Genomic DNA, 115,343 nt, shown 5'->3' with positions numbered 1-115,343 from the left:
AATGACTACCCTGGGCCATGCCGCGCACCTGGCTGACCTGTGGCAGATGGATGATGTGTGCGAAGCCCTGCTTGATCTGTACGGTGCGGTGGAGGAGGGCAGCCTACCGGCCGATGGGCGTTTCTTCGCCCAGGCTCAGCGTGCCCAGGAAGCCTTGCTGGACATGCTCGATGAAGTAGCGGCCGGGCAAGATATTCCGCCGCGCGTGGAACTGGTCGACAGCCTGCGCAGCTTGCTGGACCAGGCCCTGGCGCCGGATGCCACCGGCCTGGTGGGCATCGATACGGTAACGCCGTTGCACCCGGACATGGACTTTGCCGATACCCTGGGCTTGGGAATGCCACGCCCGCCCTTGCTCACGGAGCTGGACGAGCCGCCGGCGCATGCGCCGGAAAGCCCCGGCGAAGAGCTGCTGGAAGTGTTTCTTGAAGAAAGCTCGGACATTGTCGAGAGCGCCGCAGCTGCCTTGGCGCGCTGGCAAGGTGACCCGCGCAACAGCGTCGAGGTGGACAACCTCATGCGCGACCTGCACACCCTCAAAGGCGTGGCGCGCATGGTCGAAATCGCCCCGATCGGTGATCTGGCCCACGAACTGGAGTTTCTCTACGAACTGTTGGCCGTCGGCCGCCTGCCACCGAGCCCGCCGCTGTTCGCCCTGCTGCAGAACTGCCACGACCGCCTGGCGCACATGCTCGATGCCGTGCGCCTGGGCCAGCCGTTGCATGCTGCCACGGCACTGATCGACTACATTCGCAATTTCAGCAGTGCGGCGCTCACCGACAGTGCGGCTGGCCAGGGGCCGTTGGAGGCTGCCAGTGCCGATGTGCCGGCAGCTGCCCCGGAACGGGCCCCGGGCGACATGGTCAAGGTCGATGCCGAGCTGCTCGACGAGCTGGGTAACCTGGCCGGCGAGCACTCGATCATCCGTGGGCGCATCGAGCAGCAGGTCAACGACGCGCAGTTCACCCTCAACGAGATGGAAACCACGCTTGAGCGCATGCGCGACCAGTTGCTGCGCCTGGACATCGAGACCCAGGGGCGGATCTCCAGTCGCCAGCAATTCGAAGGTGATGCCTATGACGACTTCGACCCGCTGGAAATGGACCGCCACTCGCAGTTGCAGCAGCTGTCGCGGGCGTTGTTCGAATCCGCCTCGGACATGCTCGACCTGAAAGAAACCCTGGCCCAGCGCGCCCATGAGGCCTATAGCCTGCTGCAGCAGCAGGCACGGGTAAACAGCCAGTTGCAGGAAGGCCTGACCGCCACACTGATGGTACCGTTCGAACGCCTGGTGCCACGTTTGCAGCGGGTGGTGCGGCAGGTGGCCAGCGAGTTGGGCAAGCAGGTAGAGCTGGTGGTCGGCAACGCCGAGGGCGAGCTGGACCGCAGCGTGCTCGAACGCATGGTGGCGCCTTTGGAACACATGCTGCGCAATGCCGTCGATCATGGCCTGGAAAGCCGCGAAATGCGCCTGGCTGCAGGCAAGCCGGAGCAGGGCACGATCCACCTGAACCTGCTGCACGAAGGTGCCGATATTGTCATCGAAATGACTGACGACGGTGCCGGTGTGCCGCTGGAAGCAGTGCGTCGCAAAGCCATCAAGCGCGGCCTGCTGGACCCGCAGGCGCACTTGAGCGATCACGAGATTCTGCAGTTCATCCTGCGCCCTGGCTTTTCCACTGCCGAGAAGATCACCCAGATTTCCGGGCGCGGTCTGGGTATGGACGTGGTGCACGAGGAGGTCAAGCAACTGGGTGGCTCGATGAGCATCGAATCGGCCCAGGGCAAGGGTGCTCGCTTCTTGATCCGCCTGCCATTCACCGTGTCGATCAACCGTGCGCTGATGGTGCACCTGGGCGAAGAACAGTATGCCATTCCGCTGAATACCATCGAGGGTATCGTCCGCGTGCCGCCGGCAGAACTGGCGGCCTGCTACCAGCTGGGCTCGCCGCGTTATGTCTACGCCGGCCACGAATACGAGCTGCGCTACCTGGGTGAGTTGCTACAGGGGTTGCCGCGCCCCGCCTTGCTGGGTGTGAGCGTACCATTGCCGGTGCTGCTGGTGCACTCCAAGGAGCAATCGTTCGCTATCCAGGCCGATGGCCTGTCTCCCAGCCGCGAGATCGTGGTCAAGAGCCTGGGCCCACAGTTTGCCGCAGTTGCCGGGCTATCGGGGGCGACGCTGCTGGGCGATGGCCGGGTGGTGCTGATTCTCGACCTGCTGGGCCAGCTGCGTGGCCAGCAGCGCCGTCTGGCGCGCCTGCCCGGTGGCGGTGCCCAGCACCCGCTGCTCGGCCCGGCCCCGCGCCGCGCCTTGTTGGTGATGGTGGTGGACGATTCGGTAACCGTGCGCAAGGTCACCAGCCGCCTGCTGGAACGTCACGGCATGAGTGTGCTCACGGCCAAGGACGGTGTCGATGCAATGGCACTTTTAGAAGAGCACCGGCCCGATGTGTTGCTGCTGGACATCGAGATGCCGCGCATGGATGGCTTTGAGGTGGCTACGCGGATTCGCCGTGATGAACGGCTCAAAGACCTGCCGATCATCATGATTACCTCGCGCACCGGGCAGAAGCACCGCGACCGCGCCATGGCCATCGGCGTCAACGAATACCTGGGCAAGCCGTATCAGGAATCGCTGCTGCTGCAGAGCATTGCTCACTGGAGCCAGACCCATGCTTGAACTGATCGCCGGCCAGCGCAGCAGCCTGACCGGGTTGTTGTTGCCGTTGGGTGACCGCACCCTGGTGCTGCCCAACGTGGCGGTCGCCGAGTTGAGCGGTCAGCGCAACCTGATGTGCCAGCTAAATGAACCGGCTTGGCACCTGGGCTGGATAGACTGGCGCCAGCAGCGCTTGCCGCTGATCGGCTTCGAGGCTGCGTGCGGTGGCGAGACGCCTTGCGGTGAACGGGCGCGCGTGGTGGTGCTCAATGCTTTGGGCGATACCGGTTTGCGGTACCTGGCGCTGTTGCTGCAAGACATTCCGCGCTCGTGCAAGCTCGACAGTCAGCTGAACTACGTGGATGTGGCGCTGGGCAGGTTGGAGCTGGCAGCGGTGCAGGTGGGCGAGCAGGTAGCGCGGGTGCCAGACCTGGTCGCGTTGGAAAGGCTGGTGCGTGACGCCGATCTGCAACCTGATCTTGGGTAGGGTGTCAGATACAGGGCCCTTTCGCGGGCACGCCCGCTCCCACAGGGAAATCATGCTCTTCAAGACAAGTGGATAACCTGTGGCGGGCATGCCCGCGAAGAGGCCATAAGCATCACATCAGGAACCCAGCCCACCTCAGGAGGTCTGTGTTTGCATGTATTACGGTGAACGCTTCAACGCCTGGACTCACCTGGTAGGGGCTGTCCTGGCCTGTATCGGGGCCATCTGGCTGATCGTGGTTGCGGGCCTGCAAGGTGACCCGTGGAAGATCGTCAGTTTTTCCATCTACGGCAGCACCTTGCTGTTGCTGTACAGCATATCCACCCTTTACCACAGCACGCGTGGGCGAGCGAAGGTGATCATGCGAAAGCTCGACCACCTGTCGATCTACCTGCTGATTGCCGGCAGCTACACGCCGTTCTGCCTGGTCAGCCTGCGTGGTCCCTGGGGCTGGAGCCTGTTCGGCGTTGTCTGGGGGCTGGCGGTGCTCGGCATGCTGCAAGAGATCAAGCCACGTTCCGAGGCACGTATCCTTTCAATCATCATCTACGCGGTGATGGGCTGGATCGTACTGGTAGCCGTCAAGCCGCTGCTGCACTCGCTGGGCACCGCCGGCTTCGTCTGGCTGGCCGCGGGCGGGGTGTTGTACACCGTGGGCATCATCTTTTTCGCCCTGGACAGCCGCCTGCGCCACGCGCATGGCATCTGGCACCTGTTCGTGATCGCAGGCAGCCTGATGCACTTCGTGGCGGTGTCGTTCTACGTACGCTAGTTAAAAGTCGCCCCACAACTGCTGCGCCACCGACAAGGCCACCACTGGCGCCGTCTCTGTGCGCAGCACACGTGGGCCGAGGCGGGCTGCGTGGAAACCGGCGGCCTTGGCCTGCTCCACTTCGGCTTCGCTCAGGCCGCCTTCGGGCCCGATCAAAAAGGCCAGGGTCGCAGGCTTGGCATGGCGGGTAAGTGGTTCGGCCACCGGGTGCAGGACCAGCTTCAGGTCAGCCTGGCTGCTGCTTAGCCATTCGGCCAGGGTCACTGGCGGGTGGATGACTGGCAAGGTCGAGCGGCCACATTGCTCGCAGGCGCTGATTGCCACTTGCCGCCAGTGGGCCAGGCGCTTGTCGGCGCGTTCGTCCTTCAGGCGCACTTCGCAGCGCTCGCTGACGATGGGGGTGATTTCGTTGGCGCCCAGTTCGGTGGCCTTCTGAATTGCCCAGTCCATGCGCTCGCCACGCGACAGTCCTTGGCCGAGGTGGACGTGCAGCGGGGAGTCGGCCTGGCCGACGAAGGCCTGGTCGAGGCTGACGCGGACGGTTTTCTTGCCCACTTCAAGCAACTGGCCGAGGTATTCCTGGCCGCTGCCGTCGAACAGCTGTACGGCATCGCCGGGGGCCATGCGCAGTACGCGGCCAATGTAGTGGGCCTGGGCTTCGGGCAGGTCATGCTCGCCAAGGCTCAAGGGGGCGTCGATGAAGAAGCGGGACAGTCTCATGGTTCTGCTCGGACGAAAAGGGATCATGTGACCCTGTGGGAGCGCTCCCACAGGGTTTGGCGGCGGGGCTTTCGGGCCTAGCCCGGATCGCGGAAGTCGGGATGGAAGTTGGCCGGCACTGCAACACTGACGCTGTCGCGGGTGGCAATGTCGATGCCTTCGCTGGCGACCTCGGCCAGGAAGTCGATCTGCTCTGGCGTAATTACATACGGTGGCAGGAAGTACACCACGCTGCCCAGCGGCCGCAGCAGGGCGCCGCGGGTCAGCGCATGTTCGAACACCTTCAGGCCGCGCCGCTCCTGCCAGGGGTAGGCGACCTTGCCCGCTTTGTCCTGGACCATCTCGATGGCCAGGGCCATGCCGGTCTGGCGAATTTCGGCCACGTGGGCATGATCGGCCAGGTGGGCAGTGGCGCTGGCCATGCGCGTGGCCAAGGCCTTGTTGGCCTCGATCACGTTGTCTTGCGCGAAGATGTCCAGCGTCGCCAGCGCGGCAGCACAAGCCAGCGGGTTGCCGGTATAGCTGTGTGAGTGGAGGAACGCGCGCAGGGTCGGGTAGTCGTCGTAGAACGCCTGGTACACCTTGTCGGTGGTCAGGCAGGCGGCCAGCGGCAGATAACCGCCGGTCAATGCCTTGGACAGGCACAGGAAATCGGGGCGGATGCCGGCCTGTTCGCAGGCGAACATGGTACCGGTACGGCCGAAGCCCACGGCGATTTCGTCATGGATCAGGTGCACGTCGTAGCGGTCGCAGGCTTCACGCAGCAGCTTGAGGTACACCGGGTGGTACATGCGCATGCCGCCGGCGCCCTGGATCAGCGGCTCGATGATCACCGCGGAAATGCTCTGGTGGTGTTCGGCCAAGGTCTGTTCCATGGCTGCGAACATGTTGCGCGAATGCTCCTCCCAGCCCATGCCTTCGGGGCGCAGGTAACAGTCCGGGCTCGGCACTTTGATCGTATCGAGCAGCAGCGCCTTGTAGGTCTCGGTGAACAGCGGCACATCGCCGACCGACATCGCGGCGATGGTTTCGCCGTGGTAGCTGTTGGTGAGGGTGACGAAGCGCTTCTTGCCCGGTTTGCCGATGTTCTGCCAGTAGTGGAAGCTCATCTTCAGCGCGACTTCGATGCACGACGAGCCGTTGTCGGCATAGAACACCCGGTCGAGCCCGGCCGGGGTCATGGCCACCAGGCGCTCGGACAGCTCGATCACCGGCTGATGGCTGAAACCGGCCAGGATCACGTGCTCCAGTTGGTCGACCTGGTCCTTGATGCGCTGGTTGATGCGCGGGTTGGCGTGGCCGAATACGTTGACCCACCAGCTGCTCACAGCATCCAGGTAGCGCTTGCCTTCGAAGTCTTCCAGCCACACGCCCTCGCCGCGCCTGATAGGGATCAGCGGTAATTGCTCGTGGTCTTTCATCTGGGTGCAGGGGTGCCACAGGACCTTGAGGTCGCGTTGCATCCACTGATCATTCAGGCCCATGGGCACTTCTCCTGGCTTTACGGCGTGGTTCGACCGCGTAAGCCTAAGCAATGCTGCAGGGCACCACAACCGCTGCCGTTCAGTGGCGTCGGGTGCCGGTCCATTCGAGGCGGCGGATGTGGACGGTACCGGCCTGCGAGGTGGAGATGGTCAGACGCCGGAATGGCCCGTCGATTACCTGGTGGTAAGGTTGTGTGGCAATGGGCCCCGGGCGCAAATCGCGAAAACCGCTACCTTCAAGCGTGAGCCAGTAAAAGTTGCGGGGGACAGGGGCGCACAGGTCGTAATCAAGGTTCTCGGCATCGAACAGCATGTGCAGGTCGTCACACAGGAAGTCGCTGACCACGTAGTATTCCAGGCGCAGGCACTCGACCTCCTGGGCAAAGGATATTTCCACGTCGCTGTGCTCGCCGATTACCAGCTCGGTGCCGTCCTCGCCTTTGAACGCCTCGTGGAAGCCGGTCCACGAGGTGCTGTTGGAGCGGATGCTCAGGCCCGAGGGCGTGAACAGGGTCTGCCTGTGCCACAGAAACTGCCGTTCGACGTGCTGGAAATGCTCCTCGAAGATCATGCGCATGCCCTCCTGGTGGGGCTGATGGCCATCTTCGCCAGCTTCGCCTGCTGCGGTGTGACATGGCTACTGGCAAAAATGTCAGTTGCGAAAGGCACTTGATGTCACTGCGCTGGCAGGGTTGGCGGAGCTGACGTATTCTTAACGCATCTCCCCGGGGCATTTCTGCCTCTCCCCGTTTCCGTAACCTCTGACTCGGAGTTCGCCGACATGGCTGCTGCTTGGGTGCGTCTGTGCGCGTTGATATTGATTGGTGTTTCCAGCGGCACTGCGCTGGCGAAGGATAAAACGCCCACCGCGATCGTCGTGGGTGGTGGCCTGGCGGGCCTGACCGCGGCCTATGAACTGCAGAACAAAGGCTGGCAGGTGACCCTGCTGGAAGCCAAGGCCGGCATGGGCGGGCGCTCGGGCCTTGCCACCAGCGAGTGGATCGGCAACGCCAAGGCGCAGCCGGTGCTCAACCAGTACCTTGACCGTTTCAAGCTTGAAACACTGCCGGCGCCCGAGTTCGTACGCACCCCTGGTTACCTGATCGACGGCGAATATTTCAGCGCCACCGACCTGGCAACCAAGCAGCCGGCCACAGCCGAGGCACTCAAGCGCTACGAAAAAACCCTCGACGACCTGGCGCGTTCGATCGACGACCCGCTGAACCCGCAGGCCACCAGCACGCTGTTCGCCCTCGACCAGATCAACGTTTCCACCTGGCTGGACAAGCTGCAACTGCCGGCCACCGCCCGCCAATTGGTCAACCAGCAGATCCGTACCCGCTACGATGAACCGTCGCGCCTGTCGCTGCTGTACTTTGCCCAGCAGAACCGCGTCTACCGTGGCGTCAGTGACCGCGATCTGCGTGCCGCACGCCTGCCCGGCGGTAGCCCGGTACTGGCCCAGGCTTTCGTCAAGCAGTTGAAGACCATCAAGACCAGCTCGCCGGTCACCGCGATTGTGCAGGACAAGGACAGTGTCACGGTCAAAGTCGGCAGTGTCGGTTATCAGGCCGATTACCTGGTCATGGCCGTGCCGTTGCGCGCCCTGGCCAAGATCCAGATGACCCCAGGCCTGGACGCCAAGCACCTAGCGGCGCTCAAGGGCACCAACTATGGCTGGCGCGACCAGCTCATGCTGAAGTTCAAGAAGCCGGTATGGGAAAGCCGCGCGCGGATGTCGGGGGAAATCTTCAGTAACACCGGGCTTGGCATGCTGTGGATCGAACCGGCGCTCAAGGGCGGTGCCAACGTGGTTATCAACCTGTCCGGCGACAATGCCCGCCTGTTGCAGGCCTTTGGCGACAAGCAGATGGTTGACCAGGTGCTGATCCGCCTGCATGCGTTCTACCCGCAGGCACGTGGTGCGTTCACTGGCTATGAGGTCAAGCGCTACAGCGTCGATGCCAGTACTGGTGGTGCTTACCTGGCCTACGGCCCGGGGCAGATCAGCAAGTACTGGCGCCTGTGGGAGCGCCCGGTGCAGCGCATCACCTTTGCGGGTGAGCACACCGATGCCCTGTACCCAGGCACGCTGGAAGGCGCGCTGCGCAGTGGCCAGCGTGCCGCCAGCCAGGCGCAGGACCTGCTGGCTGGCAAGTCGTTCGACCCCGCCAAGGCGGCGCCGGTCGCGGCGGCTGCTGCGGCAGGCGCGGCGGCCAAGGAGAACAAGGGGGGCTTCTTCTCGAATATGTTCGGGGGTTCGTCCGACAAGTCGGGCAAGGCTGAGCAGGTGCCAGCCAAGACCGAGGCGAAGCCGGTCGATGAGGCCAAGCAGGACAAGCCAGGCTTCTTCAAGCGTCTGTTCGGTGGGGCGGACAAGCCCGAGGTAAAGGCCGAGCCGATTGCCAAGGCTGATGAAGTGGCACCAGCAGTTGCGCCTGCTCCAGCGCCTGCGCCGCAAGCTGCACCTGCGCCAGTCCTGAAGGAAGCGGCAGCCAAGCCAGCTGCGACCAAGGCTGCGCCGGCCAAGCATGCGCCGGCGCACAAGCCAGCGCAAAAACCTGCCGAGAGCAAGAAGGCTACTGCCAAGTCTGAGCCGGCGAAAAAAACCGTGGCCAATACCCAGGCCAAGGCCGGTTGAATCATTGCCAGCGCCGGCCATGGGCCGGCACTGGCAACCCTGAACCCTGCGTCTATCGTTAATGTTTCCTTAATGGGACGCTTACACAATAAATATCGGATTTCTCGATAATCCAAAGCAATTTTTTCCGCTTTTATTCGATACGTTACGCGATAGTCTGTGCACAGCTTTCACGGGGAAACACGCCAACATGCAACTGCGCAATTCACCTTCTCGCTACGGCGTGGTCAGTATCGTCCTGCACTGGGGCGTGGCGCTGGCGGTTTTCGGTTTGTTCGGCTTGGGCCTGTGGATGGTCGGCCTTGACTACTACAGCCCGTGGCGCAAATCCGGCCCGGACCTGCACAAGAGCATCGGCCTGGTGCTGTTGGCGGTGATGCTCCTGCGGGTGCTCTGGCGCTTCGTCAGCCCGCCACCACCGGCACCGGCCACCCACGGTGCGTTCACCCGCACCGCGGCCAAACTGGGCCATCTGGCACTTTACCTTGGGCTGTTTGCAGTGATGGGCGCCGGTTACCTCATTTCCACCGCTGATGGCGTCGGTATCCCGGTGTTCGGCCTGTTCGAAGTACCGGCCTTGATCAGTGACCTGCCCGACCAGGCAGATGTGGCTGGCGTGATACATCTCTGGCTGGCCTGGGGCTTGGTGATTTTTGCCGTGTTGCATGCCCTGGCCGCGCTCAAGCACCATTTCATCGACCGTGACGCGACCCTGAGCCGCATGCTGGGCCGCAAAGCTTGACTCTCAACCTCAATTGCATAGGAATGAACAGGATGTTGAAAAAGACTTTTGCCGCTCTGGCGCTCGGTACCGCTCTGCTCTCCGCTGGCCAGGCCATGGCTGCCGAGTACAAGATCGACAAGGAAGGGCAGCACGCGTTCGTTGATTGGAAAATCAGCCACCTGGGCTACAGCTTCATCCACGGTACCTTCAAGGACTTCGATGGCAACTTCACTTGGGACAGCGCCAAGCCTGAAGCCAGCAAGATCAATGTCGACCTGAAAACCGCCAGCCTGTGGTCGAACCATGCCGAGCGCGACAAGCACATTGCCAGCGCTGACTTCCTCGACGTCAAGAAGTACCCGGAAGCCAAGTTCGTTTCCACCAGCGTCAAATCGACTGGCGAAAAGACTGCCGACGTGACCGGCGACCTGACCCTGCACGGCGTGACCAAACCTGTCACCTTCAAGGCTACCTTCAACGGTGAAGGCAAGGACCCATGGGGTGGCGAGCGCGCCGGCTTCAATGCCGCCACCACGCTTAACCTGAACGACTTCGGCATCAAGGGCCCAGGCCCGACTTCGCAAACCCTGGACCTGGATATCAGTGTTGAAGGTGTGAAGCAGAAGTAATCTGCGGTAGCTGAAATACCGAGGGGCTGCTGTGCAGCCCTTTCGCTAAAAAGGCCGCCCCCACAGGTATGACGCAGTACGTGAAAACTGCGCAATACCTGTGGGGGCGGCCTTTTTAGTGAAAGGGCCGCAAAGCGGCCCCCTTTACTTCTATGAGCCCTTGCGGGTCAGCAGTGCCGGGCGCTCACCGCGCGGGCGGCTTGGCAGGTCGTCCAGCTGTTCTGGCGTCGGGTAACGGTCGAGCTTGGATTCCTTGCGGATGATAACCGGCTGTTTTTCCGGCTGGCGCGGGTTGCGCACCGCCGGCTCTGGCCGGGCAGCGTCATCACGTGCCGGGCGACCACGGCCAGCGCCGCCATCACGACGGGCACCACCACCGTTATTGGCGCGAGGCGGGCGTTTTTCACCGCTGCTACCACCGCTGCGCTGCTGGCCGCCGTTGCGGGCCTGGCCCTGACCACCGCCGTTGCTGCGCTGGCCACTACCTTGGCCTTGAGCTTGGCCGGCACCACCCCCTGGGCGGCGGTTACGGCCTTGGTTCTTGCCTTGGTACGGGCTGACATAGTCGGCACGGTTACCGAAGTTGTCGATCTCGTCGTCCAGGAACTCTTCCGGGTCACGGTCAGCCGGTGCTTTCGGCACATTGCCACTGCCGGCCTGCTGCTGGCGCGGTTTCTTGTCACGCGGCTTGCGCGGCTGCTGTTGCTTGTCGCCGCTCTTTTCCTTGTCGGCCGGCTTTTCAGCAGCCTGCTGCTTGGCCTTGCCTTTATCCTTGCCCTTGTCCTTGCGGCCGCCGTTGGCGTCTTTGCCGCCTTCGCCACGGGCCTGCTGGTTACGGCCACCGCGGCCGTTATTCTGCGGGCGCTCGCGTACTTCGGGCTTTTCGGCTTCAACCTGGCTGGCGTCGAAGCCCATCAGGTCGCCATCCGGGATGCGCTGCTTGGTGACCCGCTCGATGCTTTTGAGCAGCTTTTCTTCATCCGGCGCGACCATGGAAATGGCCTCGCCCGAACGACCGGCACGGCCAGTACGGCCAATACGGTGTACGTAGTCTTCTTCGACATTCGGTAACTCGAAGTTGACCACGTGTGGCAGCTGATCGATGTCCAGGCCGCGGGCAGCGATGTCGGTGGCAACCAGCACGCGGACGCTGTTCGCCTTGAAGTCGGCAAGGGCCTTGGTGCGGGCGTTCTGGCTTTTGTTGCCGTGGATGGCGGCGGCGGTCAGGCCGTGCTTTTCCAGGTATTCGGCCAGGCGGTTGGCACCGTGCTTGGTACGGGTGAACACCAGCACCTGTTCCCAGGCGCCCAGGGTGATCAGGTGTGCCAGCAGCGCGCGCTTGTGGCTGGCCGGCAGGCGGTAGACGCGCTGCTCGATACGCTCGACGGTGGTGTTCGGCGGGGTGACCTCGATACGCTCCGGGTTGTGCAGGAGCTTGTCGGCAAGGTCGGTGATGTCCTTGGAGAAGGTGGCCGAGAACAGCAGGTTCTGGCGTTTGGCCGGCAAACGGGCAAGTACCTTCTTGACGTCGTGGATGAAGCCCATGTCGAGCATGCGGTCGGCTTCGTCGAGCACGAGGATTTCAACGTGGGCCAGGTCGACCTTGCCCTGACCGGCCAGGTCGAGCAGGCGGCCCGGGCAGGCGACCAGTACATCGACACCCTTGGCAATGGCCTGGATCTGCGGGTTCATGCCGACACCGCCGAAGATGCAGGCGCTGACCAGCGGCAGGTCCCGTGCATACACCTTGAAGCTGTCATGCACCTGGGCGGCCAGTTCGCGGGTCGGGGTCAGGACCAGTACGCGGGGCTGGCGCGGGCCATGGCGCTGCGACTTGTCAGGGTGGCCGGCCGGGAACAGGCGCTCGAGAATCGGCAGGGCGAAGCCACCGGTTTTACCAGTACCCGTCTGGGCGGCCACCATAAGGTCGCGGCCTTGCAACACGGCGGGAATTGCCCGCTGTTGCACGGGGGTCGGCTGGGTATAGCCCGCAGCCTCGATAGCGCGGACAAGAGCCTCGGAGAGACCGAGGGAAGCAAAGGACATGGGCGATCCTGTTCTCGTTTGGGCTGGGCCCGTTTGGGATGTTCTGCCTGGCGCGACGGGCATCGGTGGGATGCGATCGCGTCCGGTCCAGCTGGGCTTTCACTGCACATCCGGGAAACGGAGGCTGGACGCGAAGGGGCGTCGGTGCCGATCGGGATGCCTGTTGCGAGGCCGAGCGTCCGGGCGTGAGCCGGGCGGGAAGGCCCGAGTATAACAGAGCTATCGCGCTGTGCTGCTTTCCTGCTGCTCAACGGCGTTGAGAATGTTTCCAATGTCGCCTATGTAGTGGTTGCTGATTGCCGCATAGGCCGGTTCCTGCTTGAAGCGCCGCAACTCTTCGGCAAAGGCCACGGCCAGTTCCTCGCGCCCGGGTTTACGCACCAGGCCCAGGTATTGTGTCTGGCGGCTGATGACCAGTGGCAGCTCTTCGACTTGCCGTTGCATGCCCAGTTGGTGCAGCAGATACCGCCCGACCCTGCGGTCGGTGATGGCCAGGTCGATACGGCCCAGCACCAGCTTGCCCAAGTTGGCTTCGTGGGTGGGGGCGGCTTCGCGCGTGAAGTACTTGGCCCCATTGAACGCATCGCCATAGGCGTAGCCCGGCGATGTGCCGACCGTGAGGCCGGCGAGGTCTTGCAGGTGGGTAACGGCATGGCGACGTGCGCTGGCCTGGAACAGGACGAACTCGACCTCCGACATGGGCTCTTGCGCGTATATGAGATACGGTTGGCGCGATTCGGTCTGGAAGATATCGAGAATGCCATCGGCCAGGCCTTGCTCGATCATTACCAGGCAGCGCTTCCACGGCAGGAACTGCCACTCCACCTCGACCCCCAGGCGCGCGAACACCTGATTGGTGACTTCGTAGTCGATACCGCGCGGCTGGCCGTCGTGCTGATACACATATGGGGCCCAGTCATCGGATACCAGGCGCAAGCGTTCGCCCAGAGCCAACGGGCTCAGGCAAACGAGCAGCAGGATCCAGAACAACCGGGCGATGTGGGACATGGCCGGAGATTACGCGTTCGGCCGGGGCATGGTAAAGACATGCGCGATCGATGTGGGGTCGCGCAAGGCAATGGGGCTTGCGAGCACCTCAGCCCTGGGAGGTTCGCAGCAGATGGGCCTCGATATCCTTGCGTCGCTCGCCCAGCGACAGCCGCAACCCCGGATGACGCAGACACTGGCGAAGCCGCTCGGGCTCCATGCGCCCATGGCGGGCATTGAGGTTCTCCAGGGCCTTGTCCCACCAGGCCGGTGCACAGGCACGGTCGAACTCGTTGGGGTAGGGATAGCAGCCATACAGCAGTTCGCGGGCGAACTGGCGTTCCTGGCTGGGCAGGGTCAGGCTCAGTGCCTTGTAGCCCAGCCGATGCAGGGCCGGTGGCCGCGGTAACTGGTCGTTGACCAGGGCCACGTCGGCCAGCGCGGCCTGGCTTAGCGGGTCGTGGCCGTGCTTGCGCAGCCAGGCCTGGATCTTGGCGCGAAACTGCGCCTTGCGGCTCCAGTAGTGGTGAATGACGTCGGTGCATCCGGCCAGCTCCAGCTTGCGATAGGCCGCTACCGCCAGGCAGAACTCTTCGAGGGTATAGGCCTCCCGGGCCAAGGGGTAGAACTCATCCATCATGGCGATGGAGCGGTCCAGGGTGCTGGCGTCATCGGCAGTGAGGCCGATCACCCCTGAGTTGACCAGTGGCATCTGGCCGTCGGCCAGGTCTCGGGACTGGAGGATGGTCAGCAGGTTCTTGTACAGCAGGCACTTCTGGTTCGCCCCGTAGCGTGGGCCGATGGCGTTACACAAAAGCTTGCCGGGCGCCACCCGGGCGAACAATTGCAGCGGCGATTTGCGGAAGAAGGTATCGGTGTCGATCAGCACGGCCAGCGGGTGTTGCTGCAGCACTTGGCGCAAAAGCACATGCTTGCTGCGAAAGTGGTAGCCGTGAGGGGCATTCCAGGCCTGGCGTGTGGCCTCATCCAGCACGTGGAGGTTAACGGGTAGCCCTGCATATGGCTGCGGGTTGTCGGTGTAGACCTGGATGTCCATGGCGTCGTGCGCTGCCGGGCCCAGCTGGGCGAGGGCGCTGACGATGCTGAAACAGGCTTCCTGATGGTAGGTTGCCGGGCCAAAAGCCAGGTAGACAAGCTGGGGGCGCGATGGCTGGGAATGCTGCATGGCAGGTAAGACCTGTGTAACCCGGAAATAAATAAGGCTTTAGTCTATGACCAAAGCCTTAATCATTTCTTAAGCAGACTTTACCAAAAGATTTCAGCGCGGCAGCTTCAGGTTGTTCCACAGCGCCAGGCTCGCTTCGGCCTGGTTCAAGGTATAGAAGTGCAGGCCCGGTGCGCCGCCTTGCAGCAGCTGTTCGCACATGCGGGTGATCACTTCTTCGCCGAAGGCCTGGATGCTGGCAGTGTCGTCGCCATAGGCTTCCAGTTGCTTGCGGATCCAGCGCGGGATCTCGGCGCCGCAAGCGTCGGAGAAGCGTGCCAGCTTGCTGTAGTTGGTGATCGGCATGATGCCGGGTACCACCGGGATGTCTACGCCCAGCTTCTGCGCGCGCTCTACAAAGTAGAAGTAGCTATCGGCATTGAAGAAATACTGGGTGATGGCGCTGTCGGCACCGGCCTTGACCTTGTGCACGAAATTACCCAGGTCGGCTTCGAAATTGCGCGCCTGTGGGTGCATTTCCGGATAGGCGGCCACTTCCAGGTGGAAGTGGTCAGCGGTTTCCTGACGGATGAACTCCACCAGGTCGCTGGCGTAGCGCAGTTCGCCACTGGCCATGCCCATGCCCGACGGCAGGTCACCACGCAGGGCAACGATGCGCTTGATGCCGGCAGCCTTGTACTCGGCCAGCAGGGCGCGCAGTTCGGCCTTGGTGTCGCCCACGCACGACAGGTGCGGTGCGGCAGGTACCTTCACTTCGTTTTCCAGCTGCAGCACAGTGTTCAGCGTGCGGTCGCGGGTAGAACCACCGGCACCGTAGGTGCAGGAGAAGAAATCCGGGTTGCAGGCGGCCAGCTGGCGGGCTACGCCCATCAGCTTTTCGTGACCGGCGTCGGTCTTGGTCGGGAAGAACTCGAAACTGTAGCGGCGTTCTTGTGACATCAGGCGTTCCTCTGGCAACAAGCGTCTAGCGGCAAGCTGCAAGTAAAAGCCAGATCGGTGATGGCCGGTCTGGCTTGGGCGTCGTTCAAGATCTGTAATTACAGAGCTGCAAGTGGCAACGGCACGGTCTGCCTTTGCTCGCCGCTTGCAGCTTCAAGCTTGCCGCTTAGTAGCGGTAGGCGTGCGGCTTGAACGGGCCTTCGACGGTCACGCCGATGTAGTCAGCTTGCTGCTTGGTCAGTTGGGTGACCACGCCGCCGAAGCCGCGGACCATTTCCAGGGCCACTTCTTCGTCGAGCTTCTTCGGCAGCACTTCAACAGTCAGGCGCTCGGCTTTCTTCTCGGCCGACAGGTCAGCGAACTTCTGTTCGAACAGGAAGATCTGTGCCAGGACCTGGTTGGCGAACGAGCCGTCCATGATGCGGCTTGGGTGGCCAGTGGCGTTACCCAGGTTGACCAGGCGACCTTCGGCAAGCAGGATCAGGTAGTCGTCGTTCTGCGGGTCGAAGCTGCCAGCGCCGGTACGGTGGATCTTGTGCACCTGCGGCTTGACCTCTTCCCAGGCCCAGTTCTTGCGCATGAAGGCGGTGTCGATCTCGTTGTCGAAGTGGCCGATGTTGCACACAACGGCACGCTTCTTCAGGGCCTTGAGCATGTTGGCATCGCAGACGTTGACGTTGCCGGTGGTGGTCACGATCAGGTCGATCTTGCCCAGCAGGGCCTTGTCGATGCTGGCTTCGGTACCGTCGTTGATGCCGTCGATGAACGGCGAAACCAGCTCGAAGCCATCCATGCAGGCCTGCATGGCGCAGATCGGGTCAACTTCGGTGACCTTGACGATCATGCCTTCCTGGCGCAGGGACTGGGCCGAGCCCTTGCCCACGTCACCGTAGCCGATCACCAGGGCTTGCTTGCCCGACAGCAGGTGGTCGGTACCACGCTTGATGGCGTCGTTCAGGCTGTGACGGCAGCCGTACTTGTTGTCGTTCTTGCTCTTGGTGACCGAGTCGTTAACGTTGATTGCCGGGACTTTCAGCTCGCCCTTGGCCAGCATGTCCAGCAGGCGGTGCACGCCGGTGGTGGTCTCTTCGGTCACGCCGTGCACGCGGTCCAGTACCTGTGGGTACTTCTTGTGCAGCAGTTCGGTCAGGTCGCCACCGTCGTCGAGGATCATGTTGGCGTCCCATGGCTGGCCATCTTTCAGGATGGTTTGCTCCAGGCACCACTCGTACTCTTCTTCAGTTTCACCTTTCCAGGCGAACACCGGGATACCGGCTGCGGCGATGGAGGCAGCGGCCTGGTCCTGAGTGGAGAAGATGTTGCAGGACGACCAGCGCACTTCGGCACCCAGGGCAACCAGGGTTTCGATCAGCACGGCAGTCTGGATGGTCATGTGAATGCAGCCCAGGATCTTCGCACCCTTGAGCGGTTGCTCGGCCAGGTACTTGCGACGCAGGCCCATCAGTGCAGGCATTTCCGATTCGGCGATGATGGTTTCGCGACGACCCCAGGCGGCCAGGGAGATGTCGGCGACTTTGTAATCGGTAAAACCAGCAGGCATGTTTGCAGCGCTCATGAGAGCCTCCATTCGTAGTGTGCGAATGGGCGCCGTTGTGCGTTAAGCGCCCGCAAGAGCGAGCAACGCCCCATCCGAGCCTGACAGGCCTAGCCTGCTGCAGCGCCCCTCGGACAGGTGGCGGGCATGGCTCCGCGGTGGGCAACCATGTAAAACGGCGGAGATTATAGCCGTGCCTGCCGGCTTGCCCAAGGTTTTCTGTCGATTAATCGCGACGATAGTCGATGTTCAATGGAGCGATGGCGGCCGCTCTGCCATCATTGCTACACGTTAGCCAAGCAGGTCAGGAGTACAGATGAACTTTCACACCCGCAAGTGGGTTAAACCCGAAGACCTCAACCCCAACGGCACCCTGTTCGGTGGCAGCCTGTTGCGCTGGATTGACGAAGAAGCGGCGATCTATGCCATCGTCCAACTGGGCAACCAGCGCGTGGTGACCAAGTACATGTCGGAAATCAACTTCGTCAGTGCTTCCCGCCAGGGCGACATCATCGAGCTGGGCATCACCGCCACCGAGTTCGGCCGTACCTCGATCACCCTCAAGTGCGAAGTGCGTAACAAAATCACCCGCAAGAGCATCCTGACCGTCGACAAGATGGTGTTCGTCAACCTGGGTGAGGATGGCTTGCCGGCGGCCCATGGGCGTACCGAGATCAAGTATGTGCAGGACCAGTTCCCGGATTCTGCTGTAGAGTGATTTTCTGGGGCTGCTGCAGAGCAGCCCCCGACATTCTCAAGGCTGGGCGCTGACCTTGCGCACCACTCGGCCAATGCTCAACCCCTGCACCAGAATCGACGACAACACCACGATGTAGGTGATCGACAGCAGCAGGTCTCGCTCTTCGCCCAGCGGGAGCGACAGCGCCAGTGCCACCGACACGCCACCACGCAGGCCACCCCAGGTCAGCACCCGCACCGTCCCTTTGGGCACCGGGCGCCAGCGCCGCAGCAGCACGATTGCCGGGGCCACGGTCAGCAACCGCGACAGCAGCACCGCCAACGCCAGAACGCCACCGGCCGCCAGGTGCATCCAGTTGAACGGCAGCAGCAACAGTTCCAGCCCAATCAGTGCGAACAGCAGGGCATTGAGCATGTCATCGATCAGCTCCCAGAAGCCGTCCATGTAGCGTCGGGTCATGTCATTCATCGCCAGGTTGCGCCCCAGGTTACCAATGATCAGACCCGCCACCACCATGGCGATCGGCGCCGAAACATGCAGCTCGTAGCACATTGCCGAGCCGCCGATGACCAACGCCAGGGTCAGCATGACCTCCACCTGGTACTGCTCGACGCTCTTGATCATGCGGTAGGTGGCGTAGCCGATCAGGCCACCGAACACCACGCCGCCAATGGCCTCGCGGGCGAACAGGAGGGCGGTGTCGGCCATGCTCGGCGTTTCACCCAGCTGGATGATGCCCAGCAACACGGTGAAAACCACGACTGCCGTGCCGTCGTTGAACAGTGACTCGCCGACGATGGTGGTTTTAAGCGGCTTGGACGCATTGGCGGTACGCAGGGCGCCAAGCACCGCAATCGGGTCGGTCGGTGAGATCAGCGCACCGAACAGCAGGCAGTAGATCAGAGGCACCTGCCAGCCGAACATGGCAAACACCCAATGCGACAGGTAGCCGATGACCACGGTGGCGATCAGCACGCCCAAGGTGGCCAGCAGGCCGATGGGCCAGCGGTAGCTGCGCAGGTCGCTGAGGTTCACGTGCAGGGCGCCGGCAAACAGCAGGAACGCCAGCATCCAGTGCATCAGCAGGTCGTTGAAGTCGATCTGGTTCATCAGCCCTTCGACGCGTTCTTCCAGGCCAGGGAAGCCGATAAGGCTCAAGCCTTGTAGCATCAGGGAAAACAGCAGCGCCGTGACCATTACGCCGATGGCGGGGGGTAGGCCGATGAATCGGTAGTTCACATAGGTGAGAAGTGTGGTGAGGCAGATAAACGCGGCAACTAATTCAAGCATCCCGAATCCTGTAACAGTGGCTTCCAAGTCGTTACCCGAGTGACTCGGGCAGTTCTTTGATGACCTGGCACGGGGTTCGGGGCACAGGGTTTGACCGATTTCCGCTGAAACGTTCCCAAACAAGAGGCGCGCAGCAACGCTTGGGAACGCTATATATTCAACCTTTGAAACCCTCACAAGGATAAGAAGGCGTGTTGGCAACATCTCTGGTGCTGGTTGCCGCCCTGCTGCATGCGACCTGGAATACATTGATCAAATTCAGCGGCGAGCGCTTGCTGGTCATTGCCAGCATGGACACAGTAGCGCTGGCCTTCGCTGTGCTAGCGGTGCCTTTCGTGGATGTTCCGCCTGCTGAAATCTGGCCTTGGTTGGTAGCTTCGGCACTGGCTGAGCAGTTGTACCGCTATTTGCTGATCCAGGCCTATCGCGTGGGCGATCTGGGTCTGGTCTATCCTCTGATGCGCGGGCTGTCACCGCTGGTGGTGCTGGGGCTGACCCTGGCCTTTGCCGGGGAATCGCTTAGCCAGCAGCAGATCATCGGCATCCTGCTGATCCCGTGTGGTATGGCCTGCCTGTTGTGGCAGGGCGGTGGCGGTGACCGGCTGCCCTGGTCGATGCTGCCGGTGGTGGCCCTGATCGGCCTGTGCATCGGCTGCTACACCTGGTTCGACGGCCAGGCCGTCCGCCTGTGGGGAAAACCGTGGGATTACCTGGTATGGCTGACCCTGCTCAGCGCCTGGCAATTCCCGTTGTTGGCGGGGGTAGCGCGGCGGGCGCCATTCGTACTGTTCTGGCGAACTCAATGGCGCCTCGGGTTGGCGGTAGGGTTCTGCGTATTGTTCAGCTATGCCCTGGTGCTGTGGGCCATGCACCTGGGGTCAGTGGCCGAGGCGGCCGCATTGCGGGAGTTGAGCGTGATTCTGGTGGTGCTGCTGGGTATGCGCTACCTCAAAGAACCTTTTGGCGGGCCGAGACTCCTAGCTTGCGGGCTGGTCCTGGCAGGCATGCTGGTGATGAAGCTCTAACCCATTATCGAACAAGGAGTCTGAGCATGACCGTTGCCCTGTGGTGCATCCTGATCGCGCTGCTGCTGAACCCGCTGTGTGCCTTGATCGCCAAGGTGGCTAGCGGCCGGTTCGGTCTCAAGGACAATCACGACCCGCGAGCCTTCCTAGATACCTTGTCGGGCTTGCCACGGCGGGCCCATGCGGCGCAGCAGAATGGCTACGAGGCATTCCCGGCGTTTGCGGCTGCGGTGCTGGTGGCGGATATCGTCGGCAATGCCGAGCAGGTGACGCAGGATGTGCTGGGGGTGATGTACATCACCAGCCGCTTGCTTTACATCATCTGCTACTTGGCCGATTGGGCGGCCTTGCGGTCGCTGGTGTGGTTTGCCGGTTTGGCACTGATTGTGTCGTTCTTCGTGGTTTCCATCTGAAACCCGGTGGCCTTCTTCGCGGGCAGCTCCCGCGAAGAAGGCCACAACGATCAAGGTACCTTTGGCACCTCAGGCAGTGGTTGGCCCTTGGGCCACAGCATCCAGATCTGCCCTTGCTGCTTCATGTTCCCGGCCAGCTCGCCGGCTTCTGGCCCGGTGCCCCAGAACAGGTCGGCACGCACTTCACCCGCAATCGCCCCACCAGTGTCCTGCGCACCCACCGGGCGCACCACTGGCGAGCCGTCCGGGCGAGTGGTGGAAAGCCACAACAGGCTGCCCAGCGGAATCACCTTGCGGTCGATGGCCACGCTGTAGCCCGCTGTCAGCGGTACGTTAAGTGAGCCGCGCGGGCCTTCGTTGCTGTCCGGGCGGGTGCTGAAGAAGACGTAGCTTGGGTTGCTGGCCAGCAGTTCTGGTACGCGCTGCGGGTTGGCCTGGGCCCAGGCATGAATGGCGCCCATGCTCACTTCTTCTTTTTTCAACTGGCCCTGTTCCACCAGCCAGCGGCCAATCGGCCGGTAGGGGTGGCCGTTCTGGTCGGCGTAGCCCAGGCGCAGCTGACGCCCGTCTTCCAGTTGTACCCGGCCAGAACCCTGGATCTGCAGGAATTGCAGGTCCATGGGGTCGGTCAGCCAGGCCAGCACCGGGGCCTTCACGCCGTCACGGTTGATGACTTCGGCAGTGTCGTATGGTTTGAGCACCCGACCGTCAAGACGGCCACGTAGGCGTTTACCCTTCAGTTCGGGGTACACGCTGGCCAGGTCGACCACGATCATGTCATCAGGGATGCCGTATACCGCCACATGGTTGGTTGCCGATTGGCTCAGGCTGCCTGGGTAGACCGGCTCGTAATAGCCGGTAATCAGGCCGTTGGCGTTGTTCTCGGCGGAACGAAGGCCGTACACCTCCAGGTTCTGCTCCAGGAAGCTACGTACCTGGGCTGCGCTGGCAGTAGCGCTGCCGGCGGCTTCGCAGGTGGCGGCCCAAACCGGATCGCGCTTGAGCTTCTCACAGCCGCTGCGCCAGGCGTAGAAACCGGCCAGCAGGTCTTCGTCGCTGACTGCGGGCAGGTCTTTCCAGGTAGCCGGGGCGTAGGTAGCGATGGCGTGGGGCTCGGGCTTGGCGTTCTCGCCGCCATTGCAGCCGGCCAGCAGGGCCAGCACCGGCAATGTCCAGGCCAGGTGGCGCAGGGCAGGTTTCATGTGTGCATTCCTGTCATGGGTGAAAATGAACATTCACCCCTGTTATTTGTATGGCTATTGGTCTTTGGCCCTGGGGCAGCGATACTGGCCGCCCATTTGCGCAGGCCGAAGTGAGTGTGATGTTGAAGCGATTGACCGTTGTTATGCTGGCAGCACTGGCCTTTGGCGCTGCCCTGAGTGGTTGCGACCGGGTCGACCCGAACTCGCCGCTGGGCAAGCGCAAGGTGATCTTCAAGGACATGCTCAGGACCAGCGAAGACCTGGGCGGCATGCTGCGTGGCCGGTTGCCGTTCGACGGGCTGAAGTTTGCCGACGGTGCGCTGAAGCTGGACAGCCTGTCGCATCAGCCGTGGCAGCATTTTCCACAGGTGCGCGATGGTGGTGACAGCGCCGCCCGCGCCGAAGTGTGGGAGCGCCAGGCGCGTTTTCACGACCTGGCCCGGCAGCTGGAAGGCGTCACCGGCGAATTGGTCGATGTTTCCCGCAAACAGCCACTGGATGCTGCGCAACTGAAGGTACCGATGGACAAGGTCGAGTCTGCATGCAAGGCCTGTCATAGCGAATTTCGTAATCATTGAATGGCTGTGCTGTTCGCGCAAACCTTCGGGGCTTGTACAAATTCCTGTGGGAGCGGCCTTGTGTCGCGATAGGGCCGCTCAGCGGCCCCAGGATTTCAGCAAAAATGCGTGCATAGCTGGAGCCGCTGCGCGGCCCTATCGCGACATAAGGCCGCTCCCACAAAGACCAGGCTTGCTGGCCAGATGCCTTAACGGTCGAGATCGTCTACCGCTTCCTGCAGCTCTTTACGCGATTCGGCAAGCTTGTCCTTGCGCTTGTTGATCTTCTCGGCGTCGCCCTTCTTCTCGGCCTTTTTCAAGTCTTTCTCGCGCTGCGCCACTTCATGGCGTGCGTCGAGCACCTTTTGCTCACGTTCCTTGCGCAGGCTGGCGTCGGTGCAGTTGTCCACACCGCGCAGAGCTTCTTCCAGTCCTGCAACCTGGCCGCTGTTGCCGTGGTCACGGGCAATTTTCAGCTGGTTCTCGATGGCGCTGCGCTTGGCGGCGCAGCCGGTCAGGCCTGGGTCTGGCTGGGCGGCTTGCACGGCACCTGCAGCCAAGCCCAGTGATGCGAGCAGGAAAAGAGTCGAAATGCGTTTCATGAAAAGCCTCCTGAACGGGGCGGGGCAGCAAAAGTTGGGGGAAATCCTGCCTTGGTTTTGCCCATTTAGAAACCCTTGGTGAAGTTTTCTGCTCGAGTCTCAGGTTTTTCCTACGCACTATTTGGTAAAAAATCATTGCTCAATGCGCTGGGGTGGGGGCCGGAAACCTTCTATGCCGGTTTCGGCCAACTGTGCGGCGATGGCTTGCACCTCAGAGGCCGCGAAAAATTCCACAAGTTGGCGCGAGCGTTTTGCGCCAATGCCGGGCACAGTTTGCCATTGCCTGGCGCTGCGTGAAGCCAGCGCCTCCCAGTCGCCAGTCAGTGGCAAATGCTTGCCAATGGGCACGCCAAGGGCCCGCAGCCATTGATCGAAGGGGCGTGAGCGGGCTTCGTCGAAACTGCCCAGCAGGTGTGCCGCAGTGAGTCTGCTGATGCCGGGGGCCTGCTGCAGGCGCTCGGCATCGAGTTGCAGCCAATCGGTCATGGACGTTACCAGGCCAGCTTCGACCAGCCGACGCCACGTGCCGGGCCCGGTGCGCGGCAAGGCCAGGCCTTGTTTTCCGCCAAGCCAGGTAAGCCGGGCAATGAATTGCTCTTCACAGCCTTCGCTGGTCTGCCAGCAGCTGTGGGCATGATGCTGGTCGGGTGCAGGCGCGGTTATCGGTTGGCGCTCTACAGCGCGGTGCACGACGTGTTCGAGCCGCGGAATGGTCAGCCCGGCAAGGCTGATGGCCACCTGATCGCCGGGGCGAATATCCAGGCGTTGCCAGCGCGCCAGAGACCCAAGGCTGACTTGGGTAATGCGCCGGTCATCGAGGGTAACGGGTTGCACGTGAAGAACGGGCGTGACCCTGCCAGTGCGGCCGACCCGAAAGCGCACGTCGCGTACTTCGGCCAAGGCTTGTGCATAGGGATACTTCCAGGCCCCGATCCAGTAGGGCGCCTTGGCCTGCCAGCGCTCGGCAGGCGGCCGGCTGCCCTGGCGCAGGATCACACCGTCGGTGGCGAAGGGCAGAGCAGAGCGATACCAGTGCTCGCGCCAGTGTGCTGCATCCTCCAGCGTGTCGATGGCGATGCTGTAAAGCTGGCTGTCCGGAAACCCCAGCCGTGCCAGTTGGGCGAGGCGTTCGGCCTGTTGCTCGGGGCCGTGCGGCCAGCCCCACACGAACAGGCCGATAGCGTTGCCTTGTTCGCCAGTCAGTTGCTTGCGTGCGAGCAGCCCTGCCACGGTACCCCGGGCGTTGGCACTGCCGGCCTTGGCTTGTACATGATCGTTCAGGCGCAGATACAGCTCACCTTGCAAGTGCAGGTCGACCGCCTCAGGCAACTGCCGGGTGACAGCGCCGAGCTGTTTGATGTGTCGGCTCCAGTCATGGCCGTGTACACCGTCCCCCCGGCTGGTCAACTGCACCAATCGGCCCTGTTGGTAGGTGAGGGAAACGGCTACGCCGTCGACCTTGGGTTGTACCCACACGCCGGTCTTGCCGGCCATCCATCGCGCCACGGCCTGGCGGTCTGCCAGCTTGTCGACGCCGGTATGCGGCACGGGGTGGGGGACCGGGCCGCGAGCACTGGCCAGGGGGGAGGGGCTGGTGCCAACCGCGAAGCACTGCTGCAGGTGGTTCAGGCGCTCGCGGCTCTGGTCGTACAGTTCGTCGGCCACCAGGGCTATGCCCTGGCGATGGTAGTGCTCGTCCCATCGGGCAAGCGTGGCGCGCAGTTGCGCAACTTCGGCCTTGGCCTGTTGCGGGCTCCAGTCGGGGCATGAGGTGGCCCAGGCCTGGGGGGCGTTTAGCAACAGCAGCAGAGTTAGTAACAGCATCAGCGGCATGGCCAGCATCCTTGCTTGGCGGGGTGAGTCCTCAGCGTAGGCAGGTAGTGCGGTGGGTGAAGTGCGAGGTTGTCAGGTGATATGTCCGAGGGGCTGTCTTGAGGATTGAGGTGGCGCTCGATCTCACAGGCGCTGGGGCTGCTGTGGCGAACTCCTGGCAGCCACCCAATTTTCAAAACATACGCCCATATTTTATTTGGGCGTGACTGAGTGATACAGGTGAAGTGGTGGAAGTTGTTTTCGACGACCACGTCAATGCGTGAGAAAGGCCAGCGTCTGCCGCTTTATAAAACCCACTCATTCAATGCGATAGTGGGCTTGGTCATCGTGGTTTTCTCCGTTAAGTTTAAGGCCGCAAGCTCAATATTAGCCAAGGACCACGATGACCATCGTCTTTCGTCCGCAGGGTACATTTGGCTGGTTCTGTTACGCCACATTCTAGGGCGCGATCTGCAAAACTTTAACTATCAGATATATAGCGCGTACAGATGGTTATCGATATCCGTAATGCGTAACACGACTTCATCTACCGAGCCGGTTTTAAGAGCATTGTATGCCTCCATTGCCACGTACCGCATCGCTGGCGCCGTCACGGTGAATTCATGTGCTGTGCCATCTTTGTCGGTTGCGAAAAGGAACAGAAGATCTTGATAGCCCTCCCGGGAGGAGTCGTAAGCTAAAAGGTTAATTTCGACAGCATGTACCAGCCATTCATTAGGCAAAATCAGCTCGTGTTTGTTCATGGCAACCTCCAGAAGTAGAAGAACTGCAGAAGCTTTTTGACTCTACGCACCGAAAAAATTTACCACAACTAGCATTTTTATCAGGTGCCGCTACGCACACTTATAAGGCTCGTCTCGCCAACACGTCTCCCTGATCTTTGATACTTGCATGTGCCTGTCGCTTGTCGTATTTCTCGCTCAGCGTTGAAAAGCAGCGCTCGACCCCATTCAGGATTTAATCCAGCATTTGGGGTCAGATTGCTGCGCGCAATATAAAAAAGCCCCTGCCGATTGCTCGGCAGGGGCTTTCGTCTGGCGCTGTAGGAGGCTTACAGACCGGCAGCGTCACGCAGCGACTGGGCGCGGTCGGTGCGCTCCCAGGTGAAGGTGGTGAAGGTGTCGTCGCCGACAGTCTTCTGCTGCGGAGTACGGCCGAAGTGGCCGTAGGCAGCGGTTTCCTGGTACATCGGGTGCAGCAGGTCGAGCATGGTGGTGATGGCGTATGGACGCAGGTCGAAGCACTCACGCACCAGCTGGATGATCTTGTCGTCGGAGACCTTGCCGGTGCCGAAGGTGTTGATCGAGATGGAGGTCGGCTGGGCCACGCCGATGGCGTACGACACCTGAATCTCGCAACGCTCGGCCAAACCGGCGGCGACGATGTTCTTGGCTACGTAGCGGCCGGCGTAGGCAGCGGAACGGTCGACCTTGGACGGGTCTTTGCCGGAGAACGCGCCACCACCGTGGCGGGCCATGCCGCCGTAGGAGTCGACGATGATCTTGCGGCCGGTCAGGCCGCAGTCACCCACCGGGCCACCGATAATGAAGTTGCCGGTCGGGTTGATGTGGTACTGGGTGCCCTTGTGCAGCAGTTCGGCAGGCAGCGTGTGCTTGACGATCAGCTCCATCACGGCTTCCTGCAGGTCTTTCTGCGAAACCTCAGGGTTGTGTTGGGTCGACAGCACTACGGCGTCGATGCCGACTACCTTGCCGTTTTCGTAGCGGCAGGTGACCTGCGACTTGGCGTCCGGGCGCAGCCATGGCAGCAGGCCGGACTTGCGTGCTTCGGCCTGGCGCTCGACCAGACGGTGCGAGAAGCAGATCGGTGCTGGCATCAGCACTTCGGTTTCGTTGCTGGCATAACCGAACATCAGGCCTTGGTCGCCGGCACCCTGGTCTTCCGGCTTGGAGCGGTCGACGCCCTGGGCGATGTCCACCGACTGCTTGCCGATGATGTTCATCACGGCGCAGGTGGCGCCGTCGAAGCCGACGTCGGAGCTGTTGTAGCCGATGTCGATGATGACCTTGCGCACCAGGTCTTCAAGATCGACCCAGGCCGAGGTGGTGACTTCGCCAGCGATGATGGCGACACCGGTCTTGACCAGGGTTTCGCAGGCCACGCGGGCGTATTTGTCCTGGGCGATGATGGCATCGAGGACCGCGTCCGAAATCTGGTCGGCGATCTTGTCCGGATGCCCTTCGGACACGGACTCGGAGGTGAAAAGGGAGTATTCGCTCATCTCGAAGGTTCCTGAAATTTACCGATGGTGTATGTCGCCAGCCGTCCGCTGGAAATGGCGGACCTGAATCTGGAAACCGTTACGCAAGCCCACGTACAGGCTGTCCGCATGGGCCAGCCCGGCAGCGTTGGCCCAGCGGGCCAGGTCGTCCTGTTCGAAGCCAAGCCACAGGTCGCCGCAGGCTTCGCGCGCCCACCCCTGGTCATGGCTGCACAGTTCGGTGACCAGCAGGCTGCCGCCTGCCTTCACCCGTTTGGCCAGCTGGCGCAAGGCCAGGGCCGGGTCGCTGAAATGGTGCAGCACCATGTTCAGCACAACGCAGTCGGCGGCCACATCCGTTGCACCCAGTGCATCGGCCAACTGCAGGTTCACGTTGTCGAGCCCTTCGCGCTGGCACACCTGGCGCGCCAGTTCGAGCATGGTCGGGCTATTGTCCAGGGCTGTGACCTGGGCGAAGCGCCGGGCCAGGTCGGGGAGGAAGCCACCGTCGCCGGGGCCGACCTCCAGGGCACTGGCAGCCGGGTCGAAATGCAGTTTGTCGAGCAGCGCCAGCAGGCTTTCGCGGTATTGCGGCAAGCCGGCGATCAGGTCTTGCTGGGCACGGAACTTCTCTTCCACGCGCAGGAAGAAGTCCTGGCTGGTGGCGGCGCGGCGCTGTTGTACCTGGGCGATGCGAGCCTGCACGTCTGGCGGCAGGGTCAGGTCATCGACCTCTTCAAGCAACGCTGCATGCAGCCGGCCACCCAGGCGCAGGCTGTCGGGCAGCGCGCGGCGGTAGAAGATGGCATTGCCTTCGCGGCGGGTTGCCACCAGTTCGGCCTGGGCCAGCACCTTCAAATGGTGGCTCATGCCCGACTGGCCAACGTCGAAGATCTGTGCCAGCTCCAGCACACCGAACGAGTCGTTGGCCAAGGCGCGCAATACATTCAGGCGCAACTCGTCACCACTGGCCTTGCACAGGGCGGCCAATGCTTCGCGTTGCTCGGGGATCGATTGCGCACGGAGGTTCATGGGGCGGCAGTCTAGACAGGCATTGATGCCCTAGCAAGGCCAATATCAAAAAGTTTTGATATTGGCTGATGGGTGGAGCGGTTAAGCCGGTTTTGCCCCGGATTGAAGGCCAATCACAGGAAAATCCCCCGACTGCGACCATACGTCATTGCCCCAAGCCCCCCCAGTGGGCGAAAATAGCCGCCTTTTTCGTGACACCACCTATTCAAGCCCCCCAGGAGATCAGCGATGCCCAGCCGTCGTGAACGTGCCAACGCCATTCGTGCCCTCAGCATGGATGCCGTGCAAAAGGCCAACAGCGGCCACCCAGGTGCCCCCATGGGCATGGCGGATATCGCCGAAGTGCTTTGGCGCGACTATCTGAAGCACAACCCGAGCAACCCGAGTTTCGCCGACCGTGACCGCTTCGTGCTGTCCAACGGCCACGGTTCGATGCTGATCTACTCGCTGCTGCACCTGACCGGCTACGACCTGTCGATCGACGACCTCAAGGCCTTCCGCCAGCTGCACAGCCGCACCCCGGGCCACCCGGAGTACGGCTACACCCCAGGCGTCGAGACCACCACCGGCCCGCTGGGCCAGGGTATCGCCAACGCCGTGGGCTTCGCCCTGGCAGAAAAAGTGCTGGCAGCCCAGTTCAACCGTGACGGCCACAACATCGTCGACCACAACACCTACGTGTTCCTCGGCGACGGCTGCATGATGGAAGGTATCTCCCATGAAGTCGCCTCGCTGGCCGGCACCCTGGGCCTGAACAAGCTGATCGCCTTCTACGACGACAACGGCATCTCCATCGATGGCGAAGTGCACGGCTGGTTCACCGACAACACCCCGGCGCGCTTCGAGGCCTACAACTGGCAGGTGATCCGCAACGTCGACGGCCACGATGCCGAAGAAATCAAGATGGCCATCGAGACCGCCCGCAAGAGCGATCGCCCGACCTTGATCTGCTGCAAGACCACCATCGGTTTCGGTTCGCCGAACAAGCAGGGCAAGGAAGACTGCCACGGCGCCCCGCTGGGCAACGACGAAATCGCCCTGACCCGCCAGGCCCTGAACTGGAACCATGGCCCGTTCGAAATCCCGGCCGACATCTATGCCGAGTGGGATGCCAAGGCCGCCGGTGCCAAGGCTGAAGCCGAGTGGAACCAGCGCTTCGACGCCTACGCCAAGGCCTACCCGGAGCTGGCTGCCGAGTTCAAGCGCCGTGCCAGCGGCGAGCTGCCGGCCGACTTCAGCGCCAAGGCCCAGGCTTACATCAACGAAGTGGCTGCCAAAGGCGAAACCATCGCCAGCCGCAAGGCCAGCCAGAACGCCCTCAACGCCTTCGGCCCGCTGCTGCCCGAGTTCCTCGGCGGTTCGGCTGACCTGGCCGGTTCCAACCTGACCCTGTGGAAAGGTTGCAAGGGCGTCGAAGCCAATGACGCCAGCGGCAACTACGTGTTCTACGGCGTGCGCGAGTTCGGCATGACCGCCATCATGAACGGCGTTGCCCTGCACGGTGGCCTGGTGCCTTACGGCGCGACCTTCCTGATGTTCATGGAATACGCCCGCAACGCCGTGCGCATGTCGGCCCTGATGAAGCAGCGCGTGATTCACGTGTACACCCATGACTCCATCGGCCTGGGCGAAGATGGCCCGACGCACCAGCCGATCGAGCAGCTGACCAGCCTGCGCAGCACCCCGAACCTGGACACCTGGCGCCCGGCTGACGCGGTGGAATCCGCCGTGTCCTGGAAAAACGCCCTGGAGCGCAAGGACGGCCCATCGGCGCTGATCTTCTCGCGCCAGAACCTGCAGCACCAGGACCGCGATGCCCAGCAGATCGCTGACATCAGCCGTGGCGGCTATGTGCTCAAGGACTGCGCAGGCGAGCCTGAGCTGATCCTGATTTCCACCGGCTCCGAAGTGGGCCTGGCGGTTCAGGCCTTCGACAAGCTGACCGAGCAAGGCCGCAAGGTACGCGTGGTTTCCATGCCGTGCACCAGCGTGTTCGACGCCCAGGACGCGGCCTACAAGCAGTCCGTGCTGCCGCTGGAAGTGGGTGCGCGTATCGCCATCGAAGCTGCCCACGCCGACTTCTGGTACAAGTACGTCGGCCTGGAAGGCCGTATCATCGGTATGACCACCTACGGCGAGTCGGCGCCGGCTTCGGCACTGTTCGAAGAGTTCGGCTTCACCCTGGAGAACATCCTCGGTACCGCCGAAGAGCTGCTGGAAGACTGATTTAACGATCTGCGGGCGGTGTCGCCTTCATTCGCGGGCAAGCCCGCTCCCACAGGGTTTCATGCAACCTCTGTGGGAGCGGGCTTGCCCGCGAATGCCACACCGCAAACTCCGCAGGCTGACGACAATTGAACTGTCTCGTGAGCCCCGAATGTCCCACCTGCGTCCCTACAAAGTTGCACTCAACGGTTATGGTCGTATCGGCCGCTGTGTCCTGCGCGCGCTGTTCGAGCGGGGGGCAAAGGCCGGTTTCGAGATCGTCGCGCTGAACGACCTGGCCGACCAGGCCAGCCTGGAATACCTGACACGCTTCGACTCCACCCACGGGCGTTTCCCCGGTGAGGTGAAGGTCGACGGTGACTGTCTGCATATCAATGGCGACTGCGTGAAGGTAATGCGCAGTGCCACCCCCGAAGGCATCGACTGGGCCGCCCTGGATATCGACCTGGTGCTGGAGTGCTCCGGCGCCTACCACACCCGTGCCGATGGCCAGCGCTTCCTCGATGCCGGCGCGCCGCGGGTGCTGTTCTCGCAGCCGATGGCCAGCGAAGCCGACGTCGATGCCACGGTGGTCTACGGTGTGAACCAGGCCTGCCTTACCGGCAGCGAGCGCCTGGTGTCCAACGCCTCGTGCACCACCAACTGCGGCGTGCCCCTGCTACGGGTACTGGACCAGGCGTTCGGCATCGAATACGTGCAGATCACCACCATCCACTCGGCAATGAACGACCAGCCGGTGATCGACGCCTACCACCATGAGGACCTGCGCCGCACGCGTTCGGCCTTCCAGTCGGTGATTCCGGTATCCACTGGTCTGGCGCGTGGCATCGAGCGACTGCTTCCGGAACTTGCCGGGCGAATCCAGGCCAAAGCGGTACGCGTACCGACCGTCAACGTCTCGTGCCTGGACATTACCCTGCAGACCGCCCGCGATACCAGCGCGGCCGAGGTCAACCGGGTGCTGCGCGAGGCGGCGCTGGACGGCCCGCTGAAAGGCTTGCTGGCCTATACCGAGCTGCCGCATGCCAGCTGTGATTTCAACCATGACCCGCATTCGGCGATCGTCGATGCCAGCCAGACCCGCGTTTCCGGCCCCCGGCTGGTGAACCTGCTGGCTTGGTTCGACAACGAATGGGGGTTCGCCAACCGTATGCTCGACGTTGCCGAACACTATCTGCACGTCGTACAACCAACCCGCAACAAACAGCCCTGAAGGACTGCATTCATGACCGTGTTGAAGATGACCGACCTCGACCTGCAAGGTAAGCGCGTACTGATCCGCGAAGACCTCAACGTGCCTGTGAAGGACGGTGTGGTAGCCAGCGACGCGCGTATCCTGGCAGCGCTGCCGACCATCAAGCTGGCCCTCGAGAAGGGTGCGGCGGTAATGGTCTGCTCGCACCTGGGCCGCCCGACCGAAGGCGAGTTCTCGGCCGAGAACAGCCTCAAGCCGGTTGCCGAGTACCTGAGCAAGGCGCTGGGCCGCGAAGTGCCGCTGGTTGCCGACTACCTCGACGGTGTCGAGTTGAAGGCCGGTGAGCTGGTGCTGTTCGAGAACGTGCGCTTCAACAAGGGCGAGAAAAAGAACGCCGACGAGCTGGCGCAGAAGTACGCTGCCCTGTGTGACGTGTTCGTCATGGACGCCTTCGGCACCGCCCACCGCGCCGAAGGTTCCACTCACGGTGTAGCCAAGTTCGCCAAAGTCGCTGCTGCAGGCCCGCTGCTGGCCGCCGAACTGGACGCCCTGGGCAAGGCCCTGAAGGCCCCGGCCAAGCCAATGGCAGCCATCGTTGCCGGTTCCAAGGTATCGACCAAGCTGGACGTACTGAACAGCCTGAGCTCGGTCTGCGACCAGCTGATCGTCGGTGGCGGCATTGCCAACACCTTCCTGGCCGCTGCTGGCCACCCGGTTGGCAAGTCGCTGTACGAGCCTGACCTGGTTGACACCGCCAAGGCCATCGCTGCCAAGGTCAGCGTACCGCTGCCAGTCGACGTGGTAGTTGCCAAGGAGTTCGCCGAGACCGCCGAAGCCACTGTCAAGGCCATCGCCGACGTTGCTGCCGACGACATGATCCTGGACATCGGCCCGCAGACCGCAGCCAACTTCGCCGAACTGCTGAAATCGTCGAAGACCATCCTGTGGAACGGCCCGGTCGGCGTGTTCGAGTTCGACCAATTCGGCAATGGCACCAAGGTGCTGGCCAAGGCCATCGCCGACAGCGCCGCGTTCTCCATCGCCGGTGGTGGTGACACCCTGGCAGCGATCGACAAGTATGGCGTCAGCAAGGAAATCTCCTACATTTCTACCGGTGGCGGTGCCTTCCTCGAGTTCGTCGAAGGCAAGGTCCTGCCAGCCGTGGCAATCCTGGAAGAGCGGGCCAAGGCCTGATGACCTCGGCGCTTGGCAAAGGGAGTGGCCTGATGGTCAAGCAATTGCCTGTGATGATCGTGGCTGGCCTGCTGAGCGCTTGCTCCGGCAGCCCGTCTTCTAATGCCGACGACCCGGCGCAGCCGCCCAAGGGCGGGTGCTACCAGTCCGAATGGCAGGCCGAGACCGTACCGGTGATCAGCAAGCGCGTGGGCCCGGAAGGCCTGGAAAAGTACGACGAAGACCACCAGCGCAAGGCGCCGGGTTGCCCTTGATCGGGTAACAGGCAACCTGAAGGTTGGTTTGTGGTCTTGAAGAAGGGGCCGCTGTGCGGGCCTTTGTGGGCTTGTCCGCGAAGGGCTGCACAGCAGCCCCAAATCGAGGAAACTGAATGAAAGCGCTTTTGGCCGTGACGGCCCTGGCGACACTGGCAGGATGCTCACTGCTGCAGCCGGCGCAACCCGCCCCGGCAGACGACTGGACCCGTTGGGTCTGTGACACCCAGGCCGAAGTGCTGTGGCGCTTCGCCGATACGCAACGTGACCAGGTCGACGTGCGCCTCGGCGGCGGTGACCAGGTCTACCGGCTCAAGGCCGAACCGGGTGCCTCGGGTACGCTGTACAGCGATGGCATGCTGGCCTTCCACACCAAGGGCGAAGAAGGCCTGGTGTACTGGGTGGCGACCAACGACCTGATTGGGCGGGGCTGCAAGGCACCGTGACTGGCCGGGCCGCAACGGTGGCCCACACTACTTGAACAGCAACCGCCCCTGCGGCAGGCTTGCACGAAACAAACGACGCTTGTCGGGAGAGAGATACACAATGGCACTCATTAGCATGCGCCAGATGCTGGACCACGCCGCCGAGTTCGGTTACGGCGTACCAGCTTTCAACGTCAACAACCTCGAGCAGATGCGCGCCATCATGGAAGCGGCCGACAAGACCGACTCCCCGGTGATCGTCCAGGCTTCGGCCGGCGCCCGCAAATACGCTGGCGCGCCGTTCCTGCGCCACCTGATCCTGGCTGCCATCGAAGAGTTCCCGCACATCCCGGTGTGCATGCACCAGGACCACGGTACCAGCCCTGATGTCTGCCAGCGCTCGATCCAGCTGGGCTTCAGCTCGGTGATGATGGACGGCTCGCTGGGTGAAGACGGCAAGACCCCGACCGACTACGAGTACAACGTTCGCGTTACCCAGCAGACCGTTGCCATGGCCCACGCCTGCGGCGTATCGGTGGAAGGTGAGCTGGGTTGCCTGGGTTCGCTGGAAACCGGCATGGCCGGTGAAGAAGACGGCATCGGCGCCGAAGGCGTGCTGGACCACAGCCAAATGCTGACCGACCCGGAAGAAGCCGCCGATTTCGTCAAGAAGACCCAGGTCGACGCCCTGGCGATCGCCATCGGTACCAGCCACGGTGCCTACAAGTTCACCAAGCCACCAACCGGTGACGTGCTGGCCATCGACCGCATCAAGGAAATCCACAAGCGCATCCCCAACACGCACCTGGTGATGCACGGTTCATCCTCGGTACCGCAAGAGTGGCTGGCGATCATCAACCAGTACGGCGGGGACATCAAGGAAACCTACGGTGTGCCGGTCGAAGAGATTGTCGAAGGCATCAAGTACGGCGTGCGCAAGGTCAACATCGACACCGACCTGCGTCTGGCCTCCACCGGTGCCATGCGTCGCCTGATGGCCACCAACCCGAGCGAGTTCGACCCGCGCAAGTTCTTCGGTGAAACCGTCAAGGCCATGCGCGATGTGTGCATCGCCCGTTACGAAGCCTTCGGCACTGCCGGCAATGCCTCGAAGATCAAGCCGATCTCCCTGGAAGGCATGTACCAGCGGTACCTGAAAGGTGAGCTGGCCGCCAAGGTCAACTGATCCACTGGCGACACAAGAAACCCGCAGAAATGCGGGTTTTTTCATTTTCGGGCCGGGGCTGGCATCGGTGGCGGCTTTTGCGCGGGGGGCTTGAAGCATTCAGCACATATTTTCGGCAGACCGACCGTTAGTCGGCTAACGTACAGTTCAGTCATTGATAGCGTTCTGATTGCATTGCGTGTTGCCCGCTCAGGTCTAGAGTATTGAATGGATCCAACCGTATCTTGAAGTCGGTCACATAACAGAGAAGCAGCATGGATGGCGCTCACGCTCAACCACTGCCACTGGATGGCAGCTCGGTTCTTCTGGTAGTAGACGACTACCCCGAGAACCTCATCAGCATGCGGGCCTTGCTGGCCCGGCAGGATTGGCAGGTGCTGACGGCGAGTTCGGGGATGGAAGCCCTGAGCGCGTTGCTCGAGCACGACGTCGACCTGGTCTTGCTCGACGTTCAGATGCCGGAGATGGACGGCTTTGAAGTCGCCCGGCTGATGCGCGGTAGCCAGCGTACCCGGCTGACACCGATCATCTTCCTCACCGCCAACGAACAGTCCGAAGCGGCCGTGCTCAAAGGCTACGCCAGCGGCGCCGTGGACTACATGTTCAAGCCGTTCGACCCGCAAATACTCAAGCCCAAGGTCCAGGCCCTGCTCGACCAGCAGCGCAACCGGCGCATGCTGCAGCGCCTGACTCGCGAGCTGGAGGCGGCCAGGGCGTTCAATGCGTCGATTCTGGAAAATGCCGCCGAAGGCATCCTGGTGCTGGATGCGCAGGGCATCATCAGCTTTGCCAACCCGGCCATCTCCCGTTTGCTGGCGGCATCGGTGCAACAGTTGCGGGGCGTCCACCTGCTCGACCTGGTGCAAATGGCCAATCCCAGCCTGTGGGACGAGTCGGAGTTCTACCAGGCTTACCAAGGACGGCAGATTTACCGCGTGCATGATGCCCAGCTGCGAACCCTGGGCGGCGAACTGGTGCCGGTTGCCTTGTCTTGCGCACCGTTGCCGGCCGATCAGCAGGCCATGGTGGTGACGGTGCTGGACATGTCGGCAGTGCGCAACTTGCACCAGCAACTGGAGTACCAGGCAGTTACCGACCCGCTTACCGGGCTGCTCAACCGCCGAGGCTTCTACCAAGCGGCCGAAGGTGCGCTGCTGCGCAACGAGCGTTCGGACAAGGCGCAGGCGCTGATGTACATGGACCTGGATGGCTTCAAGCGGATCAACGACTCACTGGGCCACGATGCGGGCGACCGGGTGCTGCTATGGGTCGCCGAGCAGCTCAAGGACTGCCTGGGCAGCGAGGCCCTGCTGGCGCGGATGGGCGGCGACGAATTCACCGCATTGTTCGACAGCCTGCCTTACCCCGAGCAGGCTGGGCGTTATGCCGAGCGGTTGCTTGAACGTATATCCATCAGCCATGAGGTAGAAGGGCTGGATGTGTGCCTTGGGGTCAGCATCGGCATCGCTACCTACCCGGACTGCGGCGCCAATGTCGAAGGCTTGCTGCGTGCGGCGGATGCGGCGATGTATGCGGCCAAGCAGGCCGGTCGCCAGCAGTATCGCTTCTACGACCAGGAGCTCAACGGCCGGGCCCGTTCGCGGCTGATGCTTGAAGACAGTGTGCGCGCGGCCATCGAACAGCAGGACTTTACCCTGGTGTATCAGCCGCAGGTGGGTTTCAACGATGGTCGTCTGCGTGGCTTCGAGGCCTTGCTGCGCTGGCAGCACCCGAGTGTCGGCGATGTACCGCCGGGGTTGTTCATTCCGCTGCTGGAGGAGGCGCGGCTGATCAATCGCCTGGCCAGCTGGATTTATCGCCAAGGTGCCGCTCAGCGCCAGGCCTGGTACGACCGGTTCCCGCCGGACCTGGTGCTGGGTATCAGCCTGAGCCGCGCGCAGTTCGTCATGCCTGGCCTGGTCGACGAACTGCAACGGGTTATCCAGCTCTACCAGCTGGAGCCTTCGCAGCTTGAAGTAGAAGTGGCGGAAACCTCGCTGATGTACAACATCGATGCTGCCGTGAAACAGATACACCGCCTGCGCGAGCTGGGGGTGCGGGTAGCCCTGGACGATTTCGGCGCGGGCGACTGCTCGTTGCGCATGCTGCGCGACCTGCCGATCGACACCTTGAAGCTCGACCGCCACCTGGTGGCGCGCCTGCCCGATTCGGCAGTGGATACCGCGCTGGTGCGCAGTGTCATAGGGCTCTGTGCCGACTACTGCATCACAGTGATTGCCGAAGGTGTGGAAACCCCGGTCCAGGCGGCCTGGCTGAGGGCCAATGGTTGTGAATATGTGCAGGGCTTCCTGGTGGCATACCCGATGACGGCAGCGGATGCCAGCGGCTTTCCGGCAATTTTCTCCTGGCCAGGGTCCTGATTGGCTAGAATCGGCATTCGTTACGCCGAAAGCAGCGCCATGACCGTATTACGTTACTTGCAAGCCTACCCTCCGCACCTGCAGGAGCAGGTGCGGCAAATGATCGCCAGCGACCGCCTGGGTGAGTACCTGCAGCGCCGTTACCCCGATCGCCATGACGTGCAAAGCGACAAGGCGTTGTACGGTTATGCCCAGGATTTGCGCCAGCAGTACCTGCGCAGTGCGCCTGGCCTGGACAAGGTGCTGTTTGACAGCCGGCTGGACCTGACGCACCGGGCCTTGGGGCTGAACACGGCGGTCTCCCGGGTGCAGGGTGGCAAACTCAAGGCGAAGAAGGAAATCCGCATTGCCTCGCTGTTCAAGGAGGCCGCGCCACAGTTCTTGCGCATGATCGTGGTACATGAGCTTGCGCACCTGCGCGAGCGCGATCACAACAAGGCGTTCTACCAGCTCTGCCAGCACATGGAGCCGGACTACCACCAACTGGAATTCGACCTGCGCGTCTACCTGACCTACCGGGAGCTGCCGGGCAATCTCTAAGGAACATGCAGCATGGAAGTGAGCAAGACCAAGAGCAGCTTCTACCGCCGGCTGTACGTGGCCTGGCTGATCGACAGCCACACCGCGACCAGTGTGCCCGCCCTGATGGAAGCCACCGGCATGCCGCGGCGTACCGCCCAGGACACCATCGCCGCACTGGCTGATTTGGACATTGTCTGCGAGTTCGAGCAGCAGGAAGGCGCCCGCAACCACGCCGGGCATTACCGCATCCATGACTGGGGCGCGATCGACAAGCAGTGGATCATCCGGCACCTGCGGCAAATCCGCGACGTGCTGGGCTACCCCTGAAATCCTCGGGCCGTTCTGCGGCCCCTGTGAGCTCAGCCCTTGCGCATCCCGATATGCAGCATATCGTTCTCCAGGTATTCCTCACCCACTGGTGTAAACCCATGCTGGGCATAAAACCCCTGTAAGTACGCCAGCGTCGACAGGTACACCGGCGTCCCCGGCCAGCAATGCTCCGCCGCCTCCAAGCCCTTCAGCAGCAGCGGGTGCCCCAGCTTCAGCCCACGCGCTTCAGGCGAGGTCACCATCCGCCCGATCACCACGTCCCCCCCCTGTGACTGCGGGTCGAGCAGGCGCAGGTAGGCCACCAGCTTGTCCTCCTGCCAGGCCATGAGGTGCAGGGTATCGCCGCTCAGGTCCTGGCCATCGAGGTCCTGGTAGGCGCAACGCTGCTCGACCACGAACACTTCAGTGCGCAACCGAAGAATGGCGTAGAGCTGATCCTTGCCGAGGTCGGTGTGATGCTTGCAGAGCCAGTCGATGGACATGGGTGCGAACTCCTTGAATGGGCCCTCGATAATCGCATGCCACATGCGCTTCGGCCAAAATAGAGGCTAAATGACACTATTGGCCGCTGCCCTCGGCAACGGCTTTGTGTAATCTCGTTGGCAGTGTGTGCCCTCTACTGCAAAAGGACGTGAGCATGCGGCCACTGCTTTGTGTTCTGGGTTTGCTGGCAATGATGCTGGCGACACCCGCACCGGGTAACGGCAAGCTACGCCTGGTGGCCGACAACTGGCCGCCGTTTACCGATGCCAGCATGCCGGGCGGCGGCCTGGCGACCAGCATCGTCACCACGGCGCTGGCGCGCGCCGGCTACAGCAGTGGCTATGAAGAGGCGCCTTGGGCGCGGGCGTTGCTGGGGGTGGGGGAAGGGCGCTACGACGTGCTGATCAATGCTTGGTACAACGACGCGCGCGCCAGTTTCGGGCAGTTTTCCAAAGCCTACCTGACCAATCGTATTCGCCTGTTGCAGCGCAAGGGCGAAGTGTTCCGCTACAAGCGTCAGTCTGACCTGTACCCCTATAGCATCGCTGTTGTCCGGGATTACGCCTACTCACCCGAATTCGATGGCGATACCCGCCTTGACAAGGTGCCGGTGCGCAACTTTTCCTCGGCGGTGCGCATGCTGGCGGCAGGGAGGGTCAACCTGGCGGTGGAAGACGAGTACGTGGCCCGCTACAACCTGCAGCGGGAGCCGCAAGCGGTGCGTGATGGCGTAATGCTGGTGGAGCCGCCGCTGGGGGAGAACACCCTGCATATCCTGGTCAGCCTGAAGCATCCTGAGCATGCGCAGATCGTCGAGCGCTTCGAGCAGGCGATTGCGGCGATGAAAGCCGACGGCAGTTATGCGCGGCTGCTGCGCCAGCATGGTTTCTAACCTTTACTACCTGCGATAGGGTCGGGTCAGGCAACACATGACTCAGGCCGGGGCACCCTCTTTGATCAGGTGTGCCGCCAAGGTCCGCAACGGCCCCAACTGCCGGCAAATCAAAGCCAACTGTGTCTGCACCAACCGCTGATGCTCATCCAGTTCTTCCGGCATCTGTTCAAGCGCATTGGCCAGCGCCTCCTCGGCATCGCTGTGAATCGCCACCGGCAGCCGCGCCGCCAGGCCATTGGCAATCTCGTCCAGGCTGCTGGCGATGTTTTGCCCGGCACCTTCGATCAACTGCTCCTGCACCTCAGCCGGTAACGCTGTGTCGCGGTGCGCGCCCAGCCCTGACAGGTAGCTGAGCAAGGTGTGCGAAAGCACCAGGAAGCGGAAGCCTACGTCCGCTTCTTTGCGGAAATGCCCCGGTTCCATCAGCATGTTGGCCAAGGTAGTGGACAGTGCAGCATCAGCGTTATGCGCGTTGCGCCGGGCCAGGCGGTAGGCCAGGTCGTCCCGCTTGCCGTGGGCATATTGCTGCATGATCTGGCGCAGGTACACGCTGGCGCAGGCCAGGGTATTGGCCAGCGCCTTGTTCAGCCGCCGGCCCTGCCAGTCTGGCAGGAACAGGAACACGGCAAGGATCGCGATCAGGCTGCCCACCAGGGTATCGAACAGGCGCGGCAGGAACAGGCCGTAGCCATCGCCTATCTGGTTGAAGCAGAACAAGACCATCAGGGTGATTGCCGCCGTGGCCAGGGTGTAGCGGGTGGTGCGGTTGACGAAGAACACCACCCCGGCGACCACGGCGAACAACGACTGGATGACCGGATTGGGGAACAGGTCGAACAAGGCCCAGCCGACTGTCAGGCCCACTGCGGTACCGAAGATCCGTTGCACCAGCTTGCGCCGGGTTGCACCGTAGTTGGGCTGGCAGACGAATAGCGTGGTGAGGATGATCCAGTAACCCTGCGTGGGGTGGATCAGGTGCACCATGCCGTAGCCGATCGACAGGGCCAGTGGCAGGCGCAAGGCGTGGCGGAACAGCAGCGAGGTCGGTGTGAGCTGAGTCCGCAGGCGCGTCCATACGTCCTTCAGCGAACGTGGCGAGCGGTCGAGCAGGCTGCTGTCGCTGGCATCGGCCAGGCTGTCCGGGTTACTGGCGGCACTCAGCAGGCGGTCCAGTGTCTCCAGGTTGGCGGCCAGCGCCCGCAGTGAGCGCAACAGGCTGCGCCAGGCCGGGTTGCTCTGGATGCGCAGGTGTTCCAGCGAGGCGTTGAGGTCTTCAAGGGCCTCGGGATAACCGCTGGCCAGCACGAACGGCTGGCGCAGACGGATCGAGCGCGCCAGTTCCTGGCAAGATGCACCCTGCTTGCGCAGCAGGCGCTGGCAACGGAACATCACGTCGCTGTGGAAAAATGCCTCGGTCAGGGCGTTGTAGGGGTAGTGCGAGGCACTGACCCGCTCGTGGATATCCTGGGCCAGGAAATACAGCTTGAGGTAGCGGCTGACCTTTGAGTTCGGCTGGCTGTTGCCGACCCGGTGCAGAATGATTTCCTTGGCCGCGTTCAGCGCTGCCACCACCTTGCCGTTCTGCTGAGCCAGTTCCAGGCGCCGGGCCTCGACGTCGAGAGTGCGCACCGGTTCGAACAGGCTGGCCTTGAGCTTGAGGTAGCTGCCCAGTTCGTAAAACAGCTTGGCCAGGCTTTGCTGCACCGGCTGGTTGGAAAACAGTGCCTGCCAAAGTACCGAAAGCAGTCCGTACCACGCCGCGCCTGCTACCAGCAGCAGCGGCTCGTGCCAGAAGTCCGTCACCTGGCCACCGCGCTGGTCCACGCCGATCATGGTGTACACCGCCGTGATCAGTGTCGCTGAGGCAATCGCACCATAGCGCTCGCCCAAGGCGCCGAGCATGGTCAGGCCGAACGCCGCCAAAGCCAGGGCGACGGCGAATATCCAGGGGTAGGGGAACAGCAACTCGACCGCCAGTGCAGCGATGGCGAAACACACCAATGTAACGGCCAGGGCGCTGAGGCGGCCCTGCCAGCTGTCGTCGGTTTCGGCCAGGGCGCTGGCGATGATGCCGAGGAACAGTGGGATCAGCAGGGCCATCTCGTTCTGGTACCAGCACAGGGCCAGGCTGCCGGTGAGGGCGATGGTAACCCTGATGCTGTAGCTGAACTTGTCTTGGCCCCACAGGCGACGCAGTGACTGACGGAACGAGCTCGATGACATGATGGCCTGCTAGGCAGTGAGCGAAGAATGCAATGCAGCACGGGCCAGCAAGAAGCGTTCCGTGCTGCTGAATGGATTCTACTCTACACGAACTGCGCTGCGGCGTTGGCCGATGCCCAGGCCCACTGGAAGTTGAAACCGCCGAGGTGGCCGGTGACATCCAGCACTTCACCGATGAAGTACAGCCCGGGGCTTTTCAGCGATTCCATGGTCTTGGAGGACACTTCGCGGGTATCCACGCCGCCCAAGGTCACTTCGGCGGTGCGGTAGCCTTCGGTGCCGGCCGGTACTACTTGCCAGTTCGCGAGCTTTTCGGCGATGTGTGCCAGTTCCGCCGGGGTGTACTGCTTCATTGGCTTGGACTCGAACCACTGCTCGGCCAGCAAGTTGGCCAGTTTGCGCGTGAACACCTCGCCCAGCACGGTCTTCAGTTCGGCGTTGGCGCGCTCGGCTTGCATCTGTTGCAGCCAGGTCAGCGCATCCCGGTCGGGCAGCAGGTTGATCTCGACCGTGTCACCGGCTTCCCAGAACGACGAGATTTGCAGGATCGCCGGGCCGCTCAGGCCGCGGTGGGTGAACAGCAGGTTCTCGCGGAAGCTGGTGCCGTTGCAGCTGGCGGTGCAGTCCAGCGAGGTGCCGGACAACTCGGTGCAGAGTGCCTTCAGCTGAGGCTCGGTGATGGTGAACGGCACCAGCCCTGCACGGGTTGGCAGCAGGGTATGGCCGAACTGGCGGGCCACCTGGTAGCCGAAGCCGGTGGCGCCAAGGGTGGGGATCGACAGGCCGCCGGTGGCGATCACCAGCGACTGGCAGGCGAACTGGCCGCCGCTGGTCTGCAGCAGGTAGCCGTGCTCGGTTTTTTCAATGTGTTCGATGCTGGTGTGCATGCGGATTTCGGCACCGGCCTCATCGCATTCGGCCAGCAGCATGTCGAGGATGTCGCTGGCCTTGTTGTCACAGAACAGCTGGCCGAGCTTCTTCTCGTGGTAGGCCACGCCGTGCTTGCACACCAGTTCGATGAAGTCCCATTGGGTGTAGCGGGCCAGCGCCGACTTGCAGAAGTGCGCGTTGTGCGAGAGGAAATTGGCCGGCTCGGTGTACATGTTGGTGAAGTTGCAGCGACCGCCGCCGGACATGAGGATCTTCTTGCCTGGCTTGTTGGCGTGGTCGAGCAGCAGTACCCGGCGGCCGCGACGGGCGCTGAGCTGGGCGCACATCAGGCCGGCGGCGCCGGCGCCGAGGATGATCACGTCGGTGGAGTGCACGGTATGAACCTTCAGATTTGAAATGCTGAACCCTGTGTGAGCGGGTAAACCCGCCCCCACAGGACTTTGCCGGACTTTAGATAATGCGGACTTTCAGGGCGCGGCCCTTGATCTTGCCGTTGTTCAGCCGCTGCATGGCCTGCTTGGCCAGCGCGCGCTCCACGGCAACGAACGCCTGGAAGTCGAAGATGGCGATCTTGCCCACCTGCTTGCCCGGAATGCCGGCGTCACCGGTCAGCGCACCCAGAATATCGCCAGGGCGCAGTTTGTCCTTGCGGCCAGCGGCAATGCACAGCGTGGTCATCACTGGCAGCAGCGGTTCACCGCCCTTGTTCTTCAGGCTGTCCAACTGGTCCCAGCGCAGCGGGCTTTTCTGCAGCGCTTCGATAGCCTGGGCACGATGGCCTTCGGCCGGTGCCACCAGGCTGACCGCAACGCCTTTCTCACCGGCACGCCCGGTACGGCCCACGCGGTGTACGTGGATTTCCGCATCACGTGCCAGCTCGACGTTGATGACCATGTCCAGGCCATCGATATCCAGGCCGCGCGCGGCCACATCGGTGGCCACCAGTACCGAGCTGCTGCGGTTGGCGAACATGGTCAGCACCTGGTCACGGTCGCGTTGCTCCAGGTCGCCGTGCAGCGCCTGGGCGACGATGCCCTTGGCGGTCAGGTGGGCTACCACGTCCTCGCACTGCTGCTTGGTGAAGCAGAAGGCTACGCACGACTGCGGGCGATAGTGGCCCAGCACCCGGGTAACGGCTTCCAGGCGCTGCTGCGGATCGATCTCGATGAAGCGCTGCTCGATCTGGTTGTCGGTGTGCAGGCTCTCGACCTTGACCTGCTGCGGGTTGCGCATGAAGTCGCTGGCCAGTTGCTTGATGCTGGCCGGGTAGGTGGCCGAGAACAGCAGGGTCTGGCGTCGCGACGGGGTCTTGCCGATGATGCTGGCGATGGCGTCGAAGAAGCCCATGTCGAGCATGCGGTCGGCTTCGTCGAGCACCAGGGTGTTCAGGCCGTCGAGCACCAGTGTGCCCTTGTCCAGGTGCTGCTGGATGCGCCCTGGGGTGCCGACGATGATGTGCGCACCATGCTCCAGCGAAGCGATCTGTGGGCCCAGCGAAACACCACCGCACAGGGTCAGGATCTTGATGTTGTCCTCGGCGCGAGCCAGGCGGCGCAGCTCCTTGGCAACCTGGTCGGCCAGTTCGCGGGTAGGGCACAGTACCAGCGCCTGGCAGCCGAAGTAGCGTGGGTTGATCGGGTTGAGCAGGCCGATGCCGAAGGCGGCGGTCTTGCCGCTGCCGGTCTTGGCCTGGGCAATCAGGTCCTGGCCCTTGAGGATGACCGGCAGGCTCTGCGCCTGGATCGGCGTCATCGAGGCATAGCCGAGGGCGTCCAGGTTGGCCAGCATGGCAGTGGACAGCGGCAAGGTGGCAAAGGCGGTGGATTCGGTGGTCACGAGGCGGGCCTGCGGTGCGAAGCGAAAAATGCCGCATAGTCTACCAGCCTCGTGGCCATTCGCCCTAAGACTCCATGTGTTGTTCCGGACGACGGGCACGCCTTCCGTCCGTCGGTGCCAGCTGCAGGAAGATCGCCGCTGCCAGCATGGCCATGATGCCGATGGTAACGAAGGTCAGCTGGAACGCTCCCAGCGTGGACTCTACGCCCTCGGCGCTGCCGGCGGCGGTGAAACCGCCGAGCAGGGCCCCGGCACAGGCCACGCCCAGGCTCAGCGACAGCTGCGCGACCACCGACAGCAGGCTGTTGCCACTGCTGGCGCTGGCGTCGTCGAGGTCGATCAAAGTGACCGTGTTCATCGCCGTGAACTGCATCGAGTTGACCGCACCCAGCAGGCCCAGCTGCACCAGCAGCACGGCATAGGGCGTCTGCTCGTCAACCAGGCCGAGGCTGGCCAGGAGCAGGCCCAGCAGCAAGGTATTGCTGGTGAGGATGATACGGTAGCCAAAGCGTTCGATCAGCGGCCGGGCGATGGACTTGGCCACCATCGCCGCCGCGGCCAGCGGGATCATGCTCATGCCGGCCTCGGCCGGCGAGTAACCCAACGCTACCTGCAGCAGTAACGGTACCAGGAACGGCAGCGCGCCACTGCCCAGGCGCGAGAACAGGTTGCCGAGGATGCCGATGGCAAAGGTACGCACACGGAACAGACTGGGCGAGAACAGCGGTTCCGGGTCGCGTCCGGCGCGCAGCCAGTAGGCGGCCAGGCACGCCATGCCGGCGAACAGCAGCAACATCACCCGCAGGTGCGGCAGGTGCAGCTCGCCCAGGCCCTCCATGGCAATGGTGATCAGCACCATCGCGGCGCCAAACAGCAGGAAGCCTGGGGTATCGAAACGGGTACGTTCGGCGCCGCGCAGGTCGGGGATGAACTTCCACACGGCGTAGCAGCCGATCAGGCCGACGGGCAGGTTGAGCAGGAAGATCCAGTGCCAGCTGAGAATTTCCACCAGCCAGCCGCCAACCGTCGGCCCCAGCAGCGGCCCCAGCAGGCCGGGGATGGTGATGAAACTCATGATGCGCACCAGTTCGGTGCGTGGGTAGGCGCGCAGCACCACCAGTCGCCCGACCGGCAGCATCAGGGCGCCGCCCAGGCCCTGCACCACGCGGGCAAAAATCAGGAAACCGAGGCTGTTGGCGGCGGCGCACAGCAGCGAGCCGAAGCTGAACAACAGGATGGCGCTGAAGAAGATGCGCTTGGTGCCAAAACGGTCGGCGATCCAGCCTGAGGCGGGGATCAGCAGGGCCACGGTGAGCATGTAGGCAATGATCACGCCCTGCATGCGCAGCGGGTCTTCGGCCAGCGAACGGGCCATGGCTGGCAGCGCCGTGTTGAGGATGGTGCCATCCAGGGATTGCATGAAGAAAGCGATGGCCACCACCCAGGGGATCCAGCGGGCGGTGACGGGGTCCAGCGGTGCACGATCAGGCATGACGTCCTCTTTTGTCTGTGCCAGCCTCTTCGCGGGGCAAGCCCGCTCCCACAGGATCGCTACTGCCCCCTGATGGGGTGACATCTCTGTGGGCGCGGGCTTGCCCCGCGAAAGGGCCGGTAATGCCAATCACAATGTCAGGGTCAGGCCTTTGACCAATGCCCCCGGCAGATGGCTCGACCCGGTACTGCGCTGTCCATAAGTACTGGTCGACAAAATCATCTCGCGCTCCTGGGTCAGGTCCTCCAGCTGGCTACCCAGCAAGCTGTACAGGCTGTCATCGAAGCGCATGGTGCTCACCGGCCCCTGGATCAGCCCGTTCTCCACCCAGAAGGTAGCAAAGCGGGTAAGCCCGGTCATGCGTGCTGCCGGCAGGTCCGAGTAGTTCAGGTACCACAAGTTGCTGATGTACAGCCCGGTGCCAAGCCGCTGCAGGATCTGCTCGGTGGGCAAACTACCCGGCGCCAGGCTGAGCGCGCAAGGCGACTCGTAGCTGTCGGCGCCATTGGCCAGCAGCCCGAATTCGACCGCACTGCGCGCACTGATCAGCCGTTGCAACGCCTCTCCTTGCTGAATCAATGGCACATCCAGGCGCGGCGAGCCTTCATCGGAAAACGCCGGGCTAAGCGAGCCGCTGACCTGCTCGGTGAAACTTACCAGAGGGCTTAACCGTGCATCGCCGTTATACAGGCGCTGCAAGGCGCTGTTGCCGGTTGCGAGGGCCTGTGCGGAAAAACCGCCCCAGCACAGCATGCCGGCGATTTCGTCCATGGCCGCAGGCGCCAGGTAGGCGCGGTAGCTGCCGGGTTTGAGGGTGACAGCCGGGCGACCGAGGAAGCCTAGCTGTTCACGTGCCTGGCGCAGGCGCTCGGTGAAGTCGTCGGCGCTCCACAGCTGGCCGGCATAGTTGGCCTTCACCGCCTGGCCGTTTTCGTGGAACAGGCTCCAGTCAAAGTTGAAGCTGTTGGCCTGGTGCCAGCCGAAAGCGCCGAACGAGCTGGCGAAGCCCCGGCAGATCGGGCCAGCGGCGTAGATACCGACCAGGTCCAGGTCACCGGCTTCACGCTCCAGCAGTGCCAGCACTTCGTTCAGGTCTGGCAGCGGCTGCGTCTGCTGGCTGTAGCTGTGCCAGGCGCTCTCGTCCAGGCGCAGGTAAGGGTCGACGGCGAGTAGCGGCAGTGTCTGGCGCAGCTGCTTCAGGGCATCCGCCAGGCGTTGGCGATCCAGCTGCGCATCGCCACTCAAGGTCACTTGCTGTTCGGCCTGGCGGCCATCGTGGATCAGGCGCAACTGCACGCTGGCCTGGCTCACTTCGCCGGCCTGGCGCACCTTGGCGTGGTTGAAACGCACGAATTGCGACTGCTCGGCACTGTAGCCCAGGGTGAACTGCTCGCCCGCTTGCAGGGCGGCGCGCACATCCCCGACCAGGGTTTCGAAAGCCTGTTTCATCATGCATCTCCTCCGAATACGTCAATCTGGCGGAACACACAGGCCGGCGAGGCGTGGCCGACCCGTACCACCTGATTGGGTTCGCCCTTGCCACAGTTGGGCGTGCCCAGCACCTGGAAGGTACTGCGGTCGCCGACCGCCGAGAGGTTGCGCCAGAACTGCGCGGAGATACCACGGTAGTTTGGGTTCTTGACGATGCCCTTGAGCTGGCCGTTCTCGATCAACTGGCCCCATTCGCAGCCGAACTGGAACTTGTTGCGCGCATCGTCGATGGACCAGGAACGATTGGTACGCATCAGGATGCCGTGCTCGATGCCTCCGATCAGTTGCTCGAGAGACTGGTCGCCCGGCTCGATGTTGAGGTTGGCCATGCGGTCGATCGGTGCCCGGTTCCAGCCGCAGGCGCGGCTGTTGGCCACGCCGTCCAGGCCGGAGCGGAACTGCGACAGCGCCCCGCCCAGCGGGCGCAGCAGCAGGCCGTCGCGAATCAGGAACTGCTTGCTGGCTGCACTCCCGTCGTCATCGAAGCTGTAGCTGGCCAGCTCTTCGCCGATGGTTGGGTCGAAGGTCACGTTGAGCAGGCTGGAGCCGTACTGCAGGTGGCCAAAGTCGCTGGCCTGGACGAAGCTGGTGCCAGCGTAGTTGCGTTCATCACCGAGAATGCGGTCCATCTCAAGTGGGTGACCGATGGATTCGTGGATCTGCAGCATCATCTGGTCGGGCATCAACAGCAGGTCGCGTGGGCCACTGGGGGTGTTCGGTGCCAGCAGCAACTGCAGCGCCTCGTCGGCTACCCGGGTGGCCGCGCCGACCAGGCCACAGCGCTCGATGATCTCGAAACCACCCTGCTGGCCGAAGTTGTCACGGCCCAGGCTGCGGCTCTGGCTGTCTTGGCCATCGCTGGCCGTTACGCCAAGGCCTGGGAACAGAAAGCGTTGGGCATGGCGCAGTTCGGCGCCGGCCGAGTTGAGGTAGGTTTGCTCGACCAGGCTCAGCCCCAGGCTGGCCTGCCAGTCCACCAGGCGGCTGTCCTTGGGCACGCTGGCCGATTCGGCGGCGAGCAGGCCAAGGCAGTCGGCGAGGCTGGGTACGGGTTGGTCGAAGTTGGGCGAAACATGGTCGTGGCGTGCGCTGGGCACGGTTTGTTCGCGCAGGTCCAACAGGCTGTGCCGGGCGATCTGCCGGGCCAGCGTCTCGGCTTGCTCCAGGGCGCGCTGCAATCCAGCCTGGGACAGGTCTGCGGTGGCCGCGTAGGCCTCCACGCCATTGATCCGCACGGTGAGCATGGCGCCTTCGTCCTGGCTGAAGCAGGGCGGTTCGGCGACATTGCGGCGAACCGACAGCGCCTGGTGCGACTGTTTCACATGGCGCAGGGAAAACAACTCGGCCGTACTGCGCAGCGCGGCGAAGCGCTGGCGCAGCAGGGCGCTGGAATCGAACATGCGGAAGCCTCCGTGTACACGGTGGCTCCCCCTTAGAACCACTCGTCCTGCATGGTGAGGCAAGTGTCGTCGCGCGCCTCTAGCAATGCCAGGTCATTATGGCAGCCCGGTACTTCCCAGGTCAGGAAATAACGCGCGGCTTGCAGCTTGCCGAGGAGGCTTGCGCCCCTTCACCCTATAGAATAAAGAAAAATCCTACAGACCATTAGGAAATGGTTGGCAGATTTTTTGTGTAGGTGTGGAGCCTGATGGTTTTTTTAATCGACTGGTGTCCACATGAAGCGTCTTATCCCCCGTCAGCGCGCGAAACATTATTCTTGGTACGGTTTTGAAAACCCTTTCTTTGCTGTTGCTGAGGTAGACAGCGCGTTGTCTAGGCCTTACGACTTGCCAGGGTTGCATGACTTGATCCACGAATGTGGTTCGTCGAGTGGAGAGTGCCGTCGTGAATACCCTAGGCGTGCTATTTTGAAAAAAGTGAGAGACGGCGACTGGTTGCTGGCTTGTTCTAGACCGTTTAGTCCGTTCACACCAGAGGCTGCTTTGTGGCCTGTCCTGCCCGCTCGTGGAGACGGCCGCATTGAGGGGGAAGTAAAGAGCGAGTCTTCACAGGTTGATGTGTTTGTGTTGCAGCAAGTAGTAGGTGCAGGGCCTGGAAAGTGGGTGTTGAAAGATATTGACCATGATGCGCTAAGGAATGCCTTTACGATCCTGGCAAACAGGAGCGGCACGATTGCCAATGAAGGGAGTGTCATCTTCTCAGAGGGTAAGGATTGGGCAAATACAAGTCGAACGCTCACGCATGAATGGGTTAGGTTGAGCGTTGACGAGAAGCATTTTGAATCAGGTTCGGCGATCCATCGATACGGCGACTCTAAGAAGACTGTTCAAAAGTACGTGGAGTCAGCCGACCACTGGGCGGTAACAGGTCAGTCCTGGCATTGGATTCCGGCAACCCCTAATGTGATTTTCGAACGGAGGAAGTAAATGAATCCGTTGGCAGCAAGCAAGTACGTTTGGTGGGGGTGGGGCGGGCTAGACGCTCTTTTTCTTATGAGTTACATGCTGAGGAGTTTGTGGGAGGGTAAGCTTCCTTTCTACGCGGATGCGATTAGCGCATTGAATATGATCGAAGATCATGGCAGCTATGCGGCTGTATTTATAGTGCTGGGTTGGATGTTGCAGTTATCTTTTTTTGTAAGTTGTATATTGCTTTTTCGTCAAAGTAGATGGGGCTGGCGACTGGTTTGGTTACAGTTGCCATTCAGGCTGCTGTTCTTTGTTCCCTCTGCTTCAGTGCTGTTCACTTATATGGGCTTTCATTTTTCTGCGGGTTCGGTTGCGTTTGTTCTTCTCATGGTTGCTTCTGAGCTTGCGAAAGTCTGGAGTCTGTGGTTTTTCAAAGACAGGGCAGTGCCCGTTGCAGGTATGGGTTGAAGTCTGCGGGCTAATTCCATATTTCGGGTGATGAAGACGAACGTTGGGGAAGTTAGGTATAGCAGCCGGCTGCGAGGACTGGGGTCGTGCACCCGGAGACCTCCGCTCACACGGAGGCTATCCCTTAAAACCATTCGTCTTGCATGCCTATGCAGGTATCGTCGCGCGCCTCTAGCAATGCCAGGTCATTATGGCAGCCTGGTACTTCCCAGGTCAGGAAATAACGTGCGGCTTGCAGCTTGCCGAGGTAGAAGTCGCGATCAGCAGCGATGCCCTTGAGCAGCCCTAGTTCGGCGTGAACCGCCTGTTCCAGCCAACGCCAGCCGATTACACAGTGGCCGAAGGCCTTGAGGTACAGAGCCGAATTGGCCAGGGCGCCGGAGACTTTGCCTTGGGCCAGGTCGCCGAGCAGGGTCAGGGTAACGCCTTGCAGGCGGTTGACCAGTTGCTCCAGCGGCTGGCGCAGTGGGTCGAGTTCAGGGTGGTGGCTTGCACGCTCGCCGGTTGTGGCGATCAGGCGGATCAGTTGCTTGAGCCCGGCACCTTGGTTCTGGGCCAGTTTACGACCGAGCAAGTCGAGCGACTGGATGCCTTCGGTACCCTCGTGGATCGGGTTCAGGCGGTTGTCCCGGTAGTACTGCTCTACCGGGTATTCGCGGGTGTAGCCGTGACCACCGAGAATCTGGATTGCCAGTTCATTGGCCTTGAGGCAGAACGTCGAAGGCCAGGATTTGACGACCGGGGTCAGCAGGTCGAGCAGCGCCTGCGCTTGGTTGCGCGACGTTTCGTTGTCGGCGGTCTGGGTATCGTCGAACAGGCGCGCTGCGTACAGGCCCAGGTCGAAGGCGCCTTCTACATAAGCCTTTTGTGCCAGCAGCATTCGTTTCACATCGGTGTGCGCGATGATCGGTACTGCCGGGCTGAGCGGGTCTTTGCTGTCCGGCAGCCGCCCTTGCGGTCGCTGGCGGGCGTACTCCAGCGAATACAGGTAGCCGGCGTAACCGAGCATGACCGCGCCCATGCCAACGCCGATACGTGCTTCGTTCATCATCTGGAACATGCAGGCCAGGCCTTGGTGCGGCTGGCCGACCAGGTACCCGACGCACTGGCCGTTGTCGCCGAAGTTCAGGGCTGTGGAGGTAGTGCCGCGCCAGCCCATTTTGTGGAACAGCCCGGCCAGCAGCACATCGTTGCGCGGGCCACGGCTGCCGTCCGGGTTGACGTGGTACTTGGGCACGATGAACAGCGAGATGCCTTTAACGCCGGGCGGTGCGTCGGGCAGCTTGGCCAAGACCATGTGCACGATATTTTCCGACAGCTCGTGATCGCCGCCTGAGATGAAAATCTTGTTGCCCTTGAGTCGGTAACTGCCGTCCGCTGCAGGTTCGGCGCGGGTGCGGATGTCGGCCAGCGACGAGCCAGCGTGGGGCTCGGTCAGGGCCATTGTGCCAAAGTAGCGGCCATCGATCATTGGCTGTAGGAACAGGCGTTTCTGTTCCTGTGTGCCGAAACTCTCGATCAGGTTGGCGGCGCCCATGGTCAGGAACGGGTAGGCCGTGGTGCCGGCGTTGGCTGCCTGGAAGTGCGCGAAGCAGGCTTGCGAGACCAGGCTGGGCAGCTGCATGCCGCCGACCTCGAAGTCCCGGTTGGCGTTCAGGAAGCCGGCTTCGAGGAAGGCGTCGACGGCGGGCTTCACTTCGGGGATCAGTTCGGCGCGGCCGTTCACGTAGCGCGGCTCGTTCTCGTCGGCCTTGCGGTTGTGCGGGGCGAAAAACTTTTCGGCGATGGTGCGGGCGGTAGACAGTGCCGCGTCGAAGGTTTCCCGACTGTGTTCGGCGAAGCGCGGGCGTTGGGTGAGGGCTTCGGCGTTAAGCACTTCGTAGAGCTCGAAGGCCAGGTTGCGGGGGCTGAGCAGGGTCTCGGGCATGGTGGCGGTCCTGAGGCGGGATGCTGCGAGTGTAGGGAATCGGGTGGGTGGGGGGGAGGTTAATAGGTTTGGGTGATATGGGTTTAGAACGCGTGTGGCATACAGGTGCTTGCCTTGATTTTTGGTGCGCCTGTGAGACCGAGCGCCGCCCGCGCGGCGCATCGCGAGCTGCGCTCGCTCCTACGCTTGTTTCGGGCCAGTCACGCCTGTGACAGGCGCGCGCGACCGCCTTGTTCATACGACGCGATATTGCGCCATGCGCCAAGGCGTTCGCGCGCAAATCCCACAGGCATAATTGGCCCGAAACGAGCGTAGGAGCGAGCGCAGCTCGCGATGCGCCGCGCGGGCGGCGCTCGGTCTCACAGGCGCCGATAATGTTGTGCCGAACACCTCTCAGCCCAAACCCAATCCCAACCCAAGCACCCATAAAAAAGGGAGAGCCAAAGCTCTCCCTTTCCTTTCAACAACCCTCAGCCTCAGCCAATGGTCATGAGGCTGGCGTTACCACCCGCCGCTGCAGTGTTCACACTCACCGCCCGCTCAATCACCAACCGCTCCAGCGCAATCTGGTGATCACCGCTGGACAGCCCGTGCACACCCACGATCGCACCGGAACGCTTGGCCACCTGCTGGCACACGCTGCGCAGCTGGTCCGAGTCGCCATGGTGGATCACGGCGTCGAACGCCACTTCGTCCTTGTTCCAGTCCGCCACCAGCTTCACCTTGGCCTGCAGCTCACGCGGCAGGCGGGCGCGCAGGGCCTTGCCCGGTTCGCCGTCTGCCCACACCGCCGAGCTGCCGACGGCCAGTACTGCGGCCAACTGCGCCAGCAGATCAGCCTCGTTGTCGGCCAGGCACAGCACATGCTCGCGCGGCAGAATGGTGTAGCTGTTGCGCTCGCCGGTCGGGCCTGGCAGCAGCCGGGCAATGCCGCTCTGCGACTGGCTGGCGAACTGGTCGCACAGCGCAGCGAGGTCGGCCATCTGGTTGCTCGCGGCCCAGGCCTTCAGGCCGTGAAGCGGCTTGACCAGTTGCTCGTGCAGGGTACGGTCCGGCTTGCCTTCGCCGTCCTGCTGCTGGAAGTGGCGGCCAATGGCGTCGGCCGGGCGGGTCGACAGCAGGCGGTACAGGTACAGCGGGCCGCCGGCTTTCGGGCCGGTGCCGGAAAGGCCTTCACCGCCGAACGGCTGCACGCCCACCACTGCACCCACAATGTTGCGGTTGACGTACATGTTGCCGGCGTTGGCGGTTTCCACCACCTTGGCGATGGTCTCGTCGATACGGGTGTGCACGCCGAGGGTGAGGCCGTAGCCGGAGTTGTTGATCTGCTCGATCAACTGGTCCAGGTCGCGGCGGTTGTAGCGCACCACGTGCAGCACCGGGCCGAAGATCTCGCGCTTCAGTTCGTCGAAACTGTCCAGCTCGATCAGGGTCGGCATGACGAAGGTGCCACGCTTGATCTCGGCAGCATCGGCAATGGCGACTTGGTAGACCGAGCGGCCTTTCTCGCGCATGCCCTGGATGTGCTTCTCGATACCGGCCTTGGCTTCGGCGTCGATCACCGGGCCAATGTCCACGGCCAGGCGGTCCGGGCAACCCAGGCGGCTTTCGGCCATGGCGCCCTTGAGCATTTCGATCACGCGGTCGGCGGAGTCTTCCTGCAGGCACAGCACGCGCAGTGCCGAGCAACGCTGGCCGGCACTGTCGAAGGCCGACGACACCACGTCGATCACGACCTGTTCGGTCAGTGCCGAGGAGTCGACGATCATCGCGTTCTGGCCGCCGGTTTCGGCAATCAGCGGGATCGGACGGCCCTGGTTGTCCAGGCGGCCGGCGACGTTGCGTTGCAGCAGGCGGGCCACTTCGGTGGAACCGGTGAACATCACGCCTTTGACGCGCTCGTCACCCACCAGGCCGGCACCGACGGTTTCACCACGGCCTGGCAGCAGCTGCAATACGCCTTCAGGAATGCCGGCTTCCAGCAGCAAGCGTACAGCCTGCGCAGCAATCAGCGGAGTTTGTTCAGCAGGCTTGGCCAGCACCGGGTTTCCCGCGGCCAGGGCTGCGGCCACCTGGCCGGTGAAGATTGCCAGCGGGAAGTTCCACGGGCTGATACACACCACCGGGCCCAGCGGGCGGTGGGCGTCGTTGCTGAAGTCGCTGCGTGCCTGCACTGCGTAGTAACGCAGGAAGTCCACGGCTTCGCGTACTTCGGCGATGGCGTTGGCGAAGGTTTTACCGGCTTCGCGGATCAGCAGGCCCATCAGCGGCTGGATTTCAGCTTCCATCAGGTCGGCGGTGCGCTCCAGAATCGCAGCACGCTCCGCTGGCGGGGTAGCCTGCCAGATCGGTGCTGCGTTGATTGCGCACTGGATGGCATTGTCGACGTCGGCGACGGTGGCTTCCTGCACATGGCCGACCACATCGCGATGGTCCGCCGGGTTCAGCACGGGTACGGCAGCGCTCTCACTGGCGGCGCAAGCCAGCAGCGGAACGGCCTTCCAGTCGTTGTGGGCAGTGGCCAGCATGGCGCACGACAGCGATGCCAGGCGGTGTTCGTTGGCCATGTCGATACCGGCCGAGTTGGCCCGCTCAGTGCCATAAAGGTCACGCGGCAGTGGGATGCGTGGGTGCGGCAGACCGATGCTGCCTTCCTGGGTGCCCATGCGCTCGATGCTTGCGACCGGATCGGCAACCAGCTCCTGAATGGAGATCGAGTGGTCGGCGATGCGGTTGACGAACGAGGTGTTGGCGCCGTTTTCCAGCAGGCGGCGGACCAGGTAGGCCAGCAGTGTTTCGTGGGTGCCGACCGGCGCATAGACGCGGCACGGGCGGTTCAGCTTGCCATCGGCAATCTTGCCGACCACTTGCTCGTACAACGGCTCGCCCATGCCGTGCAGGCACTGGAACTCGTACTGGCCGGGGTAATAGTTCTGCCCGGCAATGTGGTAGATAGCCGACAGGGTGTGGGCATTGTGGGTGGCGAACTGCGGGTAGATGGCTTCCGGCACGGCCAGCAGCTTGCGGGCGCAGGCCACGTAGGACACGTCGGTGTACACCTTGCGGGTGTAGACGGGGTAGCCTTCCAGGCCTTCGACCTGGGCGCGCTTGATCTCGCTGTCCCAGTAGGCGCCTTTCACCAGGCGGATCATCAAGCGGTGACGGCTGCGCTTGGCCAGGTCGATGACGTAGTCGATCACGTACGGGCAGCGCTTCTGATAGGCCTGGATGACAAAGCCGATGCCGTTCCAGCCCGCCAGCGACGGTTCGAAGCACAGGCGCTCGAGCAGGTCGAGCGACAGCTCCAGGCGGTCGGCTTCTTCGGCGTCGATGTTCAGGCCGATGTCGTACTGCTTGGCCAGCAAGGTCAGTGACAACAGGCGCGGGTACAGCTCTTCCATCACGCGTTCGTACTGGGCGCGGCTGTAGCGCGGGTGCAGCGCCGACAGCTTGATCGAGATGCCCGGGCCTTCATAGATGCCACGGCCATGGGAGGCCTTGCCAATCGAGTGGATGGCCTGCTCGTAGGACGCCAGGTACTTTTGCGCGTCGTGCTCGGTCAGTGCGGCTTCGCCGAGCATGTCGTAGGAATAGCGGAAACCCTTGGCTTCGAAGCGGCTGGCGTTGGCCAGGGCTTCGGCAATGGTCTCGCCGGTCACGAACTGCTCGCCCATCAGGCGCATAGCCATGTCGACGCCCTTGCGGATCATCGGCTCGCCGCTCTTGCCAATGATGCGGGTGAGCGAGGAGGTCAGGCCGGATTCGTTGTGGGTGCTGACCAGCTTGCCGGTCAGCAGCAGGCCCCAAGTGGCGGCGTTGACGAACAGCGACGGGCTGTTGCCCAGGTGCGGCTGCCAGTTGCCGGTGCTGATCTTGTCGCGGATCAGCGCATCGCGGGTACCCTTGTCGGGGATGCGCAGCAGGGCTTCGGCCAGGCACATCAGCGCCACGCCCTCCTGCGACGACAGCGAAAACTCCTGCAGCAGGCCCTGGACGATGCCGGCGCGGCCGCCAGCGCTCTTCTGGTTGCGCAGCTTTTCGGCGATGCCGGCCGCCAGCTTGTTGGTGGCTTCGGCCAGCGGCGCGCTCAGGCGGGCCTGCTCCAGCAGCATAGGCACCACTTCCTGCTCGGGGCGGCGGTAGGCGGCGGTGATCGCCGAGCGCAGTACCGACTGCGGCAGGATGCTCTCGGCGAACTCGAGGAAGCACTGGTGGCTGTGATCGGCTTGCACCTCGCCAGCGTCGTCGGCCAGGTTGCTGACATGACCGTTGAGTTCGGTCAGGGTGGCACCACCCTCGAGCTTCTCCAGGTAATTGAAGATCGCTTGCTTGATCAACCAGTGCGGCGTGCGGTCAATCGACTGCGCAGCTGCTTTGAGTCGCTCACGGGTAGGGTCGTCGAGCTTGACCCCAAGGGTGGTAGTCGCCATTTCTTATCCTCGTTATTGCCACGGTTGTGGCCTAAGCTGGCGCCAAGATTAGCTGTAGGACAATTCGGGTGCAACCAGGTGCAACCTGAAAATTTCGTGTAGATGGTGCAACTCGTCTGACAGACATTTCCGTATATCGGAAAAGGATGTTTTCGGTGCGTTTTGTTCTGAAAACTGGGCGTGTTGCTCCAAAAGGGAGCAAAAAAGCGGCTTTTACAAAAATTGCGCCAAGAGGTGCAACTTGGACATGAAAAATGGTTGCACCTGCTTTGGGTTGTTGCATAGCATTCGCCGCCTGGGTGCAACCGCCATGCCGCGGTTGTGCATGACATAAAAACAAACGCCAGGGCACACGCATGGGCAATCCACTAACGATCACCTTCGTGATCTACATCGCGGTAATGGTGCTGATCGGCTTCGCCGCCTATCGCTCCACCAAGAACCTTTCCGATTACATTCTGGGCGGTCGCAGCCTGGGTAGCGTGGTTACCGCGCTGTCTGCCGGCGCCTCCGACATGAGTGGCTGGTTGCTGATGGGCCTGCCGGGCGCCATCTATTTCTCTGGTCTTTCCGAAGCCTGGATCGCCATCGGTCTTACCGTCGGTGCCTACCTGAACTGGCTGTTCGTTGCCGGGCGCCTGCGTGTGCAAACCGAGCACAACGGTGACGCACTGACCCTGCCGGACTACTTCTCCAGCCGCTTCGACGACAACAGCGGCCTGCTGCGTATCATTTCCGCGATCGTCATCCTGGTGTTCTTCACCATCTATTGCGCTTCCGGCATCGTTGCCGGCGCCCGCTTGTTCGAGAGCACCTTCGGCATGTCGTACGAGACCGCCCTGTGGGCAGGTGCAGCAGCGACCATCGCCTACACCTTCATCGGTGGTTTCCTTGCGGTGAGCTGGACCGATACGGTGCAGGCTTCGCTGATGATCTTCGCGCTGATCCTGACCCCGGTGATCGTGCTGATCTCCACGGGCGGCTTCGACACCACCTTCGCTGCCATCGAAGCGGTTAACCCAGCCAACTTCGACATGCTCAAGGGCGCTACTTTCATCGGCATCATCTCGCTGATGGGCTGGGGCCTGGGCTACTTCGGCCAGCCGCACATCCTGGCGCGCTTCATGGCAGCCGATTCGGTGAAGTCGATCGCCAAGGCGCGCCGTATCTCCATGACCTGGATGATCCTGTGCCTGGCCGGTACCTGCGCGGTGGGCTTCTTCGGCATCGCCTACTTCTCGGCCAACCCTGACCTGGCCGGCCCGGTTACCGAGAACCACGAGCGTGTGTTCATCGAACTGGCCAAGATCCTGTTCAACCCATGGGTTGCGGGCGTGCTGCTGTCGGCCATCCTGGCTGCGGTCATGAGTACCCTGAGCTGCCAGTTGCTGGTGTGCTCCAGTGCCTTGACCGAAGACTTCTACAAGGCTTTCCTGCGCAAGAACGCTTCGCAGCTAGAGCTGGTGTGGGTCGGCCGCCTGATGGTGCTGGCCGTGGCGCTGATTGCCATCGCCATGGCTGCCAACCCGGAAAACCGCGTGCTCGGCCTTGTGGCATATGCCTGGGCAGGCTTCGGTGCCGCCTTCGGCCCGGTGGTGCTGATTTCGGTGCTGTGGAAAGGCATGACCCGTAACGGCGCGCTGGCCGGTATCGTGGTCGGTGCACTGACCGTGATCCTGTGGAAGCAGATCGATACCTTGGGCCTGTACGAAATCATCCCAGGCTTCCTGCTGGCGAGCATCGCCATCGTTCTGGTGAGCAAGCTGGGCAGCCCTTCCAAAGCGATGGTGCAGCGCTTCGAGGCTGCTGACGCGGCGTATCACGCCGACAAGTAATACCCGTTGAATTGGCGGCACCTGCTTTGCGGGTGCCGCCAATCAGCAGCCAGGCCTGACTCCGCCTGCAAGGCAAGGTAAACTTGCCGCCTTCGCAGGAGTTGCCATGAACTATCGTCACGCCTTCCACGCCGGCAACCACGCCGACGTCCTCAAACACATCGTGCTGACCCGCCTCATCGCCCTGATGTCGCGCAAGGAGCAGCCGTTCGCCTATATAGATACCCACGCCGGGCTCGGCTTGTATGACCTGCAGGGCGACCAGGCGAGTCGTACCGGCGAGTACCTGGAAGGCGTGGCCCGCCTGTGGAATCGCGATGACCTGCCGGCCATGGCCGACGACTACCTGCGCATCATCAAGCGCCTGAATGCCGATGGCGAGCTGCGCTACTACCCGGGTTCGCCCGAACTCGCCCGCCGTCTGATGCGCCAGCAAGACCGCGCCCTGCTCAACGAGAAACACCCCGAAGACGGGCCGCTGCTCAAAGAAAACATGAAAAAAGACCCGCGCGTAACCGTGCACCTGGGTGAGGGCTGGCATGTGCCGCGGGCCTTGCTGCCGGTGCAGGAAAAGCGCGCGATCATGCTGATCGACCCGCCGTTCGAGCAGGCCGATGAGCTCAAGCGCTGCACCACTGCCATGAAAGAGGCGATCGGCCGCATGCGCCAGACCGTTGCGGCCATCTGGTACCCGATCAAGGACCAGCGTTCGCTGACCCGCTACTATCAGGACCTGACAAGCACTGGCGCGCCAAAGCTGCTGCGGGTCGAGCTGTATGTACACCACCAGGACAGCCCGCAGGGCCTTAATGGTTCGGGCCTGGCCATCGCCAACCCGCCGTGGGGGCTGGAGGATGAGCTCAAGGAGCTGTTGCCATGGCTGGCCAAGGAATTGGCACAGACTGCTGGTAGCTACCGCATGGACTGGCTGATCGCCGAGTAAACCTGTAGGAGCGGCTTTACCCGCGAACACCGGCAGCGCCGGTGCCATCCACCGCGTTGCCTGCTTCGCGGGTGAACCCGCTCCCACAAGGGGGCGGTGTGCCTCCAATGTTTGCGTTATAATCCCGCCCTTTAGTCGCCACCCGCCCAAGCGGCCGCTGGCGCATTTCTACCGAATGAAGAGGCTAATCCCTTGGCATTGACGATTCTTGGCCTGTCCGGCGCCCTTAGCCATGACCCTTCCGCGGCCCTGTACATTGACGGCAAGCTGATTGCCGCCGCCGAAGAAGAGCGCTTCGTGCGTGACAAGCATGCGAAGAACCGCATGCCCTACGAGTCGGCGAAGTTCTGCCTGGAGCAGGCGGGCATCAAGCCTTCCGACGTCGACGTGGTAGCCATCCCGTTCGCCCCGATCAGCCTGTTCGGCAAGGCGCGCTGGCACTATGCCAAACGCTACTGGTACGCCCCGGACCGCGCCCTCGACGCCATCCTGATGGGCAACCGTCGTTACAAGCGCTACCGCAAGAAGATCGTCTGGTGCCTGGAGCAACTGGGCTTCGACCCGAAAAAGGTCAAGATCGAGCCGGTCGAGCACCACCTGGCCCACGCGTCCAGCGCCTACCACTGCTCCGGTTTCAAGGAAAAAACCGCGATCCTCGGCATCGACGGTAAAGGCGAGTACGCCACCACCTTCTTTGGCTACGGCGAAAACGGCAAGATCCACAAGATCAAGGAATTCTTCGATCCAGATTCGCTGGGCGGCCTGTACGGTGCAATCACTGAGTTCCTCGGCTTCGAAATGCTCGACGGCGAATTCAAGGTCATGGGCATGGCGCCGTACGGCGATGCCAGCAAATATGACTTCTCGCGTCTGGCCAGCTTTGAAAACGGCGAACTGGTGATCAACACCGAATACGCCAACGTCATTGGCCTGCGCCGTTATAAAGAGAAGGGCAAGGGGTTCTACTTCTCGCCGAAGCTGATCGAATGGCTGGGTCCCAAGCGCGAAGGCGACATCGCCGACGAGCCGTACATCCACTACGCGGCCAGCATGCAGGCGCTGTTCGAGAAGCTGGCGCTGCAGATGATCGACCACTACCTGGGCGACACCCTGCGCGAAACCGGCAAGCTGGCCTTCGCTGGCGGCTGTGCGCTTAACGTCAAGCTCAACCAGAAGATCATCGCCCGCTCCGATGTGAAGGAACTGTTCGTCCAGCCGGCTTCCGGTGACGCCGGTACTGCGGTTGGTGCTGCGGCCTATGTTTCCCACGCCCGTGGTGTGCCGGTCGAGAAGATGGAGCACGTCTACCTCGGCCCGTCGTATTCCAACGAAGACGTGATCGCCGCCTGTGCCCGCCACCCGGATGCGCCGAAGTGGCGCAAGCTCGACAACATGCCCGAGCAGATCGCCAAGATCATGGTCGACGGCAACCCGGTGGCCTGGTTCCAGGGGCGCATGGAGTTCGGCCCGCGTGCGCTGGGCGGCCGCTCGATCATTGGCTGCCCAAGCGTCGAGGGCGTAGCCGACCGCATCAACCATCAGATCAAGTTCCGCGAACGCTGGAGACCTTTCTGCCCGTCGATGCTCGACACCGTCGCCCCGCAGATGATCAAGGTCGACCACCCGGCGCCGTTCATGACCTTCACCTTCGAAGTGGCTGAAGAGTGGAAGACCCGCGTGCCGGAAGTTGTCCACGAGGACGGTACGTCGCGTGCCCAGGTGCTCAAGCGCGAGTACAACCCGCGCTACTACGACATGATGAAGGCGCTGGAAGACCTGACCGGCAACGGCGTATCGCTGAACACCTCGCTGAACCGCCGTGGCGAACCGATGATCTGTTCGCCGACCGACGCCCTGAACATGTTCTTCGGCTCGGACCTGCAGTACCTGATCATGGAAGACATCCTGGTCGTGAAGGACGGCGCCGCCGCCTATGACCAGCCGCTCTGAACCGCGCATCCTGCAGTTCTGCCATGGCTATGACGGGCCTTTCCTGGACTGCGCCCGTCAGTATGCCAGCCTGTTCCAGGGGCGCGGCTACCAGGTCACCACGGTGTTCCTCACCGGCGCCGCCGACCCGCAGGTAGCGGCCGGCTGTGCGTCGGACGAGGTGCTGTTCCTGGAGTTCAGCTCCAAGGCTGTGCGCGGCCTCAAGCTTGGCGCGATCCGCGCGTTGCGCGGGATCGCGGCCGAGCGCAATTTTGCCTTCTGCATTGCCCACCGCTTCAAGCCGATCTATGTGGCATTGCTGGGCACCGGTCTGCCGGTGATTGGCGTGCACCATGCATTTGGTGACTACCAGCGCAAGGGCCGACGCCTCTTTGCCAACCTGTTCAGCAAGCGTCTGAGCCTGCTGGGTGTGTCGGATGCAGTACGTGACGATATGCGTCGCTGCCTGCCGCAGTGGCCGGCCGAGCGCATCCAGACACTTTACAACCGCATCGATATCGACGCCCTGCAAGCCGCCCTGGTGCCGCGCGCCGAGGCGCGCCGGGCGCTGGGCCTGGATGCGCAGGCGTGGGTGGTCGGCAATGTCGGGCGCCTGCACCCGGACAAGGACCAGGCCACCCTGTTGCGTGGCTTCGCCCAGGCGCTGCCGGGGCTGCCAGCGGGTGCCCGCCTTGCCATCCTCGGCAAGGGCCGCCTGGAAGACAAGCTCAAGGCCTTGGCAGCCGAGCTGGGGGTCGCCGGACAAGTGGATTTCCTTGGGCAGGTACCGGATGCCCGCCGCTACTTCCAGGCCTTCGATGTGTTCGCCTTGAGCTCAGACCATGAGCCATTCGGCATGGTCTTGCTTGAAGCCATGGTTGCCGGTGTGCCGGTGTTGGCGACGGCTTGTGGCGGTGCCCGCGAAGTGGTCGAGGGTGTTGGTGTGCTATTCCCGTTGGGCGATGCGGAGCAGCTGGCTCAGGGCCTGAAGCACATGGCTGTGCTGGATGCCGGGCAGCGTCACGCCTGTGCCGATCATATGCTGCAGCGCCTGCGTGAGCGGTTCTCCGACCAAGCGGTGCGCGAAGCCTTCTGGCAACTGCCGCAGGTGCGTGCGCTGGCGGGGCAGGCCTGATGCTCAATCGTATTCAGGCCTTCCGCGAACGCGGTTGGCAAGTTATCGATGCCAAGGCCTATGCCGAGGCATGGGCCCGCTTTGGTGGCAGTGTCGCCACCCACCCGCTGGTGATCGAGCAACTGGCCGACCTGGCGCAAATTCCGGTGCGATATCTGGGCTGGCACCAGGCGGGCGAGTTGAAAGCTGCTGTTCCGACCTGGGGGCGCCACCTGGCACTGTCCAAGGACGTGCTCAAGCGCGCCGGCAAGAAAGCCCTGTTCGACCTCGGCAACGCCGAAATCATCCTGCCGGCGGCGGCTGATGCTGCTGCCCCGCTGCGCCATACCGTGCGTTATCTGTCCGAACTGAACCTGGGCCGTTTCAGCGGCCTCAAGGCACAGAAGGAACAGCTGGCCATGGCCCGCGCACATGAAGACCTGTCGAAGAAGTTCCGCTACAACCAGCGCCGTGAACTACGCCTGCTGGAAGAGGCGGGCGGGGTCGTACGCCCCATCAGCGACTTCAGTGCGCAGGAAATCGCCAGCATTTACTGCGACCTGTTCCAGCGCCGCTGGGGCTTCCCGGCCACTGGCGCCGAGCGCATGGCTGATGTGCTGCAGCGCTTGCGCGAGCTGCTGATCGGTTCGGTGCTGCTGCTGGAGGGCAAGCCGATTGCCATCCAGCTGGTGTATCGCGTCGAAGCCCCGGCGTGGATCAGCGTCGAATACATCAATGGCGGTGTCGACCCGGAAACCAAGGCCTTCAGCCCAGGCAGCGTGCTGAGCTTCCTCAATACCCAGGCGGCCTGGGAAGACGCCCATGCGCGGAACAAGCCGCTGCGGTTCTCGTTCGGCCGTGCCGACCGCGAGTACAAGGACCGCTGGTGCAACCCTGTGCCGGTGTATCAGGCGTGAGTCGCAAGCAGCAATTGCTCAAGCGCCATCGGCGCAACAAACGCCTGGGCTTGCTGGCCGGGCTGGTTGCGCTGGTCGCCTTGGGTGTATTCAGCTGGTGGTGGTTGCCACTGTTATTGCTGCCGCTGCTCTGGGCCGCCCACGAGGCCTGGTTCGCGGACCATCTGTTCTACGCGCCTGGCGAGGACTATGCCTACGACTTCGGCAAGCAGGCGCAGCAGATTGCTGCCAGCCTGCATGCTGGTCAGCTCAAGGTCGACTGCACGCTGCAGGGCGATGAGACCCTGGTACTTGAACTGCAGGTAAAAAGCAGCTGGCTAGGGCGCTTTCTCGATCCGCGAGTCGAACTGGTGGCTGGCGAGCAGGCCGACCAGCAAACCTTCGAGCGCGGTGTCGATGGCCTTCGTTTCCTCAACCTTACCGGCCTGGCGGCGCCACTGCAGGCCGGCACGCTGCGCCTGCGTGGTCGGCATTGTCGACTGCAAGGTCAGCCGCGGCTGTGGGTAACCCCGGCGGTAGAGCTGCAACGGCGCCGGGTGATGGTGATTGCCCCCCACGCTGACGACGCCGAGCTGGCCGCCTATGGCCTGTACAGCCAGGCCGACGAAACCTGGGTGGTGACCCTGACTGCCGGTGAAATCGAGGCCGAGCATTATCAACAGATGGGCATGGACCAGGCCGAGGCCGCACGCCTCAAGGGTCGCCTGCGTGCCTGGGACAGCATCGCCGTGCCGCGTTGGGCCGGGGTGCCGGAATCGCGTTGCGTACAGCTGGGCTACTTCTGCCTGCAGTTGCCTGCAATGCAGGCGGCTCCCGACCGGCCTGCGGCATCTCGCGAAGCCGCCATGGCCGATATACGGCCGTTTCGCCAGTTCAACCCATTCCCGCTGCCTGCCGATCAGGATGGCGCCCCCACCTGGCACAATCTGCTGGCTGACCTGCGCGCCCTGCTGGAGCTGGCCAGGCCCGAGGTACTGGTGATGCCGCACCCGCAGCTCGATCCGCACCCGGACCACATCTGCGCCCAGGCCGCCGTGCTCGAAGCCCTGCAAGGCCTGGCCTGGCAGCCGCAAACCCTGCTGTGCTACGCCAATCACCTGCACGACAACGACCGCTGGCCGATGGGCGACAGTGGCGATGGCGTGGCGTTGCCGCCGCAATTGAACGCAGCCCAGGCCTGGGCACCGTGCAGCCTGGTGCTGGACCTGGCCACTCAGCGCGACAAGGCCATGGCCTTGGGTATGATGCACGACCTGCAGCCGCGGGCGCCGTTCAAGCGCCGCCTGCGCCGGTTGTTGCAACGCTGGCTGGCCGCGCGCCGCCCGTCGCCTTACGGGGAGAACGAGTTCTTCCGCAAGGCCGTGCGCCGGCATGAGTTGTTCTGGCGGCGTGAGCTGTAAACCTGACCGCGATGGCGCAGAGCGCCCAAGGAACGTAATGAAAGTCCTATTTCTGGTACAGAAGGAGCAGCGGGCGATTCTCGACCGCCTGTACGACGGCGTCGCGGCCAACTGCGAGTGCGACCTTCGCTGGCTGACCAGCGATGAGCAGCGCAACCTGCGCCGCTACTTCAAGCGCGAGGTGCAGGTTGAGCGCTATGACCGCATTGTGTTTTTCCTGCGTTTCAAGCAGGAGATCCGCCAGGTGGGTTTCATTCGCACCATCCCGAACCTGGTCATCCTCGAACACGACGCCTACCAGAACTACATCCCGTGCAAGTACACCGGCAAGTTCAGCGCCCATTACCGGCAGCTGCCTTGGGCGCGGGTGATCAGTTCCGGCTACATGGTCAGCGAGCGCCTGCGCCAGGAAGGTTTCGACGCGGTGTTCGTGCCCAAGGGCTACGACGAGCAATTGCTGGCCGACCAAGGGCGCGATCGCGATATCGAACTGGCCTTCGTCGGCAGCACCAACAGCGTGGCGTACAGCGGCCGCAAGGCGTTGCTGGACGAGCTGGGCCAGGTCGAAAACCTGGTGGTTACCCGCACCAAGTCGGGCGAGGACTACTGCAACACGCTCAACCGTATTCGCTTCTTCGTCAGCGCTGATGTGGGCATGGGCGAATACATGATCAAGAACTTCGAAGCCATGGCCTGTGGCTGTGTGCTGCTGGCGTATGACCAAGGCGAGGAAGAAAACCGCGCGCTAGGCCTGCAGGACATGCACAACGTGGTGTTCTATGACACCATTCCGACCCTTCAGGAAAAGCTCCGGCGCTTGCGTGCGGAGCCTGAACTGGCGCGTCAGATTGCAGAAAACGGCCGCCAGCTGGCAGTTTCCCGTTTCAGTTTCGGCGCAGTTGGACGTAGCATCGTCGACCACATGCGCCCGGCGCTCAGGCCCCACCCGCCACTGACTGCATGGCAGCGGCTGCGCCTGAAGCTGGGCATCTAACATAAGAGCTTTCGCGCCCAGGAGCGGGTGTTGAAAGCCGCTAGTCGCAATGCGGAGGGAGTCCGGTGCGCTTTTCAAATGAGAGTGACGTCACGCTCGTCGTGACCAGTTGTGGGCGGTTCGATCTGCTCAAAGACACCCTTGAGAGTTTCGATCGCTGCAACACTGCGCCGATCCGCGAAGTTTTCATCACCGAAGATTCCGGTGACGATGCCGTGCATGGCGCTGTGCCGGAGCACTGGAAACCGCACTGCAAGGTGTTCGTCAACCGGCCCAAGCTCGGCCAGTTGCCGTCAATCGACCTGGCCTACAGCCACGTCAAGACCCCATACATCTTCCACTGCGAGGATGACTGGCATTTCTACCGGCAGGGTTTTGTCGAAGACTCGCGGGCCATTCTGGACGCCAGCCCTAACCTGTTGCAGGTGTGGCTGCGCAGCCATGCCCACGACCTGGCCATCCACAGCCCATACATACACCTGGGCGACCGCCAGGTCATTGCAGGCGTGCCTTGCTACCCGTTGCTATCGGACAAGGCCGAATGGCAGGCGTTTTCGCTCAACCCTGGGTTGCGTCGCTTGAGTGATTACCAACGTTGCGCGCCATTTGCCGCCTATGCTGGAGAAAAGGCGCTTTCCCGTCGCTACGCTGAGTTAAATCTGACAGCGGTCACGCTGGAGGGTGATGCAGTATTGCACACTGGATTCGGTAATCACGTGACCTTGCCCATAGAAGTGGAGCGCAAGGCCAAGCGTCGTCAACGTGATCGGATGAAACTGGCATTGACGCTGGTGGCGGGTGCCTTGATCGGCATGGGTATCACCATTTTTGTTCAATGAAGTCGCTGTCCCATCTGACATGAGCGGGAGAGGGCCCATGAACATCGTCAATATGATGTGGGCGGGTGGAACGCCTTACATGTCCATCCACAAGGTGCATCGGCAAGTACTGTCGAACGCGGGTGCCGATGCCCGGATCAGTAACTGGTTGCTGCTGGGCAGCGGGCTCTGTTGTGGGCTTGGTTCGACCCGGGAGTGGCACATGCCGGCACGTGCCCTGAAGGGGCGTCACTTGTGGCGCCTGCTGCGGCCGTGGCTGCGCATGCGTTTGCGCAAGGCGCTGGCTGAGGCCGGGGCGGAAGTCGTGCTGCTCGACGGAATTGGCGTTGCGCGCCTGGTGCTGCCGCTGTTGCAGAGCATTCCCGGCGTGCGAGCCAAGGTGCTGTTCCACGGCAAGACACGGCTGAACGGCAGCGATATCCGCCTGCTGCGCATGCTGCCGGCGGAGCGCCTGAGCATCGCGGCGGTTTCGAACACATTGGCCGAATCGCTCGAACGTGACCTGGGCAGGCCAGTGCAGACCCTGCGCATGGCGCTCGACCCGCTGGCATTCGCCGCGCCCTTGCTGAGCCGGGATGCGGCCCGGCAGGCGCTGCAGCTGCCGCAGGCACCCGGAATGATGCTGGGTGCGGTGGGGCGGTTGGTCGAGAGCAAGGGGTTCGAAATGTTGGTCGAAGCATTCGCCAAGGCAAGCGCCCTGCAGCCGGGCCTGCAATTGGCGATCATTGGTGAGGGGCCGCAGCATGCCGCGCTGCAGCGTCGTATCGGTGCGCTGAGCCTGGCGGGACGCGTCCACCTGCGCGGCTACCGCGAGGACATGCAGCAGCTGTATCGGGCGTTCGACTGGTTATTGGTGCCGTCCCGTTCCGAAGGCCTTGGGCTGGTGGTGCAAGAGGCGGTGATGGCCGATGTGCCCGTGGTGTGCAGCGACCTGCAGGTGTTCCGCGAGCAGTTGCGTGATACCGGTGGCTATCTGCCGATTGCCGACCAGGCTGCCTGGGCCGAAGCAATTGAGCGGTGCACGGCACTCAGCCCCTCGGCAGTAGCGGCGCAGCAACGCCATGCTCTGGCCCCGGAGCAGGCCTGGCAAGCGTTCTGCGCGGGTTCGCAGAGCCTGCTGCGTAGCTGACGTTCAGCGCGCCAGCAGGGCTGCCTCGAAGGCGGCGAGGGGGAACCGGTCACCCAGGTTCTCCCGCTCGATGTAGCGCACCATGTGCTGCACATTGCGCCGGATCATGCGTGCCGACAGTGGCGGGCGCAGGAAACGCATGTCAGCCACGTCGATCAGGCCCAGACGCTGGTCGGGGGTGACCACCACATTCCCCAGGTGCAGCGAGCGGAAGTACACCCCGCTGCGGTGCAGCTGGCGGATCAGGTCGATCAGGCGCGGCAGGTAGATATCCCAGCTGAAGCCGGCATCGCGTGACATCTGCAGCAGGGTGCGGCCGGGCAGTGGGCGGTACAGGACTGCGGTGCGGCCTGGCAGGTCGAGCTTGTGCTGGCTGATCACCTCAAGGGTGGGGATGCCCAGTTGGGCCAGGCGCGCAGCATTGTCGACGAAGCGCTGGGAGTAGGGGCGCAACAGTGCAGATGAAATCAGCCGCTTCCTACGAAAAACCTTGAGGAAATTACCATCCGCGAGCAGGTAGACTTTGGCGCCATGGCTGTCTGCCTCAAGCACCTGTGCGCCGAGTGTCAGCTGATCGAAGTCGACCTGGGTGAGCCGGGAACATTGCATGAATAGAGCCTTGTCGTCTGGCGAGCAAAATGACCGGCAATAATGCCGAAAATAATGCTGTAGCACCATGGATGGTGTCTTTGATTCATCGGGGGAAAGGATGTTGTATCAAAAAAACTGGGCACGAGCCTGGTTAGGAGTGGGTCTGGTCTGGTTCCTCGCGGCGATTGCCCTGGCACCGAGCAACAAGGTTTATCAGCAGGGCCTGGTACTGTTCCTGTGGCTGCCGACGCTGATACTGGCCTGGTCGGCCCGAGGCGTACTGCTGCAAGCCTGCCGGCGTCAGCCGGCGCTTTGGGCGAGTGTGCTGTTGCTACTGGGATGGAGTGGGGTCAGCTTGTTCTGGTCGGCCGCAGAGGACACCGGGCGCGAGATCAAGCGGCTGCTCTACATATTGGTGTTCCTGCTGGCGTTCCCGCTGCTAGCCCAGCTTGGCCAGGCGCGCATTCGCCAGCTTTTGCTGGTCGGTAGCGGGCTGCTGGCGATTGCTGCACTGGTTTCGATCATTCATTTCTACGGCGTGCGGCACATGCCAGTGCTGGCGCGCCTGCAGGGTATCGGCGAGATATCGCACCCGATCCTGGGTGCCTATGTCATCGGCTCGGCCGTGCTGTTACTGCTTTACCAACCGCCCCGGCAGCGTGGCTTGCAGCTGTTATGGCTGGGGGCGCTGGTGTGCCTGGGGGCGTTCGCCATGCTTAGCCAGAGCCGTGGGGCCGTCCTGGCCTTGGTAATTACCGTGATCATGGCGCCGCTATGGTTCCGTGACCGTCATAGCCGGGTGTTGTCCATTCTGGCAGTGGTGGCCATCGGCCTGGCCTTCTCCTTTGTGTACGACGTGATCGCCAAGCGGGGCTCGTCCCACCGGCCAGAGATCTTCCAAGCCGTGGTGGACATGATTGCCATGCATCCATGGGCCGGTCTTGGCCTGGGCTCGGCCTACGACGTGAGTGCAGTCGGCAGACATTTCGACCATACCCACAACATGTTCACCCACATCGCGGTAGAGATGGGGCTGCCAGGCATGCTGCTGTGGGTAATGGTTTGGCTGTATACCCTGGCGGAAATCATTCGCGCGCGGGGTACCCTGTTCGGCAAGGTGCTGCTGGGCTTCTGGGTGTATTCGACGCTGGCCATGCAATTCGATGCTGCCAGCCTCACAGGTACGCCACGTGCCGAATGGTTCATCAGCTGGCTGCCGGTGGGCCTTGCCATGATGCTGCCATGGGGGCGTGCCGAAAATGACGCCTGTGGTAAAATTTCCGGTTCAACCTGAACAGCGAGCTCGATAATGGCCGAAACACCGCGACCGGCGGAGCACACCTCCAGCCTGAAGATCTACTTCCGGCTGCTGGGCTATGTGAAACCCTATGTCGGCATTTTCCTGCTGAGCATTGTTGGTTTTGTGATCTTTGCCTCCACCCAGCCGATGCTGGCCGGCATCCTCAAGTATTTTGTCGATGGGCTGAGCAACCCCGAAGCGGTGTTGTTCCCCAACGTTCCCTACTTGCGTGACCTGCAATTGCTGCAGGCGGTACCGCTGCTGATCATACTGATCGCCGCATGGCAGGGCCTGGGCTCGTTCCTCGGCAACTATTTCCTGGCCAAGGTTTCCCTGTGCCTGGTGCACGACCTGCGTGTGGAATTGTTCAACAAGCTGCTGGTGTTGCCTAACCGCTACTTCGACAACCACAACTCCGGGCACCTGATTTCGCGCATCACCTTCAACGTGACCATGGTGACCGGTGCGGCCACTGACGCCATCAAGGTGGTGATCCGCGAAGGCCTGACCGTGGTGTTCCTGTTCGCCTACCTGTTGTGGATGAACTGGCACCTGACCCTGGTGATGGTTGCCATCCTGCCGGTGATCGCGGTAATGGTCAGCATCGCCAGCAAGAAATTCCGCAAGCAGAGCAAGAAGATCCAGGTGGCCATGGGCGACGTCACCCACGTTGCCTCGGAAACCATCCAGGGTTATCGCGTGGTCCGCAGCTTCGGCGGTGAAGCCTACGAACAACGACGCTTCGGCAAGGCCAGCCAGAGCAACACCGACAAACAGCTGCGCATGACCAAGACTGGCTCGCTGTATACGCCGATGCTGCAGCTGGTGATCTACAGTGCCATGGCCGCGCTGATGTTCCTGGTGCTGTTCCTGCGTGGTGAGTCCACCGCCGGTGACCTGGTGGCCTACATCACCGCCGCCGGCCTGTTGCCCAAGCCGATTCGCCAGCTTTCGGAGGTCAGCTCGACCATCCAGAAAGGCCTGGCAGGTGCCGAAAGCATCTTCGAACAACTGGACGAAGCACCTGAAGTGGACACCGGCACCGTCGAGAAGGAGCGGGTCGAAGGGCGTCTGGAAGTGCGCAACCTGAGCTTCACCTACCCGGGGACCGAGCGGGAAGTGCTGAGCGACATCAGCTTTACCGCCGAGCCTGGGCAGATGATTGCCCTGGTGGGCCGTTCCGGCAGTGGCAAGTCAACCCTGGCGGCGCTGATTCCGCGCTTCTATCACCACGACCAGGGGCAGATCCTGCTCGATGGTGTGGAGATCGAGAACTACCGCCTGCGCAACCTGCGTCGCCACGTTTCCCAGGTGACCCAGCACGTTACCCTGTTCAACGACACCGTCGCCAACAACATCGCCTATGGCGACCTGGCTGGCGCCCCGCGTGCCGACATCGAAGCGGCTGCGGCCGATGCCTACGCCAAGGAGTTCGTCGATCGCCTGCCCAAGGGCTTCGATACCGAGGTGGGTGAAAACGGTGTGCTGCTCTCCGGTGGCCAGCGCCAGCGCCTGGCAATTGCCCGCGCGCTGCTGAAGAACGCGCCGCTGCTGATCCTCGACGAAGCCACCTCGGCGCTGGATACCGAGTCCGAGCGGCATATCCAGGCGGCCCTGGACCATGTCATGCAAGGCCGTACCACGTTGGTGATCGCCCACCGTCTGTCGACCATCGAGAAGGCCGACCAGATTCTGGTCATGGACCAGGGCCGTCTGGTCGAGCGCGGCACCCACGCCGAGCTACTTGCAGCAAATGGCCATTATGCCCGCTTGCATGCCATGGGCCTGGATGAGCCGGCCAAGGCCGATATCACCTGAACCCTCCTTGATCGGGGCCGTCATGGCCCCGATTGTCACGGGAATTTTCCGGGGACGATCTGGCCGTAAAGCCGTCGTCTACCCTGTGCTAATATCCTGCCCCTGTTCATTATTTCCATATGGGTTGCCCATGAAGTTGTCCATGCCGCGTTTCGATCAAGCCCCGGTACTGGTGGTCGGCGATGTCATGCTCGACCGCTACTGGCATGGCGGTACTTCGCGTATCTCGCCTGAAGCGCCAGTGCCGGTGGTCAAGGTCGATCAGATTGAGGATCGCCCCGGCGGCGCGGCCAACGTTGCCTTGAACATCGCCGCCCTGGGCGCCCCGGCTTCGCTGGTCGGTGTCACCGGGCAAGACGAAGCCGCCGACAGCCTTGCCAACAGCCTGCAGGCGGCCGGCGTGCGTTCGGTGTTCCAGCGCATTGCGCACCAGCCGACCATCGTCAAGCTGCGGGTCATGAGCCGTCATCAGCAGTTGCTGCGTATCGATTTCGAAGAACCGTTCGCCACCGACCCGCTGTCGCTGGCCACCGAGGTCGACAGCCTGCTCGAAGGGGTCAAGGTGCTGGTCCTGTCCGACTACGGCAAGGGCGCATTGAGGAATCACCAAAGCCTGATCCAGGCCGCGCGGGCCAAGGGTATTCCAGTGCTGGCCGACCCCAAGGGCAAGGATTTTTCCATCTACCGCGGCGCCAGCCTGATCACCCCGAACCTCAGCGAGTTCGAGACCATCGTCGGCCGTTGCGCCGATGAGGCCGACCTGGTTGCCAAGGGCCTGCAGCTGCTGCAGGACCTGGACCTCGGTGCTTTGCTGGTCACCCGTGGCGAGCATGGCATGACCCTGCTGCGGGTCGGCCAGCCGGCGCTGCACCTGCCGGCGCGGGCACGCGAAGTGTTCGATGTGACCGGTGCCGGCGATACCGTCATCTCCACGCTTGCCGCAGCCATTGCAGCAGGCGAGGACCTGCCTCACGCGGTGGCCCTGGCCAACCTGGCGGCGGGTATCGTGGTCGGCAAGCTGGGTACCGCGGCCATCAGTGCCCCTGAACTGCGCCGGGCCATTCAGCGTGAGGAAGGCTCCGAGCGTGGCGTGCTGGGCCTGGAGCAACTGCTGCTGGCCATTGATGACGCGCGGGCGCACAAGGAAAAGATCGTCTTCACCAACGGTTGCTTCGACATCCTGCATGCCGGGCACGTCACCTACCTGGAACAGGCACGCGCTCAAGGCGACCGGTTGATCGTCGCAGTCAATGACGACGCTTCGGTCAGCCGCCTGAAAGGGCCGGGCCGGCCAATCAACAGCGTCGACCGGCGCATGGCCGTGCTGGCCGGCCTGGGCGCCGTGGACTGGGTCATCAGCTTCCCTGAAGGCACCCCGGAAAACCTGCTGAGTCAGGTAAAGCCAGATGTGCTGGTCAAGGGTGGGGACTATGGCATCGATCAGGTGGTCGGCGCCGATATCGTCAAGGCTTATGGCGGTACCGTGAAGGTGCTGGGGCTGGTGGAAAACAGCTCGACCACGGCGATTGTCGAGAAAATCCGCAAGAACTGATCATGCCCAAGGCTGCTTTTCCAGGTGCTGTGTAGGCTTCGAGCTTACGCCATGCCTGTAGGAGCAGCCTTGCTGCTCCTACAGGAGAGGGTGGCGACCTGAACAGCAGCCTACGGCAGTGGCACCCGCCACCCTACTTGTGCAGTGAGGTGCGTGCCCGTTCCAGCAGCGCCCGCGCCTTGTCGCCAAAGCGCTGAAGGTGCGATGCCCGCGCCGGCTTACTCTCCACCAGCCCTTGCTGTTTCACCCAGTCCTTCCAGCGCACCCGCTCATCCGTCACTACCCAGCCTTCGCGCTTGGCAAAGCTCTCTGCCAGGTACAGCCCACGCGTACTCACCGGCACCAGTTCGTCCTTCTTCAGGGTATACAGCTCTGCCAGCGGCTGGCCGTCTTTCAATGGCATCAGGTAAAGGTCTGGGCGCTTGCGGTTGAGCCGCGCCACCAGTTGGTCGCCCTCCAGCCGCTCGTCCACGTGAAACAGGCTGAGCTTCTTGGCCTCCCGGGGCACTTGCAGGCGCATGTCATAGATAAGCTGTAGCGAAGCCGTGGGCAGGTGCACGTAGGCGCGTGGTCGCTCGAGCAGCATCAGGTTGCCACAGTGCACCGGGCGCGCAGCACCCGATTCCGGGGTCAGTATGAAGTGTGGTGTTTCGCGGTAGTGCAAAGCGGCGGCATAGGGCACGGGCAGCCAAGTATCGTTGAAACGCCCGCCCAGCCAGCCTTCCGTGGTTTCCAGCAGGCATTCCTCGGCCACTTCCTGAACGGCGGTGTGCAGCGGCAGGTTCAGCTCCTGTGCCGGCACGTAACCTGAAATCAGTTTCAGCACTACATCGCCACGGTCTTGCCGGCGTTGGCGCACCAGCACCCAGTAATCACGGTTCTGCCAGTGCAGGGTCAGTCGCACCGACACGCCCAGGTTGGCCAGTTCGACCGCGAAGCGTTGCGCGTCGGGTAACTGGATGGCCTTGCGCCGTTGCTGGGTCTGGGCAAAATTCAGCGGCATGCCGATGCCCTGATAGATCAGCCCTTCGGGCGTGGCCTCGACATGAAGGGGCAATGTCTTGAAGTTGCTCGGGTTCTTGCGGATCAGCGTTCGCGCCACGAGGCTCCTCCTTGCGTCGGGTCAGTTTCCTGGCCCGTGGGCCAGGCGTCACTCAGTGCTGGCCCAGGATACGGGCGACGGTGGCCACGTTATGAGCCAGGTGCAGCGGGTTGATGGTGCCGACGATAGCACTGCTGACGCCCGGGTGGGCGAATAGCAGCTCGAAGCTGGCCTGCACCGGGTCAACGCCCGGGGCCAGGCAGATATGCCCGCTAGCCAGGGCCTTTTTCACCAGGATGGCCTTGCCGTGTTCCGCAGCGTAGTCCAGCACCGGGCGTTCTGCCTGCTCGTTGAGGTTGTAGGTGACCATGGCGCAGTCACCTTCCTCCAGCGCCTTCAGGCCGCCTTCGACGGTCTTGCCGGACAGGCCGAAGCCGAGGATCTTGCCTTCCTGCTTGAGCTCGGCCAGGGTCTGATAGACCTCCTGCTGCTCGAGTATCGCCAAGTCGTTGCCGTCGGAATGCACCAGGACCAGTTCGATACGGTCGGTCTTGAGCCGGTGCAGGCTGCGCTCCACCGACCGGCGGGTGTGGGCGGCGCTGAAGTCGAAATGCGAGAGGCCTTCCTCGAACTCTTCACCGACCTTGCTGACGATTACCCACTCATCGCGTTGCCCACGCAGCAGTGGCCCCAGGCGTTCCTCGCTGCGGCCGTAAGCCGGGGCGGTGTCGATCAGGTTGATCCCCAGCTCGCGGGCCTGTGCCAGCAGCAGACGGGCTTCGTCATCGTTGGGAATGGTGAACCCGGAGGGATACTTCACGCCCTGATCGCGGCCAAGCTTGACCGTGCCGAGGCCCAGTGGGGAGACCTTGAGGCCGGTGCTGCCCAGCGGGCGATGAAATTCGTGCAGGGTTGGCAGGCTCATGGCAGCAGTTGCTCCCAGGCCGGTACACCCAGCGGAGGGCGTGGGAGGTCGGCCAGGTCGGCATGCGCTTGTGGGCGAATGCCGTCGCGTTCCAGGTGGCTGATGACCCGGTCGCTGAAGTCCGGTGCCAGCGCCAGCTTGGTCGGCCAGCCGACCAGCAGGCGCTGCTGGTCGGCGAGGAAGGCGTTGTCCGGGCGTACCAGGCCCGATTGTGCGGGTTCTGCACGGTCTACCCGCAGGGTGGCCCAGCGCACTTGGCCCTGGTCGACCCATGGCAACAGGTTGGCGATTTCCTTCTGCGCCGCAGCAATCTGCGCCGCGGGTTCTCGCGCAACACCTTCGGCTTCGGCCAGGTCCCCACCGAGGTACCACACCCACTGGCCATCGGCTGCCGGGTGGGTGGTCACGGTAACGCGCGGCTTGGGCCCGCCGCCGAGGCAGTGGGCGTACAAAGGTTTGAGGTTCGGGCCCTTGGCCATGACCATGTGCAGCGGGCGGGTTTGCATGGCTGGCTGGTCCAGGCCCAGCGCCTGCAGCAAGCCTTCGGTGCCTGCCCCGGCGCTCAACACGATGCGCTGGGCACGGATTTCCCGGTCGTCCACGCGCAGGCCGACCAATGCATGACCTTCACGCAAGGGTTCGATGCGTTCACCGGCCAGCAAGGAGTCGCCGCCCAGCTCTGCCAGGTTGGCCAGCAGGCTCGGGACATCGATCACCAGTTCCGCCAGGCGGTACACCTTGCCCTTGAACGCGCGGTCCTGCAGTGCCGGTGGCAGTTGGTCCCCCTTGACCTGGTCAACCCGGCCGCGCACGGCCTTGCTGGCGAAGAAGCTTGTGAGGTTGCCGGCCAAGGTGCCCGGCGACCACAGGTAGTGGGCATCGGAGAGCAGGCGGGTGCGCCCGAGGTCCAGTTCGCCGCTGCCGGCCAAGGCCTCGCGCCAGCGGCGCGGCATGTCGGCGATGGCTTCCGAGGCGCCGGTCAGGGCGCCGTGCAGGGCGTATTTGGTGCCGCCGTGGATGATGCCCTGCGACTTGATGGTCTGCTCGCCGCCGAGGCTGGCGCGCTCCACCAGTACTGTCGAGTAGCCCAGGCGTTGCAGGCGGGCATTCAGCCAAAGGCCTGCGACCCCGGCGCCGACGATCAGCACGTCAGTGGAAATGGCAGATGGCATGGCGGTACCTCGAAGACTGGGACAGCTGGCAAGTATACAGGGTCGGGCACGAGGGGGATCGTGTGAGGGCTAACAGAGGCCCGCCTTGAGGTTTTTTGCGCTCGATCTACCCGACACCCCCAAAATCACGGCAAGCACTAGGTAGCCCTGGCGCGACCGCCAGCCAGACACAGGGCAAAAATCAATGCCCAGCCGTCTTCGAAAACAGCTGAATCACCACCACTCCACCCACGATCATGGCCATGCCAAGCATCGCCGGCACATCCAGCTTCTGCCCATAGATCACCAGCGCCGCCACGCTGATCAGCACAATCCCCAACCCCGACCAGATGGCATAGGCGATCCCCACCGGAATGCTGCGTACCACCAAGGTCAGCATCCAGAACGCGATGCCATAGCCGACCACCATCAACACCAGTGGCAACGGCGTGCTCAGGCCTTTCACCGCTTTCATCGAAGCAGTGGCGATGACTTCGGCGCAGATGGCGATGGCGAGGTAGGTATAGGCATTCATGGCAGGATCCTCCGGTTACTGAGCGGGCATTCTAGACTTCGCCAGGATGGGGTAAAGTCATTACCTATCAATGTTGGAGATAGGTAGATGGCCGAGCAGTGGAACCTTGAACAACTGCGTACCTTTCTGCGCGTTGCGGAACTGCGCTCGTTCTCTGCGGTGGCCCGCGAACAGCACAAAGCCCAGTCGGCGATCAGCAGTGCCATCGCTCTGCTCGAAACCGACCTTGGGGTCACTCTGTTCGAGCGCAGCAGCGGCCGGCAACCGAAATTGACCGAAAACGGCAGCGCCTTGCTGGAAGATGCCCGCGAATTGCTCCGCCAGTGCGAACGCCTGGATGGCCGCGCCCTGGCCCTGATGCGAGGGCAGGAGGCCCTGCTGCGGGTCGCTCAGGACGAAGCCATGCCGTATCAGCCGGTGATCGACAGCCTTGACGAACTGGCTAGTCGCTACCCGTTCCTGGAGGTGCAATTGGCTAGCGGAGCCCAGGGCGATGTGGCGCGCAAGCTGGTGGAGCGGCGCGCCGACCTGGGCCTGTTCTTCCTCCACGAAAGCATCCCGGCTTCCTTGGAGCGCCGTGCCTTGGGCAGCGTGGAGATGGTCACGGTGTGCGCGGTCGGGCACCCGCTGGCGGGTGAAGGCCGTGTCACCCGACAACAATTGGCCCGCCACCGGCAGTTGCTGATCACGCCACAACAAAGCGGGTACCCCGGCGGCGAAGCGATAAGCCCGCAGGTATGGCGGGCCGACAGCTTCTACGCCATGGCGGAACTGCTGATGCGCGGCCTGGGCTGGGCCTGGTTACCACGGCATGTGGTGCAGTACCCGACCTACCAAGCGCACATGGTCGAACTGGACAGCGATTGGCGACCACCGGCCTTGGTGGCGGAGTTGGCCTGGCGCCGTGATCAACCCCTGGGCCCTGCTGCGCAGTGGCTGGCCGAGCGCTTTGCAGTGCACCTGCGCGCGATCGGGTAAACTTCGCCGCCATGAACAGAACACTCTATACCTTGCTGTTTCACTTAGGCCTGCCGCTGGTTGCGCTGCGCCTGTATCTGCGCGCGCGCAAGGCGCCAGCCTATGGCCAGCGCATCGGCGAGCGCTTTGCCTTCAAGCTGCCGGCCATGCGCCAAGGTGGCCTCTGGGTGCATGCGGTGTCGGTGGGCGAGAGCATTGCCGCAGCACCCATGGTCCGCGCCCTGCTGAAGGCCTATCCGGAACTGCCGATCACGCTCACCTGCATGACCCCCACCGGTTCCGAGCGTATCCGCGCCATGTTCGCCGACGAACCCCGCGTGCAGCATTGCTACCTGCCGTATGACCTGCCATGGGCGGCCGGGCGTTTTCTCGATCATGTGCGGCCGAAACTGGGCATCATCATGGAAACCGAGTTGTGGCCCAATCACATTCACCAGTGTGCCAAACGCGGCATTCCGGTGGCGCTTGCCAATGCGCGTTTGTCCGAGCGCTCGGCACGCGGTTACGGGCGCTTTGCCGGGCTGACCAGGCCGATGCTGGCGGAAATGAGCCTGATCGCCGTGCAGACCGAAACCGAGGCGCAACGCTTCCGTGGCCTGGGCGCCCGCCCGGAGTGCGTGCAGGTCACCGGCTCGATCAAATTCGACCTCAAGATCGATGAGCAACTGCAGCCGCGTGCCAGGGCTTTGCGTGAACAGTGGGGGGCAGAACAGCGCCCGGTGTGGATTGCCGCCAGTACCCATGATGGTGAAGATGCGCTGATTCTGCAGGCCCATCGGCAGTTGTTGCAGGTGCATGGCGATGCCTTGCTGATCCTGGTGCCGCGTCACCCTGAGCGGTTCGCTGCAGTGCATACGCTGTGCAGCGAGCAATTCACCACCGTGCGCCGTTCTTCTGCAGCGCCGGTCAATGCGCAAACCCGCGTGTTGCTGGGCGACACCATGGGTGAGTTGCTGTTCCTCTATGCGCTGGCCGATATTGCCTTTGTCGGCGGCAGCCTGGTGCCGACCGGTGGGCACAACCCGTTGGAGCCTGCGGCGCTGGCCTTGCCAGTGCTCATGGGGCCGCATGTGTTCAACTTCCTCGAAATCAGCGCGATGCTACGCGAGGCAGGGGCTTTGCAGCAGGTGGATGATGCTGACGGGCTGGCCGGTGCGGTGCGCCGTCTGGTGGAACTGCCGCAGGACGCCCAGCGCATGGGCGAGGCGGGCAGGGCGGTGATGCGGGCCAATCAGGGGGCGCTGCAGCGATTGCTAGAGGGCCTGGGGGCCTTGATCCGCTTATAAGCTGCATATCCACTCAAAGAACTGCTCTAGAGTGGGTATGTCTGATTCTGGTTATCCATTCCTACGGCGTAAGTTATAAATTCCTACGCTGGATTTCTCGTCGTTAGGAAACTTCCTACGAATAGACTTTAAAAGTCAGAAGTGTCACACGAGTTGCGTCGGAAGCTTGTAGGACATTTTTCCTATTGCTTCGGGCTAGTATCACCTCATATTCGGTTTTCATAAGAGGTGGTGTGATGGCTGATTTATCTGATGGCAATGCTAACACTATTGGAAGTGGGCTGGTGTGTCTTATCACGCTGGCGCGTTACCATGGTGTTGCCGTCTCTGCTGAGCAGTTGCGGCACGATCATGCAGCAGCGGGTGAGCGTTTCTCGACCTGCTCACTACTTCGGGTATTTCGGCAACTGGGCCTCAAGGCGAAACACCGCAGCATCAGTCCGGGCCGGCTGCGGCATACGCCCTTGCCCGCTATTGCAGTGGATACCCGTGGTGGATACTTCATCATCGCGCGCGTGGAGGGCGATCAGGTTCTGGTGCAGGACCCGCATGCCTGCGCGCCGCAAGCGCTGACCATCGCGGAACTGGTGGTGCGCTGGTCGGGAGAACTCATTCTGGTTCGCTCGGATGCCCAGTTGCCCCTAGGGCTGTCACGCTTCGACTTTACCTGGTTCATTCCTGCCCTGGTGAAGTACAGGCGGCTATTTGGCGAAGTGCTCGTGGTTTCCCTAGTCATTCAGATACTGGCTTTGCTGACGCCTTTGTTCTTTCAGGTGGTAATGGACAAAGTCCTGGTGCATCGCGGTTTGACCACGCTGGATGTTATCGCCTTGGCTCTATTGGTCGTCGTTCTGTTTGAAACATTGCTGAGTGGGTTGCGTACCTATGTGGCAGCTCATACAGCGTCAAGAATCGATGTCGAACTGGGTGCAAAACTGTTCAGGCATTTGATCGATCTTCCCACCGCCTACTTTCACGCCAGGCGAGTCGGTGACTCGGTTGCCCGAGTGCGAGAACTGGAGAACATCAGAAGTTTCTTGACCAACAACAGCATCACGCTAGTGCTGGATGTGCTGTTCTCGGTGGTCTTCATCGCTGTCATGTTCCTCTATAGCGGATGGTTGACGCTGGTCGTCGTTGGCTCGCTGCCTTTCTACTTTCTCGTATCCCTGGTCGTTACGCCGCTACTGCGGGCGTTGATTGATCAAAGCTTCCAGCGCGGCGCCGAGAACCAGGCTTTTTTGGTCGAGGCGGTCAACGGCATCGACACACTGAAGTCGATGGCCGTGGAACCTCAGGTGACCCGGCGCTGGAATGATCAGTTGGCTGCTTATGTATCTGCCAGTTTCAAGACCCAGAACCTTTCCAGTCTGGCCAATGAAAGCGTCGGCCTGATCGGCAAGCTGGTCACGGTAGCCACCTTATGGCTGGGGGCCCGGCTGGTCATCGAAGGCGCACTCACGGTGGGCGAGCTGATCGCCTTCAACATGCTCGCAGGGCGCGTGTCGCAGCCCATCATCCGCCTGGCTCAACTCTGGACCAGCTTCCAGCAGACAGGGGTATCGATCCAACGCCTAGGTGACATTCTCAACACCCGTACCGAGGTCAACCAAGGCAAGGGCACGGTGCTGCCCACACTTGTCGGGCAGATCGAGCTCGATCGTGTGTGTTTTCGCTATCGGCCGGACGGGGGCGAAGTGGTGCGCGATGTCAGCCTGAAGATCGCCGCCGGAGAAGTGATAGGCGTTGTAGGTCGCTCGGGGTCAGGCAAGAGCACGCTGACACGCTTGATTCAGCGGCTGTACTCACCCGAGCGGGGGCGGGTATTGCTCGACGGTGCTGACCTGGCGGTAGCCGATGTGGCGTCACTGCGTCGGCAGATCGGCGTGGTGTTGCAGGACAACGTGCTTTTTCGGCGCACCGTGCGCGAGAACATTGCCCTCTGCAACCCAGCGGCACCCCTTGAAGAAGTAATCGCCGCAGCGACGCTGGCGGGTGCTCACGAGTTCATCCTCGAATTACCGGATGGTTACGAAACCCTGATTGGTGAGCACGGCGCCAGCCTGTCGGGTGGGCAGCGACAGCGCATAGCCATCGCCCGAGCGCTGTTCGGCAACCCACGCATCCTCATTTTCGACGAAGCCACCAGTGCGCTGGACTATGAGTCCGAACGGATCATCCAGCAGAACATGGCGCGGATTTGCGCGCAGCGCACGGTCATCATCATTGCCCATCGGCTTTCGGCAGTACGCCATGCCGACCGCATCGTGGTCATGGAGCGTGGGCAGATCATCGAGCAAGGGACTCATGATGAGCTGCTGGGTTATCCACAGGGCACCTATGCCTACCTGCATCAACTGCAGCTCGGGGCCGCCGTATGAGTGCGGAGTTCAAGGACCTTGCCGAGCGCTACCGGGATGCGTGGAGGACGGCATGGCGAAAGCGCCGGTGCATGGACGGCCCCGTACGTGAACCCGACGAACTGGCCTTTTTACCTGCGGCACTGTCCTTGCAGGAAACGCCAGTGCATCCCTTGCCGCGCTACCTGCAGTGGAGCCTGCTGATGTTCATCGGGCTGGCGCTTGCCTGGGCTTGCATCGGTGAGATCGATGTCATCGCCAGTGCCGAAGGCAAGATCGTGCCCAGTGGCAGGAGCAAGTTGATACAGGCCAGCGAAGTCGCGGTGGTGCAGTCGATCCACGTCGTCGATGGCCAGCCGGTGCGCAAAGGCGATGTGCTGGTCGAGCTGGAAGGGCAGTTGACCGAGGCTGATATCAAGCGCCTAGGCAGCGAACTGCTGGCTGCGCAGATCGACCAGGCCCGCGCCAGCACACTGCTGAGTGCGCTGGACGGCGATGTGGCACCTGCCTCCCTGGCACCACTGATACCGCAGGCCACGGCCGCGCAGCAGGCAGGCGCGCAGCGCTGGCTGGAGGGGCAATACCTGGAGTTACAGGCCACGCTGGAACAGGCCGATGCCGAAATCGGTCAACGCGCTGCCGAAATCCGTTCCGCCCAGGGCCGGGCTGACGCGCTCCGGCAACTGTTGGTGATCACCCGCCAACTGACGGCGGATTACAAGCTGTTGTTCAGCGAATCGGCCGTGGCCAAGCACACCTACCTGGAAAAGGAGCAGGCCCGCCTGGAGCAGGAACGCGAACTGGCACTCCAGCGCTCGCGCATAGACGAACTGAACGCTGCACGGCTTGCTGCTCAGCACCGCCGTAGCGGTGCCATTGCCCAACTGCGCAGAGCCATGCTCGACCTTCACGGTGAGGCGCAACGGCGCATTGCAACCCTTGAGCAGGAGTTGAACAAGGCCGAGCAGCGGCATCGCCTCAAGGTACTGACATCCCCCGTTGACGGCACCGTCCAGCAGTTGGCGATCCATACACAGGGCGGGGTGGTTACACCCGCGCAGACACTGATGGTCATTGTGCCGACGGGCGAGCCGGTGGAAGTGGAAGTGAAAGTCGAGAACAAAGATATCGGCTTTGTTTTTCCGGGGCAGCACGTGGAAGTGAAGATCGAGACATTCACCTTTACCAGGTATGGCGTTGTACCGGGGGTGGTGGAGAGTATTTCCGATGATGCCATTGAGGATGATAGGCACGGTCTTTTGTATAGCGCTCGAATCAAGTTGGCCAAGGAAGCTTTGCGCGTAGGGGATAACGACTTGCCGTTGACGGCGGGCATGGCTGTGCGTGCAGAAGTGATTGTGGATAGGCGCAGGGTTATCAGTTTCTTCTTGAGTCCCCTGCAGCGGCATGCAAAGGAAAGTCTGAAGGAGCGATAAATGAAATATAAAAAATGCGTGCATTGTATATAGTGCGGCTTGGAGCTTACTGCGGATCTGTAGTGCAATAATATTGGCTGGTATGGCGAGTTGCTGTGCTGTCGGTCTCGGTGGTTCAGATGCGTTTGGGGCTGGGAGCAGCATTTCCGTGTTGTGCGAAAGAAATTTTGGAAAAGTTCATGCATTGTCTGAAGCGAAGTTTGCTTAGTGGCTGATATGGGCAGACTGGCTCTAGGGAGAGGTGATGATTAGTTACAGGTATATCTTTCTCTTTGTGAAGGTGCTGTTCGGAAAGCTAATTGCGCTGTGTAGAAGATTTGGTTTGGTGCTGTGGGGTTTTAGCAAGTTGTTGTTGTTGCTAAGTGTGGTGTGGTTATTGGTCGCCATTGTTATTACTCCGACTTGGGCGCCGAAGAAGCTGAAGACCCCTAATCCAATGGTGTGTGGAAAGATCTCGGGTGTTGTTTATGAGCTCCCTAGGAAGTATGTGATCTATTGGCCTGAGTATGAGGGTAAGAGTTCTTGGGAGCCGGGATTTACAAATAACAAAAAAGGCTGTGGTGCAAACTTGGTGTCGCTCTATATGGCAATGAGTTGGCCGGAGATGCAGCCCGTCTCTTACGGTGAGGCGACGTCTTTTAGTTTTGATGGAATATCGGTCGCAATTGAGCCTTGGCCGCATGGGGAAGCGGGGTTGAGAAAACAGCTCCAGCATTACCTTCGTGAAACACCTGCGCCTCTAGTTCAGGCTAGCAAGCTGAACGAAGATCTCGGTCTAAATTTTCTCGAGGGAGTTGATAGTGCATTTCCTAATCAGCGCAAGGGCTTTTTCTGGCTGGAGGCCAAGGGGCGCATGCAATACATCGGTTATTGCAACTGGGTCGAGCATAAGGCCAATTACACGCGTTGCTATTTGGAGTTTTTGATGCCCGGAGACAACGCCATTGTAAATGTGGAGTTTTTATGGGGGCGGCTAGGGGAGTGGCATAACATTGTTTTGACGGTGGGTGAGTTTTTCTTGAATGCTGTAAAATATGGAGTCGATAAATGATTAGGATAGAGCTGTCCGATGTGGATGAGGCACGTCAGGCTTTGCGTGATAAGGGGCCGGATGCAATGTATGATGTTCTGGCAAAAAAAGGAGACAAATACGCTGTCCTTGCAAATGGCGTTGCGCGCGGGGACTCTTTGTCAGGTGTTGCGGCAATAAATTATATGAAGTCGGTAGCGACAGGTGTCGGTCGTCCGATGCAAGAAATCGATGTGGATAAGGTGAGGGTTGAAATGGCAAATAAATATATGGAGGTGTTGCTAAAGAAGATTAGTAAAGGTCCTATTGTCGGTCAGGTAAGCCAAAAAGAGGTCGCGGCATTTCATAAGGAAACTTTCGAAAGCCTTGAATATCCTGAGAGGGCATGGACGTTGAGTCCGGTGTTTGATGTGATTGCTGTCGAAAATCGAGAGGACTACTGGCGGCATGTGCTTTCCTCAGCGGGGAATCTAACGGATGAATTTACACTTTCCTTTCACACTCACCGCATGATGGCAATGGCATCAGTAGTTTCTTCCGCCGAAAACCGTTTAATTGCTAAGGAGTGGATATCCAGGGTCGAGTCACCCACGGGTGTTCCTGACCTTATCAGTGCTGCCGCAGCTTCGCTTTTCAATTCCATCGATAATGCCTTTAAAGCCGCTAGTCACTTTGATAATGCAACTGATCAAACACTGCAGATCGAAATCACCCCCACAACCGAATCCCGCCGCGACCTCCAAGGCCAGGACGATATCCGCAATGACGTCTCCAACGGCTACGTCGATCGTCGCCTGACCCACAGTATCGCATTCACCGACAGCACCCTCGACAACACCGACTTCACCTCCGCTCAGTTGGGCAGTTTGGCCACCGGTGGTGTTCGCCCCGGCGAGCTCCAGATCGACCCCAACGTGCGACCCAATCAGCACCTGGCTCAGTTCTATCGTGATGGCAATGAACAACCGGATTTCAGCCTGCGCAATGCCGTGGTACTCAACGGGTTGGCAGCAATGACCACGGTGAACACGTTTGTCGACCCGCTCTTGCTCGACCTGAGCGGCAAGGGCGTTGGCCTGACGGGTATCGAGGAAGGCGTACTGTTCGATATCGATAACAGTGGTTCACTGCGCCGCACCGGCTGGGCAGACCGGCTGACGGGCATGCTGGTGCATGATAATGGTACCGGCCAGGTGAGCAACGTCAGCCAGCTGTTCTCCGAATACTACGGCGGCAAGGCAGGCAGCGACGGCAACTCCGGTGAAACGCTGTTCAAGGATGGCTTCGCCGCCATGGCAAGTGTTGACGCCAACGCCGATGGCGTCATCAACGTTGAAGACGCCGTCTGGGCGCAATTGAAGGTGTGGGTCGATGGCAACCACGACGGGCGTGCCGATGCCGGTGAGCTAAGGGCATTGCAGGAGCATGGCATTAGCCAGATCAAGCTCGGCCAGGTCGAGCCGGTAGGAGAGGTGCGTCAGGGTAACGAGGTCATTTCCCGAGGCGCTTTCACTGTCAATGGTGAGGACCGGGAAGTACTGGCGGTGAGGTTTCTCGCCGATACCGTCGGTAATCGGATCGAGGCCCAGGAGGGTGGCACTCTACTGACTTCGTCAAGCGGGCCCACTTCCCGAAGGGCCTACATCAGCCAGAGTGCTCAAGGCAGCACGCTGGACGCCGCAGCGCTCGGCGTACAGACGCTGTACGGCAGCGCGGGCGATGATGTCTTGACCGCGGCTCCAGAGGGCAGTTGGCTGGTTGGTGGCGGTGGCAGCAACACCTATCACGGCGGGGCGGGCGACGATGTATTCGTGATCAGTGCCAGCGACGATTGGGCGAACATGCAGGGCAATGGTGGGCGCGACACGGCACTGATCGTGGGGGAGCATGGCGTTGGGCTGAACATGGCCAATGCCGGGCTGACCATCGCGCAAGGCGGGCGGGGTAAGGACATCATCGCCAGCGGCGGTCAACGCGGAGTATTCATCAAGGGCGGCTCGGGCGACAGCTTGCTGATTGGCGGGGGCGGCAACGATGTGCTTGTGGGTGGTACAGGCCGTAACGACATCATTGGCGGTACCGGCAAGTCGGTGATCTATGCGGGCCCCAAGGGGGATCGCATTCAGGCCTCGGCGGGCGGAAGTATCATTTACGCCGGTGGTGGCGCTGATCGGATTACGGGCGGTGCTGCCGATGACGTGATCGAGGCTGGACGCGGCGATGCCACGATCGACGGAGGCGCGGGCACCAACCTGGTCAGTTTGCATGGTGCTCACGACGAGTACCTGATCACACGTACCGAATCGGGCCACCTGATCACCGACACCGTGGCGGGACGAGATGGCCGTCTGAGCCTGAGCAACATCCAGAAACTCAGCTTCGCCGACATTGCTGCCGTCGATCTTCTTGGCGGGGGCGCCATGCCAATCGGCGACAGGCTCTCGCCTGAGCAACTGGCTACATTCGCCACCACTGACACGGCGCTGATAGTCCCTGCAACGGCGCTGCTGGGTAATGACCAGCCACTTGGCAGCAGCGGGCCATTGCGCATCGCCTCAGTCAGCGCTGGCAAGGGTGCAACAGTGCGGCTGAACGAGCAGGGTGATGTGGAGGTCACGCCGTTGCCAGGCCATGACGGTGATGTCAGTTTCCGCTACGACTTGGTCGATGCTGCCGGCAACGCGTCCATGAGTGTGACCGAGGTGGGCAGTGCTGCATCAGCACCCTTGCGGGCAACGGTAACGTTGCGCCATGAACAATCCCCCGCTGACCCGCTGTCGGGGCGGCAGTGGTATCTGGACGAGATCAATGTCGCGCCGGTATGGCGTGACTTCACGGGCAAGGGGGTGAGGATAGGGCAGTTCGAGCCGGGTGGGGAGTTTGCCGTGGCGCCGGAAATCTTCGACATCGGGCACCCCGATCTCAAGCCGAATATCGATCCCATCTGGCTGCAAACCCAACGCACCAATGGCACGCTGCCCGACCTGGCGTCCAATCATGCCACTCAAGTGGCTGGGGTCATGGTTGGCGCGCGCAATGATCAAGGAGGGATCGGCATCGCATATGAGGCGAAGATCGGCGGGCACTACCTGGCCAACAAAGGCGATGACCTGACCAATCTGGGGCAAATGGTCAACTACGACATAGCCAACAACAGTTGGGGTTTCAAAACGGACTTCGGGCTCACAAATGTTCCAGAAGGAAAAGTCGATACTGCTCTGGCGCTGGCATTCAGCACTACGCTTGCCGCCACCAACGGCCGTGGCGGGCTAGGCACCATCGTCGTCGCCTCTGGTGGCAACCAGCGCCATAAAGGTGGTAATGCACAGGGCTCGCTGACCAACAACAACCGCCACGCCATTGAAGTGGCGGCCATCAACGCAAAGGCAGACCTCTCGGTACTGCAAGCTGCCACGGCACCCTTTTCCAATCCAGGCTCCAGCTTGCTGGTGGCTGCACCGGGGAGCCATGTTCTATCCAGTGGCGTCAGCCTTGAAGCGGAGCGCGGTGCGTCGGTCGGCAGCGCCTACAGCACGACTCAGGGCACCAGCTTCGCCGCGCCGATCGTCTCAGGCGTGGTGGCGTTGATGTTGCAGGCCAACCCGGGGTTGGGTTACCGGGATGTTCAGCAGATTCTCGCACTGTCTGCGCGCAAAGTGGATGACGCATCAACCCAATGGGCTTACAACGCAGGGCGCAATTGGAATGGCGGTGGCATGCACGCCAGCCACGACTATGGCTTTGGCATGATCGACGCCCGCGCCGCGGTGCGCCTTGCCGAGTCCTGGGGAAGCCGGGCGACCAAGGCCAATGAACGGCTGCTGACAGCCAGCAGTGCACCAGTGGCTCAACAGGTTGCGGCGGGGCAGGTTGCGACTTTGTCTTTGACCCTGCCGGCTGATTTGCTGGTGGAGCATGTGGAGGTCGATGTCCACTCGATGGTCGGCCGCCTTGGCGACATGACGCTCACGCTGGTGTCGCCTGGCGGCACGCGCAGCGTACTGCTCGATCGCACAGGCAAGGCGCCGGGCTCTGGTGATGACGATCTGGGCGATTCGCGTTCAGGGGCGTTCAAATATGGGTTCATGTCGACCCATCATCGCGCAGAGCGCTCGGCTGGGGTGTGGAGACTCGAGGTGCGTAATGCTGTTGCCGGCTTACCGTTAACGCTTGATCGCTGGACGCTGCGCCTCGTCGGCAGCCCCGGCACCACCGATGATGTCTATTACTTCACCGACGACTACGCGAACCTGGTGGCAGAAAACCCAGGGCGCGCGAAGCTTGACGATGCCATCAGCGGCACCGCTGGCGGGCGCAATACGTTGAATGCGGCTGCAGTAAGTCGCAGTATCTCGGTGGATCTGGCCAGCGGCAGCGCCAGTATTGCCGGTGCGGCGCTCACCATAGCCCCTGGCTCGGTGCAAAACCTTATCAGTGGTGATGGCGACGATACCTTGATCGCCGGGCCCGCCGGGGCATTACTGGATGGTGGCCGTGGGTACAATCTCCTCAAAGGGGGGGAGGGTACAGACCGCTTTGTCATCCACAGGCGTGCAGGGGGTAACGATGTACTCAAGCAGTTCGAGACTTCGCGTGAGGTGATCGACCTGGTCGGCTTTGGTGGTTCAGGGTTTGCTGACTTGCAGATGCAACAGGACGGCAATTCGACTGTGCTCGACCTTGGCAGTGGGCAGAAGCTGACGCTTGCGGACACTACGATTGCTGAACTGCGGTCAGCGAACTTCCGTTTCCTTGACGCTTTCACCGCTGCGCCAGGTTATTTCGAGGGTAGCCCTGAAGAGCAGACGACCTCGCCTGTCAGCGCGAATGTTCTGCTTACCGGTGGTGCAGGTGGCGTGTCGCTTGCCAGTGACGCATCCGGGCAGTTGGTGGCTTCGTTGGCAGGCACGGTATATTCCCCGCCGACGGTTGCGCCCAGCGTGTTTCTGGTGACAAAACAAGAAGGTGTGAGCGATTACAAGAACACCCTTCGGGGGTTCCGACACGGTATCGACAAGATTGACCTGACCCAGGTAGGCATCAGTCGCTTCGAGGATCTGCACGTCAGCAAAGTCCAGCGCTTCAAACTCAATGACTTTGCGCAGATTCACGGTGTAGCCGTTGATACCCAGGCAGTGCCGGGGCAGGAAGGTATTGTGAAGATGTTGTACCTGGATGCGCTCGAAGTTGCGCAGGTGACAGCGGAGGACTTTATCTTTGCGCAGCCGGCAATGGTCACATCTGAACCGGTTGCCGTGCCAGAGGTTTCAGCCCTTTCAGCAGGGTCATCGCTGGTTGCTGTCGAGCACTCGCTACCGAGCCTGGGGAATCTTGTTGACGCAATGGCCGCGTTCGCCCCTGAACCTGCGGGGCCTGTGCTTATCGGTGATATGTCGGCTCAACGCATTGACTCGACGATTGCCGTAGCCGCCTAGGCGTTGTCGTACATGCTTGGAGTGATATTGGCGGCCTATCGCCAGCAAGCCAGCTCTCACAGGTGCATCATGCATTCAGGCCTGGCACGGCACGTGTGGGAGTGGGCTTGCCCGCGAACGGTCCAGCCCCTACCTCAAGGCCTACGCTCGAAGTTTTTGGCCGCTGCCGCCGCCAGGTCAGGCGGCAGGAAGTCCTTGTCCGGGTTGTAGTCAGGTTTCAGGTAGCGCTTGAGGTCCTGCAGGTCTTGCGGGCTCAGGGTGCCGGCTGCCTGCTTCAGGCTCAGGTTGTCGAGGATGTAGTCGTAACGGCTATTGTTGTAGTCGCGCACCGAGGTGTACAGCTGACGCTGGGCATCGAGCACGTCAACGATGTTGCGGGTACCAACCTGGTAACCGATTTCGGTAGCTTCCAGCGCGCTTTGGTTGGAGATGATCGACTGCTTGCGCGCCTGTACCTGTTCCACGTCGGTGTTTACCGCGCGGTGCAGGTTACGGGTGTTTTCCACGACCTGACGGCGCAGGCTTTCCCGCTGTTGCTCGCTCTGGCTCAGGCGCTGGTAAGCCTCGCGTACCTGCGAGCTGGTCAGGCCGCCGCTGTAGATCGGAATATTCAACTGCAGGCCAACGCTGGTCTGTTCGACATCGCCGCTGTAGCGCACACCCAGTTGTGAAGGGTTGGTAAAACCGAGGCTGTCGTTGTCACCCTTCTGGTACTTGGCCACAGCATCCAGGGTCGGCGCATGGCCGGCCTTGCGCTGGCGCAGTGTCTCTTCGGCAGCAGACACCGCATAGTTGGTGGCCAGCAGGTTGAGGTTCTGGCGGCCGGCGGTTTCGACCCAGGCTTTGGCGTCGTTTGGCGTGGGTACCTGCACCGGCAGCGTATGCACCACGCCTTGAATCGAGGTGTATTCACGGTTGGTCAGGGTGACCAGCGCTTCGAAGGCATCCTGCACCTGGCGCTCGGCGATAATCCGGTTGGCCCGTGCAGTGTCATAACTGGCTTGGGATTGCAGCACGTCGGTCTTGTCCGACAGGCCCACATCGAAGCGCTCGTTGGACTGGTCCAGTTGGCGCTTGAACGCGGCTTCCTCCGCCTTGGTCGCGGCCAAGTTGTCCTGCGCGCGCAGGACGGCAAAGTAGTTTTGTGCGGTTTGCAGGATCAGGTTCTGTTCAGTCGCCGACAGCTCCAGCGCTGCCTGTTCGTTGACCGCTTCAGCTGCCTGCAGCTGGAACCAGCGATCAGCGCGGAAGATTGGCTGGGCCAAGGTCGCGCTCCAGGAGTTGCCGCTGCGGTTGGAGGTGATGGACGGCTCGTCCAGCTTGGTGCGGGTGTTCATCATTTCGGCATCGGCCGACAGGTTCGGTAGCAGCCCGGCGCGTGCCTGGGGCACTACTTCGCGGCGGGCGCCATAATCGGCGCGTGCTGCAGCCAGATCGGCGTTGTTGTCTACCGCTTCCTGATAGACGCTGACCAGGTCGGTTCTGACTGTCGAGGGCAGCTCTGCTGCCCAGACCATTCCGTTGGACGCACAAGACACGGCTATCGCCAGTGAGAGTTTGCGCAGCATAGAGGCAATCCTTGTACGAAATTTAATTACTGAACTGTTGAGTATCGAGCGATGCGCCAGTGTAGTGCCATGCGCACCCGGCAACAATCGCTCGGTGTGCCTTTCATCATCCGCGCATTTACCCGCTTGGCTTTGCCGACCACTCCAGTCTAGACTGCGCATGTTCTTGTCGGGGTGCCTTGAAGCAAAGGCTGAGATCGCAGAGGTGCGGATCCCGTTGAACCTGATCAGGTTAGCGCCTGCGTAGGGAACAAGATTGCTCGCCTTCCCGGGGAGCCTCTTGTGCCAGGTCCGGGAATGTCGCAGCTGCATGCAGCTTCAGGCACCCCCTTATCCGGCACTGCACCCATCCAGGGTGCGTCCGCGCTTTTTCAGGTTCACCCCGACATTCCACTGCTAGGAAGCCGTCTGGAGAGCCTGTGATGACCAAACAAGAAAAAGCGATCAACCTCAGCGAATCGGCACAAGTCGATCAGCAGTCCGTGCAACCCTTCCGCCGTTCGCGCAAGATCTATGTCGAAGGCTCGCGCCCGGATATCCGCGTCCCCATGCGTGAAATCAGCCTTGACGATACCCCGACCGATTTTGGTGGCGAAACCAACGCCCCGGTGCTGGTCTACGACACCTCCGGCCCGTACACCGACCCCGATGTCATCATCGATGTGCGCAAGGGACTGGGCGATGTTCGTTCGGCCTGGATCGAAGCCCGCGGTGACACCGAGCGCCTGGACGGCCTGAGCTCCGACTTCGGCCAGCAGCGCCTGAACGATGCCGAACTGGCCAAGCTGCGTTTTGCCCACGTGCGTAACCCGCGCCGTGCCAAGGCCGGTGCCAACGTCTCGCAGATGCACTATGCCCGCCAGGGCATCATCACCGCCGAGATGGAATACGTGGCCATCCGCGAAAACATGAAGCTGCAGGAAGCCCGTGCCGCCGGCTTGCTCGACGAGCAGCATGCCGGCCACAGCTTCGGTGCCAACATCCCCAAAGAAATCACCCCCGAATTCGTCCGCGAAGAAGTCGCCCGTGGCCGCGCGATCATCCCGGCCAACATCAACCACCCGGAACTGGAGCCGATGATCATCGGCCGCAACTTCCTGGTGAAGATCAATGGCAACATCGGCAACAGCGCCCTGGGTTCCTCGATTGAGGAAGAAGTGGCCAAGCTGACCTGGGGGATACGCTGGGGCTCTGACACGGTCATGGACCTGTCCACCGGCAAGCACATCCACGAAACCCGCGAGTGGATCATTCGCAACTCGCCGGTGCCGATCGGTACCGTGCCGATCTACCAGGCTCTGGAAAAGGTCAATGGCGTCGCCGAAGACCTGACCTGGGAGCTGTTCCGCGACACGCTGATCGAGCAGGCCGAGCAGGGTGTGGACTACTTCACCATCCACGCTGGTGTGCTGCTGCGCTATGTGCCGCTGACCGCCAAGCGTGTCACCGGCATCGTCAGCCGTGGTGGCTCGATCATGGCCAAGTGGTGCCTGGCGCACCACAAGGAAAACTTCCTGTACACCCACTTCGATGAAATCTGCGAAATCATGAAGGCCTACGACGTCAGCTTCTCGCTGGGTGACGGCCTACGCCCTGGCTCGATTGCCGACGCCAACGATGCCGCGCAGTTCGGTGAGCTGGAAACCTTGGGCGAGCTGACCAAGATCGCCTGGAAGCACGATGTGCAGTGCATGATCGAAGGCCCTGGCCACGTGCCGATGCAGCTGATCAAGGAGAACATGGATAAGCAGCTGGAGTGCTGCGACGAGGCGCCGTTCTACACCCTCGGCCCGCTGACCACCGATATCGCCCCGGGCTACGATCACATCACTTCGGGCATTGGTGCGGCGATGATCGGCTGGTTCGGTTGCGCCATGCTCTGCTACGTCACCCCCAAGGAGCACCTGGGCCTGCCGAACAAGGATGACGTCAAGACCGGCATCATCACCTACAAGATCGCCGCACATGCCGCCGACCTTGCCAAGGGTCACCCGGGCGCCCAGATCCGTGACAACGCCCTGTCCAAGGCACGTTTCGAGTTCCGCTGGGAAGACCAGTTCAACCTCGGCCTGGACCCGGACACTGCCCGTGCCTACCACGACGAGACCCTGCCAAAGGAGTCGGCCAAGGTCGCGCACTTCTGCTCGATGTGCGGGCCGAAGTTCTGTTCGATGAAGATCACCCAGGAAGTGCGTGAGTACGCCGCCAAGATCGAGGCCGTGGACGTGACGGTCGAACAAGGCATGCGCGAGCAGGCCGAGCGGTTCCGCCAGGAAGGCAGCCAGCTGTACCACAAAGTCTAAGCACGCCATTTTCCTTTGTGGGAGCGGGCTTGGCCCGCGAATGCGTCAGCTGCGCCAACGCGTTTGGCAGGCCCGACGCCTTCGCGGGGCGAGCCCGCTCCCACAATGGGACGGCCAAGCCCCATTAATTCCTCTGGCGAACATGACAATGACCACCCCCAGCCAATTCTCCCCCGACCACCCGGTCCCTACCCACCAACGCATCTTCGGCGCCCGCGACCTTTTCTCGCTGTGGTTCTCCCTCGGCATCGGCCTGATGGTGTTGCAGGTCGGTGCCATGCTGGCCCCAGGCCTTGGGCTTGCCAGCGCGGTCTTGGCCATCGCTCTGGGCACCGGCGTGGGTGTGCTGCTGCTCGGCGCCGCCGGGGTCATCGGCAGTGATACCGGCCTTTCGGCCATGGGCACCCTGAAGCTCAGCCTGGGTAGCCATGGCGCCCGCTTGCCGGCGCTGCTCAACCTGCTGCAACTGGTGGGCTGGGGTGCCTTCGAGATCATTGTCATGCGCGATGCTGCCAGCCTGCTGGGCGCCCGGGCATTCGGCGAAGACAGTGCCTGGAACAGCCCGATGCTGTGGACCCTGTGCTTCGGTGCCCTGGCCACCCTGCTGGCCGTCAGCGGGCCACTGGCCTTCGTGCGCAAGGTGCTGCGCGCCTGGGGTATCTGGTTGCTGCTGGGCGCATGCGCCTGGCTGACCTGGAACCTGTTCGCCAAGGCCGACCTGGCAGACCTTTGGAACCGCGCCGGGGACGGCTCGATGTCGCTGGCAGTGGGTTTCGACATCGTCATTGCCATGCCGCTGTCGTGGCTGCCGCTGATCGCCGATTACTCGCGTTTCGCCCGCAATGGCAAGCATGTGTTCGGCGGCACGGTACTTGGCTATTTCATCGGCAACACCTGGCTGATGAGCCTGGGCGTGGCCTACACGCTGGCGTTCGCCGCCAGTGGCGAAGTCAATGCCTTGCTGCTGGCCCTGGCAGGCGCAGGCATGGGTATTCCGCTGCTGCTCATTCTGCTGGACGAGTCGGAAAAGGCGTTTGCCGACATCCACTCGGCGGCTGTGTCCACCGGCGTGCTGGTACCTGTGAAGGTCGAGCACCTGGCGCTGGCCATTGGCTTGCTGTGCACCCTGATTGCCCTGCTGGCGCCACTGGCCCAGTACGAAAACTTCCTGCTGCTGATCGGCTCGGTGTTCGCGCCGCTGTTCGGCGTGGTGCTGATGGACCACTACGTGATCCGTCGTCGTCGCCTGCCGGCACAGGTGGGAGGCTTGCACTGGCAGGCATTGGTGGCCTGGTTTGCGGGGGTGGCGGCCTATCACCTGATTGCCGCCAACGCTCCGGAGCTGGGCGCTACCCTGCCAGCATTGCTGCTGGCAGGTGTATTGCACGTGCTGTTAAGCCTTAGCCGCGGCCGGGAAACAGTTCAGGCTTGAGTACGCCGTTCAGGCGCGGGTAGGGGATTTTCAGTTCCACGTGGCCCATGGAATAGGGCGCGATGGCATAGACCTCGTACTTGACCACCACCGCGCCGTACGTCAGGGCGATGTGCGGCGATTTCTTGAACGGCCAGGTCTTGACGAACTCGGCGTCCTTGTCCATGCCCACGCTCATCAGCCAGGCACGGTGCGATTCTTCGACGGTTTTCCAGAACGTCTCTTCTTGGCCAGGCACCAGCATGTCCTGCAGGGTCAGCACCTTGTCCAGTTTGCGCGAATAGTTGATGAAGCCACGCCCGGGCATGCCGTGGGCGCCACCGCTGTCCAGGTAGCTGGACAGCTCGATGATCACCAGCCCGTCATGCTGCTCGCGTACCTTGGCTTGCAGGTAGCTGCTGTTACGTTTGTCGGCACTGGCCAGATATTGCTGCTCGTAGGCCTGCAGGGTGCCCGGCGCGGTGCCATGCTGATTGTCTTCGGTGAGCTGCAGCAGGCTTTTTTCGACGATGCCGTCGAGCTTGGGCAAGGCCGGGAAGTGGACCACGTCGATGTTTACCAGCGGGCAGTCGCTTTCGCTGCAGCCGGGTTTGACATGCTCCCAGGCGTCGCGCTTGACCTCGAGCGGGGTCCGGTAGTTGGGTGTGAACAGGCTCTGGCAGGCGCCCAGAGCGAGTGCCAGCACGGCCACGGAAGTCAGTTTGACAAGTGTCATGATGATCCTTGCAGAACAGGGAAAAGTCGGCCTTTGACCGTCTGCGCGGCCTTCAGTTCGCCACTAAGCTAACAGAGTGAAGACCCGCTGTCCCGAGTGCGCGAACGGTTACTGGAAAGGGGTGAAACCCGCTAGCGTGCAGAGTAGGATGGCGCGATGCAGTAAGTGAGGTAATGAGGATTTCCATGTCAAACACGTTGAACTCAGTGCCCAAGGCGGTCGAGATCGTCAAGCGGGCCAATTGCTTCCAGGGCTTCTACAAGCTCGACAAGGTGCACCTGCGCCACGAGCTGTTCGCCGGGGGGATGGGCCGCGAGATCAGTCGTGAGCTGTTTGTGCGCCATGATGCGGTGTGCGTGCTGCCCTACGACCCGCAGCGCGATGAAGTGGTGCTGATCGAGCAGTTCCGCGTGGGCGCCATGGGCAAGACCGACAACCCCTGGTTGATCGAAATGGTGGCCGGGTTGATCGACAAGGATGAACAACCCGAAGAGGTTGCCCACCGCGAAGCCCAGGAAGAGGCCGGCCTGACCTTCAGTGCCCTGTGGCCGATGACCCGCTACTTCCCTTCGCCCGGCGGCAGTGACGAGTACGTCCATCTGTTCCTTGGTCGTTGCACCAGCGAAGGGGCCGGTGGCCTGCACGGTCTTGAAGAAGAGGGCGAAGACATCCGCGTGCGCGTGTGGTCGTTCGAGGATGCCTTGCAGGCAGTGCGCGATGGACGCATCTGCAATGCCGCGACCATCATTGGCCTGCAATGGCTGGCGCTGAACCGTGACGAAGTACGAGGTATGTGGAAGTGAACCTGCTGCGCGAGCGCTATCGAGTCGACCTGGTCGGGCTGCAGGCGGCCTGCGAGGCCAACTACGCCCGGCTGATGCGCCTGCTGCCCGATATGCGCACTACCCAGAGCTCGCGCCGCATTGGTATGACCCAGGGCGACCAGATGCTCGGCGTGCTCGTGCTCGACGTAGTCCTGGCCTGCCCTTACACCACCACCCTGCACGTGCGTCAGGAGCACAGCTTGCCGTGGCTGCCGGTGCCGCACCTGGAAGTGCAGGTTTACCACGATGCGCGCATGGCCGAAGTGGTCAGTGCCGAACACACCCGGCGCCTGCGCAGCATCTACCCGTACCCGAACGAAGCCATGCACCAGCCAGATGAGAAAGCCCAACTCAACCTGTTCCTCGGTGAATGGCTGAGCCACTGTCTGGCGTGCGGCCACGAACTGGCGAGTGTTCGCTGAAGTGTGACGCAGGTCGTTTGCGGGTGTTTGCTCGCGACCGTTGCCCAGCCATAATTCCTGCTGAAACCGTTCGAGGAGACGGCCGTTGCCGCAGCCAGACCAATCGCGCCCCGTGCATGTGGTGCAACTGACCGATGCCCACCTGTTCGCCGACCCGGCGGGCAGCATGCTGGGCCTCAACACCCGCGACAGCATGCGCCATGTGGTCGCCCAGGCGCGGCGCGAGCAACCGCTTGTCGATGTGCTGTTGTGCACCGGCGACCTGTCGCAGGACGCCAGCGTTGCTTCTTACCAGGCGTTCCGTGAGCTGACTGCGCCGTTTGCCGTGCCGACTCGCTGGTTGCCGGGCAATCACGACGAGGCCCAGGTCATGGCGCAGGTCGCGCCGGAGCTGGTGCAGGCGGTGACCGATATTGGCGCTTGGCGCATTGTCATGCTCAACACTGCCGTGCAGGGGGCGACCCATGGCTTTTTGGCAGATGACCAGCTGCTACTGCTCGAGGCAGCCTTGAAAGACGCGGGCGAGCGGCATTGCCTGGTGTGCTTCCACCATCAGCCGGTGGATATCGGCTGTGCCTGGATCGCGCCGATTGGCTTGCGCAATGCCCAGGCCCTGTTCGATATAGTCGAGCGTTATCCGCAGGTGCGGGCGTTGCTGTGGGGGCATGTACATCAAGCGTGGGATGAACAGCGCGATGGCCGGCGGCTGCTGGCTACGCCGTCGACCTGCATTCAGTTCGCGGCGCACAGCGAGGACTTTCAGGTGAGCGAAGAACAGCCAGGCTACCGCTGGCTGCGACTGCACGCCGACGGTCGGCTGGAAACCGGGGTGGAGCGGGCCCAAGACTTTGAAGTGAAGCTCGACTTCGACAGCCCGGGGTATTGAAAACCTTGGGGCTGCTGCGCTGTTGAAGAAATTGTTGCGAAACCCGTGACACTGCGTCAAAACCCGGCGAACGCGCTACACTGCGCGTCCCTGCGCCCGCATCATCAGGCGCGAAGCCACAGATTCCGGGGGCAGCATGTCGGGTTCCATCCTCTATATCCATGGCTTCAACAGCTCGCCGCTTTCAACCAAGGCGCGCCAACTCGAAGCCGTCATGCAGCAGCTCGGCCTCGCCGACCAGCTGCGGGTGCCCGCCTTGCACCATCACCCACGCCAGGCAATGGCCCAGCTCGAAGCAGCCATCGCCGAGCTCGGTGCGCCATTGCTGGTGGGCAGTTCGCTCGGCGGCTACTATGCCACCCATCTGGCCGAGCGACAGGGTCTCAAGGCCCTGCTGGTCAACCCGGCGGTAACCCCGCACAAGCATTTCGACGGCTACCTGGGTACCCAGCGCAATCACTACACCGATGAAACCTGGGAGCTGACCCTTGATCACGTGCAGGCCCTGGCCGAGCTGGAAGTTCCAGCCCCGGTAGATGCCAATCGCTATCAGGTATGGCTGCAAACCGCCGATGAAACCCTGGACTATCGCCACGCCGAGCGCTATTACCGTGCCTGTGCCCTGCGTATCCAGGCCGGCGGTGACCACAGCTTCCAGGGCTTTGCCGAGCGTCTGCCGGCCCTGCTGGCCTTTGCCGGAATTGCCCGCGGGCAGTATGCGGCGCTCGATTTTTCTGTATTTTGACTTTTTTGCATTCACCAGACTGACGACGAGACCTTATGGCCAATCCCAGCGCTAGCGCCTATAACGCAGACGCCATCGAAGTCCTCTCGGGCCTTGACCCGGTCCGCAAGCGGCCGGGCATGTACACCGATACCAGCCGCCCCAACCATTTGGCCCAGGAAGTCATCGACAACAGTGTCGACGAAGCCCTGGCCGGCCACGCCCGTTCGGTGCAGGTCATCCTGCATGCCGACCATTCGCTGGAGGTCAGCGACGACGGCAGGGGCATGCCGGTGGACATCCACCCGGAAGAGGGCGTGTCCGGGGTCGAGCTGATCCTCACCAAACTGCACGCTGGCGGCAAGTTCTCCAACAAGAACTACCAGTTTTCCGGTGGTTTGCACGGTGTGGGCATTTCGGTGGTCAACGCCCTGTCGACCCAGGTGCGCGTGCGCGTAAAGCGTGACGGCAACGAATACCAGATGACCTTCGCTGACGGCTTCAAGGCCAGCGAGCTGGAAGTGGTCGGCTCGGTCGGCAAGCGCAATACCGGCACCAGCGTGTACTTCAGCCCAGACCCGAAGTACTTCGACTCGCCCAAGTTCTCCATCAGCCGCCTCAAACACGTGCTCAAGGCCAAGGCGGTCTTGTGCCCGGGCCTGCTGGTCAGCTTCGAGGACAAGGCCAGTGGTGAGAAGGTCGAATGGCACTATGAGGATGGCCTGCGCTCCTACCTGGTCGATTCGGTCAACGAATTCCAGCGCCTGCCCGAAGAGCCGTTCTGTGGCAGCCTGGCCGGTAACAAGGAGGCCGTGGACTGGGCCTTGCTGTGGCTGCCTGAAGGTGGCGACAGCATCCAGGAAAGCTACGTCAACCTGATCCCCACCGCGCAGGGCGGTACCCACGTCAACGGCCTGCGCCAGGGCTTGCTGGATGCCATGCGCGAGTTCTGCGAGTTCCGCAATCTGCTGCCGCGTGGGGTAAAGCTGGCGCCGGAAGACGTCTGGGAACGCATCACCTTCGTGTTGTCGATGAAGATGCAGGACCCGCAGTTCTCCGGGCAGACCAAAGAGCGGCTGTCCTCGCGTGAGGCGGCGGCGTTCGTCTCCGGTGTGGTCAAGGACGCCTTCAGCCTGTGGCTCAACGGCCACCCTGAGCTGGGCATGCAACTGGCAGAGCTGGCCATCAGCAACGCCGGGCGTCGCCTCAAGGCCAGCAAGAAGGTCGAGCGCAAACGCGTCACCCAGGGCCCGGCCCTACCCGGCAAGCTGGCTGACTGCGCCGGGCAGGACCCGATGCGCGCCGAGCTGTTCCTGGTCGAGGGTGACTCGGCCGGTGGTTCGGCCAAGCAGGCGCGGGACAAGGAATTCCAGGCCATCCTGCCGCTGCGCGGCAAGATCCTCAACACTTGGGAAGTGGATGGTGGCGAAGTCCTCGCCAGCCAGGAAGTGCACAACATTGCCGTGGCCATTGGTGTCGATCCGGGTGCCACCGACCTGGCGCAATTGCGCTACGGCAAGATCTGCATCCTCGCCGACGCCGACTCCGACGGCTTGCACATCGCCACCCTGCTGTGTGCGTTGTTCGTCCAGCACTTCCGCGCGCTGGTCGAGGCCGGGCACGTATACGTGGCCATGCCGCCGCTGTACCGCATCGACCTGGGCAAGGAAATCTACTACGCCCTCGACGAAGCCGAGCGTGACGGCATTCTCGACCGGCTGGTTGCCGAGAAGAAGCGCGGCAAGCCTCAGGTAACGCGCTTCAAGGGCCTGGGCGAGATGAACCCGCCACAGCTGCGTGAAACCACCATGGACCCGAACACGCGGCGCCTGGTGCAGCTGACGCTGGACGACGTACAGGCGACCTGCGAGCTGATGGACAAGCTGCTGGCCAAGAAACGCGCCGGTGACCGCAAGAGCTGGCTGGAAACCAAAGGCAACCTGGCTGAGGTCATGGTTTGATTCGTCTGCTTCTGTCGGCCTGTCTGGCGCTGGTTGCCCTGCCAAGCCTGGCGGGCAATTGGCCGGAGCTGAAGCTGAGTGCCGAGCACCCGATCGACGGTATGCGCGGTGGCAACCTGTCTGGGCTGGCCCAATGCCGGGGCGGGCTGTGGGGCGTTTCCGATCGTGATGACGACCGCATCTACCGCTTCGACCAGCAGAACGCCACCTGGCGTGCGCAGCCGCTGACCTTCACCCCGCCACCCGCGCCGGAAAGCGGGCTGCCGTGGGGCTTGAAGTCACGTAACTGGGCGGCTTCCTACATACGTGGCGGCGAGCTGGATTTTGAAGGCATCAGCTGCGACCAGGCGGGCAACATGTACCTGGTCAGCGAGGCCCATGCCGCCGTGCTGCAACTGCCGCAGGAGGGCCAGCCGGACTGGTTGAAAATTGATCAGGCCATGGTTCGCCAGGCCAGGGCCAGCGGCATGCTGCTGAACTTCAATGCCCTGTTCGAAGGCTTGGCGATCAACCCGGCAGGCGATCGCCTGTGGCTGGCCGCCGAGCGTGAGCGCCGTGGCCTGGTGGCCATCGAGCGCCAGCAGTCGGTATGGACCTGCGGGCGCAGTTGCGTACTGCTGAGCGAGGCCGGGGTCGAGATGCAGCCGGCGCAAATGCCAAATGCCCGGGCCTTGTCGCGCGATTTTGCCGACCTGGCCTGGTTCGAGGGCAAGCTGTTCACCCTTGAGCGCAATGCCTACCGGGTATGCCGGCGTGACGCTGACAGCGGCAAGGTCGAGCGTTGCTGGTCGTTCGCGGCCGAGGCGTTGGAGCCCATGCGCCGTTACGATCAGCCGTTCGGTCTGGCCGAAGCACTGGTGATCGACGCCCACGGCGCCTGGATCGGTCTGGACAACAACAACGGCGACCGCGCCGATGGCGAGAGCCGCCCGATTGTCTGGCGCTTCGACGCGCCGGAAGGTGGCTGGAGCGCCAAACCATGAGCCAGGCGCCGGGCAAGCGCGCGGGGCGGGTGCTGATGGTGCTTGCCTGGGCGGCAGCCATGTTCCTGGCCACGCGCTTTTTTGGCCAGTGGGAAGACAGTCGGCGCAACCCCAACAGCCAGGTGCAGTCCGAGCATGGCCAAGGCTACATCGAGGTGCGTCTGCTCGGTAATGGCCAGGGCCACTTCGTTGTGGATGGGGCGATCAATGGCCAGGTAGTGCATTTCATGCTCGATACCGGTGCCACGGACGTTGCGATCCCCGAGGCCCTGGCCCGTGATTTGAACCTGGAGCGCGGCAGCCCGGTGCTGCTGAGCACTGCCAACGGTCGCACCGAAGGCTACCGCACGCGCCTGGCCAGCCTGCAACTGGGCGATATCCGCCTGCAGGACGTACGCGCCATCGTCGTGCCCGGCCTGGATGGGCCCACCGTATTACTGGGCATGAGTGCCCTGCAACAACTTGAATTTACCCAGCGCGGTGGCACCATGCTGCTGCGCCAGAACCTGAAATGACGAGGCCCGCATGAGCGACTCACTGGAACTCAGCCTGGACGGCGTCGAACGCCGCTCGCTGGCTGACTTCACCGAACAGGCCTACCTCAACTACTCCATGTACGTGATCATGGACCGTGCCTTGCCGCATATCGGCGATGGCCTGAAGCCGGTGCAGCGCCGCATCGTCTACGCCATGAGCGAGTTGGGGCTGGATGCCGATGCCAAGCACAAGAAGTCGGCGCGCACCGTCGGTGACGTGCTCGGCAAGTTCCACCCCCACGGCGACTCGGCCTGCTACGAGGCCATGGTGCTGATGGCGCAGCCGTTCAGCTACCGCTATACCCTGGTCGATGGCCAGGGTAACTGGGGTGCGCCGGACGATCCGAAGTCGTTCGCCGCCATGCGTTACACCGAGGCACGCCTGTCGCGCTACGCCGAAGTGCTGCTCAGCGAGGTTGGCCAGGGCACCGTCGACTGGGTGCCGAACTTCGACGGCACCTTGCAGGAGCCAGCCGTGCTGCCGGCACGCCTGCCCAACATCCTGCTCAACGGCACCACCGGTATCGCCGTGGGCATGGCCACCGACGTGCCGCCGCACAACCTGCGTGAAGTGGCCAGTGCCTGCGTACGCCTGCTCGACGAGCCCAAAGCCACCATCGAGCAGTTGTGCGAGCACATCCAAGGGCCGGACTACCCGACCGAGGCCGAAATCGTCACGCCGCGTGCCGAAATCCTCAAGATGTACGAAAGCGGCCGTGGCTCTATCCGTATGCGCGCGGTCTACCGCGTAGAAGACGGCGACATCGTCGTCACCGCGCTGCCGCACCAGGTCTCCGGGGCCAAGGTGCTGGAGCAGATCGCAGCGCAGATGCAAGCCAAGAAGCTGCCGATGGTCGCCGACCTGCGCGACGAGTCGGACCACGAGAACCCGTGCCGCATCGTCATCATCCCGCGCTCCAATCGCGTGGATGCCGACGAACTGATGCAACACCTGTTCGCGACTACCGACCTGGAAAGCAGCTACCGGGTCAACGTCAACATCATCGGCCTCGACGGCCGGCCGCAGTTGAAGAACTTGCGGGCGATCCTGGTGGAGTGGCTGGAGTTCCGCACCAACACCGTTCGTCGCCGCCTCCAGCACCGCCTGGACAAGGTCGAGAAGCGCCTGCACCTGTTGGACGGCTTGCTCACCGCGTTCCTCAACCTGGATGAAGTGATTCATATCATCCGCACCGAAGAGCATCCTAAGCAGGCGCTGATCGCGCGCTTCGACCTGACCGAAATCCAGGCCGACTACATCCTCGAGACCCGCCTGCGGCAGCTGGCGCGCCTGGAGGAGATGAAGATCCGCGGTGAACAGGACGAGCTGCTGAAGGAGCAGGCCAAGCTGCAGGCGCTGCTGGGCAGCGAAGCCAAGCTACGCAAGCTGGTGCGCAGCGAACTGATCAAGGACGCCGAAACCTACGGTGACGACCGCCGCTCGCCAATCGTCGAGCGCGCCGAAGCCAAGGCCTTGTCGGAAAACGAACTGATGCCGACCGAGCCGGTTACTGTGGTGCTGTCGGAAAAGGGCTGGGTGCGCTGCGCCAAGGGCCATGATATCGACGCCACCGGCCTTTCCTACAAGGCTGGCGACGGCTTCAAGGCCGCCGCTGCCGGGCGTTCCAACCAGTTTGCCGTACTGATCGACTCCACCGGTCGCAGCTACTCGCTGGCGGCCCACAGCTTGCCATCGGCGCGTGGCCAGGGCGAGCCGCTCACCGGCCGCCTGACGCCGCCACCGGGGGCCACGTTCGAATGCGTGTTGTTGCCCGAAGACGACGCGCTGTACATAGTGGCTTCGGATGCCGGCTATGGCTTCGTGGTCAAGGGTGAAGACCTGCAGGCCAAGAACAAGGCCGGCAAGGGCCTGCTCAGCCTGCCCAACGGGGCCAAGGTCATGACTCCGCGCCCGGTGGCCAATCGCGAGCAGGACTGGCTCGCAGCCGTGACCACCGAAGGCCGCCTGCTGGTGTTCAAGGTCAGCGATCTGCCGCAGCTGGGCAAGGGCAAGGGCAACAAGATCATTGGCGTGCCGGGCGACCGGGTAGCCAGCCGTGAAGAATATGTCACCGATCTGGCCGTGATTGCCGAAGGCGCGACCCTTGTATTGCAAGCGGGCAAGCGTACCCTATCTTTGAAAGCGGACGACCTGGAGCATTACAAGGGCGAGCGCGGACGGCGCGGCAGCAAGCTGCCACGCGGGTTCCAGCGTGTCGACGGGTTGCAGGTGGAAGTGCCGGCGTAATCGGCAGAAATGTCTGGAACGGCAATTTCAGCGCCGTTCCGGGCAGAAATGCTGGAGTCGGACGGTTATTTCGCGGATGATATGGCCCCTGTGGTGCCGGCGTGGCCGTGTGCACGTTTGAATTTATATGTATCACTGCGGTGTGCCTGTAGGCGGCCGCCTGGATGGGATGATGAAATTTCTGCGCCTTCCATTTGCGCTGTTGATGACTGGCCTGCTGGGCCTTGGCGGGTGCACCATGCACCAGCCGGTTGCCCTGTACCAGCTAGACAGCGGTGATCCTGGCCAGCCGTCGCAGAGTGCCGGCATGGCCGTGGTGCTTGGCCCGGTATCGGTGGCCGACTACCTGCAGCGCGAGACGTTCCTGCAGCGTCAGACCGATGGCAGCCTCAGTGCGGCGACCGACGGTCGTTGGGCTGGCAGCCTTTCGTCGGATATCGACCAGCTGCTGGTACGTCAATTGGCTTGGCGACTGGACAGCCAGCGGGTAGTGCTGGCCCCGGCGACTGCTGGTTTTAGCCCCGACGTGCAAGTCTTGTTGTCGATCACTCGCCTGGACTCGGGCAAGGACCAGCCGGCCATCCTCGACGCCCAGTGGCGTCTGCTGGACCGTCGTGGCCATGTGCGTGACAACCGTATCGTTCACCTTGAGCAGCCGCACGAGGGCAGTGAGTCGTCGCAGGTGCAGGCCCAGGGCCAACTGCTGCAAAAACTGGCCGAGCAACTGAGCACGGCGTTGAAGCCGCTGGCCAACCAGCCGGCCATTGCCGAGGAGTCGCCTAAAAAGCCCGCTGCTCCGGTGCAGGTGAAGAAGGCGCCGGAGAAGTCCAAGATTCCGATGGCTTCGCCGATCCGTACCGACATGGAAGTCTATCGGTTCTGATCGAAGTGCCACAAAAAAGCCCGCATTGATGCGGGCTTTTTTGTGGCTTTCTGAAAGTGCCGGGGCTGCTGTGCAGCCATCGCCAGTTGTACGGGAACCAGGCTTGCCGACGATGGGGCGCTAAGCGGCCCCAGGCTGACTACCTCAGGCCCTGCGCTCGTGCATCCGCGCCAGCTGGCGTTCCAGCATCGATGGGTAGGGCTCCATCAGGCGTTCGACGCAGCAGGCACCCTCCGGGCTGGCAATCGGGCGGATACGCGCGCGCTGGCGAATCAGCGTGTCATCGCTGATCGGGCGCTCCACCAGCAACAGGTTGCGGCTGTGCTGCGACAGCGCCAAGGCATCCTGGGCCTTCTCTGCCATCAGCAGGTCGACCAGTTCCAGCCCGTGCAGGTCGTTGCCCAGCGCCAGACCAAGCTGCAGTTGCAAGGTGATGCCACTGTCAGCCACCTCGATTTGCAGCGCATGGCCCAGGGCCCGCAACAGTTCGCCGCAGCAAATGGCGTTGGTCAGGTAGTCCTCGCCACACACACGGCTATGGAACAGTACCAGGGTACTGCCGTCGTTCAGCGTATGGGTTTCACCGTCGTAGAGTGAGGCCGCGTGCTCCAGGCAATCGCTGTAGCGCTCGGTTAGCTCAGTCAGGCGTGTCCGTGGCAGGCGGCGCAGTTGCTCCTGCGAACCCAGCTGTACGGCGAGCACGGCGCTGAATTGAGGCTCGTCAGACTCGACCACGGCGGCTTTTGGTGCATTGTCGTCGTCCAGCAGGCCGGCGAAGGCCTCATCGTCATCTTCGTCTTCCACGGCGGTTACCCGGGTGCGCGGCACAGCCTTGGGCGCCGGGGCCGCGTCTTGCAGGTCGTCGAACTGCTCGTCGTCTTCTTCCTCAGGCTCCGGCTCCGGCGGCGGTGGTGGCGCCAGGCGCGCATGCAGCTGGCGAGCAATGTCGCCGATCTCGTCCTGGCGGTCGGTGGCCGGGGTGTAGTGCTGCGGGTCGCGCAGCCACACCCGTAGCTGCAGCAACGGCAGCGTGATGTGGCGGCCTTGGCGCAGGCTCAGGGTTAGTGCCAGCACCAGCAGAATGGCGGCCAGGATGCCCATGCTCTGCAGGCTGATCAGCATCGGTTGCTGGAACTGGCTCATGTCCAGGCTGATGCGCAGTTGCCCGGCAGCCACGTCCTGGAAGCTGATTTTGGTCTGGTACACACCTTCGGCCTCGCCCAGCAGGCCATTGCGTGGGCGCTGGCCAGCCTCGGCGAGGATACGGTTGTCCACGCTGTAGATCGCTGCATGGGCTACCAATGGGTTCTTCACCAGGTTGCCCAACAGCACATTGAGGCTGAGGATGTCATTGGCTACCAGCAGTTCGGTCGCCGAAGTGGCCGTCTGCGTTGTCAGGCTCTGGCCCAAGGCATCGGCCTGCTCATGCATGGCCTGCTTGAACTGCAGGCCCATCACACAGGCGTAGATCACCAGTGCCAGCGCCACCAGGAAGATGTTGGTGCAGGCGATGCGCAGTGCCAGCGGCACGCGACGTTGACTCAGGGCACGATAGATCATCAGGAAGAAGTTGTCTGGTTTGACGGGCGTGGGCCGGTTCACTGAGCTCGGCTCTTTATGGCTTGAAAGTGGGGGGAGTATAGCGAGCCGGGTTTTGTCGGCAAAGTATCGTTGGCGCCCGATGGTCATGGAAAATCGGTAGAATGCGCATTTTTCATCGAAGCCGGAGCCAGGTTGTGCGCGAAATCGTCCTGATCAACATCACCGGTGAGGACCGTCCAGGTCTCACTGCCGCTATCACCGGCGTCCTGCTGCAGGGCGGTGTGAGCATCCTCGACATCGGCCTGGCGGTCATGCACGGCACCTTGTCATTCGGCATCCTGGTCGATATCCCGGACAACGAAGTGGCGACCGCACTGCTGCAAGGCGTGCAGGCCAAGGCCCATGAGCTGAACCTGCAGGCACGCTACACGCCGATTTCCGAGGCGGATTACCAGCACTGGGCCGATGGCCATGGCGAGGCGCGCCACATCGTTACCTTGCTCAGCCGCAAGATCACCCCCGAGCAACTGCAGCGGGTGAGTGCGGTCATCAGCCAGTACGGCCTGACCATCGAGCGTATCGAGCGCCTGTCGGCCCGTGTGGCGCTGGATGCCCACACCGACAAGGGTAAGGCGGCCGTTGAAATTTCCGTACGTGGCGTGCCGAGCGACGCCCAGGCCCTGCGTGCCGATTTCTTTGCCTTGGCTGAAGAGTTGAGCATCGACATTGCCTTCCAGAAGGACGACCTGTTCCGCCGTAACCGCCGCCTGGCGGTATTCGACATGGACTCTACCCTGATCGAAGCCGAAGTCATCGATGAACTGGCCAAGGCCGCTGGCGTGGGTGAACAGGTGGCGGCGATCACCGAGCGCGCCATGCGTGGCGAACTGGACTTCCGCGCCAGCTTCAAGGAACGCATGGCACTGCTCAAAGGCCTGGATGTAGGCGTGCTGGACGAGATCGGTGCATCCCTGCGCCTGACCGAGGGCGCCGAGAACCTTTTCGCTGAGCTCAAGCGCCTGGGTTACAAGACCGCGATTCTGTCCGGTGGCTTTACCTACTTTGCCCGCCAGGTGCAGGCGCGCCTGGGTATCGACTATGTATTCGCCAACGAACTGGAAGTGGTCGATGGCAAGGTGACTGGCGTGGCGGTCGAGCCGATCGTTGATGCCCAGCGCAAGGCCGAGCTGTTGCAGAAACTGGCGAGCGAGGAAGGCTTGCAGCTGGAGCAGACCATTGCCGTAGGTGATGGCGCCAACGACCTGCCGATGCTGTCGCTGGCCGGCCTGGGCGTGGCATTCCGCGCCAAGCCACTGGTGCGCCAGTCGGCCAAGCAGGCGATTTCTACCCTGGGGCTGGACGGGGTGCTGTACCTGCTGGGCCTGCGCGACCGCGACGCGCGGGGCTAGTTTGCCGTCTAATCTGCAGCGCCTGTGAAATCGAGCGCCGCCCGTGTGGCGCTCGATCTTACAGGCGCAAAATAAACCCCGACATGCACCCCAATGCTAAAACCGTAATCAAGCCTGCGCAGGCGCCGCCAACGACTGCCCCATGCGCACTGCGGAGCCAGCGCCGAGGCTTTCAGCCCACTTCACCTGCTCCGGCCCAAACAGCACGATGGCGGTCGAGCCCAGCTTGAAGCGGCCCAGCTCGGCACCTTTCTCCAGGTGGATCGGCGCACGGCTGGCTTCGTCGTAACGGAAGGTCTTCAGCTCGCGCTTTGGCGGCGTCACCAGCCCGGCCCACACGGTTTCGATCGAGGCGACGATCATCGCACCCACCAGCACCACGGCCATCGGCCCGCGCTCCGTATCGAAAAGGCAGACCACGCGCTCGTTACGAGCGAACAGCTCGGGGACGTTCTCTGCGGTGGTCTGGTTGACCGAGAACAGCCGGCCCGGCACATACACCATTTCGCGCAGGGTGCCGGCCAGCGGCATGTGCACGCGGTGGTAGTCCTTGGGGGACAGGTAGATGGTGGCAAATTCGCCGCCCATGAACGGCGCGGCCATGGCCGGATCACCGCCCAGCAGTTCCTGAGCGCTGAAACCGTGGCCCTTGGCCTGGAAGATGCGGCCGTGCTCGATCGGGCCGAGCTGGCTGACGGCGCCGTCGGCCGGGCACAGGATGGCGCCCGGGGTTTCGTCCAGCGGGCGGGCACCCGGTTTCAGGGCGCGGGTAAAGAACGCATTGAAGTGCTCGTATGCGCTCAAGTCCTCGACCAAGGCTTCGGACATGTTCACCTGGTAGCGCTTGGCGAACCAGGCGGTAAAGGCATTCTTGAACCAGCGCACGCGGCACTCGGCGATGCAGCCGGCCAGCCGGGACAGCAGGTGGTGCGGCAGCAGGTACTGGCTGATGATGAACAAACGGGATTTCATGCAGGTTCCTTAAACTTCTACAGGCGTGTCCGGGTGGTTGCCCCATTCGCTCCACGAGCCGGCGTAGGCCTTGACGCGTGGGTAGCCGAGGGCCTTGGCCACCAGATAAGTGAAGCCGGAGCGGCGGTGGGTCTGGCAATGGGTGATCACTTCCTTGTCAGGGGTGATGCCCAGTTGCTTGAGGACTTGTTTGATGTCCTTGCGAATGCGCAGGTGGTCGTTGAGGTCCATGCCGGCGGTCCACTCGAAGTTGATCGCCCCGGGGATGTGCCCGCCTTTGGCTGCCAGTACCTTCTCGCCGCTGAATTCCTGCGGGCCGCGAGCGTCCCAGATGACCAGGTCATCGGCGCCCAAGCGGCTTTGCAGGTACTCGCGGGTGGCGGTGGGGGCGGTGTCGATACGCAGGTGCACCGGGCTGTTGCCGCTGCCGGGCACTTCGGTGGAAAGCTTGTCTGCCGGCCAGGCCTGGATGCCGCCATTGAGGTAGTGGTAACGCGTGTGGCCGATCACGTCGAGTATCCAGATGAAGCGCCCGGCCCAGCCGCCGCCCTCATCGTCGTACACCACATAGACCGCATCGTCACGATGACCGAGTTCGCTGAACAGCTTTTCCAGATCACCCAGGGCTGGCAGCAACCCGGGCGCGGGTGGCTGGCCAAGCTGCGTGCGCTTGCCTTCGACAAAGCGCGCGCCAGGGATATGCCCGCTGACATAGCGGTTGGCGCTGCTCAGGTCGACCAGGATCAGCTGCGGTGAGTCCAGGCGTGGCAGCAGGTCTGCGGCGTCGATCACCAGCGGCAGGCCGGAAAAGTCAGTCATCCACGGTCTCCAGTGTGGAAAGAAGGGCGATTGTAGCGCAAGGCTCAGACTTTGCGGTTGGCAAACACCGACAGCGCCCGCTCGATGCATTGCGCGGTCTTGCCGAAGGCTTGCACGCTGATATCGGCCAATGGCCGGCAACCCTGGTCGGCCACCAGCAGCATCAGCACCTGGTCGTTGACCGCCAGCGAGCGCAGCAGCACATGTTCGCTGCGGAACAGGGCCCGCAGCGGTGCGGGTAGCAGAGCCGAGAACTGGCTGTGGTTTTCCGGGGTGATGCGCAATTGCCCGGCCTGGCTCAGCAGCTTTTGCAGCAGTTTGTTCTCCGATACCTGGAGCGCCAGCGCGCCAGCCTCCTTGGGCAGGCCGGCAATCTGCTGCACCCGCAGGGAGTCGCTGGCCTTGTCCAGGCCCAGCAGCATGATGCGTTGCATGCCGCAGGCGAGCAGGGCTTCCTTGGCCTGGGTGGCCAGGTGCACGGTATTGGTGAACGGGCTGGGTTGGGCCAGCAGGTGCTGGCACTGAGTGCGCCAGCGCGCCAGCTCTTCGCTGCTGGGCGGTGGCGGGGCCAGCATGTCCGGATGCGGGCGGCGCTGGTGCCACGGCCAGATCAGCGCTTCGGCCGGATGGAACAGCGCGTGTCGGGCGTGGCGCCGGGCGCTCGCGGCAGCCTGCTGGTGCACCTGCTGCTGGACGTCCTCCAGCGAGGTTTGCAGGTACAGCGCAGTCAGTAGCTGCCAGCGCAGCAGGTGCGGGTTGTCCCAGCCGACCTGTGCCGCCAGGGCCAGGTTGTTGGCCAGTAGTACGGTATTGGCCGGCTGGTTGAACCAGCGGCGCAGGCCGGGCTCGGCGTCCAGGCGGTGTTGCTGGCTGAGCAGGTCTTCGTCGCGGGCGATGCTCAGCACCTGGGCCAGTTGCTCGCGCTCTTCCAGCAGCAGGCGGTACCCCTGGGTGACCCACTGGGGCAAGCGCCAGTACTCGGCCATGGTCCGGCACAGCGCCATGATGCGCACGCCAAACAGTTCTTCCTCGACGTGGGCGGCCTCTTCCCCTTTATGGATAACCCGCAACTCCCAGGTGTCGAGCAGCTTGGGGTAGGCGAGGGCCAGCGGCCAGAGGGGTGACAGGAACAACAGGCTGCCCCAGTGAATTTCCTGCCACAGCCGCGCCAGGCGACTGGCGAACAAGCCGCTGGCCTGCTGCGAGGCGTGTTGGCTGATCAGCTGGAACTGGCTGAGCACCGGCGGGATCTCTTCGACAGGCACCGCAGGCAGGCGCTTGAGCAGTTCTTCACTGCGTTCCAGGCCCAGGCGGTTGAGGGCGACTTCCAGGCTTTCGGCGGGCTCTGCCAGGCTCGCATTGGTGGGATGATTGGCTTCGCGTATCACCGACAGTACCAAGGCCGGGCTATCCTGCATCAGTTCGGCGATGTCGCGCAGTGAGCGGCGGCTATCGTGGATGGCGGCCATGACCCGGTCGTAGCTATGCTTCGGCACGGGAATACGAACGCTTTCGAGCAGTTTTACCCAGGCCTCTAGCGTACGCGGGGCCTGAGCGGGCACCTTGGTTTCAATTGGCATATTGACATCAGTCCGAACTGGCTTTTCGTATTATGTGGCTATAGTCTGGCGCAGTTCTGCCGATAAGTAGAAGAAGAGTTTTAAAGCTCTCGTCTCTCCCCTTGACCACGACAGCAAGTGCTTTGAACCTATGGCTAAAATTATCGGCATCATCGTCGTATTCGCGAGCGTGCTCGGCGGCTACGTGCTCTCCCACGGCAAGATCGCAGCGCTGATCCAGCCGTTCGAAGTACTGATCATCGGCGGTGCGGCCTTTGGTGCATTCCTGCAGGCCAACCCTGGCCACATGACCATGCACGTCATCAAGAAGTCGATGAAGATGTTCGGCTCGCGTTTCAGCCATGCCTTCTACCTGGAGGTACTGGGGCTGGTATACGAGATACTCAACAAAAGCCGTCGCGAAGGCATGATGGCCATCGAGGCCGACATCGAGGACGCTTCAGCCAGCCCGATCTTTGCCAAGTACCCGACGGTGCTGGCCGACGAGCGCATGACCGCGTTCGTTTGCGACTACCTGCGCATCATGTCCACCGGCAACATGGCCCCCCACGAGCTCGAGGGCCTGTTCGACATGGAGCTGCTGAGCATGAAGGAAGAGCTGGAACACCCGTCCCACGCGGTGACCGGCATCGCTGACGGCATGCCTGGCTTCGGTATCGTTGCGGCGGTACTGGGTATCGTGGTGACCATGGCTTCGCTGGGCGAGGGTGACCAGGCGGCCATCGGCATGCACGTGGGTGCGGCGCTGGTCGGTACCTTCTTCGGTATTCTCGCGGCCTACGGCTTCTTCGGCCCGCTGGCCAAGTGCCTGGAGCACGATGCCAAGGAAGAGCTGAACCTGTACGAATCGATCAAGGCTTCGCTGGTAGCCTCGGCCTCGGGCATGCCGCCTTCGCTGGCGGTCGAGTTCGGGCGCAAGGTGCTGTACCCCAAGCACCGCCCGAGCTTCGCCGAACTGGAACAAGCGGTTCGCGGTCGCTGAGTCATGGAGAACAACCAGCCCATTATCGTCAAGCGCGTAAAGCGCTTTGGCGGCGGCCACCACGGCGGCGCCTGGAAAATCGCCTTCGCCGACTTCGCTACGGCGATGATGGCGTTCTTCCTGGTGCTGTGGCTGATGTCCACGGCCACGCCGGAACAGAAGATTGCGATTGCTGGCTATTTCAAGGACCCGATCGGCTTTTCGGAAAGCGGCACGCCCTATGTCATCGACCTGGGCGGCTCTCCTGAGCTGGCACCGGAAAAGACCATCAATCCGGAAGTGAAGTCCGAACCTACTCCCGACACCACGGTCGAGCTGAACAAGGAGCAGGTCGAGACCATGGCCGAGCAGGTCGAGCGCGAGCGCCTGGAGCTGCTGCTGCAAGAGCTGCAGAACAAGGTGGAAGAGAACCCGCAGCTGCAGAAGTTCAAGGACCAGATCCTGTTCGAAATCACCCAGGACGGCTTGCGTATTCAGATCATGGACGCCGAGAACCGGCCGATGTTCGACATCGGCAGTGCGCGCTTGCAGCCATACTTCGAAGACATCCTGCTGGCCATGGCAGACACCATCAAGGCAGTGCCGAACAAGATCAGCATCAGCGGCCACACCGATGCCAAGCCGTACGCTGGCAGCGGCGAGTTCGGCAACTGGGAACTGTCGGCCAATCGTGCCAATGCCGCGCGCCGAGCCTTGGTAGCCGGGGGTTACCCGGATGGCCAGGTGGCGCGGGTGGTGGGTTACGCCTCGTCATCGCTGTTCGACCGCAAGGACCCGTTCAACCCGGTTAACCGCCGTATCGACATCATCGTGCTGACCAAGAAGGCCCAGCGCAATATCGAAGGTGAGCAGGGTGCGCCGGAAACACCTCCAGCTGCGCCAACTGCTCCTGCAGCGCCAGCCAGTGGTGCTGCGCCAGGGGCTTCGGCACCAGCTGCCCCAGGGGCAAGTGAACAGCCACCGATGCAACCGCGTGAGCTGCGCCAGAAGCTGAACATCTTTGAAGATGGCACGCTGAAGATGGATGAAACCAAGGAGCAGTAGCTCCTTTGGTGGCATCAGGGCTGACAGGAGCTTGGCGGAAAGATTGAAGCGCCTGTGAGAGCGATACGCCGCGCGGGCGGCGCTCGATTTCACAGGCAGCGCAAAGCCCGCGGCGAGAGCAGCTGTTTCAAGTCAAGCTGGCGATGATCGAGCGGTAGCTGTTCATGCGCTGCGGCTTGATCCGCCCCTCGTCCAGCGCCTTGAGCAATGCGCAGCCCGGTTCGCGGTCATGCTTGCAATCGCGGAAGCGGCAGGTGCCGAACAGGTCGCGGAACTCGATGAAGCCATCCTCCACGTCGTCGCGGCTGACATGGCCAAGTCCGAACTCGCGGATACCCGGCGAGTCGATCAGATCGCCGCCGTTGGGGAAGTGGTACAGGCGCGCAGTGGTGGTGGTGTGAGTGCCCTGGCCCGACCATTCCGACAGGTCGCCAACACGGGTGCCAGCCTCTGGCAGCAGGCTGTTGACCAGTGATGACTTGCCCACCCCCGACTGGCCGACGAACACGCTGATGTGGCCGTCGAGCTGCTGTTGCAGGCGCTGCATGCCATCACCGTGGTGGGCCGAGACTTCCAGCAGCGGGTAGCCCAGCTCGCGGTACACCTGCAGCAGCGCATGCAGGCCAGGGCCGTTCTCGTCGTTGACCAGGTCGGCCTTGTTCAGCAGCAGCAGCGGGCGCAGGCCGGCGTGCTCGGCCGCTACCAGGTAGCGGTCGATCAGGTTCGGGTGTGGTTCCGGGGCCGGGGCGAACACGATCACGATCAGGTCGACGTTGGCAGCCACCGGCTTGAGTTGACCATGGTTGTTCGGCCGGCACAGCTCGGTGCTGCGCGGCATTTGCGCCACGATTACGCCGATGCCCTGGTTACCCGCACGCCACACGACACGGTCGCCGGTGACCAGCGCCGGCAGGTTGGCGCGCAAATGGCAGCGGAACACCTGGCCCGCGGTTTCGCCATCCTGGGCTTCAACTTCTACTTGCACGCCAAAGTGCGCGATCACCAGGCCCAATTGCTCTGGCCCCAGGTCGCCGCCTTCCAGTTCCTGCAGCACGTGCTGCTCGCGTTTGGCGGCGCGAGCGGCGCGCTCACCCTGGATTTTTTCGATCCGCCAGTTCTGGCGGCGATTGAGCTGGCGTTTGGCCATGAAAGTACCGTGAGAGAGGCCCAGGATAGGGCATTGAAAACGGCATGCAGTTTAGCACGCCAGACGTTGGACTATTTGGCTTAGCTCGTGTGTTGTGGCCGCGCAGTGAATGGGCGCGCCTTGGCCACTAGGCTAATATGACGGCCTATATGAGGAGCCTCTGCATGCAAAACCCACAGAACCTGATCTGGATCGACCTGGAAATGACCGGCCTGGATCCGGACAGCGACGTCATTATCGAGATGGCCACCATCGTCACCGACAGTGAACTGAACACCCTGGCCGAAGGCCCGGTGATTGCCATCCACCACAGTGATGAAGTGCTGGCGCGCATGGATGAGTGGAACACCCGCACCCACGGCGCCTCGGGCCTGACCCAGCGCGTGCGCGAGAGCCAGGTCGGCATGGCCGAGGCCGAGGCGCAGACCATCGCCTTCCTTGAACAGTGGGTGCCGAAAGGCAAGTCGCCGATCTGCGGCAACAGCATCTGCCAGGACCGACGCTTCCTCTATCGGCACATGCGCAACCTGGAAAACTACTTCCACTACCGCAACCTGGATGTCTCCACGCTGAAAGAGCTGGCCGCGCGCTGGGCGCCAGATGTGCGTGACAGCTTCAAGAAGGGCAATACCCACCTGGCGCTGGACGACATCCGCGAATCGATCGCCGAGCTGCGGCACTACCGCCAGCACTTCATCAAGGTGTGAGCCGTAATGGCGCAGATATTCTGTCTGCGCCCCCTTTTGGTGCCTTGGGCAACTGGTTAGACTGCGCGCCCTTCTCGCACGGACCTGCACCATGTTGTTGATGCTCTACCTCATCGCCATCACCGCCGAAGCCATGACCGGTGCGCTGTCCGCCGGGCGTCGAGGCATGGACTGGTTTGGCGTGGTGCTGATCGCCTGTGTCACCGCCCTGGGGGGCGGCTCGGTGCGCGACGTGCTGCTCGGGCACTATCCACTGACCTGGGTCAAGCACCCTGAGTACCTGGTGCTGACCAGCCTGGCCGCATTGCTGACCATCTTCATCGCGCCGATGATGCGCCGCCTGCGTTCGCTGTTCCTGGTGCTGGATGCCCTGGGCCTGGTGGCGTTTACCCTGATTGGCTGCATGACCGCGCTGGAGATGGGGCAGGGCATGCTGGTGGCGTCGATCAGCGGGGTGATCACCGGGGTGTTTGGCGGGATCTTGCGCGACATCTTCTGCAACGACATCCCGCTGGTGTTCCGCCGTGAGCTGTATGCCAGCGTGTCGTTTGCAGCGGCTTGGTTCTACCTGGGGTGCGTATATTTCAAGGTGCCGGCAGAGCAGGCGATGCTGCTGACCCTGTTTGGTGGCTTTCTGGTGCGCCTGTTGGCGATCCGCTTTCACTGGGAAATGCCCAAGTTCCACTACAACGACCAGCAGTGACGCAGTTTGCGGGCGCAACATGGCCCCTGTGGAGGCAACTGTCTTGCTCAATTTCTAGAATCTAGCGCGATTCCCCTGTGGGAGCGGGCTTGTCCCGCGAACACGGGCGAAGCCCGTGCCATGCACTGTGTTGGATTCGTCGCGGGCAAGCCCGCTCCCACAGCTACCCCGCAGGCTTGAGGCTGATGCAGTACCAGGGGAAACAACTGGCTTGCTCAGTTTCTAGAATCTAGCGCGATCCCCTGTGGGAGCGGGCTTGTCCCGCGAACACGGGCGAAGCCCGTGCCATCCATCGTGTTGGATGCTTCGCGGGACAAGCCCGCTCCCACAGGTACCCCCGCTGTCTTGAGGCTGATGCAGTACCTGGGGAAACAACTGGCTTGCTCAATTTTCAGGATCTAGCGCAATCCCTGTGGGAGCGGGCTTGTCCCGCGAACACGGGCGAAGCCCGTGCCATCCACCGTGTTGGATGCTTCGCGGGACAAGCCC

92 protein-coding genes, 1 pseudogene and 2 riboswitches (1 of these 95 running past the window's edge) are annotated in these 115,343 nt (G+C 62.4%); of the genes and pseudogenes, 56 read left to right on the top strand and 37 right to left on the bottom strand.

All coding sequences use genetic code 11. The features are described from left to right. The 3 genes from OO258_RS21700 to trhA all read left to right on the top strand — a co-directional run. A protein-coding gene (locus OO258_RS21700) for an Hpt domain-containing protein (protein ID WP_266032420.1) crosses the window boundary here: on the top strand, positions 1-2,683 show its 3' portion. Its footprint begins 2,255 nt before the window's first position; only the last 2,683 of its 4,938 coding nucleotides appear in the window; the start codon falls outside the window, past its left edge; the stop codon is at positions 2,681-2,683. Beyond that, positions 2,676-3,149, top strand: a complete 474-nt coding sequence (locus OO258_RS21695; RefSeq protein ID WP_266032417.1) for a chemotaxis protein CheW — start codon at positions 2,676-2,678, stop codon at positions 3,147-3,149. The genes OO258_RS21700 and OO258_RS21695 overlap by 8 nt, the downstream gene beginning before the upstream one ends. A 154-nt stretch (positions 3,150-3,303) precedes the next feature. Beyond that, positions 3,304-3,921, top strand: a complete 618-nt coding sequence (gene trhA / locus OO258_RS21690) for a PAQR family membrane homeostasis protein TrhA (protein WP_110746525.1) — start codon at positions 3,304-3,306, stop codon at positions 3,919-3,921. On the opposite strand, the gene OO258_RS21685 is transcribed toward trhA, so the two are convergent. The 3 genes from OO258_RS21685 to OO258_RS21675 all read right to left on the bottom strand — a co-directional run bounded on the left by OO258_RS21685 (position 3,922) and on the right by OO258_RS21675 (position 6,696). Further along, positions 3,922-4,641 carry a 16S rRNA (uracil(1498)-N(3))-methyltransferase gene (locus OO258_RS21685; RefSeq protein WP_266032413.1) on the bottom strand — a complete coding sequence of 240 codons (720 nt, stop codon included), beginning with the start codon at positions 4,639-4,641 and terminating at the stop codon, positions 3,922-3,924. 77 nt (positions 4,642-4,718) lie between these two features. Next, complete coding sequence (locus OO258_RS21680; protein ID WP_266032410.1) at positions 4,719-6,125, bottom strand: adenosylmethionine--8-amino-7-oxononanoate transaminase; 1,407 nt, start codon at positions 6,123-6,125, stop codon at positions 4,719-4,721. 79 nt (positions 6,126-6,204) lie between these two features. Continuing rightward, positions 6,205-6,696 carry a hypothetical protein gene (locus OO258_RS21675; protein WP_110746532.1) on the bottom strand — a complete coding sequence of 164 codons (492 nt, stop codon included), beginning with the start codon at positions 6,694-6,696 and terminating at the stop codon, positions 6,205-6,207. A 210-nt stretch (positions 6,697-6,906) separates the two neighbouring features. Between OO258_RS21675 and OO258_RS21670 the strand changes: the two genes are divergently transcribed. The 3 genes from OO258_RS21670 to OO258_RS21660 all read left to right on the top strand — a co-directional run bounded on the left by OO258_RS21670 (position 6,907) and on the right by OO258_RS21660 (position 10,119). After that, the gene (locus tag OO258_RS21670; RefSeq protein WP_266032407.1) at positions 6,907-8,766 is read left to right on the top strand and encodes a flavin monoamine oxidase family protein; all 1,860 of its coding nucleotides are present in this window, start codon (positions 6,907-6,909) and stop codon (positions 8,764-8,766) included. Positions 8,767-8,956: 190 nt separating this feature from the next. After that, positions 8,957-9,508: a cytochrome b gene (locus tag OO258_RS21665; RefSeq protein ID WP_110746536.1), complete on the top strand. Its 552-nt coding sequence runs from the start codon at positions 8,957-8,959 to the stop codon at positions 9,506-9,508. Positions 9,509-9,540: 32 nt separating this feature from the next. Next, the gene (locus tag OO258_RS21660; RefSeq protein ID WP_266032403.1) at positions 9,541-10,119 is read left to right on the top strand and encodes a YceI family protein; all 579 of its coding nucleotides are present in this window, start codon (positions 9,541-9,543) and stop codon (positions 10,117-10,119) included. Positions 10,120-10,269: 150 nt separating this feature from the next. Here the strand turns inward: OO258_RS21660 and OO258_RS21655 are convergent, their stop codons facing one another. The 5 genes from OO258_RS21655 to ahcY all read right to left on the bottom strand — a co-directional run bounded on the left by OO258_RS21655 (position 10,270) and on the right by ahcY (position 16,853). Further along, positions 10,270-12,165 (bottom strand): DEAD/DEAH box helicase, encoded by a 1,896-nt coding sequence (locus OO258_RS21655; RefSeq protein WP_266032400.1) that lies wholly within the window; start codon positions 12,163-12,165, stop codon positions 10,270-10,272. Positions 12,166-12,384: 219 nt separating this feature from the next. Then, on the bottom strand, positions 12,385-13,173 hold the full coding sequence (locus tag OO258_RS21650; protein ID WP_266032397.1) for a substrate-binding periplasmic protein: 789 nt from the start codon (positions 13,171-13,173) through the stop codon (positions 12,385-12,387). A gap of 88 nt (positions 13,174-13,261) precedes the next feature. Next, positions 13,262-14,338: a hypothetical protein gene (locus tag OO258_RS21645; RefSeq protein WP_266032394.1), complete on the bottom strand. Its 1,077-nt coding sequence runs from the start codon at positions 14,336-14,338 to the stop codon at positions 13,262-13,264. Between the two features lie 93 nt (positions 14,339-14,431). Next, complete coding sequence (metF, locus tag OO258_RS21640; protein ID WP_201202188.1) at positions 14,432-15,277, bottom strand: methylenetetrahydrofolate reductase [NAD(P)H]; 846 nt, start codon at positions 15,275-15,277, stop codon at positions 14,432-14,434. A 166-nt stretch (positions 15,278-15,443) separates the two neighbouring features. Continuing rightward, positions 15,444-16,853, bottom strand: a complete 1,410-nt coding sequence (gene ahcY / locus OO258_RS21635) for an adenosylhomocysteinase (protein ID WP_110746548.1) — start codon at positions 16,851-16,853, stop codon at positions 15,444-15,446. Positions 16,854-16,873: 20 nt separating this feature from the next. Further along, positions 16,874-16,970: riboswitch (S-adenosyl-L-homocysteine riboswitch) on the bottom strand. A 178-nt stretch (positions 16,971-17,148) separates the two neighbouring features. On the opposite strand from ahcY, the gene OO258_RS21630 reads away from it, so the two are divergent. Continuing rightward, entirely contained in the window at positions 17,149-17,550 is a 402-nt protein-coding gene (locus OO258_RS21630; RefSeq protein WP_012274534.1) for an acyl-CoA thioesterase, read from the top strand. 36 nt (positions 17,551-17,586) lie between these two features. Here OO258_RS21630 and OO258_RS21625 read toward each other — a convergent pair whose 3' ends face one another. After that, a complete protein-coding gene (locus tag OO258_RS21625; protein ID WP_110746551.1) occupies positions 17,587-18,822 on the bottom strand; it encodes a cation:proton antiporter in 1,236 nt (411 codons plus the stop codon). 191 nt (positions 18,823-19,013) lie between these two features. Here OO258_RS21625 and OO258_RS21620 point away from each other — a divergent pair, with 191 nt between their 5' ends. Together OO258_RS21620 and OO258_RS21615 are read left to right on the top strand one after the other, a co-directional pair. Further along, on the top strand, positions 19,014-19,847 hold the full coding sequence (locus OO258_RS21620) for an EamA family transporter (RefSeq protein WP_266032388.1): 834 nt from the start codon (positions 19,014-19,016) through the stop codon (positions 19,845-19,847). A gap of 26 nt (positions 19,848-19,873) precedes the next feature. Further along, positions 19,874-20,260 (top strand): MAPEG family protein, encoded by a 387-nt coding sequence (locus tag OO258_RS21615; RefSeq protein WP_019096159.1) that lies wholly within the window; start codon positions 19,874-19,876, stop codon positions 20,258-20,260. A 50-nt stretch (positions 20,261-20,310) separates the two neighbouring features. On the opposite strand, the gene OO258_RS21610 is transcribed toward OO258_RS21615, so the two are convergent. Then, positions 20,311-21,462: a murein transglycosylase A gene (locus tag OO258_RS21610; protein ID WP_266032383.1), complete on the bottom strand. Its 1,152-nt coding sequence runs from the start codon at positions 21,460-21,462 to the stop codon at positions 20,311-20,313. Between the two features lie 119 nt (positions 21,463-21,581). Here OO258_RS21610 and OO258_RS21605 point away from each other — a divergent pair, with 119 nt between their 5' ends. Then, the gene (locus tag OO258_RS21605; protein ID WP_266032380.1) at positions 21,582-22,040 is read left to right on the top strand and encodes a c-type cytochrome; all 459 of its coding nucleotides are present in this window, start codon (positions 21,582-21,584) and stop codon (positions 22,038-22,040) included. A 188-nt stretch (positions 22,041-22,228) separates the two neighbouring features. On the opposite strand, the gene OO258_RS21600 is transcribed toward OO258_RS21605, so the two are convergent. The 5 genes from OO258_RS21600 to OO258_RS21580 form a co-directional block, all read right to left on the bottom strand. After that, positions 22,229-22,621, bottom strand: coding sequence for a DUF1090 domain-containing protein (locus tag OO258_RS21600; protein WP_019471536.1), 393 nt, complete (start codon positions 22,619-22,621; stop codon positions 22,229-22,231). Positions 22,622-22,753: 132 nt separating this feature from the next. Further along, on the bottom strand, positions 22,754-24,454 hold the full coding sequence (gene ligB / locus OO258_RS21595) for an NAD-dependent DNA ligase LigB (RefSeq protein WP_266032376.1): 1,701 nt from the start codon (positions 24,452-24,454) through the stop codon (positions 22,754-22,756). Between the two features lie 467 nt (positions 24,455-24,921). Further along, on the bottom strand, positions 24,922-25,197 hold the full coding sequence (locus OO258_RS21590; RefSeq protein WP_266032375.1) for a hypothetical protein: 276 nt from the start codon (positions 25,195-25,197) through the stop codon (positions 24,922-24,924). Positions 25,198-25,505: 308 nt separating this feature from the next. Next, positions 25,506-26,696, bottom strand: coding sequence for a methionine adenosyltransferase (gene metK / locus OO258_RS21585; protein ID WP_003249375.1), 1,191 nt, complete (start codon positions 26,694-26,696; stop codon positions 25,506-25,508). A gap of 18 nt (positions 26,697-26,714) precedes the next feature. Next, positions 26,715-27,707 (bottom strand): ArsR/SmtB family transcription factor, encoded by a 993-nt coding sequence (locus tag OO258_RS21580; protein ID WP_110746577.1) that lies wholly within the window; start codon positions 27,705-27,707, stop codon positions 26,715-26,717. Between the two features lie 228 nt (positions 27,708-27,935). Between OO258_RS21580 and tkt the strand changes: the two genes are divergently transcribed. The 9 genes from tkt to OO258_RS21535 all read left to right on the top strand — a co-directional run bounded on the left by tkt (position 27,936) and on the right by OO258_RS21535 (position 37,417). Next, a complete protein-coding gene (tkt, locus tag OO258_RS21575) occupies positions 27,936-29,933 on the top strand; it encodes a transketolase (RefSeq protein ID WP_266032373.1) in 1,998 nt (665 codons plus the stop codon). A 151-nt stretch (positions 29,934-30,084) separates the two neighbouring features. Then, positions 30,085-31,146: an erythrose-4-phosphate dehydrogenase gene (gene epd / locus OO258_RS21570; protein ID WP_266032371.1), complete on the top strand. Its 1,062-nt coding sequence runs from the start codon at positions 30,085-30,087 to the stop codon at positions 31,144-31,146. A 12-nt stretch (positions 31,147-31,158) separates the two neighbouring features. After that, positions 31,159-32,322: a phosphoglycerate kinase gene (locus tag OO258_RS21565; RefSeq protein WP_110746583.1), complete on the top strand. Its 1,164-nt coding sequence runs from the start codon at positions 31,159-31,161 to the stop codon at positions 32,320-32,322. Then, positions 32,322-32,576, top strand: a complete 255-nt coding sequence (locus OO258_RS21560) for a hypothetical protein (protein WP_110746585.1) — start codon at positions 32,322-32,324, stop codon at positions 32,574-32,576. The genes OO258_RS21565 and OO258_RS21560 overlap by 1 nt, the downstream gene beginning before the upstream one ends. A gap of 116 nt (positions 32,577-32,692) precedes the next feature. Then, positions 32,693-33,022, top strand: a complete 330-nt coding sequence (locus OO258_RS21555) for an MliC family protein (RefSeq protein WP_266032369.1) — start codon at positions 32,693-32,695, stop codon at positions 33,020-33,022. A 100-nt stretch (positions 33,023-33,122) separates the two neighbouring features. Further along, positions 33,123-34,187 (top strand): class II fructose-bisphosphate aldolase, encoded by a 1,065-nt coding sequence (fba, locus tag OO258_RS21550; RefSeq protein ID WP_012274520.1) that lies wholly within the window; start codon positions 33,123-33,125, stop codon positions 34,185-34,187. A gap of 254 nt (positions 34,188-34,441) precedes the next feature. After that, positions 34,442-36,568, top strand: coding sequence for a putative bifunctional diguanylate cyclase/phosphodiesterase (locus tag OO258_RS21545; RefSeq protein WP_266032368.1), 2,127 nt, complete (start codon positions 34,442-34,444; stop codon positions 36,566-36,568). Positions 36,569-36,607: 39 nt separating this feature from the next. Next, a complete protein-coding gene (locus OO258_RS21540) occupies positions 36,608-37,108 on the top strand; it encodes a M48 family metallopeptidase (RefSeq protein ID WP_266032367.1) in 501 nt (166 codons plus the stop codon). A gap of 12 nt (positions 37,109-37,120) precedes the next feature. Further along, a complete protein-coding gene (locus tag OO258_RS21535; protein ID WP_110746596.1) occupies positions 37,121-37,417 on the top strand; it encodes a winged helix-turn-helix domain-containing protein in 297 nt (98 codons plus the stop codon). 32 nt (positions 37,418-37,449) lie between these two features. Here the strand turns inward: OO258_RS21535 and OO258_RS21530 are convergent, their stop codons facing one another. Then, positions 37,450-37,902: a GNAT family N-acetyltransferase gene (locus OO258_RS21530; protein ID WP_266032366.1), complete on the bottom strand. Its 453-nt coding sequence runs from the start codon at positions 37,900-37,902 to the stop codon at positions 37,450-37,452. A gap of 155 nt (positions 37,903-38,057) precedes the next feature. Here OO258_RS21530 and OO258_RS21525 point away from each other — a divergent pair, with 155 nt between their 5' ends. After that, positions 38,058-38,795 carry a substrate-binding periplasmic protein gene (locus OO258_RS21525; RefSeq protein ID WP_266032365.1) on the top strand — a complete coding sequence of 246 codons (738 nt, stop codon included), beginning with the start codon at positions 38,058-38,060 and terminating at the stop codon, positions 38,793-38,795. Between the two features lie 42 nt (positions 38,796-38,837). Here the strand turns inward: OO258_RS21525 and yccS are convergent, their stop codons facing one another. The 7 genes and pseudogenes from yccS to OO258_RS27760 all read right to left on the bottom strand — a co-directional run. Further along, on the bottom strand, positions 38,838-41,021 hold the full coding sequence (yccS, locus tag OO258_RS21520; protein WP_266032364.1) for a YccS family putative transporter: 2,184 nt from the start codon (positions 41,019-41,021) through the stop codon (positions 38,838-38,840). Positions 41,022-41,104: 83 nt separating this feature from the next. Beyond that, positions 41,105-42,286 (bottom strand): NAD(P)/FAD-dependent oxidoreductase, encoded by a 1,182-nt coding sequence (locus OO258_RS21515; RefSeq protein WP_110746604.1) that lies wholly within the window; start codon positions 42,284-42,286, stop codon positions 41,105-41,107. 76 nt (positions 42,287-42,362) lie between these two features. After that, positions 42,363-43,700: an ATP-dependent RNA helicase DbpA gene (dbpA, locus tag OO258_RS21510; RefSeq protein WP_266032453.1), complete on the bottom strand. Its 1,338-nt coding sequence runs from the start codon at positions 43,698-43,700 to the stop codon at positions 42,363-42,365. Between the two features lie 112 nt (positions 43,701-43,812). Then, positions 43,813-45,240 (bottom strand): multidrug transporter subunit MdtD, encoded by a 1,428-nt coding sequence (gene mdtD / locus OO258_RS21505; RefSeq protein ID WP_110746609.1) that lies wholly within the window; start codon positions 45,238-45,240, stop codon positions 43,813-43,815. A gap of 129 nt (positions 45,241-45,369) precedes the next feature. After that, positions 45,370-46,689 carry a TldD/PmbA family protein gene (locus OO258_RS21500; protein WP_266032363.1) on the bottom strand — a complete coding sequence of 440 codons (1,320 nt, stop codon included), beginning with the start codon at positions 46,687-46,689 and terminating at the stop codon, positions 45,370-45,372. Beyond that, complete coding sequence (locus OO258_RS21495) at positions 46,689-48,131, bottom strand: TldD/PmbA family protein (RefSeq protein WP_266032362.1); 1,443 nt, start codon at positions 48,129-48,131, stop codon at positions 46,689-46,691. Before OO258_RS21495 ends, OO258_RS21500 begins: the two co-directional genes overlap by 1 nt. Positions 48,132-48,163: 32 nt before the next feature. Beyond that, positions 48,164-48,283 (bottom strand): annotated as a pseudogene (locus OO258_RS27760) (hypothetical protein); the annotation flags it as partial. A 124-nt stretch (positions 48,284-48,407) separates the two neighbouring features. Here OO258_RS27760 and OO258_RS21490 point away from each other — a divergent pair. Next, on the top strand, positions 48,408-49,118 hold the full coding sequence (locus OO258_RS21490; protein ID WP_266032361.1) for a hypothetical protein: 711 nt from the start codon (positions 48,408-48,410) through the stop codon (positions 49,116-49,118). Beyond that, entirely contained in the window at positions 49,119-49,568 is a 450-nt protein-coding gene (locus OO258_RS21485; RefSeq protein WP_266032360.1) for a hypothetical protein, read from the top strand. A 124-nt stretch (positions 49,569-49,692) separates the two neighbouring features. On the opposite strand, the gene OO258_RS21480 is transcribed toward OO258_RS21485, so the two are convergent. Continuing rightward, positions 49,693-51,495: an acyl-CoA dehydrogenase gene (locus OO258_RS21480; RefSeq protein WP_266032359.1), complete on the bottom strand. Its 1,803-nt coding sequence runs from the start codon at positions 51,493-51,495 to the stop codon at positions 49,693-49,695. 476 nt (positions 51,496-51,971) lie between these two features. After that, a complete protein-coding gene (gene putA, locus OO258_RS21475; protein WP_266032358.1) occupies positions 51,972-55,925 on the bottom strand; it encodes a trifunctional transcriptional regulator/proline dehydrogenase/L-glutamate gamma-semialdehyde dehydrogenase in 3,954 nt (1,317 codons plus the stop codon). 356 nt (positions 55,926-56,281) lie between these two features. On the opposite strand from putA, the gene putP reads away from it, so the two are divergent. The 9 genes from putP to OO258_RS21430 all read left to right on the top strand — a co-directional run bounded on the left by putP (position 56,282) and on the right by OO258_RS21430 (position 67,025). Next, positions 56,282-57,760 (top strand): sodium/proline symporter PutP, encoded by a 1,479-nt coding sequence (gene putP / locus OO258_RS21470; RefSeq protein ID WP_266032357.1) that lies wholly within the window; start codon positions 56,282-56,284, stop codon positions 57,758-57,760. 106 nt (positions 57,761-57,866) lie between these two features. Next, on the top strand, positions 57,867-58,703 hold the full coding sequence (locus OO258_RS21465) for a 23S rRNA (adenine(2030)-N(6))-methyltransferase RlmJ (protein ID WP_010955521.1): 837 nt from the start codon (positions 57,867-57,869) through the stop codon (positions 58,701-58,703). Between the two features lie 192 nt (positions 58,704-58,895). Next, a complete protein-coding gene (locus tag OO258_RS21460; RefSeq protein WP_110745982.1) occupies positions 58,896-60,653 on the top strand; it encodes a carbamoyltransferase in 1,758 nt (585 codons plus the stop codon). Next, the gene (locus OO258_RS21455) at positions 60,637-61,767 is read left to right on the top strand and encodes a glycosyltransferase (protein ID WP_266032356.1); all 1,131 of its coding nucleotides are present in this window, start codon (positions 60,637-60,639) and stop codon (positions 61,765-61,767) included. Before OO258_RS21460 ends, OO258_RS21455 begins: the two co-directional genes overlap by 17 nt. After that, on the top strand, positions 61,767-62,663 hold the full coding sequence (locus OO258_RS21450; RefSeq protein ID WP_266032355.1) for an antimicrobial resistance protein Mig-14: 897 nt from the start codon (positions 61,767-61,769) through the stop codon (positions 62,661-62,663). The genes OO258_RS21455 and OO258_RS21450 overlap by 1 nt, the downstream gene beginning before the upstream one ends. After that, positions 62,660-64,063 carry a PIG-L deacetylase family protein gene (locus OO258_RS21445; protein ID WP_266032354.1) on the top strand — a complete coding sequence of 468 codons (1,404 nt, stop codon included), beginning with the start codon at positions 62,660-62,662 and terminating at the stop codon, positions 64,061-64,063. Before OO258_RS21450 ends, OO258_RS21445 begins: the two co-directional genes overlap by 4 nt. Before the next feature lie 37 nt (positions 64,064-64,100). Next, positions 64,101-65,057, top strand: coding sequence for a glycosyltransferase family protein (locus tag OO258_RS21440; protein ID WP_266032353.1), 957 nt, complete (start codon positions 64,101-64,103; stop codon positions 65,055-65,057). A 65-nt stretch (positions 65,058-65,122) separates the two neighbouring features. Beyond that, on the top strand, positions 65,123-65,896 hold the full coding sequence (locus tag OO258_RS21435) for a glycosyltransferase family 2 protein (protein WP_266032352.1): 774 nt from the start codon (positions 65,123-65,125) through the stop codon (positions 65,894-65,896). A gap of 37 nt (positions 65,897-65,933) precedes the next feature. Continuing rightward, the gene (locus OO258_RS21430; protein ID WP_266032351.1) at positions 65,934-67,025 is read left to right on the top strand and encodes a glycosyltransferase; all 1,092 of its coding nucleotides are present in this window, start codon (positions 65,934-65,936) and stop codon (positions 67,023-67,025) included. A 3-nt stretch (positions 67,026-67,028) separates the two neighbouring features. On the opposite strand, the gene OO258_RS21425 is transcribed toward OO258_RS21430, so the two are convergent. Further along, complete coding sequence (locus OO258_RS21425) at positions 67,029-67,634, bottom strand: toluene tolerance protein (protein WP_110745975.1); 606 nt, start codon at positions 67,632-67,634, stop codon at positions 67,029-67,031. Positions 67,635-67,734: 100 nt separating this feature from the next. Between OO258_RS21425 and OO258_RS21420 the strand changes: the two genes are divergently transcribed. The 3 genes from OO258_RS21420 (at position 67,735) to hldE (ending at position 72,286) form a co-directional block, all read left to right on the top strand. Next, complete coding sequence (locus OO258_RS21420; RefSeq protein ID WP_266032350.1) at positions 67,735-68,910, top strand: O-antigen ligase family protein; 1,176 nt, start codon at positions 67,735-67,737, stop codon at positions 68,908-68,910. Between the two features lie 15 nt (positions 68,911-68,925). Continuing rightward, complete coding sequence (gene msbA / locus OO258_RS21415) at positions 68,926-70,734, top strand: lipid A export permease/ATP-binding protein MsbA (RefSeq protein WP_266032349.1); 1,809 nt, start codon at positions 68,926-68,928, stop codon at positions 70,732-70,734. Between the two features lie 130 nt (positions 70,735-70,864). Then, positions 70,865-72,286 (top strand): bifunctional D-glycero-beta-D-manno-heptose-7-phosphate kinase/D-glycero-beta-D-manno-heptose 1-phosphate adenylyltransferase HldE, encoded by a 1,422-nt coding sequence (hldE, locus tag OO258_RS21410; protein WP_110745972.1) that lies wholly within the window; start codon positions 70,865-70,867, stop codon positions 72,284-72,286. Between the two features lie 133 nt (positions 72,287-72,419). On the opposite strand, the gene OO258_RS21405 is transcribed toward hldE, so the two are convergent. From OO258_RS21405 to OO258_RS21390, 4 genes are all read right to left on the bottom strand, one after another. Next, positions 72,420-73,388 carry a metal ABC transporter ATPase gene (locus OO258_RS21405; RefSeq protein ID WP_266032348.1) on the bottom strand — a complete coding sequence of 323 codons (969 nt, stop codon included), beginning with the start codon at positions 73,386-73,388 and terminating at the stop codon, positions 72,420-72,422. Between the two features lie 52 nt (positions 73,389-73,440). Then, positions 73,441-74,253 (bottom strand): aldo/keto reductase, encoded by an 813-nt coding sequence (locus tag OO258_RS21400; RefSeq protein WP_266032347.1) that lies wholly within the window; start codon positions 74,251-74,253, stop codon positions 73,441-73,443. Continuing rightward, positions 74,250-75,425: an NAD(P)/FAD-dependent oxidoreductase gene (locus OO258_RS21395; RefSeq protein ID WP_266032346.1), complete on the bottom strand. Its 1,176-nt coding sequence runs from the start codon at positions 75,423-75,425 to the stop codon at positions 74,250-74,252. The genes OO258_RS21400 and OO258_RS21395 overlap by 4 nt, the downstream gene beginning before the upstream one ends. A 181-nt stretch (positions 75,426-75,606) precedes the next feature. Then, a complete protein-coding gene (locus OO258_RS21390; RefSeq protein WP_110745968.1) occupies positions 75,607-75,939 on the bottom strand; it encodes a DMT family transporter in 333 nt (110 codons plus the stop codon). 87 nt (positions 75,940-76,026) lie between these two features. On the opposite strand from OO258_RS21390, the gene OO258_RS21385 reads away from it, so the two are divergent. The 6 genes from OO258_RS21385 to OO258_RS21360 all read left to right on the top strand — a co-directional run bounded on the left by OO258_RS21385 (position 76,027) and on the right by OO258_RS21360 (position 88,464). After that, positions 76,027-76,917 carry a LysR family transcriptional regulator gene (locus tag OO258_RS21385; RefSeq protein WP_266032345.1) on the top strand — a complete coding sequence of 297 codons (891 nt, stop codon included), beginning with the start codon at positions 76,027-76,029 and terminating at the stop codon, positions 76,915-76,917. A gap of 11 nt (positions 76,918-76,928) precedes the next feature. Then, positions 76,929-78,203 (top strand): lipid IV(A) 3-deoxy-D-manno-octulosonic acid transferase, encoded by a 1,275-nt coding sequence (waaA, locus tag OO258_RS21380; protein WP_266032344.1) that lies wholly within the window; start codon positions 76,929-76,931, stop codon positions 78,201-78,203. A 236-nt stretch (positions 78,204-78,439) separates the two neighbouring features. Then, complete coding sequence (locus tag OO258_RS21375) at positions 78,440-80,584, top strand: type I secretion system permease/ATPase (RefSeq protein ID WP_266032343.1); 2,145 nt, start codon at positions 78,440-78,442, stop codon at positions 80,582-80,584. Further along, a complete protein-coding gene (locus OO258_RS21370; RefSeq protein ID WP_266032342.1) occupies positions 80,581-81,999 on the top strand; it encodes an HlyD family type I secretion periplasmic adaptor subunit in 1,419 nt (472 codons plus the stop codon). The genes OO258_RS21375 and OO258_RS21370 overlap by 4 nt, the downstream gene beginning before the upstream one ends. A gap of 244 nt (positions 82,000-82,243) precedes the next feature. Continuing rightward, positions 82,244-83,050, top strand: a complete 807-nt coding sequence (locus tag OO258_RS21365) for a hypothetical protein (RefSeq protein WP_266032341.1) — start codon at positions 82,244-82,246, stop codon at positions 83,048-83,050. Further along, complete coding sequence (locus tag OO258_RS21360; RefSeq protein ID WP_266032340.1) at positions 83,047-88,464, top strand: S8 family serine peptidase; 5,418 nt, start codon at positions 83,047-83,049, stop codon at positions 88,462-88,464. The genes OO258_RS21365 and OO258_RS21360 overlap by 4 nt, the downstream gene beginning before the upstream one ends. Positions 88,465-88,598: 134 nt before the next feature. On the opposite strand, the gene OO258_RS21355 is transcribed toward OO258_RS21360, so the two are convergent. Beyond that, complete coding sequence (locus OO258_RS21355) at positions 88,599-90,032, bottom strand: TolC family outer membrane protein (protein ID WP_266032339.1); 1,434 nt, start codon at positions 90,030-90,032, stop codon at positions 88,599-88,601. Positions 90,033-90,192: 160 nt separating this feature from the next. Then, positions 90,193-90,299, top strand: a riboswitch (TPP riboswitch). Positions 90,300-90,454: 155 nt separating this feature from the next. On the opposite strand from OO258_RS21355, the gene thiC reads away from it, so the two are divergent. Both thiC and cytX read left to right on the top strand, forming a co-directional pair. Continuing rightward, positions 90,455-92,335: a phosphomethylpyrimidine synthase ThiC gene (gene thiC / locus OO258_RS21350; protein WP_110745964.1), complete on the top strand. Its 1,881-nt coding sequence runs from the start codon at positions 90,455-90,457 to the stop codon at positions 92,333-92,335. Between the two features lie 148 nt (positions 92,336-92,483). Next, positions 92,484-93,767, top strand: coding sequence for a putative hydroxymethylpyrimidine transporter CytX (gene cytX / locus OO258_RS21345; protein ID WP_266032338.1), 1,284 nt, complete (start codon positions 92,484-92,486; stop codon positions 93,765-93,767). Here cytX and OO258_RS21340 read toward each other — a convergent pair. Then, positions 93,736-94,482 carry an RsiV family protein gene (locus OO258_RS21340; RefSeq protein WP_266032337.1) on the bottom strand — a complete coding sequence of 249 codons (747 nt, stop codon included), beginning with the start codon at positions 94,480-94,482 and terminating at the stop codon, positions 93,736-93,738. The genes cytX and OO258_RS21340 overlap by 32 nt on opposite strands. Before the next feature lie 185 nt (positions 94,483-94,667). Between OO258_RS21340 and OO258_RS21335 the strand changes: the two genes are divergently transcribed. The 9 genes from OO258_RS21335 to OO258_RS21295 all read left to right on the top strand — a co-directional run bounded on the left by OO258_RS21335 (position 94,668) and on the right by OO258_RS21295 (position 103,949). Then, positions 94,668-95,285: an NUDIX domain-containing protein gene (locus OO258_RS21335; protein WP_110745961.1), complete on the top strand. Its 618-nt coding sequence runs from the start codon at positions 94,668-94,670 to the stop codon at positions 95,283-95,285. After that, a complete protein-coding gene (locus tag OO258_RS21330; RefSeq protein ID WP_016501905.1) occupies positions 95,276-95,728 on the top strand; it encodes a DUF1249 domain-containing protein in 453 nt (150 codons plus the stop codon). Before OO258_RS21335 ends, OO258_RS21330 begins: the two co-directional genes overlap by 10 nt. An 85-nt stretch (positions 95,729-95,813) precedes the next feature. Beyond that, positions 95,814-96,614 (top strand): 3',5'-cyclic-AMP phosphodiesterase, encoded by an 801-nt coding sequence (gene cpdA / locus OO258_RS21325; protein WP_266032336.1) that lies wholly within the window; start codon positions 95,814-95,816, stop codon positions 96,612-96,614. A 136-nt stretch (positions 96,615-96,750) separates the two neighbouring features. After that, positions 96,751-97,359, top strand: a complete 609-nt coding sequence (locus OO258_RS21320) for a YqiA/YcfP family alpha/beta fold hydrolase (RefSeq protein WP_266032335.1) — start codon at positions 96,751-96,753, stop codon at positions 97,357-97,359. A 35-nt stretch (positions 97,360-97,394) separates the two neighbouring features. Beyond that, complete coding sequence (gene parE, locus OO258_RS21315) at positions 97,395-99,299, top strand: DNA topoisomerase IV subunit B (RefSeq protein WP_266032334.1); 1,905 nt, start codon at positions 97,395-97,397, stop codon at positions 99,297-99,299. Further along, positions 99,296-100,282, top strand: coding sequence for an esterase-like activity of phytase family protein (locus OO258_RS21310; protein ID WP_266032333.1), 987 nt, complete (start codon positions 99,296-99,298; stop codon positions 100,280-100,282). The genes parE and OO258_RS21310 overlap by 4 nt, the downstream gene beginning before the upstream one ends. Continuing rightward, positions 100,279-100,797, top strand: coding sequence for a retropepsin-like aspartic protease family protein (locus tag OO258_RS21305; protein WP_266032332.1), 519 nt, complete (start codon positions 100,279-100,281; stop codon positions 100,795-100,797). The genes OO258_RS21310 and OO258_RS21305 overlap by 4 nt, the downstream gene beginning before the upstream one ends. Before the next feature lie 10 nt (positions 100,798-100,807). Continuing rightward, the gene (gene parC / locus OO258_RS21300) at positions 100,808-103,066 is read left to right on the top strand and encodes a DNA topoisomerase IV subunit A (RefSeq protein ID WP_266032331.1); all 2,259 of its coding nucleotides are present in this window, start codon (positions 100,808-100,810) and stop codon (positions 103,064-103,066) included. 172 nt (positions 103,067-103,238) lie between these two features. Further along, positions 103,239-103,949 (top strand): PqiC family protein, encoded by a 711-nt coding sequence (locus OO258_RS21295; protein WP_266032330.1) that lies wholly within the window; start codon positions 103,239-103,241, stop codon positions 103,947-103,949. A 144-nt stretch (positions 103,950-104,093) separates the two neighbouring features. Here the strand turns inward: OO258_RS21295 and OO258_RS21290 are convergent, their stop codons facing one another. Continuing rightward, positions 104,094-105,551: an AhpA/YtjB family protein gene (locus OO258_RS21290; protein ID WP_266032329.1), complete on the bottom strand. Its 1,458-nt coding sequence runs from the start codon at positions 105,549-105,551 to the stop codon at positions 104,094-104,096. Positions 105,552-105,685: 134 nt separating this feature from the next. Between OO258_RS21290 and serB the strand changes: the two genes are divergently transcribed. Continuing rightward, a complete protein-coding gene (serB, locus tag OO258_RS21285) occupies positions 105,686-106,900 on the top strand; it encodes a phosphoserine phosphatase SerB (RefSeq protein WP_266032328.1) in 1,215 nt (404 codons plus the stop codon). Positions 106,901-107,008: 108 nt separating this feature from the next. On the opposite strand, the gene asd is transcribed toward serB, so the two are convergent. The 3 genes from asd to OO258_RS21270 are packed head-to-tail and all read right to left on the bottom strand — an operon-like array spanning position 107,009 to position 110,271. Continuing rightward, entirely contained in the window at positions 107,009-107,872 is an 864-nt protein-coding gene (asd, locus tag OO258_RS21280) for an archaetidylserine decarboxylase (protein WP_266032327.1), read from the bottom strand. Positions 107,873-107,881: 9 nt separating this feature from the next. Then, complete coding sequence (locus OO258_RS21275; protein ID WP_266032326.1) at positions 107,882-108,691, bottom strand: rhodanese-like domain-containing protein; 810 nt, start codon at positions 108,689-108,691, stop codon at positions 107,882-107,884. Between the two features lie 44 nt (positions 108,692-108,735). After that, entirely contained in the window at positions 108,736-110,271 is a 1,536-nt protein-coding gene (locus OO258_RS21270) for an HDOD domain-containing protein (protein ID WP_266032325.1), read from the bottom strand. A 130-nt stretch (positions 110,272-110,401) separates the two neighbouring features. Between OO258_RS21270 and motA the strand changes: the two genes are divergently transcribed. Beyond that, positions 110,402-111,253: a flagellar motor stator protein MotA gene (gene motA, locus OO258_RS21265; RefSeq protein WP_110745948.1), complete on the top strand. Its 852-nt coding sequence runs from the start codon at positions 110,402-110,404 to the stop codon at positions 111,251-111,253. A gap of 3 nt (positions 111,254-111,256) precedes the next feature. Continuing rightward, positions 111,257-112,297, top strand: a complete 1,041-nt coding sequence (gene motB / locus OO258_RS21260) for a flagellar motor protein MotB (RefSeq protein WP_266032324.1) — start codon at positions 111,257-111,259, stop codon at positions 112,295-112,297. Positions 112,298-112,424: 127 nt separating this feature from the next. Here motB and rsgA read toward each other — a convergent pair whose 3' ends face one another. After that, positions 112,425-113,444, bottom strand: a complete 1,020-nt coding sequence (rsgA, locus tag OO258_RS21255; RefSeq protein WP_266032323.1) for a small ribosomal subunit biogenesis GTPase RsgA — start codon at positions 113,442-113,444, stop codon at positions 112,425-112,427. A 164-nt stretch (positions 113,445-113,608) separates the two neighbouring features. On the opposite strand from rsgA, the gene orn reads away from it, so the two are divergent. Next, positions 113,609-114,151: an oligoribonuclease gene (gene orn / locus OO258_RS21250; RefSeq protein WP_266032322.1), complete on the top strand. Its 543-nt coding sequence runs from the start codon at positions 113,609-113,611 to the stop codon at positions 114,149-114,151. 91 nt (positions 114,152-114,242) lie between these two features. Further along, positions 114,243-114,854, top strand: a complete 612-nt coding sequence (locus OO258_RS21245; RefSeq protein WP_021783871.1) for a trimeric intracellular cation channel family protein — start codon at positions 114,243-114,245, stop codon at positions 114,852-114,854. Positions 114,855-115,343: the final 489 nt, after the last annotated feature.

Origin of the sequence: Pseudomonas sp. DCB_BI, from assembly GCF_026240995.1 — a bacterium.
Classification (GTDB): Bacteria; Pseudomonadota; Gammaproteobacteria; order Pseudomonadales; family Pseudomonadaceae; genus Aquipseudomonas.
Note: the sequence above shows the minus strand (reverse complement) of the source record. Positions and strands in the feature narration are given on the sequence as shown.

What these genes read in the sequence shown, in the direction of transcription:
- cytX (WP_266032338.1), top strand. Translation starts at nt 92,484, where the DNA reads ATGACCACCCCCAGCCAATTCTCCCCCGACCACCCGGTCCCTACCCAC.
- OO258_RS21695 (WP_266032417.1), top strand. Translation starts at nt 2,676, where the DNA reads ATGCTTGAACTGATCGCCGGCCAGCGCAGCAGCCTGACCGGGTTGTTG.
- OO258_RS21335 (WP_110745961.1), top strand. Translation starts at nt 94,668, where the DNA reads ATGTCAAACACGTTGAACTCAGTGCCCAAGGCGGTCGAGATCGTCAAG.
- OO258_RS21440 (WP_266032353.1), top strand. Translation starts at nt 64,101, where the DNA reads ATGAAAGTCCTATTTCTGGTACAGAAGGAGCAGCGGGCGATTCTCGAC.
- putA (WP_266032358.1), bottom strand. Translation starts at nt 55,925, where the DNA reads ATGGCGACTACCACCCTTGGGGTCAAGCTCGACGACCCTACCCGTGAG.
- OO258_RS21555 (WP_266032369.1), top strand. Translation starts at nt 32,693, where the DNA reads ATGAAAGCGCTTTTGGCCGTGACGGCCCTGGCGACACTGGCAGGATGC.
- OO258_RS21420 (WP_266032350.1), top strand. Translation starts at nt 67,735, where the DNA reads ATGTTGTATCAAAAAAACTGGGCACGAGCCTGGTTAGGAGTGGGTCTG.
- ligB (WP_266032376.1), bottom strand. Translation starts at nt 24,454, where the DNA reads ATGCCGCTGATGCTGTTACTAACTCTGCTGCTGTTGCTAAACGCCCCC.
- dbpA (WP_266032453.1), bottom strand. Translation starts at nt 43,700, where the DNA reads ATGCTGGCCAACCTGGACGCCCTCGGCTATGCCTCGATGACGCCGATC.
- OO258_RS21275 (WP_266032326.1), bottom strand. Translation starts at nt 108,691, where the DNA reads ATGACTGACTTTTCCGGCCTGCCGCTGGTGATCGACGCCGCAGACCTG.
- parE (WP_266032334.1), top strand. Translation starts at nt 97,395, where the DNA reads ATGGCCAATCCCAGCGCTAGCGCCTATAACGCAGACGCCATCGAAGTC.
- OO258_RS21665 (WP_110746536.1), top strand. Translation starts at nt 8,957, where the DNA reads ATGCAACTGCGCAATTCACCTTCTCGCTACGGCGTGGTCAGTATCGTC.
- OO258_RS21670 (WP_266032407.1), top strand. Translation starts at nt 6,907, where the DNA reads ATGGCTGCTGCTTGGGTGCGTCTGTGCGCGTTGATATTGATTGGTGTT.
- OO258_RS21455 (WP_266032356.1), top strand. Translation starts at nt 60,637, where the DNA reads ATGACCAGCCGCTCTGAACCGCGCATCCTGCAGTTCTGCCATGGCTAT.
- OO258_RS21385 (WP_266032345.1), top strand. Translation starts at nt 76,027, where the DNA reads ATGGCCGAGCAGTGGAACCTTGAACAACTGCGTACCTTTCTGCGCGTT.
- OO258_RS21685 (WP_266032413.1), bottom strand. Translation starts at nt 4,641, where the DNA reads ATGAGACTGTCCCGCTTCTTCATCGACGCCCCCTTGAGCCTTGGCGAG.
- OO258_RS21430 (WP_266032351.1), top strand. Translation starts at nt 65,934, where the DNA reads ATGAACATCGTCAATATGATGTGGGCGGGTGGAACGCCTTACATGTCC.
- metF (WP_201202188.1), bottom strand. Translation starts at nt 15,277, where the DNA reads ATGTCACAAGAACGCCGCTACAGTTTCGAGTTCTTCCCGACCAAGACC.
- mdtD (WP_110746609.1), bottom strand. Translation starts at nt 45,240, where the DNA reads ATGCCTGATCGTGCACCGCTGGACCCCGTCACCGCCCGCTGGATCCCC.
- OO258_RS21390 (WP_110745968.1), bottom strand. Translation starts at nt 75,939, where the DNA reads ATGAATGCCTATACCTACCTCGCCATCGCCATCTGCGCCGAAGTCATC.
- thiC (WP_110745964.1), top strand. Translation starts at nt 90,455, where the DNA reads ATGACCAAACAAGAAAAAGCGATCAACCTCAGCGAATCGGCACAAGTC.
- OO258_RS21645 (WP_266032394.1), bottom strand. Translation starts at nt 14,338, where the DNA reads ATGCAGCATTCCCAGCCATCGCGCCCCCAGCTTGTCTACCTGGCTTTT.
- OO258_RS21355 (WP_266032339.1), bottom strand. Translation starts at nt 90,032, where the DNA reads ATGCTGCGCAAACTCTCACTGGCGATAGCCGTGTCTTGTGCGTCCAAC.
- OO258_RS21400 (WP_266032347.1), bottom strand. Translation starts at nt 74,253, where the DNA reads ATGAGCCTGCCAACCCTGCACGAATTTCATCGCCCGCTGGGCAGCACC.
- OO258_RS21535 (WP_110746596.1), top strand. Translation starts at nt 37,121, where the DNA reads ATGGAAGTGAGCAAGACCAAGAGCAGCTTCTACCGCCGGCTGTACGTG.
- metK (WP_003249375.1), bottom strand. Translation starts at nt 26,696, where the DNA reads ATGAGCGAATACTCCCTTTTCACCTCCGAGTCCGTGTCCGAAGGGCAT.
- motB (WP_266032324.1), top strand. Translation starts at nt 111,257, where the DNA reads ATGGAGAACAACCAGCCCATTATCGTCAAGCGCGTAAAGCGCTTTGGC.
- orn (WP_266032322.1), top strand. Translation starts at nt 113,609, where the DNA reads ATGCAAAACCCACAGAACCTGATCTGGATCGACCTGGAAATGACCGGC.
- OO258_RS21245 (WP_021783871.1), top strand. Translation starts at nt 114,243, where the DNA reads ATGTTGTTGATGCTCTACCTCATCGCCATCACCGCCGAAGCCATGACC.
- asd (WP_266032327.1), bottom strand. Translation starts at nt 107,872, where the DNA reads ATGAAATCCCGTTTGTTCATCATCAGCCAGTACCTGCTGCCGCACCAC.
- msbA (WP_266032349.1), top strand. Translation starts at nt 68,926, where the DNA reads ATGGCCGAAACACCGCGACCGGCGGAGCACACCTCCAGCCTGAAGATC.
- OO258_RS21375 (WP_266032343.1), top strand. Translation starts at nt 78,440, where the DNA reads ATGGCTGATTTATCTGATGGCAATGCTAACACTATTGGAAGTGGGCTG.
- parC (WP_266032331.1), top strand. Translation starts at nt 100,808, where the DNA reads ATGAGCGACTCACTGGAACTCAGCCTGGACGGCGTCGAACGCCGCTCG.
- tkt (WP_266032373.1), top strand. Translation starts at nt 27,936, where the DNA reads ATGCCCAGCCGTCGTGAACGTGCCAACGCCATTCGTGCCCTCAGCATG.
- yccS (WP_266032364.1), bottom strand. Translation starts at nt 41,021, where the DNA reads ATGTCATCGAGCTCGTTCCGTCAGTCACTGCGTCGCCTGTGGGGCCAA.
- OO258_RS21530 (WP_266032366.1), bottom strand. Translation starts at nt 37,902, where the DNA reads ATGTCCATCGACTGGCTCTGCAAGCATCACACCGACCTCGGCAAGGAT.
- OO258_RS21485 (WP_266032360.1), top strand. Translation starts at nt 49,119, where the DNA reads ATGAATCCGTTGGCAGCAAGCAAGTACGTTTGGTGGGGGTGGGGCGGG.
- OO258_RS21480 (WP_266032359.1), bottom strand. Translation starts at nt 51,495, where the DNA reads ATGCCCGAGACCCTGCTCAGCCCCCGCAACCTGGCCTTCGAGCTCTAC.
- hldE (WP_110745972.1), top strand. Translation starts at nt 70,865, where the DNA reads ATGAAGTTGTCCATGCCGCGTTTCGATCAAGCCCCGGTACTGGTGGTC.
- OO258_RS21395 (WP_266032346.1), bottom strand. Translation starts at nt 75,425, where the DNA reads ATGCCATCTGCCATTTCCACTGACGTGCTGATCGTCGGCGCCGGGGTC.
- OO258_RS21630 (WP_012274534.1), top strand. Translation starts at nt 17,149, where the DNA reads ATGAACTTTCACACCCGCAAGTGGGTTAAACCCGAAGACCTCAACCCC.
- OO258_RS21625 (WP_110746551.1), bottom strand. Translation starts at nt 18,822, where the DNA reads ATGCTTGAATTAGTTGCCGCGTTTATCTGCCTCACCACACTTCTCACC.
- putP (WP_266032357.1), top strand. Translation starts at nt 56,282, where the DNA reads ATGGGCAATCCACTAACGATCACCTTCGTGATCTACATCGCGGTAATG.
- OO258_RS21580 (WP_110746577.1), bottom strand. Translation starts at nt 27,707, where the DNA reads ATGAACCTCCGTGCGCAATCGATCCCCGAGCAACGCGAAGCATTGGCC.
- OO258_RS21465 (WP_010955521.1), top strand. Translation starts at nt 57,867, where the DNA reads ATGAACTATCGTCACGCCTTCCACGCCGGCAACCACGCCGACGTCCTC.
- rsgA (WP_266032323.1), bottom strand. Translation starts at nt 113,444, where the DNA reads ATGGCCAAACGCCAGCTCAATCGCCGCCAGAACTGGCGGATCGAAAAA.
- OO258_RS21560 (WP_110746585.1), top strand. Translation starts at nt 32,322, where the DNA reads ATGACCTCGGCGCTTGGCAAAGGGAGTGGCCTGATGGTCAAGCAATTG.
- OO258_RS21540 (WP_266032367.1), top strand. Translation starts at nt 36,608, where the DNA reads ATGACCGTATTACGTTACTTGCAAGCCTACCCTCCGCACCTGCAGGAG.
- OO258_RS21360 (WP_266032340.1), top strand. Translation starts at nt 83,047, where the DNA reads ATGATTAGGATAGAGCTGTCCGATGTGGATGAGGCACGTCAGGCTTTG.
- OO258_RS21615 (WP_019096159.1), top strand. Translation starts at nt 19,874, where the DNA reads ATGACCGTTGCCCTGTGGTGCATCCTGATCGCGCTGCTGCTGAACCCG.
- trhA (WP_110746525.1), top strand. Translation starts at nt 3,304, where the DNA reads ATGTATTACGGTGAACGCTTCAACGCCTGGACTCACCTGGTAGGGGCT.
- OO258_RS21295 (WP_266032330.1), top strand. Translation starts at nt 103,239, where the DNA reads ATGAAATTTCTGCGCCTTCCATTTGCGCTGTTGATGACTGGCCTGCTG.
- epd (WP_266032371.1), top strand. Translation starts at nt 30,085, where the DNA reads ATGTCCCACCTGCGTCCCTACAAAGTTGCACTCAACGGTTATGGTCGT.
- OO258_RS21545 (WP_266032368.1), top strand. Translation starts at nt 34,442, where the DNA reads ATGGATGGCGCTCACGCTCAACCACTGCCACTGGATGGCAGCTCGGTT.
- OO258_RS21655 (WP_266032400.1), bottom strand. Translation starts at nt 12,165, where the DNA reads ATGTCCTTTGCTTCCCTCGGTCTCTCCGAGGCTCTTGTCCGCGCTATC.
- waaA (WP_266032344.1), top strand. Translation starts at nt 76,929, where the DNA reads ATGAACAGAACACTCTATACCTTGCTGTTTCACTTAGGCCTGCCGCTG.
- OO258_RS21650 (WP_266032397.1), bottom strand. Translation starts at nt 13,173, where the DNA reads ATGTCCCACATCGCCCGGTTGTTCTGGATCCTGCTGCTCGTTTGCCTG.
- OO258_RS21680 (WP_266032410.1), bottom strand. Translation starts at nt 6,125, where the DNA reads ATGGGCCTGAATGATCAGTGGATGCAACGCGACCTCAAGGTCCTGTGG.
- OO258_RS21340 (WP_266032337.1), bottom strand. Translation starts at nt 94,482, where the DNA reads ATGACACTTGTCAAACTGACTTCCGTGGCCGTGCTGGCACTCGCTCTG.
- OO258_RS21590 (WP_266032375.1), bottom strand. Translation starts at nt 25,197, where the DNA reads ATGAACAAACACGAGCTGATTTTGCCTAATGAATGGCTGGTACATGCT.
- OO258_RS21450 (WP_266032355.1), top strand. Translation starts at nt 61,767, where the DNA reads ATGCTCAATCGTATTCAGGCCTTCCGCGAACGCGGTTGGCAAGTTATC.
- OO258_RS21320 (WP_266032335.1), top strand. Translation starts at nt 96,751, where the DNA reads ATGTCGGGTTCCATCCTCTATATCCATGGCTTCAACAGCTCGCCGCTT.
- OO258_RS21500 (WP_266032363.1), bottom strand. Translation starts at nt 46,689, where the DNA reads ATGAAACAGGCTTTCGAAACCCTGGTCGGGGATGTGCGCGCCGCCCTG.
- fba (WP_012274520.1), top strand. Translation starts at nt 33,123, where the DNA reads ATGGCACTCATTAGCATGCGCCAGATGCTGGACCACGCCGCCGAGTTC.
- motA (WP_110745948.1), top strand. Translation starts at nt 110,402, where the DNA reads ATGGCTAAAATTATCGGCATCATCGTCGTATTCGCGAGCGTGCTCGGC.
- OO258_RS21600 (WP_019471536.1), bottom strand. Translation starts at nt 22,621, where the DNA reads ATGAAACGCATTTCGACTCTTTTCCTGCTCGCATCACTGGGCTTGGCT.
- OO258_RS21565 (WP_110746583.1), top strand. Translation starts at nt 31,159, where the DNA reads ATGACCGTGTTGAAGATGACCGACCTCGACCTGCAAGGTAAGCGCGTA.
- ahcY (WP_110746548.1), bottom strand. Translation starts at nt 16,853, where the DNA reads ATGAGCGCTGCAAACATGCCTGCTGGTTTTACCGATTACAAAGTCGCC.
- OO258_RS21675 (WP_110746532.1), bottom strand. Translation starts at nt 6,696, where the DNA reads ATGATCTTCGAGGAGCATTTCCAGCACGTCGAACGGCAGTTTCTGTGG.
- OO258_RS21425 (WP_110745975.1), bottom strand. Translation starts at nt 67,634, where the DNA reads ATGCAATGTTCCCGGCTCACCCAGGTCGACTTCGATCAGCTGACACTC.
- OO258_RS21490 (WP_266032361.1), top strand. Translation starts at nt 48,408, where the DNA reads ATGAAGCGTCTTATCCCCCGTCAGCGCGCGAAACATTATTCTTGGTAC.
- OO258_RS21660 (WP_266032403.1), top strand. Translation starts at nt 9,541, where the DNA reads ATGTTGAAAAAGACTTTTGCCGCTCTGGCGCTCGGTACCGCTCTGCTC.
- OO258_RS21370 (WP_266032342.1), top strand. Translation starts at nt 80,581, where the DNA reads ATGAGTGCGGAGTTCAAGGACCTTGCCGAGCGCTACCGGGATGCGTGG.
- OO258_RS21495 (WP_266032362.1), bottom strand. Translation starts at nt 48,131, where the DNA reads ATGTTCGATTCCAGCGCCCTGCTGCGCCAGCGCTTCGCCGCGCTGCGC.
- OO258_RS21610 (WP_266032383.1), bottom strand. Translation starts at nt 21,462, where the DNA reads ATGAAACCTGCCCTGCGCCACCTGGCCTGGACATTGCCGGTGCTGGCC.
- OO258_RS21270 (WP_266032325.1), bottom strand. Translation starts at nt 110,271, where the DNA reads ATGCCAATTGAAACCAAGGTGCCCGCTCAGGCCCCGCGTACGCTAGAG.
- OO258_RS21605 (WP_266032380.1), top strand. Translation starts at nt 21,582, where the DNA reads ATGTTGAAGCGATTGACCGTTGTTATGCTGGCAGCACTGGCCTTTGGC.
- OO258_RS21525 (WP_266032365.1), top strand. Translation starts at nt 38,058, where the DNA reads ATGCGGCCACTGCTTTGTGTTCTGGGTTTGCTGGCAATGATGCTGGCG.
- OO258_RS21365 (WP_266032341.1), top strand. Translation starts at nt 82,244, where the DNA reads ATGATTAGTTACAGGTATATCTTTCTCTTTGTGAAGGTGCTGTTCGGA.
- OO258_RS21305 (WP_266032332.1), top strand. Translation starts at nt 100,279, where the DNA reads ATGAGCCAGGCGCCGGGCAAGCGCGCGGGGCGGGTGCTGATGGTGCTT.